We start from the raw sequence: 113541 nt of genomic DNA on the forward strand, positions 1-113541 counted from the left end.
CCAGGGCGGTGGGATCGACGGTGCCGAGATAGGGTGCCAGCACCGCCATCAGGAACACGATCAGCAGCAGGATGCCGCCGACCACGATGGTCGGGTGGCGGCGGACATAGGTCCAGACCGGCCCCCGGCGTTTGCGCGCCGGGATCACGTCCGGCATCGGCGTGGCGACGGCGAGGCCCGCGGGGGGCGGCCCCTTGGGCGGCGCGTCCTTGAGCGACGGGTCCCGGGCGAGGGGCGGACCGGAGAGAGGCGCGACGGTCGCGGTCAATAGCGGATCCTCGGGTCGAGCAAGGTGTAGAACAGGTCGATGGCGAGGTTCACCAGCACGTAGACGAAGCTGAACAGCAGGACGACGCCCTGGATGACCGGGTAATCACGCCGCAGGATCGCATCGACCGTGAGGCGCCCGAGGCCGGGAATCGCGAAGACCGTCTCGGTGACCACGGCGCCGCCGATCAGCAGGGCGATGCCGATGCCGATCACGGTGACGATCGGCACCGCAGCGTTCTTGAGGGCGTGAATGAACAGCACCGGCCCCTGCCCCAGACCCTTGGCCCGGGCGGTGCGGACGTAATCTTGGCTCAGCACGTCCAGCATGGTCGCCCGCGTCACCCGGGCGATCAGCGCGATGTAGACGAGGCCCAGCGTCACCGCGGGCAGGATCAGGTTCGAGAACCACGGCCACAGGCCCTGCTCGATCGGCGTGTAGCCCTGCACCGGCAGCCAGCCGAGTTCGAGGGCGAACACGTAGGCCAGCACGTAGCCGACCACGAAGACCGGCACGGAAAAACCCAGCACGGCGAGACCCATGACCAGCCGGTCGATCAGACTGCCGGCCTTCCAGGCCGCCACGACGCCCAGCGGCACCGCCACCACGATGGCCAGGACCAGGGTGACCAGCATCAGCGACACGGTCGGCTGCACCCGCTGGCCGATCATCGTGGTGACCGGAAGGTTGGTGAAGATCGAGGTGCCGAGATCCCCATGGAGGATCTGCCAGGACCATTCGCCGAACCGCACCAGGAACGGCCGGTCGAGGCCGAGCGAGGCGCGGATGCGCGCCACGTCGTCCGGCGTCGCCTGATCACCCGCGATAATCGCGGCCGGATCGCCGGGGGCGAAGTAGAGGAGGCTGAAGACGAACAAGCCGACCACCGCCATCACCGGGATGGTGGCCAGGATGCGCCTGCCGATATAGCCGAGCATGGGACGCCTCCTCGCTTCAGGCCTTCGACACGCCCCAGGTGAACGGGATCGGCCCCTTCACGATGCCCGAGACGTTCTTGCGCCAGGCCTGGTAGCCGAGGAAGAACCCGGTCGGGACGTAGACCACGCCCTCGCAGGCGGCGGCGTTGACCTTGTCGATGGCGGCCTTCTCGGCAGCCGGATCGGCCGCGTCGAACCATTCGGCGATGGCCGCCTCCACGGGTGGGACGTTCGGCCAGCCGAACCAGGCCTTGTCGCCGCTGGCCCGGACCGCCGGATAGCCCGCCGGGTTGATGCAGTCGGCGCCCGCGTGCCAGGTGTGGAACATGTTCCAGCCGCCCTGGTTCGGGGGAGCCTTGGAGGCCCGGCGGGTGCCGGTGGTGCCCCAGTCGGTGGCGACGAAATCGACGTTGAAGCCCATCTGCTTCAGCAGGTCGGCGGTGATGTCGCCCTGCGCCTTGGTGATCGGCTGGTCCTGCGCCACGACGCAGACCACGGGCTCGCCCTTGTAGCCGGCTTCCTTGAGCAGCTTCTGGCCGAGCTTGATGTCGCCCTTGCCGACCTGGGCCCCCCCGGCGTCGCTGAACAACGGCGTGCCCGGGGTGAAGAAGCCCGGCAGCTTCTTCCAGAGACTGTCGTCGTCGCCGACGATCGCCCGCATGTAATCCTCCTGGCTCATGGCGGTGAGCACGGCCTGGCGGATCTTCGGGTTGTCGAAGGGCGGATACAGGTGGTTCATCCGGAACGACCCGACATTGCCCAGCGGGTCGGCGATATCGACGTTGAGATTGGCGTTCTTGCGCAGGAGCGGCACGAGGTCGGAGATCGGGTTTTCCCACCAGTCGACCTCGCCGTTCTGCAACGCCGCCGAGGCGGTGGCCGCATCCGGCATGATCACCCACTCGACCCGGTCGACCAGGATGCGCTTGCCGCCGGCCAGCCAGGAATTCGGCTCGTCGCGGGGCTTGTAGTCGGCAAATTTCTGGAAGACGGCCCGGGCGCCCGGCACCCATTCGTTGCGCACGAAGGTCATCGGGCCGGAGCCGACATATTCGGTGATCTGCGTGAACGGGTCGGTCTTGGCGATCCGCTCCGGCATGATCAGAGCCATCGGGGCGTTGGTCTTACCCAAAGCGTAGAGAAGTTTCGGGAACGGCTTCTTCAGGCGCCAGCGGAAGGTCCGGTCGTCGACGGCGGCGAGATCGTCCTGGATCGCCCGGATCATCAGGCCCAGCGGGTCGCGGGCCATCCACCGGGTCAGGCTCGCGACGACGTCCTTGGACAGGACCGGCTCGCCGTCGTGGAACTTGAGGCCGGGACGCAGCCGGAAGGTCCAGGTCAGATGGTCCCCCGAGACTTCCTCGGACTCGACCATCTGCCGCTGCGGCTTCAGCTGCGCGTCGACCCCGTAGAGCAGGTCCCAGACGAGGGTGCCGGCGTTGCGCACCACGTATTGGGTGCCCCAGATGGGATCGAAATTGGCGAGGTTCGCCTGGGGCACGAAGCGCAGAACCTTGGCGCCCTGCGCCACGGCCGGCCTCGCGATCTGCGGAGCGGCCAGCCCGATCGCGGCCGAGCCCTTGAGGAAGGTCCTGCGGTCCATCGTGATCTCCCTGGTCGGCGGGATCTCGATCCCGGCCACCGGCCCGCACCCGCGGTGCGTCTATGAATCGGTCGACGGAAGGCTCCGGCCATCCATCACGACCGGAGCAAGCTGGATTGTCACGCGAACAGCAGCATGCGCCAGTTCCTCGCTACCGCAAGACGGTTTTGGGGAATTGGATACGCGTTTTCCGTAGCCTGTTCGGCAGCATCCGCCCGCCGGATACGGGCTGAGGGCTGCACCGGAGGGGCGACGGGGCTGTATCGCGGGTCATCATGCTCACGGACGACGTCACGCAAGCTCCGCGCCACCGGGGGCGAAAGAGAATTCAGAATGCAGCGCCGATCCCGCGGCTGCGTGCGCGAAGGACCGGGATTCCAAAGGGCCTGCGGCCCTTTGGCGGGGTTCGGGGGCGGAGCCCCTGATCAATCCGCAGGGCTCTGCCCTGCGCCCGCAAAAGGTCGAACGACCTTTGATACCGGGACTTGTCTCAGCCCACTTGTCTCAGCCCACTTGGCGCAGGTGCGAGCCGCGCGTGCCGGCTTCGGCCTGCTGGGCGCGGATGAAGGCGGCGATCCGCGGGGCGATGACCGTGCGGTAGCGCGAGCCGTTGAACACCCCGTAATGCCCGACGCCGGCCTGGAGATGGTAGGCCTTGCGGGCCTCCGGCAGGTTCGGCGTCAGGTCGAGGGCCGCCTTGGTCTGGCCGACGCCGGAGATGTCGTCGTTCTCGCCCTCCACGGCCAGGATGGCGCAACGGCGGATCGCCCCGAGATCGACCGGGGTGCCGCGGTGGCGCATCCGGCCCCTGGGCAGGTCGTGGTCGACGAAGACCGTCTGCACGGTCTGGAGATAATACTCCGCGGTGAGGTCCATCACCGCCAGGTACTCGTCGTAGAATTCCCGGTGCTTTTCGGCCGAATCGCCGTCGCCCTTCACCAGGTGGTCGAACATATCCGAATGGGCGGTGACGTGGCGGTCGAGGTTCATCGCCATGAAGCCCGACAGTTGCAGGAAGCCCGGATAGACCCGGCGCCAGGCCCCCGGATAGATCGGCGGCACCAGGCTGATCGTGTTGCGCTCGAACCAGGTCTGGCCGCGCTCCTGGGCCAGGCAGTTCACCGCGGTGGGCGAGCGGCGGGTGTCGATCGGGCCGCCCATCAGGGTCATCGAGGACGGCACGGCCGGATCGCCCTTGGCCTCCATGAGCGCCACCGCGGCCAGCACCGGCACCGCCGGCTGGCACACCGCCATGATGTGCAGGTCCGGCCCGAGGACCGCGAACATCTCCTGCAAATAGTCGATATAGCTGTCGAGATCGAAGCGCCCCTCCGCCAGGGGCACCATCCGGGCATCGGTCCAGTCGGTGATGTAGACCCGGTGGTTCGGCAGCATCGCCTCCACGGTGCCGCGCAGGAGCGTGGCGTAGTGGCCCGACATCGGCGCGACGATGAGCAGCTTCGGCTGCGGCTCGGTCGGCGGCGTGATGAAGGCGCGCTCGAACGCGACCAGGCGGCAGAACGGCCGCTCCCAGACCACGCGCTCAGTGACTGGGACGGCTGTCCCGTCGACCAGAGTCTCGGTGAACCCGAAGGCCGGCTTGCCGTAGCGTCGGGTCGCCCGCTCGAACATCTCGCAGCCGGCGCTGATCGCCCGGGCGTAGGGCCCGTAGGCGAGTGGATTGCCGGGCATTTGCAGGGCGTGGCGGGTGAGATCCGCGGCGACTCGGGCCGGCGCCATCAGGGCGCGCGCACCTTCGAACATCCCGTAAGCCAGAAGCATCGCAACCTCGCGGTCTCGAATGCCGTCCGGGGCCGACCGAGACCGGTCCGACGCGGGACGGCACGCCATCCGGGCTGCCGACATCCGGCTTGCACGCGGAGCCTGCTGCAACCCGGGACGTAGGATAAGGTTCCACCCTGAACGATCGCGGAACATCCCCGGCCCCGGGCGACTTGCCCGTGACCACGCCGTCTGGATGACGGATCCGCCCAAATCCGCGCCGGCAAGGGTTCACCGGCGCTGCACCGATGCAGGCATGCCCGACAGCAACCTCAACGGCCTCGTCCGCAACGCCCGCCACCTCCGGCTCGACACCTTCGTCCGCCTGCGCTGGCTCGCCATCACCGGTCAGAGCGCCGCGGTGGTCGGGGCGCAGTTCGGCCTCGGCCTGGCGCTGCCCTTCGGCTGGTGCTTCCTGGTGATCGCCACCTCGTCCTGGCTGAACTTGGCGCTGCGCATCCGCTTCCCGGCGAGCTACCGCCTGAGCGACGATTCCGCGGCTCTGCTGCTCGCCTTCGACATCGTGCAGCTCGCTGCGCTCCTGTTCCTGACGGGCGGCCTTCAGAACCCGTTCTCGCTGCTGTTCCTCGCCCCCGTGCTGATCTCCGCCACCGCGCTGCCTCCGGAGCGGACCCTGGCGCTCGGCCTGCTCGCCGTAGGGCTGGCGACGCTGCTCGCTCTGGTGCACCGGCCGCTGCCCTGGTTCTCGGACGGGCGGATCGAATTGCCGTTCCTGTACGTCTCCGGGGTCTGGACCGCGATCCTGCTGGGCACCGCCTTCACCGGCGTCTACGCGTGGCGGGTCGCCGAGGAGACGCGGCTCCTCGCGCAGGCGCTGGCCGCTACAGAGCTGGTGCTGGCCCGGGAGCAGCACCTGTCGCAGCTCGACGGCCTCGCGGCGGCGGCTGCCCACGAATTGGGCACGCCCCTCGGGACGATCATGCTGGTGACCAAGGAGCTGATCCGCCAGCTCGGACCGACCGCCTCGCCGGCGGTGGCCGAGGACCTGAACCTGCTGCGCGAGCAGGTCGACCGCTGCCGCGGCATTCTCGGCAAGCTCACGTCGCTCGACGGCGACGGGGTCGGCTTCCTGGAGACGGTGACGTTCAGCCATCTGGTGGAGGAGTTGGTGGCGCCCCAGCGCGCCCTCGGCGCGGTCCTGGACATTTCCAGCCTGGGCGACGGGCCGGAGCCCGCCTGCCGCCGTAACCCCGGGGTGATGTTCGGGCTCGCCAACATCCTCGACAACGCCGTCGACTTCGCCGATTCACGCGTCACCGTGGAAGGGCGCTGGACCCAGGAGCGCGTCTGGATCGAGATCCGCGACGACGGCCCGGGCTTCTCCAGCGAGGTCCTGTTGCGGGCCGGCGAGCCCTACGTAACCACCCGCAGCGCCGACCGGTCGCAGACCGGGGGGACCGTGGGCGCCGGCTTGGGCCTGGGCCTGTTCATCGCCAAGACCCTGATCGAGCGCTCGGGCGCCCAGATCGCCCTGATGAACGTCTCGGCACCGGAGGCGCACGGGGCGATCGTGCGCGTCTCCTGGGCCCGCCACATCTTCGAGCGGGGGGCAGCCCCGCGTCATTCGCCGGAACTCAATATCCGGACGCCCCTGCCCCCGGGCGATGTCGTCCCTATATGAGGATCAGACCGAGAACTGACTTAGTAATTCCCTTACGAAAACCCGAAAGGAGTGCCGGATGCTGACGCAGCCCGGGACCACGGCAGCCATCGATCCTGCCGTGCTCAACGACGCCGATCCGCTCGCCGCCTTCAGTGACCGCAGCCTGCTGATCGTCGACGACGACAAGCCCTTCTCGACGCGGCTCGCCCGCGCCATGGAGAGCCGTGGCTACCACGTTCAGGTCGCCGACAGCGTGGCCGACGGAGTCTCCGCGGTCGAGGCCCGGCCCCCCGCCTTCGCAGTCATCGACATGCGACTGGGCGACGGCAACGGCCTCGACGTGATCGCCCGCCTGAAGGAGCGCCGCCCCGAGGCGCGGGGCGTGATCCTGACCGGCTACGGCAACATCGCGACCGCCGTCACGGCGGTGAAGCTCGGCGCGTTCGACTATCTCGCCAAGCCCGCCGACGCCGACGAGATCCACGGCACGCTGATGGCGCAGCCCGGCGAGCGGGCCGACCCGCCCGAGAACCCGATGTCGGCGGACCGGGTCCGCTGGGAGCATATCCAGCGGGTCTACGAGCTGTGCAGCCGCAATGTCAGCGAGACCGCACGGCGCCTGAACATGCACCGGCGGACGCTGCAGCGGATCCTGGCCAAGCGCGCCCCGCGCTGAGCCCGGCAAACCTCGATCCCGGGACCCGCGGTTGCATAGCCCCTCCCCTCTGGGCTAGCTGCGCGGGTTCCGGGCTCGTTTCGTCCGGGACCTCGCAATCGACCGGGGGACGAGTCTCGTGAACGGGCGCAACGCCATCACCATCGTGAGCATGATGGTCCTCGTCGGCACCGAGGTGTTCGCCGTCGCCATCGCGGCCGGCTGGGCCTTGGCCGGCCTGTTCGACCTCGGCGACCGCATCGGCCACGTGCTGATGGGCGTCTTCAGCCTGTTCGCGGCCTGGATCATGCTCCAGCTCTGGCGCCGGGCGACCAGCATCGAGCCGATCCGGACCCGCGCCGCGTCCCGGTAGCCGATCGTTCCCGCCGAGTCCCGGTCCCGGCGTTCGACAGGCCGGCGGCCTTCCTGCTAGGAACGCGCGACGGCCGCCCGCGTAACGACGCCGCGGGTCGCGCCCTCGTTCCGGCTGCGCGTGAGACCTGAAGATCCATGAAAGCCCGTATCATCGTCACCCTGAAGACCGGTGTGCTGGACCCGCAGGGCAAGGCGATCGAGGCCGCGCTCAGGTCGCTGGGCATCGAGGGCATCGACAGCGTCCGTCAGGGCAAGGTGTTCGACCTCGAAGTCTCGGCCGGTGACGGTCCGGCCGCCGAGGCCACCCTGCGGACGGCCTGCGAGAAGCTCTTGGCCAACACCGTCGTCGAGAACTACGCGATCGAGATCCTCTGATGCACGCTGCGGTCGTCGTCTTTCCGGGCTCGAATCGCGAGAGCGACGTCGCCCGGGCCCTGCGCCGCTCGGGCGCGCGGGTCAGCATGGTCTGGCACGCGGATCAGGACCTGCCGGCCGGGACCGACCTCGCCGTCCTGCCGGGCGGCTTCTCCTACGGCGACTACCTGCGCTGCGGCGCCATCGCGGGCCGTGCGGCCGCGATGGATGCGGTGCGGGCGCATGCGGCCCGCGGTGGCCTGGTGCTCGGCATCTGCAACGGCTTCCAGATCCTGTGCGAATCGGGCCTGCTGCCGGGCGTGCTGATGCGCAACGTCAACCGGCGCTTCATCTGTCACCGGCAGACGCTGCGGGTCGAGCGCACCGACACGCGCTTCACCAGCGCCTACCAGAAGGGGCAGGTCATCGACGTCTGCGTGGCGCATGGCGAGGGCAATTACTTCGCCGATGCCGAGACGCTGGCGCGGATCGAGGGTGAGGGCCGCGTGGCCTTCCGGTACTGCGACGCCGCCGGGACCATCACGGTGGAGGCCAACCGCAACGGCTCTCTCAACGCCATCGCCGGGGTCTATTCGGACGGCGGCAACGTCCTCGGGATGATGCCGCACCCGGAGAACTTCGTGGAAGGCCTGATCGGCGGCACCGACGGGCGCGGCCTGTTCGACAGTCTCGCCGCCTAAGAACGCGCCCGGAAATTGGTTTTTAACCGTCGGTTAACGATCGTAAGCTAGGAAGAGGCATCCAGAACTCTGGATATCGAGTTGGACATCTCCGTCCGCTCTGTTTGATGCCTCCCTGATGACTCTCCCAAGCCGCCCCCAACCGGGCGGCTTTTTTCTGTCCGGAATGACGCAGGCCCTTTCTTCCCTCCCCTGCGGGCTGGCGGCTTCACAGATGGGGGCTCGGTCCTTTTGTTCGGCGGTAGCCTCAGTTTCAGCTCCGGTGCGTGAGCGGGGATCCCCTCGCCCGCTTGCGGGGCTACGATGTTCACACATCCTCGACGGAAGAGGGCAACGGTCGGGGACGCGCGGCTCCCTCCCCCCTCTGCGGGGGAGGGTGGCCCCTGCGTCAGCAGGGGTCGGGAGAGGGGCAGCGCGACGATGGCGGGTTTCACGCCTGTCGCACCCTTTCCGGAAGCGGCGCTCCCCTCTCCCGACCCCCTTCGGGGGCCACCCTCCCCCGCAGAGGGGGGAGGGTGCGCGCCTGCCCTCTCCGGACCAAACTTCTTTTCAAGCTACGCGCCGCCCAGAAGCCGATGTGTGAATCCGCTAGGCTTGTCGGGAGAGGGGACCCGCGCGCTTCCTCAGTAGAGCCCGCCGGCCTGCGCCGCCCGGTCGGGATCCGCCGGGACCGCCGCGGGGGCGGCGCTCTGGGCCGGGGCGACGTAGGAATCGGGCGGCGCGGTTCCGGGCTTGAACGCCTCCAGGATCGTGCCAGCGCCCTCCCCCGAACCGGCGCGGGTGCCGGAGGCGAGGTTCACGCGGATCAGCTTGATCCCCGGCGGCACCCGGAACGGCGTCGGCGGCTTGTCCTTGAGGGCCGTCTTCAGGAATTCGAGGGCGATGGGCGCCGCGAGGCCGCCGCCGGTGGCGCGATCGCCCAGCGAGCGCGGCTTGTCGAAGCCGATATAGATGCCGACCGCGAGGTCCGGCGAGAAGCCGACGAACCAGGCATCCTTGGCGTCGTTGGTGGTGCCGGTCTTGCCGGCGAGCGGCTTGCCGATCTGCTTCAGCAGGGTCGCCGTACCGCGCTGGACCACGCCCTCCATGATCGAGACCATCTGGTAGGCGGTCAGCGGGTCGAGCACCTGCTCGGAATCGTCCACCAGCTTCGGCTCGTCCTGGCCGGACCACTTCTCCGCGTCGCAGCCGATGCACTTGCGGTTGTCGTGCCGGTAGATCGTCTCGCCGATCCGGTCCTGGATCCGGTCGATCAGGGTCGGCCGGATGCGGCGCCCGCCATTGGCGAGCATCGAGTAGGCGGTGACCATGCGCATGACCGTGGTCTCGCCGGCGCCGAGCGACATCGGCAGCACCGGCAGCAGATCGTCGTAGACGCCGAAGCGGCGGGCGTATTCGGCGATGAGCGGCATGCCGACATCCTTGGCGAGCCGGACCGTCATCAGGTTCTTCGAATGCTCGATCCCGTACCGCAGGGTATGCGGGCCGCCGGACTTGCCGTCGTAGTTCGAGGGGGTCCAGGCCTCCTGGCCGGGGCCGGCCTCGATGGTGATCGGCGTATCCTGGACGATCGAGGCGGGGGTGTAGCCGTTGTCCAGCGCCGCCGAGTAGACGATCGGCTTGAACGACGAGCCGGGCTGGCGCATCGCCTGGGTGGCGCGGTTGAACTCGGATTCATCGTACGAGAAGCCGCCGACCATCGCGTGGACGCGGCCGGTATTCGGATCCATCGCCACGATGGCGCCGGAGACTTCGGGCTTCTGGCGCAGGCGGAACTGGCCCCGGCCGCCCTCCATCGCCTCGACATAGACCATGTCGCCGGGCTGGAGGTTCGGCCGGCCGGCCCAGCGCATGCCGTCCGGGGTGATCACGCCGGTCTCGCGGTCCTTGCCGACCTGACCCGACGCCTCGCGCCGGGGCTGGAGGCCGACCTGCACGCCGCCGCCGCCATTGCCCAGCACCACGGCGAGCCGCCAGGGCGCCACGTCGCCGAGCGCCGGCACCTCGGCCGCCGCCATGCCCCAGTCGCGTCCGGTCAGGTCGACCTTGGTGACGGCGCCGCGCCAGCCATGGGCCTGGTCGTAGCGCACGAGGCCGTCGACCAGGGCCTTGCGGGCCCAGGCCTGCATCTTCGGGTCGAGGGTCGCGCGCACCGAGAGGCCGCCCTCGTAGAGCTTCTTCTCGCCGTAGCGCTCGGAGATCTCGCGCCGGACTTCCTCGGTGAAGTAGTTGGCGTTGGCGGCGTTCGGGAAGGCGACCCGCGGGTTGACCCCGAGCGGCATCTTCTTGGCCGCGTCCGCTTCTTCCTTGGTGATGTAGCTGTTCTCCGCCATCAGGCGGATGATCTCGTTGCGGCGGTCGAGGGCCGCCTGGGTCTTGCGGTAGGGGTGGTAGTTGTTCGGCCCCTTCGGCAGCGCGGCGAGGTAGGCGGCCTCATTGATGGTCAGCTCGTGGACCGATTTTCCGAAATAATCGAGCGCGGCCGCCGCCACGCCGTGCAGGTTGCGGCCCGGGACGATCGTCCCCAAAAAGATCTCGTTGAGGTAGAGCTCCAGGATCTTGTCCTTGGAGTAGGCCGCCTCGATCCGAAGGGCGAGCAGCGCTTCCCGGATCTTGCGGTCATAGGTCTGCTCGGAGGACAGCAAAAAGTTCTTGGCGACCTGCTGGGTGATGGTCGAGGCGCCCTGGCGCTTGCCCGACTTGGCGTTGGTCAGGAAGGCGCGCACGATCCCCTCGGGGTCGATGCCGCCGTGCTTGTAGAAGTTCTTGTCCTCGGCCGACAGGAAGGCCGCGACCACGATCTTCGGCATTGCCTGGATCGGCAGGTACAGCCGGCGCTCGCGGGCATATTCGGCCAGCAGCGATCCGTCCGACGCGTGGATGCGGGTCATCACCGGCGGCTCGTAATTGGCGAGCGCGGCGTGGTCGGGCAGGTCCTGGCTGTACTTCCAGTAGAAGTAGCCGCCGGCCGCGGCGCCGACCACGAACAGCACCGCGCCGGCGCTGAACAGGATCCCGAAGAAACGAAGGATCAGACGCATCCGGTGTTCCGCTCGTCGCTGGGCCCGGCCGCATGCCGGGTTCGGCTCATCCGGCACGGGCGTCCGTGTTCGACGCGGTCGGCTCCCGGACGCTCCCGTGAGGCCCCCTCGAATTGCCGGTTCAGCGGCGGTGCGACGGGGCGTCGGACGTCCCGTATCGACACTCTATCTATGGTAAAACTGGGGCGATGGCGGCCGAGCGACGCGTGATCGTCGGCGCCTTGAGCGTCGCGCGGTTGCCGAAGAACAGGTCGATCGCCTTGGCCATGGAGCCGGTGACCCCCGCCCGCCACTCCGGCGATTGCAGCATCTCCAGGTCGCGCTTGCTCGACAGATAGCCGAGTTCCACCAGCACGCTTGGCACGTCGGGGGAGCGCAGCACCATGAAGCGCGCCTCCCGGTGGGGCTTGGAACTCATCTCCATCACCGGGGCGAGCTGGCCCATCAGGGTGCGGGCGAAGCCCGACGAGAAGCCCCGGGTCTCGCGCAGGGTCAGCTCCTGCAGGATGTCGGCGATGTCCGGGGGCGCCTCGGCGGCATCGGTCCCGCCCGCGGCGTCGGCCTTATTCTCGCGCTCGGCGAGCCGGGCGGATTCGATGTCGGTCGCCTTCTCGGCGTTGGTGTAGATGGTGGCGCCGCGGACCTGGGGCGCTGCCGAAATCGAATCCGCGTGGATCGACACGAACAGGTCGGCCTTGGCCTCCCGGGCGAGGCGGACGCGGTCGGCGAGCGGCACGAAGACGTCCCGGTCGCGGGTCATCCGGACCCGGTAGCGGCCGCTCGTTTCCAGCTTCTCGACCAGCGCCTGCGCGAAGCCGAACACGATGTCCTTCTCGAACACCCCGCCCACCGCGATCGCCCCGGGATCGGTCCCGCCATGCCCGGCATCGACCATGATCAGCGGGCGCTGGTCGGCGGGTTCGGGGGCGGCGCTACGCGCCTGGGCCGGGGCGGGATCGCTGGCCGCGGCCGCCTTTCGGAACGCCTCGCGCTCGACCCGCTGAAGCGGGATCGTCATCAGCACGGCGCCGTCCTTGGCCCGGGTCACGGTCTCGATCCGCCCGATCGTGGCCGGCGCGGCGAGGTCGATCACCACCCGGGAGCGGCCGGGGGCGAACAAGCCGTAGCGGAAGGACTGCACGACGCCCTCGCGGCGCCGCCCGGTCCCAGCTTCGAGCTGGAAGTTGACCTCCGGCAGGTCGATCACCGCCCGGTCCGGCCGCTCCATCACGAAGCCGCGGGCGTCGACAGCCCGGGACAGGGTCAGGGTGAGTCGCGTGGTGCCGGCCTGGCTCGCGAGATCCGCCCCGATGGCGATCGCGGGCGCCGGGGCGGCAGGCTTGTCGCCGTTCTGGGCAAGGACCGGAGCCCCCGCCAGCGCCAGAACGAGGCAGAGGCCGTGAAAGGCGGAACGGATCAGGTGCGCGCGGCTCGGCATCGGTCCGGATTCATCTCCCGCGCCCTCCGATCAGGCATAGGAGCGATAGGGTTAATCGATCGTTGCCCGGTGCGGTTCGATGCGGCCGTGCATGTCGCCCCTATGCGACAGCCTGAACATGGCGATCGTGCGTCGGAGCGAACCAGGTTCGGTGAGGTTTTCTGACGCCCAGCCGATCAATCGCCTTCGGGAGCTGTCGTCGGCGCGGAATCCGCGTCCCACCATGTGGCCGGGTCGAAGGGATTCACGAGCGGCACTTGCGAGGCCTTGAAATCCGACAGGTTTCGCGTCGCGATCCCATAGCGATGGACCAGCGCCGTCGCGACGATGGCCTTGTCGCCATCACGCAGGGAGGGAAACCGGACCGAGACATCGGCCCAACGTTCGGCCACGTCGGCATCGATCGCAACGACGCGGTCGGCGAAGCGGGTTCTCAACTGCTTGTACCAGGCCACCTTGATGTCGAGCACCGCCTGATCGCGCCGTCTGGCCCGCACGTCTTTCAAGCGCTCGATCCGCACGGCTTCCAAGGCGAGCCCACGGCGAACTTCCGCGATGGTCACGGCGCTGATCCGGATCAGATGGGCGTTGCGCCGGATCCAACGCGACACCGGCGGATCCGGATCATCCTTCGTCGCCTGCGGTCGTGAGATGACGTTCGTATCGACGATCCAGGCGGCCGGCGGCTCAGCCACCGGACAGGCTCATGCCGACATTCCTGTCGAAATCCGTCTCGTCCAGCGGCGAGGTCAGCAGGAAATTCGCGAACTCGGCATCGGCTTGCGCCTTGAGGCGCTCGTAATGCTCCATCGACAGCACGACCCCGACCGGCTCGGAATGCCTGAGCAGCATCTGCGGCCCCTCTTGGGCTGCATCGACCAGTCGGCCGAAATTCTGCTTGGCGTCGGCGGCCTGCCAGGATCGCATGGCGTCGCTCCGGAAATGGACAGATTGGACATTATGTCCCCATCCGCCACCCCGCAAGCCAGTCAGAGCAGGGGCTCCGGCGCGCTCCCGCGCGTCAGCGGAACGGGACCATGCGGCTCGCCTTGCGGAACACGGTGCTCCAGCAGGTCAACGAGGCATCGGCGGCACGCTGGACCTCGCCCACTTGCAGGCGGATCAGATCGGCCGGGGTGCGGACCTGCGTGAGCGCGCGGAAATGGGCGACGGCGGCCTCGCCCTCGCCGCGCATGTAGCTCGCGATCGTTGCGCCGATCCCGGTGCTGTCGGACGCGAACGTAACCGGGCCGCCCTTGGCGATGGCCTCAATCACGACAGGCGTTGCGGGCGGAACGGGGACGGGCAGGTTTGTGACGGGCGGGACCAGGGCGGCCACCGGAAGCTTGGCCTCGGCCGGAGCGTCGGGCCCGGCATCGTCCTCGCTCGACTCCGCGCTCATCTCCATGGCCTCGGAAACAGCGGCGGCCGGAATGGCGGTGTCGGTGGGCGGCACGGCGCGGAGCGTGGGGCTCTCCGAATCGAGATCCGGCTTCGGGTCCCAGGTGGCGCGGGGCCCCTTCGGTCGGCGCGGCTTTCCCATTGGGCGATCTCCTCCTCGTCCGGTTCGGCTCCCTGACGGAGCGGCAGCCGGCGGGGAAGACCGTGTTCGGCATCGTCCGCCCAGCGGCGGCGGATCACGGGGAGGATGCGATATCCCGTCAGACCCCGGGACCCGGCACCGGTGCCCGATCCTGTCGGACCGGGCACCGGCTTGATCTTAACCCGTCCGCCGGGGCGGACCGGGACGCCTCAGCGGGCGATGTTCTGCTGCGCGAGGGCGCCGAAATCCTTGGCCTGGGCCTGGAGCGCGGCGAACTGGCTGCGAACGAACTCGGACTGCAGCTCGAACGCCTCGCGCAGGTCCTTGGTGCGCGCCAGCTTCTGGGCGAAGTCGAAGGTCGCGTTGGCGTTGCTCTGCGCGTGCTCGAAACCCTTCGAGACCGCCGCCGTCATGGTCGACTGAAAAGTCTGGCCCGAAGCCTGGGCCTGCTCGGTCGCCTTGATGGCGTTCGTCAGCAGGGTGCCGACGGCGTTGCGCGCCTGGTCGACGCTCTTCTCGGCGAAGTCGCGCATCTCGGTCGGGATCTCGAAGTTCGGGGTCTGCATCAGAGTCTCCAGCACGCTTTCTCGGAGTGGGACGCCGATCTGCGTCCGCGGTGACGCGCTTCTATATGTTGCACCGCAACAAGAAGTCAAGTGCATATTCGGAGCGCCGGTCCGACCCTGAAAATCCGGATAAAATGCCGGATTCCGGTATCCGCGCAGTCTTCGCACCGCGCTGCCGGCAACGCAATCGACGTCGATAAAGCTCGACCGTTACACGCCGCGTCTTGGAGCGGCCACACCGATGTGAGGCCTCTGTATATCAATCCTATGGGCTGTCTATAGGCGTTCGGCCCGGCTTGGAGACTTACTGATTCGGTCTCAGGCCGACCCGGTTCCGGTCCGGGCCTCGGCCCCGTCATGGTGCATTGCACCAGCGCCTTTGCCGACGAGCCCGGCATAGAGGGACCGGAGCGCGGCGGCATGGGTCGCGAGCGTCATCGGCGCCGCGCGGAACCGAGCTCGGGCATTCGCCCCGAGGGTGCGGGCACAGGTATCGTCCCGCAGCGCCGAGAAGGCCGCCGTCAGGGCGCCGAGTTCGGGGGCGACTACGAAGCCGGTCCGTCCGTCCCGGACTTTCTCCGCTGCCCCGGACCGATCGGAGGCGACCACCGGGATACCGGCCGTCAGGGCCTCGTAGACCGTGAGCGGCCCGGTCTCGTACCAGCGCGACGGGGCGGCGAGCGCCCGGGCGCGGCGGCGCAGCAGGGCCCAGACAGCCTCGGGCGCCTGCCAGCCGATCACCTCGACGCCGGGCTTGGCGCGCAACTCCGCTTCAAGGGGACCGGCGCCAATGAACAGGGCCGGAAGGCCGGCGGCCCGGGCGGCGTCGGCGACGAGGTCGGCGCCCTTCTCCCGGGTCAGGCGCCCGACATACGCGATGGCGTCGCCCCGGGCGGGATCGGCGGCTGGCCCGTCCGCGACCCGGACCGGGTTGTCGATGCGGTGATGGGTCAGCGTGTAGCCGCCGAGCAGGTCACCGAGCCGCCGCCGGCTGGCATCGCAGACATGGACGACGTGGAGCGGGCGCCGATGAAGCGCCTGCCGGAGCGCCCCCGCGCGGGCGACGCGCACGAGCTTGTGCACCCGGCTGCGGGGGTCGCAGGGCGCGGCGAGGCACGCCGCCGAGAGCGGCGCCAGCCCGCAGGGCTCGGCCCGGTCGAACCGGTAATAGACCCCGTTCGGGCAGGCCAGGGCGTAATCGTGCAGGGTGACGATGACCGGCACGCCGAGGCGGGACAGGACCGGGAACACCGCCGGCGACAGGGCGCGGGTCCATTGGTGCAGGTGCACACAATCCGGCGCCGCCGGAAGCTGTCGGAGCGCCGCCTCGAGGGCACGGGCCGCGGCGGCGTGCCAGATCCCGGTGGCCGCCGCCTTGAGTCCGCCCAGGGACCAGATGTCGGGCAGGCCGAGCTCCATCCGCCGGATGTTCTCGTGGTCCAGCAGGGGATCGACCGGGCCCGGGATCGCCTGGAGATAGGTCACCGCCAGGCCGGCCTCGGCGAGCCCGCGGGCCGATTCGAGGGCGACCTTCTCCGCCCCGCCGCTGGCGGTCGCGAACTCGGCCAGGATCACGACATGCATGACTTGTCTCGGCAGGATCTGCGGCGATGATAAATCCAGGCGGGTTTACGGAGGATCAACCGGCAATCGTTACAGGTCTTCACCCCGGATCAGAACGACGGAACTTCTGACGTGCACGTCGTCCTCGTCGCCGACCATGCCGCGATCAACGGCGGCCAGGCCAAGGTCGCGATCGAATCCGCCCTGGGGCTCGCCGCCCGGGGCTTTCGCGTCAGCCTGTTCGCCGCAGTGGGTCCGGTCGATCCGCGGCTGGAACCCGCCGGCATCCGGGTGGTCTGCCTGGATCAGGACGACGTCACGACGACGCGCAACAAGCTGGCTTTCGCGGCCCAGGCGATCTGGAACGGAGCAGCCGCCCGGGCCCTGGCGGCGGAACTCGCCGCCTGCGATCCGCGCGACACCTTGGTCCATGTCCACGCCTTCGCCAAGGCGCTCTCGCCGGCCATCGGCCCGGCCCTGCGGGCCTCTGGCCTGCCCTGCCTCTACACGATGCACGAATTCTTCCTGGTCTGCCCGACCGGTGGGTTCTACGCCTATCCGGAGCAGGCGATCTGCCACCGCACACCGATGTCGGCCTCCTGCATCCTGGCGAAATGCGACGCGCGCAGCTATCCGCGCAAGGTCGCCCGGATGATCCGCCATGCCGGACTCGCACATGTCGCCCGGCTGCCGGAGCTGTTCTCCCACGTCGTCACGATCAGCGATTTGCAGGAGAGCGTGGTCCGGCCGCTGATGCCCGGCGGCACCGTGTTCCACCGGGTCGACAACCCGATCGCGGTGGCGCAGGCACCGATCCACGAAGGCCCGCCGGGCGATTTCCTGTTCGCCGGTCGGATTTCGACGGAGAAGGGTGCACCGATCTTCGCCGAAGCCGCCCGGCGGGCCGGAGTCCGGGCCGTGTTCGTCGGCGACGGCTCGGAGCGGGCCGATCTCGCCGCCCGCTATCCCGAGGCGGTGATGCTCGGCTGGCGCGATCCCGCCGCCGTGCAGGCGCTGATGCGGCAGGCGCGGGCACTGGTCTTCCCGAGCGTCTGGTACGAGGGCCAGCCGCTCACCGTCTACGAGGCGCTCGCCTGCGGCACGCCGGTGATCGTCAGCGATGCCTGCGCGGGCCGGGAGGCGGTGGTCGACGGCGAAACCGGGTTCTGGTTCCGCTCGGGCGATCCCGATGCGCTGGCCGCGCATCTGCGCAGCCTGTCCGACGACGCCCTTGCCGCCCGGATGGGCCGGGCGGCCCATGACCGCTACTGGACCGCGCCCCTGACCCCGGACGTCCATCTCGACCGGCTGACCGGCGTCTACGAGACCGTGATGCGTGAGGCTTCTGCACGAGGCCGCGCGGCGCGGCTATCGCCCGGCCGGGCGGTGGCGGCGACCTGACGCGACGGCCCGATTGATACGCCCTGCGCTCGAAAAAACCGGAAACACCCTGGCTCCGTCGCGTTGACGCGCACAGGCACCCTGCGTGCACCCGTCACGGACGAGCGAGAGACATGGCCGACGACCACAAGCTGAAGAACGAGACCAAGCCCGGCTTCCAGCAGGGCAGTGCCAAGCCGGGCGACAAGACCAACCCCGCCAACAAGCCGGAGAAGATGGACGAGCGCCTCGACGATGCCCTCGAAGAGACGTTCCCGTCGAGCGACCCGGTCTCGGTGAAGATCACCAAGTAGCGGGTTCCCGAAGGGCTCAGCCCTTTGGTGGGGTTCGGGGGCAGAGCCCCCGAGACCTCTGGTTCGCGGTCGGTCAGGCCGCTTCGAGCAGACGCCGGGCGATGACCTGGGCCTGGATCTCGGCGGCGCCCTCGAAGATCGACAGGATGCGGGCGTCGCACAGGATCCGGCTGACCGGGTATTCCAGCGCGAAGCCGTTGCCGCCGTGGATCTGGAGGGCGTTGTCGGCGGCCGCCCAGGCGACGCGGGCACCGAGCAGCTTGGCCATCCCGGCCTCCAGGTCGCAGCGCTTGCCGGCATCCTTCTCGCGGGCCGAGAAGTAGGTGAGCTGGCGGGCGATGTTGATCTCCACCGCCATCATGGCGAGCTTGTCGGCGACCCGGGGGAAGCTGACCAGGGCCTTGCCGAACTGGACCCGCTCCTCGGCGTAGCGCAGCCCCACGTCGAGAGCCGACTGAGCGACGCCGATGGCCCGGGCCGCGGTCTGAATTCGGGCCGATTCGAAGGTCTGCATCAGCTGGGCGAAGCCCTTGCCCTCGACCTCGCCGAGCAGGTTGCCGCCGGGCACCTCGAACCCCTCGAAGGCCAGCTCGTATTCCTTCATGCCCCGGTAGCCGAGCACCTCGATCTCGCCGCCCGACAGGCCCTGGACCGGGAACGGATCCTCATCCGTGCCCCGGGGCTTCTCGGCGATCAGCATCGAGAGGCCGCGATGACCCTTCTCCTCGGGCTTGGTCCGCACCAGCACGGTCATGATGTCGGCTCGGACCGGATGGGTGATCCAGGTCTTGTTGCCGGTTATTTTCCACACATCGCCGTCCTTGACGGCCTTCGTGCGGAGCGAAGCGAGGTCCGAACCGGTGTTCGGCTCGGTGAACACCGCAGTCGGCAAAATGTCGCCCGAGGCGATCTTGGGCAGGAAGCGGTGCTTCTGCTCCTCGGTGCCGCCGCACAGGATCAGCTCCGCGGCGATTTCCGAGCGGGTGCCCAGCGAGCCGACGCCGATATAGGCCCGGGACAGCTCCTCCGAGACCACGCACATGGCGGTCTTGGGCAGACCCATGCCGCCGTATTCCTCCGGGATGGTGAGGCCGAACACGCCCAGCTCGGCCATCTTGGTGACGACCTCCATGGGGATGTATTCGTTCTTCAGGTGCCACTCATGCGCCTGCTCGACCACCTCGGCCTTGCCGAAGCGGCGCATCTCGGAGCGGATCGCCTCCATGTCTTCGTCGAGGCCCGAGGCGCCGACGGTGGCCGAGCCGCCGCCCTCGCGCATCAGAGCCACCAGGGCGGCGCGGTTCTCCGGGGTGTTGCCCTCGGCGATCAGGGCCTCGACCGCGTCCGAGCGGTACTGCGCCACCTCCTTGGCCGAGAGGCCGAGCGAGCCGGTCGGCCGGACCATCTCGCCCTGGCTCATCGGGATGCCGGAGAACAGCTGATCGAGATACTCGCCGGCGCCGATCCGCACGAGCAGCGTCTCGGTCTCGCCGAACCGGCCCTCGGCCTGGAGACGCTCGGCATAGCCGCCGAGCTCGGCCACCGCCTCCGCGTAGGTCGCGAGCCAGGCCAGCCCATGGGCGGCGTGCTGCTGGGCTTCGAGCTTGCCGGTATCGATCCGCCCGTCCGTGCCGAGGATGCGTGTCCGCACTCGCCTGGTGGCCTCCGCCACGAGGGCCTTCGCGCTCTCGCCGGCGGCCTTGGTGAGGCTGACGACGTCCTGCGGCTCTGTCTGGATGGCGGGGGATGCGGACATGATTTTTGCTCGCGTGGCGTTTTATTGGATCGTGTCTTCTAACCCGTCCGACGTCGAGGCCGAAGCAGATTTCATTTGCCGCGTCTTGAACTGAAGTTGAAGGCCGTCGGGTTTTGACGCGCTCATCGACGTCGAATCGGCCACCCACTTCAGCGGTATGCGCTCGCGTTCAGCGCTTCTGCTCGCAGCGGGTCTTCACATAGGCGCCGTCCTCGCCCTTGAAACCGGCATTGGCCGCCAGAACCGGACCCTGGATCAGGCATTCCTGAAGGGTGTGGGCTGGGCCGGTGATCACGTCCAGAGCGGTGTCGCGCGAGCAGTCCGGGGCCTGGACGGAGGCGGCACAGATCAGGGCAACGACGACGATCGAATTCATGATGCCTCCCAGGATGGCCCGGCTTCTCGGACGGCGGGCGGCGTGTGTCGAAAGACGGGCTGCCGGAACCAGTTCCATCGGCTCCCAGGCGGCCGTCTCATTGAAAACGATCGCCTGGACGAGCCCGGCGACGTGATCCGGGAACGCTACGCCCATTGGCCTCACGCCGTCCTGGGTCTCATCGCCGCGCGTATGAGGACGGTACGCGGCGCAACCGGGATCACACCAGGGCGGGGAGATCCGCGCCGGCCTCGATCGCCTCCGGGCTCGGCACCCGATCTTCGCCCAGCAGGTGCAGGAACGCCGTGAAGGCCGGGTTGCGCCCGATGCTGCAGGCGGCCACCGCCCGGTTCTCGCGGACGTAGTAGGCGATGAAGTCCAGTTCCGCCGGATCGCCCTGCAGGATGATCCGGTCGAAACCCGGCGCGTAGCCACTGTAATCCAGGCGCTTGTCCCCTTGGTTGCTCCAGAAGAACGGCACGCCGGAGAACGCGCCCGTCGCGCCCAGGATCGCCTTGGCCGCGTGGGTCCCGTGCTGCTGGGCCAGCCGCCAGTGCTCGATGCGGGCGGTGAGCCCGCTGCCGCGCTCCGGGAAGGCCGCGATATCGCCCGCGATCCAGACGCCGTCGGCGATCTTCAGGTCGGAGCCGACCGGGAGGCCGCCCTGCTGGTCCGGCTCCACCCCGGCGACGAGCGCGGTCTCCGGCGCGGCGCCCGCGCCGATCAACACGATGTCGGCCGGCAGCCGCATGCCGGCCTCCGTCTCGACCGCCTCAATGGATTCGGTGCCGGTGATCCGCGCGACCTGTCCCGTCACGAAGGTTACGCCGTTGCCTTCATGGTAGCGCTTCAGCCCCGCCCCCACCGCCTCGCCGAAGCGCTTGGCGAAGGGCACCGCCTCGCGGGACAGCACCGTCACGGACAGGCCGCGCTTGGTCAGGAAGGCCGCGGCCTCCAGGCCGATGAAGCCGGCACCGATCACCACCACCCGCTTGGCGCGCTCGGCCGCGTCGCTCAGCCGCACCGCATCGTCGAGGCTGCGCAACGTCATGACGCCCGGAAGGTCCGTCCCCCCAAAATCCGGCACCACCGCCCGGCTGCCGGTGGCGATCACCAGCGCATCGCCGGTCAGCACTCGCCCGTCCGCGAGAGTGACGCTGCGGGCGGCCGGGTCGATCCGGGTCGCCTCGCCCTGGATGCGCTCGACCCGGTGCGCGGCGGCGAAGTCCGGTTCCAGCAGGGTCTTCTCGGGGGGCGTCGGCTTGGCCAGGAACTGCTTGGACAGCTTGGTCCGGTCGTAAGGTGGCGAGACCTCGCGACCGACCATCGTGATCGCCCCCGGAAAACCATCGCGCCGGAGCGTGGTCACGCAGGCGACCGCCGCGGCGCCGGTGCCGACGATCAGGACTTTCCCAATGGTCGACCCGGCCCGCTTGGCCGAGGCGGGCTCGGGGGTCAGCGTCGCGACCGCCTCGTCGCCCTCGATCCGGACGGGATAGCGGGTGAGTGGCTCGAGGGCCGGCGGCTCTTCCAGGCTGCCGTCGGCGAGCGCGAAGGCCGCCTTGTGCCACGGGCAGTAGAGCCGGCCGCCGCAGATCTCGCCCTTGGCCAGCGGCGCCCCAAGATGCGGGCACTTGGCCTGAAAGGCACGCACGCCGTCGGTATCGCGCACGAACAGCACCGTGTCCTCGCCGGCCTTGCCCTCGGCCTTGCCGCCGAGGGGGATTGCGTCGAGGGCGAGGCGGATCTCGCGGGGCTTGTCCTGATCCATCCTCGCTCCTCCCGGTGGTGACCCGAGCCATCGTGGCCCGCGCACCAAGCCGCGAATCGAGGAAGTGTTTCCGGGCCTTCCGTCGCAGGGCCGGCGGCTCAGGCGCGGCTCGCCACCGCGACGCCGAGCGCCGCCACCGCCATCCCGGCGACCTGCACCAGGGTGAGCACCTCGCCGAACAGCAGGTAGCCCAGCACGGCCGCCACCGGCGGCACTAGGAAGAACAGGGCTGCGACGCCCGCCACCGCGCCCCGCCGGATCAGCGCCAGCAGCAGCAGGATGCCGGCCACCGAGTTGACCAGGATCGCCCAGGCGAGGCCGAGCCAGAGGGGCGTCACCGGGTCGATCTCGGCATGGCCGAAGGCCAGCGCCAGGGGGATCGCGCAGGCCATCCCGCCGACGAATTGCAGCGTCGCGTTGGCCAGCAGGTCGCCGCCGCCGCCGGTCCGCTTCTGCCAGAGGGTGCCCAGCGTCAGCGCCAGGACCGCCAGGAGGCTGACCGCCAAGGCAGCCGGCGGGATCCCGGAGGCGTCCGTGGCGCCGAGCTTCGGGGCGAGCACCAGGCCGGCCCCGGCAAAGCCCAGCAGGATCCCCAGCGCCCGCCGGCCGCTGACCCGCTCGCCCAGCAGCGGCTGCGCCAACAGGGCCGTCAGCAGCGGCTGAAGGCTGCCGACCAGGGCGGCGATCCCGGCCGGCAGCCCGCGGCTCACCGCCCAGAACACCCCCGACAGGTAGACTCCCTGCATCAGGAAGCCCGCCACCATGGGATCGCGCCAGCCGGCCCGGTTCTTCGGCCAGTGCACCCGGGACGCCGTCGCGATCAGCGCCAGCAGCACGGCGACCCCGGTGAACCGGACCGCCGTGAATCCCAGCGGATCGGCATGCGGGATCACGGCCCGGGCGGAGATGAAGCCGGTTGCCCAGATCGGGACGAACAGCACCGGCAGGGCGCCGGCCGCGAGCGTCGCGGGTCGTGTGGGTGTAAGCATGGCCTTAGGAAGGATCATCCGTCCCTTGAGTCGCAAGACAATTCGGCCGCCCGGGCGATGGGAAGCATGGGGCGTGGCCGCGGCGCGTCACCGGCGCGCGAACGGGACCGGACGGGTCCCGCGGCGTTGACGGGCCGGCTCGGACGCCCTTCATCGGCGGGCCGGCACGAGGATCGTTGGACACCCGTGAAATCACTTCGCAGCGGATTCCAGGTCGCGGGCCTCGCGGCGCAGCGCTTCGTCGCCCATGACGGCTGGGCGATCGCCAGCCACATCGCGCTCTCGACCCTGACTTCCCTGTTCCCGTTCCTGATCCTGCTGGCCGCGCTCGCCGGCCTGTTCGGCACGCAGTCGCTGGCCGACGAGGCCGGGGTGCTGATCTTCGACGCCTGGCCCCGGGAGATCGCCAAGCCGATCGTCGGCGAGGTCCACCGGGTGCTCACCGAGCAGCGCAGCGGCGTGCTGACGCTCGGCGCCCTGTTCGCCCTGTATTTCTCGTCCTCGGGCGTCGAGAGCCTGCGGGTTGGTCTCAACCGGGCCTATGGGCTGCGTGAGAGCCGCCCCTGGTGGCTGACCCGGCTCGAATCGATCGGCTATGTGATCTGCGGCGCCTTCGCGATGCTGGCCTTCGCGCTGCTCGTGGTGCTGGGCCCGCTGATCTGGCGCAACATCGTGCTGGTCGCGCCGGGGCTGGAGCCCCTGAGCCTCACGGTGGCGATCGGGCGGATCGGCGTCACGGCCCTGCTGCTGGCGGTGGTGCTGATCATCGCCCACAAGTTCGTGGCCGCCGGCCGGCGCTCGATCCTGTCGGTGCTGCCGGGGATCGGGGTGACGCTGGTCCTGTGGTTCTTCGCCGGCCTCGGCTTCGGCTATTATCTCGACCGATTCTCGAACGCCTACGCGTCCACCTACGGGGGCTTGGCCACCGCGATGGTGTTCCTGGTGTTCCTGTACTGGCTCGCCGCCATGTTCCTGTTCGGCGGCGAGGTCAACGGCACGGTGATTGCCGCCCGCCGCAGCCGCCTGCAGGCGAAGATGCTGGCCCGGCGGGCCAAGATGGAGGGACGATGGACGGCCTCGAGCACCTGACGATCCGCGTCAACGGCGCGGATCTGCACGTCGCCCGCTGCGGCTCGGGTACGCCGCTGCTGCTGCTCCACGGCTGGCCGGAATTCTGGCTGACCTGGGAGCCGGTGATGGCGCGGCTCGCCGCCCGCCACACCCTGATCGCCCCGGATCTGCGCGGCTTTGGCGACAGCGACAAGCCCGCGGGTCCGTTCGGGCCGCCCGAGCAGGCCGCCGACATGGCGGGTTTGCTCGACGCGCTCGGCATCGACCGCGCCGGCATCGTCGGCCACGATGTCGGCGGCGCGGTGATCCAGGCGCTGGCCCGGGCCCATCCGGAGCGTTGCGCCGGCCTGTTCCTGTTCGACTTCGTCTATCCCGGGATAGGCCCCCGCCTCGGGGAGCCGGATCGGCTCAGCGAGATCTGGTACCAGTCCTTCAACCAGATGGACCTGGCGGTGACGCTGGTGGGCGCCAACCGCGAGAGCTGCGCCGCCTATATCGGCCATTTCCTGCGCCACTGGTCGCACCGCAAGGATGCGTTCGATCCCGTGATGGACGCCTTCGCGGACAATTTCTGGAAGGCCGGAAACCTCGCGGGCGGCTTCGCGCATTACCGGGCGGCCCATGCTGGCCGGATCGCGATGCTCAAGGGCGAGGCCCCGCCCCTGCCGCCGATCACAGTGCCGACCTGCGTGCGCTGGGCCGAGCACGATCCGATCTTCCCCTATGCCTGGACCGACCGCCTGGGCGAGACGTTCTCGGATCTCGACCTCGCGCCGTTCCCGGGCGTCGGCCACTTCCCCCACCGGGAGGACCCCGACCGGGCTGCGGCCGAGATCGGGGGGTTCTTTGGGCGGATTGGGTGGGTTTGAAAGGGCCAGACGCTCGAACCTCCATATAGCTCAGCCTGCCACATCCTTCAGCATAGGCGACTGTGCCGACAGCCCTCACCACCTTTTCGAGCACAGCAATCGGGAAATGTGCAGGACTTCGGAATGCAGCATATCCCCGATTCGCTGTGCTTATGATGACTGACAGGATAATCAACGACTGTATTTTTGTAGTACAATTAATACTTTGCCGTCAATCAAGACGCTATATCTGCTTTTTCTCTTCAGATCGCCTCTATTTTTCGATTTAAATCATCGTCAAGAGACAAATTTCTTGATAAAATCGTACTAGGTCTTGATGCGAGGTAAATTTTATGCATATCATAGGTCACGTATGTATAAATGGGCGGTCGATTAATTCATTTTAAATAAAAATATAAATTACGCTCGCTATTAATAGGAAATTTCAAGATGAGCACTATCGTTGCAGGATCATCATCCTCAATCATTGCTCTGAAGACCCTCCGAAATGATGCGTCCGTAAGGACGAAACGCGTTCAGGGAGATGTCGATCCCACGGTTCGATCGCCTGACCCGCGGAGCGCTTATTCGCTTTCACCACCGGCAGCCAATGCTCTGTTGTCGTTCTCGGAAATATCGAGCGCACGAACGGCGACCACTTCGCCAATTGACGATAAAATTCGTGCTAATACATCAAATTCGTTTTCCATTAATAATGTAAAATCCCGTGATGTACCATTGTTGAAAATGACACTGCATCTCATTAGGGGTAACCCAAGCACAGATATAAAAGAATTTACATCCCAACTCCCATCATATCTATCAAAACAAACCGAGACCCGTGACCCATCAGATTTATCCACCCCGCCCAAAATTCATCTTGACGACGAAAGTCTGGTGAGAGAAGCGCGGAATAGCGTGCTCGGTATTTACGAGATCGCTACGACAGACGAAAAAGCTCGAGAATGGGTCGGGCTCCACATGTCTCATTCCGGTCCATACGACCCGAATGACGCCAAGGTTCAGGCTGTCCTGAACGGAACGGCCAAGATCATTCGTGGTCCTGATCCTGCTGAAACTGGATATACTTCGCACAGCAAAGCGGTTTATGGCCGCGATCCTGTGACCGGAGCCATTGAGGAAAAAGGCACCACAACCTGGGCAGAAATCAATAATAAGAAATTTATAGAAAATTTCGAACAGAAAAATCCAGGTTTCTCAGTCCATCCAGTCTATATCAGCGACGACGATGTTGCACTCGTCGTCTATCCGGTAGCGTCGAACGCCAAGCGGGCCACATCCCAGCCGATCAAATAAGAAGCTTCGGTCACACATCGCTAGAGAACAAGGTGCGGATGCTAGGAACTCGGCTGCAGCGACGCTTCAGCCTATCGGCATGGATCCCCATCCCACTTGTCGTGCACGGGTCCCACGCGTCGTCCGCGGTGTAATATGAACCCTGAACGGAGTGCGTGAGGTCAATCGGTCAGCGGGACTGGTTGCGGTAGACGCAATCGCGCCCGCGATCCTCGTACCCGCCCGGGCAGGCGGTGACGCAGGCGCCGGCCGCGAGCTTTTTCGGGGGCGGGCAGGCGCCGGCAACTTGCGCCTGGGCCGGGACGGCCGCGAGCAGCAATGCGATCAGAGCCTTGGCCATGCGGGTGCGGCCTGCCGAGGCCCGGCTGATCCCTTCGAGGTACCGCATCGTCGTCATCCATCCCGCAGGCGGATCGGTGACCGGGAGATATGACGTCGCGCGGCCGCGTCACCCGGCGGCAGGGTGTTCCGACGCACCGCGCTCCGTCAACGCGGCCACGATCCGCGCCACCTCGGCCTCGGCGGCGGGAAAGCCCCGGCTCGTGTCGATCACGAAATCCGCCCGGGCCCGCTTCTCGGCATCCGGCATCTGCTTGGCGCGGATCGCCTCGAAGGCCTCTTCGGTCATGCCGGGACGTGCCAGGACCCGGGCGCGCTGGACGTCCGGGGGCGCGCTGACCACGGCGACCGCGTCGCAGCGGCTCTCGCCCCCGGTCTCGTAGAGGAGCGGGATGTCGAGGACGACCAGGGGGGCGTCCGCGTGCCGGGCCAGGAACGCCGTGCTGGCCGCCCGGACCAGCGGGTGGACGATGGCTTCGAGCGCCGCCATCCGGTCGGGATCGCCAAGCACCGCCGCGCGCAGACGAGCGCGGTCGACGCCGCCCTGCGGGTCGAGCACGCCGGGAAAGGTTTTGCCGATCGCCGCGGCAGCCTCGCCCCCGGGACCGTAGAGGGCGTGGACGGCGGCGTCGGCATCGTGGACCGGGACGCCCAGCGCCGAAAACATCTTGGCGGTGGCCGACTTGCCCATGCCGATCGAGCCGGTCAGGCCGAGAATGACGGGGCGGCTGACGGGAGGCCCCTTGGTCATCCGGAAAGATCCGCCACGATCCGGTCCCGCAGGCCTGGGGTAACGGCGGGGCGCAGGCCGAACCACGCCTCGAAGCCCGGCACCGCCTGGTGCAGCAGCATCCCGAGTCCATCGACCGCGGCGAGCCCCCGATGGCGCGCTGCCGCGAGCAGGTCGGTCTCCAGGGGGGCGTAGACGATGTCGGCCACCGCGGCGGTTTCCGGCAGCGGGGTCAGGTCGAGATCGAGGGGCGGTTGGCCCTTCATGCCGAGCGACGTGGTGTTGACCAAAAGCCCCGCCCCGGCGAGCGCGTCGGGCAGGTCGTTCCAGTCGAGCGCCGCGCCGATCCCCGGGGCCAAGGCCGCCAGCGTCTCGGCCCGGGCACGGGTGCGGTTGGCGATCAGGATCCGGCGCAGGCCATTCTCGGCGAGGCCAACCACGATCGCGCGCGCTGCGCCGCCGGCACCCAGCACCACGGCCGTACCGCCGGCCCGCTCCGGCCAGCCGGCGCCGAGGCTGTGGTCGAGATGACCGCAGAAGCCCGGCGCATCGGTGTTGTCGCCGCGGACCCGGCCGTCGGGCTCGACCACCAGCGTATTCACCGCGCCGATTTTTTCCGCCCGCGACGTCAGCGTATCGACGAGCGCGTAAGCCGCCTCCTTGTGGGGGATCGTGACGTTGCCGCCCCGGAAGCCGGAATCCGGCAACGCCCGGAGGAAGTCAGCAAACGCCGCCGGCGCGACGTCCAGACGCTCGTAGGAGCCCGGGATGCCGTGCTGGCTAAGCCAATAGCCGTGGATCAGCGGTGAGCGCGAATGCGCGATCGGGTGGCCGACCACGAAGGCCCGGGGGATCGGGGCGGCGCTCACGCGGCACACGCTTCGGCGAGACGGCAGGCCGGGCCGCCGGCCGCCTCGATCTGCAGGGTGGCGTGGCCGATGCCGAAGCGGGTGCGCAGGCCCTCGGCGGTCTCGTTGAGGAAGCCGTTGCCGGGCGCCCGATGCGCCGGGTGGTCCTCAGCGATCACCAGATGGACCGTGAGGGCGACGCTGGTGGTGCTCATCGGCCAGATGTGCAGGTCGTGGAGGTCGACCACCCCGGGCCGGTCGCGCAGGAAGCCGGTCACCGCCTCCGGGGAGATCTCCGGCGGCACGGCGTCGAGGGACATCGCCACGCTGTCGCGCAGGAGGCCCCAGGTCGCCCAGACCACCAGGGCCGCAATGACAAGGCTGACCGCGGGGTCGAGCCAACTGAGCCCGGTGAGCTGGATCGCCAAGCCCGCGACCACCACGCCCGCGGAGATCGCGGCATCGGCCGCCATGTGCAGGAAGGCGCCGCGGATGTTGATGTCGCCCTTGGCGCCGCTGGCGAACAGCCAGGCGGTCAGGCCGTTGACCAGGATGCCGATGGCGGCGACCACCATCACGGTCGTGGCGGCCACGGGCTCGGGATGGACCAGCCGGACCAGGGCCTCCCAGATCACCGCGCCCATGGCGATCAGCAGGAACACGGCGTTGAACAAAGCCGCCAGGATCGAGGAGCCGCGGTACCCGTAGGTGAAGCGAGCGCTGGCGCGGCGGCGCACCAGGATGGCGGCGATCCAGGCGGCGGCGAGGCCCAGCACGTCGGAGAGGTTGTGGCCGGCATCGGCCACCAGGGACATGGAGTTGCTGAGGTAGCCGTAGGCGGCCTCGACCACCACGAAGCTGGTGTTGAGCACGATGCCGATCGCGAAGGCCGGCCCGAAATTCTTCGGCGTGTGGACGTGGCCGCCATGGCCGCCGTGACCACCATGGGAATGGGATCCGTGGGAATGATCGTGCCCGGCCAAGACGGTGCTCCGTTCGATCGTGGTTTCAAAAGGTCCGGGACCTTTTGCGGGTGCAGGGCGGAGCCCTGCAAGCCTCCGGGCTCCGCCCCGGAACCCCGCCAAAGGGCTGAGCCCTTTGGGAACCCGGTCTAGAAATCCAGATAGCCGGCCCGGCGCAGGCGGGCGAGCAGCGGCAGCAGCGGCAGGCCGAGCACGGTCGAGTGGTCGCCGATGACCGATTCGAACAGGTGGATACCCGGCCCTTCCAACTGGTAGCCGCCGACGCTGGCGCGCACCTTTTCGTCGCCGGCGCACGCCACATAGGCGGCGATCGCCCGGGCATCGAGAGGACGGATCGTCAGCCGGGCGGTCGCCACGAAGCCGTCGCTCAGGGCACCGGCCAGCGCCGCCGCGGAATGCAGGGCGTGGGTGCGGCCGGCGAGGCGGGCGAGCTGGGCCCGCGCTGCGTCCGAATCCCGAGGCTTGTGGAAGATCGCGCCGTCGAGCTCCAGTACCTGGTCGGCGCCGAGGACGACGCGCCCCGGATGACGGGAGGCCACCGCGTCGGCCTTGGCCCGGGCCAAGCGCAGGGCGAGGTCGGGCGGCGCCAGTCCCTGGCTCGACGCCTCTATGGCACGCTCGTCGACGTCGGGGGACGCGGTCTCCACCGGCAGGGCCGCGCTCTCCAGGAGCAGGCGCCGGGTCGGGCTGGTGGAGGCGAGGAGGAGCGGGTCCGGACGGAGCCAGGGCGAGCGGGGCATCGCGCCAGTGTCACGGATCGGGCCGCTGAAGCAAGGCTGCGACGAGCCCCGCCGCCGGGATGAACCGGTCGGCGGGGCTGTCGCGGAGCCGATACGCAACCCAGCTCCCAAGGCCGACCATGGCAGGCACGGGTTAGGAGAAGGTCAACGCGGTCTCTGGTTTCCAAAGGGCCGAGCCCTTTGGCGGGGTTCGGGGGCGGAGCCCCTGAGATCGACCCGATCAGGTGTTCATCGAGTCGAAGAAGTCGCTGTTGCTCTTGGTCTGGCGCAGCTTGTCGAGCAGGAACTCGATCGCGTCGGTGACGCCCATCGGGTTGAGGATGCGGCGCAGCACGTAGGTCTTCTTGAGGGCGTCCGGCGGGACCAGCAGCTCCTCCTTGCGGGTGCCGGAGCGGGTGATGTCGATCGCCGGGAAGATGCGCTTGTCCGAGACCTTGCGGTCCAGGATGATCTCCGAGTTGCCGGTGCCCTTGAACTCCTCGAAGATTACCTCGTCCATGCGCGAACCGGTGTCGATGAGCGCGGTGGCGATGATCGAGAGCGAGCCGCCCTCCTCGATGTTGCGGGCGGCGCCGAAGAAGCGCTTGGGCCGCTGCAGGGCGTTGGCGTCGACGCCGCCGGTCAGCACCTTGCCGGAGGACGGCACCACGGTGTTGTAGGCGCGGCCGAGGCGCGTGATCGAGTCGAGCAGGATGACGACGTCGCGGCCGTGCTCCACCAGGCGCTTGGCCTTCTCGATCACCATCTCGGCGACCTGCACGTGGCGGGTGGCCGGCTCGTCGAAGGTGGAGGCGATGACCTCGCCCTTCACCGAGCGGATCATGTCGGTGACCTCCTCGGGGCGCTCGTCGATGAGCAGCACGATGAGGTAGCATTCCGGGTGGTTGAGGGTGATCGACTGCGCGATGTTCTGCATCAGCACGGTCTTGCCGGTGCGCGGCGGCGCCACGATCAGGGCGCGCTGACCTTTGCCGATCGGCGCGACGATGTCGATGATCCGGGGCGAGAAGTCCTTCTTGGTCGGATTCTCGAGCTCGAGCTTGAACCGCTTGGTGGGGAAGAGCGGCGTCAGGTTGTCGAAATGGACCTTGTGCTTGATCTTTTCCGGGTTCTCGAAATTGATCGTGTTGACCTTCAGAAGCGCGAAGTAGCGCTCGCCGTCCTTGGGGCCGCGGATCGGGCCCTCGACGGTGTCGCCGGTGCGCAGGCCGAAGCGCCGGATCTGAGTCGGCGAGATGTAGATGTCGTCCGGGCCGGGCAGATAGTTCGAGTCGTTCGAGCGCAGGAAGCCGAAGCCGTCCTGCAGCACCTCAACGGTGCCGGCGCCGATGATCTCGACCTCCTTGGCAGCGAGCTGCTTCAGGATGGCGAACATCAGCTCCTGCTTGCGCATGGTCGAGGCGTTCTCGACCTCGACCTCCTCGGCGAAGGCGATCAGGTCGGTCGGCGTCTTGGCCTTGAGGTCGAACAGCTTGACCTCGCGCACGCCTTCGAGGACGGCGATGGTGCCGGTCGCCGGGGCGTCGGCCGGATCCGCGGTCTCGGGATCGGCCAGGGGATCGGCGAAGGCGTCGGGATGTGGCGTCATGGGGTGTCTTGCAACCGACGGAGAAGGTGGGAGGGCCGGTTCTGCGCCAAGCAACCCGGGGGACGGGCGCCGGAGAGCGGGCCGCGCTGGAGAGCGAGGGGCCCGAAGATCGTCTTGGCTGGACCGTTTTCGGCAGGACCCTCGCGGCTCACGGGCGCGCTGCGGCGCTGACCTTGTGAAGAGGGCCCACAAGAAATAACGCGTTTTTCCACCGCACTCAAGGGGCTGATGGATCGGGGACGCTTGGGGCGGCGCGGGATCGGTGACGATGGGCCCGCATCGTCGCGGGATGGGGCGTCATGGCCTCCCACGCATCCCCTCCCCCCTCTGCGGGGGAGGGTGGCCCCCAAAGGGGGTCGGGAGAGGGGAGCAACGGTGCAGAATTGCCCATAGCCTGCACGCCTGCTCCGCCCCTTTCTGAACCCGGGTTCCCCTCTCCCGACCCGGCCTGACGGCCGGCCCACCCTCCCCCGCAGAGGGGGGAGGGAGAGGCGCCCCATTTTCAAACCGTCGGCAGCCCGTAGAGGCGTCCCTCCGTCACGATCCGTTGAACACCCCTGCGCAGGCCGGATCTCGCGGTTTCGCTTCTGCGGCGCTAAAGCGCTGTGCGCGGAACTGTGGTCTTGCGGAGCCGTTCCCCGTCCCGGTGCTGCAGCGCAGCAAATTGTTCACCCGAGAGCCCGGCCCCACAGACATGCGCGACGACGCCACCGGACGCACCATCACTGCGCATGAGCCGCGCCGGATCCCGTGGCTCGACATCGTGTTCGGCTTCGGACCGATGGTGCCGATCGCCGTTGGCGCCGCCGCCGCCTGGTGGCTGAACGGGCAGCCCCTCGATTATCTCGTGGCCCTGTTCACCCTGCTCTACGCCGCCTCGATCCTGCTGTTCCTGGCCGGCGTCCACCGGGGCGTCAGCTTCCGCACCGAGGGTGGACCGCGGCTCGCCCAGATCGTCACGATGCTGGTCCTGTACGCGCTCGGTCTGTTCAGCCTGTTCGCGGCCGTGATGGGCAAGGCGGTGCCGGCACTCGCCATGCTGATCCTCGGCTACGCGGCCATCGGGATCCTCGATCCGATCGCGGCCCGCGCCGGCGAGGTGCCGCTGGCCCATGCCCGCCTGCGCCCGCTGCAGATGCCCATCGCCGTGGTGAGCCTCGCGGTCCTGCTCTGGCTCAAGCTGACCGCGCCCTATTAACGGTTTGACGGGCGTTCCCAATCGTCATTGCGAGCGCAGCGAAGCAACCCAGCGTAGCGCGAGGCCCCCGAACGTGGCGTTGCCCTGGGTCGCTTCGCTGCGCTCGCAATGACGGCGCGGGATAGGCGGCCAAGGAAGCTTCCCGGAAACCGAATTCCCCTTTCGGCCGTCATGCTCTAGAGCCCGGCCCCAGGATCTCCGCCGCGCCGGGGACGACTCACACCGGATCCGGGCTCCGGGTCCGCGAGAAGCGAACGCGTTCACATGTCCAAGCCCGAAACCGCGAAGGCCGAAAGCCGGGCCGAAATCCTGAAACCCCGCCTGCCCCGCGGCTTCGTCGACCGCCGCGCCGACGAGATCGCCGCCCAGGGACGGATGCTGGAGACGATCCGCAAGAGTTTCGAGCTCTACGGCTTCGAGGCCCTGGAGACCCCGTTCGTCGAGTACACCGAGGCGCTCGGCAAGTTCCTGCCCGACCTCGACCGGCCGAATGCCGGCGTGTTCTCGTTCCAGGACGACGACGAGGCCTGGCTCTCCTTGCGCTACGACCTGACCGCGCCGCTGGCCCGGTTCGTCGCCGAGAATTATGACGCCCTGCCAAAACCCTATCGCAGCTACCGGGCCGGCTACGTGTTCCGCAACGAGAAGCCGGGGCCGGGCCGGTTCCGGCAGTTCATGCAGTTCGATGCCGACATCGTCGGCGCCGGCAGCGTCGCGGCCGATGCCGAGACCTGCATGCTGATGGCCGACACCCTCGACCGGCTCGGGCTCGGCGGCCAGTACGTGGTCAAGGTCAACAACCGCAAGGTGCTCGACGGGGTCATGGAGGCGATCGGCCTCGCCGGCCCCGACAAGGCCGGCCAGCGGCTGACCGTCCTGCGGGCGATCGACAAGCTCGACCGCCTCGGCGTCGACGGCGTGCGCGACCTGCTCGGCCCCGGCCGCAAAGACGAGAGCGGCGACTTCACCAAGGGCGCCGGCCTCGACGCCAGTGCGGTCTCCCGGATCCTGGCCTACGTGTCGTTCCAGGCCGATGCCGGAGACGGCGCCGACAAGATGGCGTTCTGGGAAAAGTTCTTCGCCGGCTGGCACGAGGCGGTGGGCGAATCCGAGACCGGCCGCGCGGGCATCGCCGAGTTGCACGCGATCATGCGGCTCTGCGCGGCGGCGGGCTATGGCCACGACGTGATCCGGGCCGATCCGAGTGTGGTGCGCGGGCTCGAATACTATACCGGCCCGGTCTACGAGGCCGAGCTGACCTTCCCGGTCACCAACGAGGACGGCCAGACCGTGCGCTTCGGTTCGGTGGCCGGCGGCGGACGCTACGACGGCCTGGTCGGGCGGTTCCGGGCCGAGCCGGTGCCGGCCACGGGCTTTTCCATCGGCGTCTCGCGGCTGTTCTCGGCGCTCCAGCTGGTGAAGAGCCCGCTGCTCGCCGGCACCGAGACCCCCGGCCCGGTGGTGGTGCTGGTCCTCGACCGCGAGAACATGGCCGATTACCAGCGGCTGGTCGCCCTGCTGCGGGCGGACGGGATCCGGGCCGAGCTCTATCTCGGGTCTGCGGGCATGAAGGCGCAGATGAAATACGCCGACCGCCGCCGCGCGCCCGTGGCGGTGATCCAGGGCTCGAACGAGCGCCTGGCCGGCGAGGTCCAGATCAAGGATCTGATTGAGGGCGCCCGCGCCGCCGAGTCCATCGGCAGCAACGCCGAGTGGAAAGCCGCCCGCCCGGCCCAATTCTCCTGCCCGGAGGCCGACCTGGTCGCCCAGGTCCGCGCCGTCCTGGCCCGCCACTTCCCCGCCACCGCGGGCTGAGTCCTGGTTTCAAAAGGTCTTCGACCTTTTGCGGGTCCAGGGCAGAGCCCTGGTCCATCGGGGCTCTGCCCCGATACCCCGCCAAAGGGCTGAGCCCTTTGGGAACCCAGGATCTCTACGTGTCGCCAAGCGCGACTGCGATTGCTAGAGAGCGCCCGCGAGGGACATGCGATGACACGACCGGAGGCCGGTGAGACGGGGGCGGGCGACGCGGCGCGGACGCGGCTGCTCGCGCATCTGAGTGCGGCCGGCTACCGGCCGGTGACGCCCCCGGTGCTGCAGCCGGTGGAGCCGTTCCTGGAGCTGTCCGGCGAGGATATCCGCCGTCGGATCTTCGTCACCCAGGACGCGGCCGGGGCCGAATTGTGCCTGCGGCCGGAATTCACGATTCCGGTCTGCCGCCTGCACCGGGCCCAGGCCGACGGCCAGGCGGCCGATTACAGCTATTGCGGTCCGGTCTTCCGGCTCGCCGCCGACGAGCCCGACGAGTTCTTCCAGGCCGGCATCGAATCGATCGGCCGCACCGACACGCCCGCCGCCGATGCTGAGGTGCTGGGGCTGGCCCTCGAAGGCCTCGCCCTGTTCGGCCGGACCGACCCGGCGGTGCGGCTCGGCGATATGGGCCTGACCGTGGCGCTGCTCGACGGGCTGGCGGTGCCGCCGGCGGCCAAGCGGCGGACCCTGCGGGCGCTCGCCGCCGGGCGCTCCCTCGACGAGGTTACCAATGGCGGCGAGGGCGCCCGCCCCGAGGACCCGCATGCCGGCCTGCTGGCAGCGATCCAGGGCCAGGACCCGCGGGGCGTGCGTGCCTTCGTGGAGGATGTGCTGGCCATCGCCGGCATTTCGGCGGTGGGCGGCCGCAGCGCCGGCGAGATCGCCGAGCGCTTCCTCGGCAAGGCGGCCGCGCAGGCCAATGGCGGCGCCGGGCTCAACGCCGAGAACCGCGCGATCCTCGACCGCTACCGGGTGATCGCCGGCCATCCGGACGCGGCGGCGCGCGACCTGCGGGGGCTGGTCGCTGACGCCGGCCTGCGCCACGACGCCGTGTCGGCCGCCCTCGACCTGTTCGAGGAGCGCACCGGCTTCATCGCGGCCCGGGGCCTGCCGATCGAGCGCTTCCGCTTCCAGGGCGGCTTCGCCCGCAACCTCGACTACTACACCGGCTTCATCTTCGAGGTGAACGAGGGCGACGGCCCGATGCTGGTCGGCGGCGGCCGCTACGACGGCCTGCTCGGGCATCTCGGCAGCGCGGCGCCCCTGCCCGCGGTGGGCTGCACCTTCTGGGTCGAGCGTGTGGCGGGAGCCGGCCGATGACGGATTCGGGCACCATGCCGTTGATCCTCGCCGTCCCGTCCAAGGGACGCCTCCAGGAGAATGCCAGCGCGTTCTTCGGCCGGGCCGGCCTGCGGCTCGCCCAGGGCGCGGGCGCCCGCGACTATCGCGGCAAGCTTGTCGGCGTGCCGGGGGTCGAGGTGCGCTACCTCTCCGCCTCGGAGATCGCCGCGCAGCTCGCCTCCGGGGCGGCCCATCTCGGCATCACGGGCGAGGACCTGATCCGCGAGACCCTGCCGGACGTGCGCGGCCAGGTGGAGCTCCTGACCCCGCTCGGCTTTGGCAACGCCACCGTGGTGGTGGCGGTGCCCCAGGCCTGGATCGACGTGCGGGCCATGGCCGATCTCGACGAGGTCGCGGCGCTGATGCGGACCCGCCACGGCCGCCGCCTGCGGGTGGCGACGAAATACGTGAACCTGACTCGCCGGTTCTTCGCCGAGAAGGGCGTCGCCGATTACCGCATCGTCGAGAGCCTGGGCGCCACCGAGGGCGCGCCGGCGGCGGGCTCGGCCGAGATCGTGGTCGACATCACCACCACGGGGGCGACGCTCAGCGCCAACGCCCTGAAGGTGCTGGACGACGGCATCATCCTGCGCTCCGAGGCCAATCTGGTGGCCTCGCTCAAGGCCCCCTGGGGCGAGGGCCAGCGGGCGGCGTTGCGCACCGTGCTCGGCCGGATCGCCGCCGAGGAGCGCGCCCGCACCACCCGGGAGGTCCGGGCGGCCCTGCCGGAGAGCGGCACCATCGACCTCGCCACCATCGCGGGCCTGCACGAAGCCGAATTGCCCTACGGCGCCCCGCGGGGGAGCGACGGCGAGATTGTCCTGCGCTGCCCCGAGGGCGCCGTGTTCGAGCTCGCCGGCGCCCTGGTGGAGGCCGGTGCCCGGGCGGTGACGGTGCGGCGGGTCGACTACGCCTTCGCGGCGGAGAACCCGCTGGCAGAGCGGCTGCTGGCCCGGCTCTAAGCGCCCGGCCATGGAGCTGAAATGGCTCGAGGACTTCCTGAGCCTCGCGCGCACCGGTAGCTTCTCCCGCTCGGCGGTGGAGCGCCACGTCACCCAGCCCGCCTTCGGGCGGCGGATCCGGGCGCTCGAGGGCTGGCTCGGCGTGCCGCTGATCGACCGCAGCACCTACCCGACCGCCCTGACGCCTGAGGGCCAGCTGTTCCGCGAGACCGCGCAGGAGACCGTCCGGCTCCTGTACGAGGGCCGCGACGCGCTGCGGGCCCGGACCCGGCCGGCCGCCCGGGCCGTGTCGGTGGCCGCGCTCCACACCCTGGCGCTCACCGTCTTCCCGGGCTGGTACCGGGACATCGAGGCCCGGACCGGGCCGCTCGGCAGCCGGCTGCTGCCGGGGGACTTCCACGCCTGCGTGCAGGCGCTGGCCGAGGGTAGCCACGACCTGCTGCTGACCTACCACCATCCCGGCGTGCCGATCCCCCTCGATCCGGCGGCGTTCCCGCACCGCGTCATCGGCCGGGACAGCCTCGTGCCGGTGCACCGGCCGGGAGCGGCGCCCGCCGACCTGCCCGGCCTCGGCTACCCGGCGGATTCCTTCCTGGGCCGGGTGGTGGCGCACAGTGCCAAGCCGATGCCGGCGGCCCATGTCAACGAGAACGCCATGGCGGAGGCGCTGAAGTTCATGGCCCTGGCGGGCCACGGCCTGGCCTGGCTGCCCGAGAGCCTGGTCACCCGCGAGCTCGCCGAGGGCTGCCTCGTGGCCGCCGGGCCCGGGGCCGCCCTGGAAATCCGTCTCTACCGGAACGCCGCCCGCCGCCACCCGGCCCTCGACGCGGTCTGGCAGGCCGCCCACGCCCTGGCCTCCGAGAAAGGTTGAAACCGGGTTCCCAGAGGGCCAGCCCTTTGGCGGAGTGTCGGGGCAGCGCCCCGACGATGCCGGACCGGCATGGCCCGTGCCGACACGGCATTGGACGCAGAGCCCGTTCGCTCCGCAAGACCGCGTCCGCAACGTTCGGAGGCGATGATGCTCGGTGTTCTCGGGGGGATGGGTCCGTTGGCGACGGCAGACTTCTTGGCCAAGCTGGTGCGGGCGACGCCGGCCCGGCGCGACCAGGACCACATCCCGACCCTGGTCTGCTCGGCAGCCGACATTCCCGACCGGGCCTCCGCCATCCTGGGCCAGGGCCCGGACCCGCTGCCGGCGATGCGCGCGGCTCTGGCCCGCCTGGAGGCGGCGGGCGCCACCCGGATCGCGATCCCCTGCAACACCGCCCATCACTGGCACGCGGCCCTCCAGGCCGGCACGGCGCTGCCGATCCTGCACATCGTCGACGCCGTGGCCGACGACCTCGCCGGAAGTGGTCTTGCTGGCGGCCCGGTCGGCCTCTTGGCCACCGGCGGGACCCTGCGGGCCGGCCTATATCCGGAGCGGCTTGCGCGGCACGGCTTCACCTGCCTGAGCCCCGATCCGGACGGACAGGATGCGGTGGTCGCGGCGATCGATCTGGTGAAGGCCGGCCAGGTGGCCGAGGCCGCCCTGATCCTCGAAGCCCAGGCCCGAGCCCTGGCGGCCGCCGGCTGCCGCCGGGTGGTGATGGCCTGCACCGAGATCCCGGTGGCGCTGTCCAGCCTCGACGACAATCTCGCGGGGGTGATGGTGGATGCGACCGAGGCCCTGGCCCGGGCCTGCGTCGCCGCCTGCCGGGCCGATGCAGTGGTGCTGCCGCTCGTGGCGTGATGGGTGGCGACGCGCCGAGGGGGGTGGACGCGTAGGAGGCGTTATCCGTTCTCGGAATCGGGTGTCGCGTCACTGTCCGAACACCCGCCGACCCGCCCCTCCAACCCAAACCCCTCACTGAGGTGCCCGGCGATCGCAGATCGGTTGGCTTCGAAGGACGCCTTCAGAGGTCGCTCGGCTGGCTGGAGACCTCCTTCGAGGCCTTCGCTTCGCTGCGGCATCTCTCAGGACGAGGGCGTGGGTTAGGATCGCGATCTTGGCGTGCCTCAGCCGACACAATCTATCGGACGTGTGGCTGTCGTGTCCGGTCATTCCGTCATTGCGAGCGCAGCGAAGCAACCTAGGGCAGCGCGCGCTCTCAGTTCGTTGCGTATCCCTGGGTTGCTTCGCTACGCTCGCAATGACGGAGCGGGCGAAGCCGAGCGATCACCCGGCGGACTGATCCCCTCACTGCGGCCCCTGCTTGGCGAATTCCGACAGTACTCCGCGCAGCACCTTGAGCCGGGTCTCGTAGAGGCCGCGCAGGCAGGCGATGTCGGCGCCGCAGGCGTGGCGCTCCTTGAGCCAGGTCTCCTGGTCGTCGCGCAGCTTGGTCTGGCCACCCATGGGCAGGACATCCTTCAGGATGGCGAAGCGGGTCGCCATCTCGACATCCATGTCGTTGAGGGGGAGGTGGGCGCAAATGGCCTTCTCGTCGGGGGTCTCGGCCTTCTCGCAGGGAAAGCTCGCGGTCCGGGCGGGGGCGGCGGCGAGAAGAGCCAGCGGCAGGACGAGGGCGAACAGCTTGGTCATGGCCCCCCAACGGATCGGCAGGCCAAAGGCTCCGGCGGTGCCGTCGGCACGGTGAATCGCGACCGGATCACAGGATCCCGGGATCAGAGGCCCGGCTTGACGATCGCCAGGATGACGATGCCGATCATCAGGAGCGTCGGCACCTCGTTGAGCACCCGGTAGAACTTATGCCCGCGGGTGTTCCGGTCGGCGGCGAAATCCTTGACCATCCGGGCGAGCCAGCCGTGGATGCCCGACATCGCCAGCACCAGCACGAACTTCGCCTGGAGCCAGAAGCTCGCGTAGAAGCCGCTCATCCAGGCCAGCGTCAGCCCGAACGCCCAGGTGGCGATCATGGCCGGGTTCATGATCGCCTTGAGCAGGCGGCGCTCCATCACCTTGAAGGTCGCGGCCTGCCCCTCCGAGCCCGGCGGCAGGCTCGCGTGGTAGACGAACAGTCGGGGCAGGTAGAGCATGCCCGCCATCCAGGCGATCAGGCTGATGACGTGCCCGGCCTTGAGCCAATCGTAGAGCACGGCCTACCTGCGCAGCCGCGCGAGCATGCGCTCGACATGGGCGACCGGCGTCTGCGGGGTGATGCCGTGGCCGAGATTGAACACGTGCGGCAGGCCGGCGGTCGCCTCCAGCACGGCATCGACCCCGGCATCGAGGGCGTCGCCGCCTTCGATCAGCGTGTCGGGATGCAGGTTGCCCTGGGTCACCGTGGTGGCGGGCAGCTGCCGGCGCAGGGCCTTCAGGTCCACCGCCCAGTCGACGCCGACCGCGTCGGCCCCGGTCTCCGGCACCACCCGGGCATGGCCGTCGAGGCCCGAGCCGCGGGCGAACACGATGATCTTGGCGTGCGGCACCCGTGCGCGGACGCCGGCGATCATCCGGGCGATCGGGCGGAGCGACCAGCGGGTCAGGGCGTCCATCGCCGCCTCGTCCGGCAGAGCGCTCTCGGTCACGTCGCCCACCGGCTCGACGACATCCCCGGAAGCCGGGACGGCGCGCGGCAGGGTGCCGGCATGGGATTCGAAGATCTGCACCGCGTCGGCGCCGGCCTCGAGCTGGCGGACGAGATACTCGGTCTGCACGGTGACGAGGCGGTCGATCAGGCTGTCGACCAGGGCCGTGTCGCCCTCGGCGAGCGCCCGGGCGGGGGCGAGGTCCGGGGTGCCGCGGCCGCCGATCATGTAGCTCGCCACCGTCCAGGGCGCGCCGCAGAAGCCGAGCAGGGTGGTCTCGCCCGGCAGCTCGGCGCGCAGCCGCTTCACGGTCTCGAAGACCGGCGCCAGGTGCGAAAAGATCGCCGGATCGCCGGCCTCGCGCAGCCGCCCGAAGGCGTCGCGGCCGTCCAGGGGATCGAGGCGCGGCCCCTCGCCCTCGACGAAGCGCACGTCCTGGCCGAGCGCGTGGGGGACGACCAGGATGTCCGAGAACAGGATCGCCGCGTCGAAGCCGAAGCGGCGGATCGGCTGGAGCGTCACCTCGACGGCGAAGTCCGGGCTGTAGCAGAGGTCGAGGAAGGAGCCGGCCTCGGCCCGGCTCGCCCGATATTCCGGCAGGTAGCGGCCGGCCTGGCGCATCATCCAGGCGGGGGGCGGTCCGATCGCCTCGCCCTCGAGGACGCGCAGCACCTTCCGGTCGGACTTGCCTTCGGACATGCGCTCCGTCCCCGTCATCGTCGCTCCCATCCCGTCTTCGTCATCCCGCATGCCCGTCGGCGCGCCTCCTGTCGAGTCGAGGCGCGCCGGATCCCCACACAGGCCCCTCTCGAAAAGAAAAGAGAGATTCTAGGACTCTGTTTTTTCTATTGGGGGGGCTCAACGCGGTGGTGCAAGCGGGTCCACAGGCCGTCCCCGCCGCCGCGCCGTTAACGAGGCTTTAAAGGATTCGCTCCATATTGCGAGAACGGCCAAGTCCAACAGCGGCTTGCCAACGCCGAGTCCGGTACGCACCCTTGTTGCGTCCCGGATTCTCCCAGGCGCCCGGATTCCGCGCGCCCCGATGGCGTACCTGTGAACGGCGGAGTCGATAAGGCGCAAGCCTCACGCCCTGGACCTGCCCGAAGCCGCATCCTATCCACACTCATCGACTCCCCTGGCGGCCGGCGGTGGATAACGCCCGGCGAGACGAAGGCGACCAGATGGGCCGCAGCTACTTCCACCTCCACCTCGTCTCAGACTCCACCGGCGAGACGCTGATCAATGTCGGGCGAGCCGCGGCGGCGCAGTACGAGGGCGTCTCGGCGATCGAGCACGTCTATCCTCTGGTGCGCTCGGCGGCGCAGCTCGACCGGGTGATCTCGGAGATCCGGGCGGCGCCGGGCCTCGTGCTCTACACCCTGGTGGGCGGCGATCTCGGCGAGCGGCTCGAAGAGGTCGCCCGGGAGACCGGCTCGCCCTGCCTGTCGGTGCTGCGCCCGGTCCACGACCTGCTGCGCGCCTATCTCGGCGCCGAGACGACGGCCCGGCCGGGCGCCCAGCACATGCTCAACGCGGAGTATTTCAAGCGCATCGACGCGATGAACTTCACGCTGGCCCATGACGACGGCAACCTGCCGGAGGATCTGGAGGATGCCGACGTGATCCTGCTCGGGGTCAGCCGGACCTCGAAGACGCCGACCTCGATCTACCTCGCCAATCGCGGGCTCAAGACCACCAACCTGCCGCTGGTGCCGGGCATGCCGCTGCCGCCAGCGATCGAGCGGGCGCGCAAGCCCCTGGTGGTCGGCCTGTTCGCCTCGCCGGAGCGGATCGTGCAGATCCGCCAGAACCGGCTGTCGAGCCTCAACGCCGACGAATCCTCGATGTATGTCGACCGCTCGGCGGTGGCCGACGAGATCACCATGTCCCGCCGGCTGTTCACCAAGAACCGCTGGCCGACCATCGACGTGACCCGCCGCTCGATCGAGGAAACCGCCGCGGCGATCGTGGATCTCTACCGCGACCACCGCCTGAAGTTCATCGCGGATTGAATGAATCCGGGATCCCAAAGGGCAAGCCCTTTGGCGGGGGTTCGGGGGCGGAGCCCCCGAGAGACCAGGGCTCTGCCCTGGACCCGCACAAGGTCTCGGACCTTGTGAAACCATTACTTTTTCAGAGGGCGCGGATCAGGGCCATGCCGGCGATGAGGCCGAGCAGACCGCCCGCCACGGAGACGCCCACGTAGAGGGCGGCCAGGGCCGGCTCGCCGCGCTCGTACAGACTGATCGCGTCGAGCGAGAAGGTCGAGAAGGTGGTGAAGCCGCCCAGGATCCCGGTGGTCAAGAACAGCCGCGCCGGATGCCCGGCCGCCCCGCGCAGGGCAAAACCCTCGGCCAGCACGCCCATCAGGAACGAGCCGAGCACGTTGATCACCAGGGTCGCGAGGGGAAACCCGAAGCCCGGCAGCAGCCGGGCCACCACGACGTTGAGGCCGTGGCGGACCCCGCCGCCGAGCCCGGCGCCGAGGATGACGATGAGGGTGTTGATCATGCCTGCCCTTCCTGTTCGGTCGGGCGGCGTCGGCACGGGGCCCCACCGCGGACGACCGGAGCGCCCGTGCGGTAGGAGCCATCAGCCCGGCAGGGTTGTCATGATGCCGGGCGGTTATCGGGGAGCTCCATCCCCATCCCGGGCAGATCTAGCGCAGGATGGGTCCGAGGGAAATCCGGGTCGGCGCCCGCATCACTGGACGGCGGCGAAGTGGCTGCGCTGCTCGATCTGGGCGGCGTAGAAATCCTCGACCACCTCGCGGACCACTTCGGCCAGCTCGCGGCCGCGATGCTCGTCCAGGTGGATGTCGCTGCCGACACTCCGGCCGAGGGCGGCGCCGGCCGCGCCCGGGACCAGGCGCTCGTTGTAGCGCTGGTTCAGGCCCGAGACCGAGATGTAGTTGCTGCCGCCGAGCTCGGGGCCGTACTTGATCTTGATCTTCTGCTCGGTGTCGGTCCCGCGCAGCTTGGCGCACAGGCTGATGAAGTTGTCCTGGTCGATCTGGGCCTCGAGGCCGGTGATGCTGCCGTGGACATTGTCCTCCTCGTTGAGGACTTCGGCCATCAGGTTCAGGACGTCGACCACCGGCTCGAGTGCGCGACTGCCCTCCGCCAGCAGCTTGCGGCGGAAATCGTTGCTGCGGGCATCGGCATCCTGCAGCCGGGCGCGGAACCGGTCCTTGATGTCGGTGGCGCGGGTCATGGCGTTCCTCCCTGAGGCTTCGTTGTAAGGCTTCATTGTTCAGGCAACGAAGGTTACGAAGCGAATTCAGGTGACGCAAGACAGTGCAAAATATTGATGCCTGCACAGGACTTGGGCCATTGCCTAGGAATAGTACTTGCCCAAGCCCTGTGCAGGGGTTTCAGGCCGCCGGCCCGTCGAGGGGTGCGAGCCGGTCCGGTCCGGAGGCGGTCGGCAGGACTTCGGATCGCGACAGGGCGCGCGCCAGGGCTGGCAGATCCGGGGCGGGGGCGCCCGCGGTTCCGAATACCGCCCGGTCGAGGGCGGCGAGCGGCGCGGCGAGATCGGGCCGCGCCTGCCAGATCCGGGCGAGGTCCGGAGCTTCCCGGCGGGCGGCCTCCAGGGCGGCGCGGAACCCGGCCGGATCGCCTGCGCGGGCGGCCCGGTTCAGGGCCCGGCGGCTGGCGGCGGAGAGGCGCAGGCGCGGCCGGCCGGTGCCGTAACCGATCAGGGCGAGGCCGAGGCCGAAGGTGGCGAGCGCCGCGGCGGCGGCGACCAGGGGCGACGGGACGGGTGGCGGCGCCCGGTCGCCCTCCCGATCGGGCAGGCCGCCGCCGATCTGGCGGGCCGGGATTTCGGCCTCGCGCATGGTGCGGGTGTTGGTGTCGAACCACGGGATCGCGATGGCGTCGAGAGGGATCACCTCGGGCACGCCGGGCTTCACGTCCCATTGATAGGTCGCCCGGGCCACGGGGCCGGAGGGCGTCAGCAGGGTCTCGCGGGTGACCGGGCCGGCGAAGGTGAGGATGCCGCGGGTGCGCATCACCGGCCGGGGCGGAAGACCCTCGGCGACCATGCCCTGCACCTCCAGGGTGACGATCCGCCGGGTGGTCTCGCCGAGCTTTACGGTCTCGGGGTCGGGGCTCCAGGAATCCGTGACTGCCACGTCCCGGGCGGGCAGCCACCAGGGTTCCTTGGCGTCCGGGCCGCCGGACGCCTCGGTCCAGCGCGCCACCGGGAACGGGATCGGCTTCGAGCGCACCTCGACCACCCGCCGCTCGCCGAAATCGTTGACCGTGAGCTTGTGGGTGAAGGGCTCGATGATGAAGTCGCCCGCATGGTGCGGGAAGACCGCCACGGTGCGGTCGAACGCGATGGCGCTCTGACCGTCCGGCAGCTTGGTCTTGCTCCAATGGTCGCGGCCGAGCTGGGTCCAAGAGAAATTCGCGAGCGAAGGCTGGACCACCTCCTCCAGCAGGATCGGCTGCTTGTAGACCCCCCGGATCTTCAGCAGCACCATCTCGCGGGCGAAGGGCGCGCTGTTGCCGTTGAACTCCGCGGTGACCGTGAGGCTGAGGTCGCCGGGCTCGATCTCGGCCTGGGCCGGGAGGGGAGCGAGGAGCGTGAGGAGCAGGACGTAGCTCTGTCGCCTCCGGCTACGGCTTCCAGTGCTCCCCCATCGCGTTATGCAGGCCGCGACGGGCTCCCTCTCCCGTGCGGGAGAGGGTTGGGGTGAGGGACCAGGACTTTCCGGAAAAGTCGCATCCCTCACCCTGTCCCTCTCCCGCACGGGAGAGGGGACCCGCGCCGCATCCGGCGACATGGCCATCCGGCAGCTCGCCAAGGGGGCCAAAAGCGGGCGGAAAAAGTCCCAAAAAACTACCACGGGTTGCTCCCGGCCGGGATGGCGGTGCCGGCTTCGACCCGGCGGGTCTGCTCGGCGCGCAGGCGCAGCTTGAGGAAGCGGCCGGGATCATCCGGCAGGGTCTGGAGCCAGAGCCGGTCCGGGCGGATCTCGTGGGCCTCGAAGCTCTTGGTCACCCGGCGGACCTCGCGCTCGGGGGCTTCCGCGACCATGGCGGCGCCGCCTCCCGTGCGACCGCGCCCGGCGGCGTCGCCGGCCGAGCCCCGGGCCTGGCCCTTGCCGGCATCGATCGATTGCTGCTCGGCCTTGCCGCGGCGGGCGACCTTGCTGTTGCCGGGCAGCGAGGCGCTGGCGTTGGATTCCTTGTTGCCGGCCAGGCCCTCGCCGCTCGAGGCAGCGTTGATGTCGTTGTTCTGGTCTTGGTTGGCGGTGTTGTTGTAGCGGGCGCCGTATTGCGCGGTGCCGTTGGCGATGCCGCCGCCGGGGCCGCGGTCGATCACCTCGGCCTGCATCCGGGCGACCAGCGAGCGGTTGGCCTGCGCGTCGGCGTCGCGCGGGTCGAAGCGGAGGGCCTCGTCGTAGGCGGCGAGCGCGCCGTCGAGATCGCCCGAGCGGGCCAGCGCGTTGCCGAGATTGTAGCTCGCCCGCCGCCCGCCGGTGCGGAACAGGGCGATCGCCTCGCCGTAGCGGCCGGCCTCGTACAGGGCGGCGGCGCGCCAGGCGGGATCAACGATCAGGTCGGCGGCGAGCCCGGGCAGGCCGAGCGCCATCAGCAGGCGCCCGAGCCCGGTGCGGGGCTGCGAGACGGCGAGCAGGGCCACGAGACCGAGCCCGGCCAGCGCCAGCCCGGCCATCCGGGCGAACCGCCGCCAGCCGGGGGGCAGGCCGGCGCGGATCGGGAAGGCGAGGCCGGTTTTGGGAAACAACCGCTCCATCACGCGCTCCTGCGGAACAGAGCCAGGGCCGGCAGGGCCGCGAGCAGCAGCAGCCAGCGGCCGAGATCCGCGTAGGCCAGCACGCCGTAGCCGCCGGCCGCGAGATGCTGGGCGGTGCCGGCCCCGACCGCGTCGAGCACCGGGCCGGGCTCGGTAATGTCGGCGACTTTTCCGCCGCCGGCCCGCACGAGCGCATCGAGGGCGGCCCGGTCGGGCTTCGGCGCGCCCGGCGGCAGCGGCTTGTCGGCGGGGACGAACAGGGCCTGGAGGCGCCAGCCGCGATCGGCGAGCGCCCGGGCCTCCCGGTCGGCCGCCGCACCGATGCCATCGCCGTCGGTGATCAGCACCACGTCGGCCGCGACCACGTCGGCTTCCGCCAGCGTCCGGCGGGCCAGGGCCAGCCCGCGCTCGGGATGGCTGCCGCGATCCGGCACGGTGTCGGCGTCGAGGGCGAACAGGGTCGTGCCAAAACTGTCCCGGTCGGTGGTGGGCGAGGCGGCGAGGTAGGCGTCGCCGGCATAGACCACCAGGGACACGGCCCGGGTGCCGGCGGCCTCGGCGATCGCGGCGGCGGCCTGGCGGACGCCCTGGAGGTTGCCGCCCTCGGTGACCGAGCGGGACAGGTCCACGACGATCACGGTCTCGTCGAGATTGCGGAAGGTCGCCGTGTCCTGACGCTCCAAAGCGGGTCCGGTCAGTGCCAGCGCGATCGCTCCGGCCACCAGGGCGGCGGCTCGGTTGGCCTGCCGCCGTCCGCCGAGCACGGCGCCGGTGCGGGCGAGATGGGCCATCAAGGCCGGATCCACCGCCCGCCCCCAATCGCCCAGCGGCGCCGCCCGCCAGGCAGCGCGGAGCGCCAGCAGGGCCACGACCGGGATGGCCAGGAACCACCAGGGGCGCAGGAACGCGAAGGCGTCGAGGGCGCTCATGCGGGCTGCCTCGCGACGGGTGATGTCTCGCCCCGCCCGAAATTTGCGCGCGCCCTCCCTCCCCCCTCTGCGGGGGAGGGTGGCCCCTGCGTCAGCAGGGGTCGGGAGAGGGGAGCGACGCTTCCGGAGAGGGCGCGACGGGTGCGAAACCCAGAACCGTCGCGCTGCCCCTCTTGCGGGACTTCGTCCCGGCCCCCCCTGCTGCGCAGGGTACCCTCCCCCGCAGAGGGGGGAGGGAAAGGCGCGTGTGACGACAATCCGAGCATCACACCCCCCTCCGGGTCGCCAGCAGGGCCGCGGCGGCGGCGAGCGCCAGGGCGGCCGGCCAGGGCCAGAGATCCCGGCGCAGCGGTAGGGGTGGCGCCAGGGCGCGGCCGCCCTCCAGGCGGTCGATAGCGTCGGCAACTCGGACGAGGTCGTCGGTGGTGCGCACCCGGAACGCCTGGCCGCCGCTGGCCTGGGCCATGTCGCGCAGGGTCTCGGTGTCGACCACGTCCTGCTCGCCGTCGGCATCGGCCATGTCCCGGGGGCCGAGCGCGATCGTGTAGACCTTGACGCCCAGTTCCTGGGCCAGGGCGGCCACGTCCTTGGGGGCGGTCTGGCCGGCATTGTTGGCGCCGTCCGAGAGCAGGATCACGGCCTTGGCGGGCCGGGCGGCGGGCGTCACCGCGTCGGTGCCCGACTGGGTGTCCTTCGGGTCGAGCCGGCGCAGGGCCAGCCCGAGCCCGTCGCCGATGCCGGTGGAGCGGCCGCTGATGCCGATGGTCGCCTCGTCGAGGGCGCGGGCCACCGCGGCGGTGTCGAAGCTCGGCGCGGCGGCCACGTAGGCCTGGTCGGCGAAGATCACCAGGCCGATCCGGTCCCCCGCCCGGCGCCGGATGAAGTCGGTACCGACGCGCTTGACCGCGGTGAGGCGGTTCACTGTCTCGCCGTCGAGGGCGAAATCCCGCCGCTCCATCGAGCCGGACAGGTCCATGGCGATCATGATCTCCCGGCCCGAGGCGGGGAGCGCGGCGGCCGGCATCACCAGGCGGGGACCGGACAGGGCGACGACCAGGGCCGCCCAGAGGGTCCAGATCAGGGCGGCGCGGCGGCGGCCCCGTGCGGCGAGGTCCGCGCCGGAACGCGCCCCGCCGACCAGGGTCCCGGGCACCAGCAGGGCACCGCTGCCGCCCTCCCGCTCGGCCGGGAGCAGGCGCGCGGCCAGCAGCGGCAGCGGTAGGGCGAGGAGGATCCAGGGCGCGGCGAGGTCGAAGGCCGAGGTGAGGGAAGAGAGCTGCGCCGTGAGCCAGGCGGGGAGGAGGCCGGTCATGTCCGCAACCGTCCGATCAGGCGGCCGAGCTCGGCGTCGAGTCCGTCGAGGTCTGGCTCCTGGCGCCGGTAGAGCCCGTCGGCCAGAACCCGGCCAGGCCCTGTCGTGAAGAAGTCGGTGGCCAGGAGCGTGTCGAGGCGGGTCGCCCAGGCCGCGCCGGTCTCCCGGGCGGCTGCGTCCCCCGCGAGCGTCCGGGCGAGGCGGCGCAGCAGGCGGGCCTGAGCCACGAGCCGCGCCTCCGGGGCGAGGCCGCGGGTCCCGGCGAGCTCGGCCAGCGCCGCCCGGCGCAGGCTCGCCCGCGCCCGGCCGCGTAGGTAGCGGACGAGCCCGACCAGCAGTGCTGCGAGGAAACCGAGCGCCGCCGCCGCGACGATCTCCCCCTGCACCGCCCCGGCGGCGCCCCCGGGCAGGTGCAGGCCGCGGAGCTGGTCGAGGGTCGGGGCGACCTCGGCGGGATTCATCGCACCGAGCCCAGATGGCGGGGAGGTGTTCCGGCCTCACAGCACCGCATCGAGGCGCTCCATCAGCGGCGCGTAGGCCTCCGGCCCGGCCTCGACGTCGAGGCGCACGCCGGCGATGCCCCGGCGGGCATAGTCGGCGAGCCGGGCCTCGGCGGTCTCGCCCGGCAGCGCTGCGGGAAGCGCGGTGCCGCGCCGGCCATCCGCGAGGGCGAAGGGATAGAAGCCGGGCGGCCGAGTGCGCTCGAAGGCGTCGCTCACCAGGATCAGCCGGATCGCGACACGCTCGGCCAGCAGGGTCAGCGTCGCATCGAAGCCCGGGCCGGGGGCGTCGATGGCGCTGGCGATGACCAGATGGCCGCCCGCGGGCAGCAGGCTGCGGGCGAGCCCCAGGGTCGGCTCCAGGGGTGCGTCGGATCCAGCGGCACCGGCCGTCTCGAGGGCGTTTGCATGCGCCTGGGCCAGGGCCCCGGTCACCGCGATCATGGCACGCTCGCCGCCGGCCGGGCGCAGCACGGTGGGCGCTCCTGCACACGCCACCGCGAGGCCGACCCGGCCGCCATCGGCCGCGACCCGCCAGCCGAGCAGCGCCAGAGCCTCGGCGGCGGCCACCGAGCGCAGGGCCCGGCGCGTCCCAAACAGCATCGAGGGCCGGAAATCGGCGAGCAGCACCACGGCGCGGTCGCGCTCGTCGTGATGGGTGCGTACGTGCAGCTGCCCGGTGCGCGCGGTGGCGTTGCGGTCTATGAACCGGCGATCGTCGCCCTCGGACCAGAGCCGGACATCCTCCGGCTCGGAACCGCGCCCGCGCCGCTTCGTGACGATGCCGCCGGGCAGGCCGGCGAGCGTCCGGGTCGCGGGCGCCGCGCCCCGCCGGGCGAGGTGGCGCAGGCCCATCAGGGCCTCGCCAGAGAGATGAATGCCGTTGTCTTGGGACTGGGCGAATCCCGCGCCCTGTCCGGATGCGGCGCTCCCCTCTCCCCCCCTGCTCCGCAGGGTACCCTCCCCCGCAGAGGGGGGAGGGAAATTCCGCCGCGTATTCAAAAACCCGAACACGCTCAGAGCGCCCGCACCCGCTGCACCAGCTCGCCGACCAGGCCGCGGGCGGTCTTGCCCTCGGCGGCGGCCCGCCAGGTCAGGCCGATCCGGTGGGAGAGCGCGTCCCGGGCGAGTTCCGTGACGTCCTCCGGGGTGACGTGGTCCCGGCCCCGCAGCCAGGCTCGGGCCTTGCCGGCCATCATCAGCGCCAGGGTGCCGCGCGGCGAGGCGGGATGCTCGATCATCGCCCGCAGGTCCGGGGCCGCCGCATCGGTGCGGGTCGCCGCCACCAGGCGGACCAGGTAGTCCTTGAGCGCCGGCGACACGTAGGTCGCCAGCGCGGCCTCCCGGGCGGCGCGCACGTCGGCGAGCGACAGGCGCACCGGCATGGCCTCAACATGGTGGGTGATCTCGCCCTCCACGAGGTCGAGGATCGCCCGCTCGGTAGCCTCGTCGGGCATCTCGACCACGACGTGTAGCAGGAAGCGGTCGAGCTGCGCCTCCGGCAGCGGGAAGGTGCCGGCATGCTCGATCGGGTTCTGGGTCGCCACGACCATGAACGGGTCGGCGAGCGGATGGGTCGATCCCGAGACCGTGATCTGCCCCTCGGCCATCGCCTCGAGCAGGGCCGATTGCACCTTCGGCGGCGCGCGGTTGACCTCGTCCACCAGCACCAGGGCGTGGAACAGGGGGCCTTGCAGGAACTCGAAGCTGCCCCTGTCCTGGCGCCAGACGGTGGTGCCGGTGAGGTCGGCCGGCATCAGGTCCGGGGTGCACTGGATGCGGGCGAACGAGCCGTCGAGCCCGTCGGCCAGCCGCTTGACGGCGCGGGTCTTGGCGAGCCCCGGCGCGCCCTCGATCAGGAGGTGGCCGCCGGTCAGCAATCCGATCAGCAGGCGCTCGACCAGGCCGGCGCTGCCGATCAGACCGCGTTCCAGTCCGTCGCGGAGCGCCATGACCCGCCCGTACAGGGCGGCGTCCGGGGTGGCGGCATCCGGGGTGAGAGCGGCGGGCCGGCTTTCGGCGAGGGCGCCGCTCATGCGGGAAACGCTCGTGCGGGGAGACAAACTCCTGCCGCGGGGGCCGTGTCCTGCATCCTGCACGTCTCCTCGGCCGGGTCCCGTCTTCTCAGGGGATCCTCAGGTTGAGGCCGGTGTGCCCGCTGCCCGGTGGGGCCGTCAATCCCGCCGGGTTCCACCTTTGGTCGGCTCAGAACATCGTCCCGAAAGGTGGTCGCCTGAGTTCGGAAAAAGTCAAAGCAAAACCAGTGGTTTAGCGCCTTGCCGCGGATCCGGTATCCGGGACGTGGCGCGAAGCACGCCATGATGTCACGGTTTCGTCACCTCTCCCCTCGCAAGAGACCGGCATGACGAGCTACGCCGCCCTCCCCGAAGAACTGAAATCCGCCGTCGGCCTGATCGTGGCCTTCGTGCTCGGCACGGCGATCGGGGCCGAGCGGCAGTACCGGCAGCGCACCGCCGGCCTGCGCACGGCGGTTCTGGTCGCGATCGGCGCCTCGGCCTTCGTCGATCTCGGCATGCGGCTCACCGGCCCGGACGGCGGCACCCGCACGGTCGCCTACGTGATCTCCGGCATCGGCTTCCTGGGCGCCGGCGTGATCATGAAGGAGGGGATGAACGTCCGCGGCCTCAACACGGCCGCGACCCTGTGGTGCTCCGCCGCCGTGGGGGCGTTCTGCGGCGCCGATCTGCCGCTGGAGGCGGTGTTCGTCACCGTCACGGTGCTGACCTGCAACACCGCGCTCCGGCCGCTGGTGAACGCCATCAACCGCGCGCCGATCCGCGAGTCTTCCACCGAGGCGACCTACGAGGTCCAGGTGACCACCGCGCCCGGCGAGGCCGGCCCAGCCCAGGACCTGCTGGTCGAGCGCCTGGAGGCGGCGAACTATCCGGTGAGCAGCGTCGAGGTAGAGGAGCGCGGCGAGGGCGCGGTCGACGTGGTCGCGACGCTCACCGCCAGCGCCGTCAAGGCGGACGAGCTCGACGCCGTCACGGCCGATCTCGCCAAGGCCCCGGGCATCCGCCACGCCACCTGGTCGGTCCAGACCGCCGATTAGTTTTGGGATCTTTTGGGACTTTGCGTAGCGCCAAGCTGGAGCTGGTGCGCCCACGCCCGTGAGGTCCGGTGGGGAGCGGTCCGGCCTGTCAGCGCGGCGGCGCGAGGGGCCGGGTGCGGCGCTCGATCACCACGGTCGGGCGGGTGCGGCGCTCAACCACGACGGTGCGCGGCGCCCGGCTCGGGCTGGCATGGGTCAGGATCCGCTCCGGCGCGCGCTCCGGCTTGGCCTTCTTGGCCGCCAGGACATGCGGGCGGACCTCGTCGGCCGGCAGCCCGATCAGGCCCGCGGCGATCTCGACCTGCTGCTCGACATCGTCGGCCAGATCCTGGGCGGCGGCGACCGCCTCGTTCACCGTCGGCGGCTCGCGGCGCACGCGGATCGGCGGCAGGTCGGCGAAGCTCTTCTGCGTCTTCTTCACGGGGCGACTCGCGGTCATCATCGGCAAGACATAGCGCCTTCCCGGCGGGTTGTGCAGTGCATCAAAATCGGCCGCCGCCCGTCCCGGGCACATGCCTCACCGCAGAAAGGTCGCATCAGGCATGCCAGCGGCCCGATTCCCCAGGGCGGGAATCATCCGGGCGCAAACCAATATCGCGCTGCGGCATAATAGCGCGCGCCCGCGCGGGACGCCACACCGCGCGTCGTCCCGAACGCGGGCTGCGAGCTTTCGGAAAGCGCGGATGCGTTAAGCTCCCGGCCATGACCGAATCGCTCGATCCCCGCCTCACCCCGGCCCGCCCGGATGTCGCCGACCTGCGCCTGCGCGGCCGGGTCACGGCCGAACGCTTCGTCGCTGCCACCCGACGCCGGGTGATCGCCCCGGTTGCACCGTTACGCCAGGCACCTTCCCCGGAAGCCGGCCTCGATACCGAGGCTCTGCTCGGCGACGCGGTCGATCTCTACGCCGAGCAGGACGGCTTCGCCTTCGTGCAGCTCGTCCGGGACGGGTATGTCGGCTACCTGCCCGCCGCCTGCCTCGGCCCCGCGGATCCCGAGCCGACCCATCGCGTCACGGCGTTGCGCACCTTCCTGTATCCCGAGCCGGACCTGAAGCGGCCGGTGCGCGGCCATCTCAGCCTGGGTGCGCGCCTCGTGGTCACCGGGGAGGCGGGCGCCTATCTCGAAACCCCCGGCGGCTACGTGTTCGCGAACCATTGCGCCCCGCTGGCGCAGCAGGAGCCCGACTACGCCGCCACGGCCGAGCGGCTCGTCGGCACGCCCTACCTCTGGGGCGGCCGCACCAGCCTCGGGCTCGATTGCTCCGGCCTCGTACAGCTCTGCCTCGACGCCGCCGGCCTCCCCTGCCCCCGCGACGCCGACATGCAGGAGCGTGGCTTAGGCCAGGCGCTGCCGCTGGCTTTGGAGGGATTGCGCCGGGGGGACTTCGTATTCTGGCGCGGCCATGTCGGGCTGATGCTGGATCCCGAGACGCTGATCCACGCCAACGGCCACCACATGGCGGTGGCGGTAGAGCCCCTGGCCGGCGCGGTCGCCCGGATCCGCGAGAACAGTTTTGGCGCCGTAACGGGCATTCGGCGGCTCTGACGGGCGCGATCAACGTTTGGGTGTTGCACCGATGCCCAACGCTTCACCCCGTCACCCCGTGGCGCCGCAGGCGAGCCCGGAACCCAGAGCCGCCGACGGTGTAAAGTTTTGCAATGACGGTGTTTCTGGATTCCGGGCTCCGCTTCGCGGCCCCGGAATGACGGGGTGGTCGTTCCCTTGCGTCGCCTCTCTCGCACTGGGGCGGAAGAACGGGTCCGAAAGACGACGCGTTTGCTTATGCGGATGACCGTCTCTCGCGACGGAGGTCACGAATGAGGCAAACCGGGTCCAAATCGCGCGGCAAACGTGCTACAGAGGCGCTCCGCGGTCGTCTTCCTGCCCGGTTCGCAGTCCAGGACCGTTGACAGGACAGCCCCGCCCTCGCCACATCGCCCTCATGACCGCAGACATCGCGCCCCTCGCGCCCGCTCAGGGCACCACCGGCAAGCCGCCGCTGGAGATCCTGCTCTGTGCCCCTCGCGGCTTCTGCGCCGGCGTGGTGCGGGCCATCGACGTGGTCGAGCGGGCTCTCGCCCTCTATGGGCCGCCGGTCTACGTCCGGCACGAGATCGTCCACAACAAGTACGTGGTCGAGAGCCTGAAGCGGAAGGGCGCCGTGTTCGTCCGCGAACTCGACGAGGTGCCCGACAGCGGCGCCCCGGTGATCTTTTCCGCCCACGGCGTCGCGAAGACGGTTCCGGCCAACGCTGATTCCCGCGGGCTGACCACCATCGACGCCACCTGCCCGCTGGTGACCAAGGTCCACCGCGAGGCCGAAATCCATCACAAGCGCGGTCGCCACGTCCTGCTGGTCGGCCATTCCGGCCATCCCGAGGTGGTCGGCACCATGGGCCAGCTGCCCAAGGGCTCGATCACCCTGGTGGAGGACCTGGACCAGATCCAGGCCCTGACCCCGGAGAACCCCGACAACCTCGCCTGGGTCACCCAGACGACCCTGTCGGTGGACGACACCCGCCACATCGTCGAGGCGCTCAAGAAGAAGTTCCCGAACATCACCGGGCCGCACAAGGACGACATCTGCTACGCCACCACCAACCGCCAGGAGGCGGTGAAGCAGGTGGCACCGCTGGTGGACGCCCTGATCGTGGTCGGCTCCTCGAACTCCTCGAACTCGCAGCGCCTGCGCGAGGTCGCCGAGCGCGTCGGCTGCCCGATCACCCGCCTGGTGCTCCGCGCCGAGGAGATCGACTGGCCGGCCTTCGAGGGCATCCGCAAGCTCGGCCTCACCGCCGGCGCCTCGGCCCCCGAGGTGCTGGTGGAGGAGATCATCGAGGCCTTCGCCGCCCGCTACGACGTGATCGTCGACACGGTCTCGACGGTGGTCGAGGACATGGTCTTCCCGCTGCCGCGCGAGCTGCGCAGCGAAGCCGCCGAGTAGGTTCTTCCAACCCACACCCTCATCCTGAGGTGCCCGGCGATCGAAGATCGGCGGGCCTCGAAGGAGGGCTCCAGATCCCGCCCCGATCCCCTGGAAGCCTCCTTCGAGGCCGGGCGATCGATGATCGCCCAGCACCTCAGGATGAGGGGCATGGGTGGGAAGCCTGGGATCGATGTCGGCTTCGCTGCCGCCCATCGCCGATCCCGACTCCCAAAAGAATCCCGAACCTGAGCGCGAACACGTGGCCGTCTACACCGAGGTATCCGACGCGGCGCTCTCCGAGTTTCTGTCCGCCTACGACATCGGCAGCCTGCTCTCCTTCAAGGGCATCGCCGAGGGCGTCGAGAATTCCAACTTCTTCCTGCACACCACCCAGGGCTCCTACATCCTGACCCTCTACGAGAAGCGGGTGCGGGAGGGGGACCTGCCGTTCTTCATCGGGCTGATGGAGCACCTCTCGGCCCGGGGGCTCGCCTGCCCACAGCCGGTGCGGGACCGGGCCGGAACGGCCCTCGGACAGCTCTGCGGGCGGCCCGCCGCCATCGTCAGCTTCCTGGAGGGCGTCTCGGTCAAGACGCCCGGCGTCGGGCATTGCCGGGAGCTCGGCCGGGCGCTGGCCGAGCTGCACGCCGCCGGCGCCGATTTCGGCATGGCGCGCGAGAACAGCCTCTCGGTGGAATCCTGGCGCCCGCTCTTCGCCCAGGCCGAGGCCCAGGCCGATTCGGTCGCGCCGGGACTGGCGGAGCGCACCCGTGCCGACCTTGCGCTTCTCGAAACCGCTTGGCCGCAGAACCTGCCGGGCGGGGTGATCCACGCGGATCTCTTCACCGACAACGTGTTCTTCATCGGCGACAGCCTCTCAGGGCTGATCGACTTCTACTTCGCCTGTACGGACGCTTTCGCGTACGACCTCGCGGTCTGCCTCAACGCCTGGTGCTTCGAGGCCGACGGCCGTTTCCACCGGGACATGGCGGCCGCCTTGATTGCCGGCTACGAGGCGGTGCGGCCGCTGGAGCCCGCGGAGGTTGCGGCGCTGCCGATCCTGTGCCGGGGCGCGGCGCTCCGGTTCATGCTGACCCGCTTGGTCGATTGGCTGAACGTGCCGCCGGGCGCCCTGGTGAAGCCCAAGGATCCCCGGGAGTTCGATCGCCGGCTCACCTTCCACCGCCAGGCGCGGGACGCGCGCGATTACGGGCGGCAGGCCTGAGGGACGGATGAGCGACGTGACTGAGACCGCGGCCGAACCGACGCGGGTGAAGATCTATACGGACGGCGCCTGCTCGGGGAATCCCGGCCCGGGCGGCTGGGGGGCGATCCTGATCTTCGGCGACACCCAGAAGGAGCTCTCCGGCGGCGAGGCCTTCACCACCAACAACCGCATGGAGATCCTGGCGGCCATCGAGTCGCTTGAGGCGCTCAAGCGCCCCTGCCGGGTCGACCTGTTCACCGACTCGCAGTACCTGCGCCAGGGCATCACCAGCTGGATTCACAACTGGAAAGCCCGGGGCTGGCGCACCGCCGACAAGAAGCCGGTGAAGAACGAGGACCTCTGGCGCCGGATTGACGCCGCCCGCGAGCGCCACGAGGTGGCCTGGCACTGGGTCAAGGGCCATGCCAGCGACCCGCTGAACAACCGCGTCGATGCGCTCGCCGTGGCGGCGATGCTGCCGTTCAAGCGGCGCTGAAATCAGGGTTCCCAAAGGGCTGGGCCCTTTGGCGGGGTTCAGGGGCGGAGCCCCTGGGAGCACAGAGCGAAGCTCTGCTGCAGGGTTCCACCCTGCACCCGCAAAAGGTCGAAGACCTTTTGAATCCGGGACCTTCGAGGATCGATCCTGAGCTGCGGCGTCATGCTTCCGAGGTGCCTGGGGCGTCTGGACCGGTATCGAGACGTCGCTGCGTAGCAGCGCGTTTGGCCGCAAACCGGACCTCGACCTCTGCCGCGCCGATCAGGTGGCCGGCCTTCGCCGAGGACAGGCCGATCTGCACCTGACGGCGGAACCACGCCTCATGCCCGGTCTCGTCCCGGTCATGGTCGGTGATGAAATTGCCCGGTCGCTCGGTCGTCACGGGCCTCAATCCGTCTTGCCGTCGAGGCCCAGCCAGTGGCGGCCGTCCCGGGCCAGGAGGTCGTCGGCCTCCTTCGGCCCGGTGCTGCCGGCCGAATAGGGTTTCACGTCCGCCTGCGGCCAGCCTTTGAGCAGCGGGTCGACCGCCGCCCAGCCGGCCTCGATGTTGTCGGCCCGCTGGAACAGGGTCGCGTCGCCGATCATGCAATCGTACAGCAGGGTCTCGTAGCCGACATTCGGCTGGTCGGCGAAGAAATCCTTGTAGCGGAACCCGGCGCTCACCCGGCCGATCTTCATCTCCGGGCCCGGGACCTTCACGTTGAACTGGGTGCCGACCCCGTGGTCCGGGTCGATCATGATCCGCATCACAGTCGGCCCGAGATCGGCGTTGGGGGTGTCCTCGAACATCTTGAACGGGGCCGGCTTGAACAGCACGGCGATCTCGGTGCGCCGCCCGGTCATGCGCTTGCCGGTGCGGACGTAGAACGGCACGCCGGCCCAGCGCCAGTTCTCGATGTTGAGCTTCAGGGCGATGTAGGTCTCGGTGACCGAATCCTTGGCGACATGCGGCTCGTCGCGATAGCCCGGCACGTCGTGCCCCTCCGAGGTGCCGGCCGTGTACTGGCCGCGCACCGCGTCCTCCGGGGGGATCGGCTTCACGGCCTGGGCGAGCTTGGCCTTCTCCGAGCGCACCGCCTCGGCGTCGAAGGAGTTCGGCGGCTCCATGGCGACCATGCAGAGCAGCTGGAACATGTGGTTGGGCACCATGTCCCGCAGCGCCCCGGTCGGCTCGTAGAAGCCGCCGCGCTCCTCGACGCCCACGGTCTCGGCCGCGGTGATCTGGATGCTGTCGATGTATTCCCGCCGCCAGACCGGCTCGAGCAGCCCGTTGGCGAAGCGGAAGGCCATGATCGACTGGACCGTCTCCTTTCCCAGGAAGTGGTCGATCCGATAGAACTGGCTCTCGTCGGCCTGCTTCAGGATCCGGACGTTGAGCTCCCGGGCGGAGGCGAGATCGGAGCCGAACGGCTTCTCGATCACCACCCGGCGGAAGTCGCCGTTTTCCTGTTTGAGCAGCCCGGCCTGCCCGAGCCCGTCGACGATGGTCCCGAAGAACCGGGCCGCCACCGCGCAGTAGAACACCGCGCTGCCGCTCACCTTCGCTTTGACCGCGGCAAAAGTCTCGGGCTTCTCGAAATCGCCCTTCAGGTAGTGGAGACGGTCGCGGATGAAGCCCCAGCTCTTCGGGTCGATGTGGTCGGCGTGGAATTCCGAGGTCGGGTCCTTGCTGAAGGCCTCCATGGTCTGGGTGAGGTTTTCACGAAGCGACTCGTCCGTCCCGTCCGAATGGTCGACGCCCAAAATCGAAAAGCCCTCCGACAGGAGCCCGGCGCCGGCGAGGTTGTAGAGCGAGGGCATCAGCAGGCGCTTGGTCAGGTCGCCGCCGGCTCCGAAGATCACCAGCGTGCAGGGCGGCGCCGGCTTGGTGCCGCTGGCCGCATCGTCCTTGAGGGCTATCGTCTGCTCGGCCATTCCTGGCTCCCATCCGGCTGCGACGCAGCAAATCGGCGTGACAACCCGCCGTAGCAATGCCCGTTCCGGCTGCCCGCCTCTATGCTGCGCCGAGCTTACGGTGAGGAGATTCGCATGCACACCCATTCCCTCGAACCCTGGAGCCACGACCACGTCTTCCTGGGAGACCGGCACGATCGCCATGCGCGCCGGACCTGGGCGGTGGTCGCACTGACGGCGGTCACGATGGTGGTCGAGATCGCCGGCGGCACCTGGTTCGGCTCGATGGCCCTGGTGGCCGATGGCTGGCACATGTCGACCCATGCAGCGGCGCTCGGCATCGCCGCCCTGGCCTATCGCTTCGCCCGGCAGCACGCGGAGGATCCGCGTTTCAGTTTCGGCACCGGCAAGTTCGGGGATCTGGCGGCCTTCGCCAGCGCCATCATCCTCGGCCTGATCGCCCTGCTGATCGGCGCCGAGAGCGTCGACCGGCTGCTCCACCCGGCGCCGATCGGCTTCGGGCAGGCGATCCCGATCGCGATCCTCGGGCTGGTCGTGAACCTCGCCAGCGTCTGGCTCCTGCACGACGACCATGACGACCATGGCCATCACGGGCACGCGCATGGCGGACACGGGGGGCACGGCCATGCTGGCCACGACACCAATTTCCGCGCTGCCTATATCCACGTGCTGGCCGATGCGCTGACCTCGGTACTGGCGATCGTCGCCCTGCTCGGCGGCCTGTATCTCGGCCTCGCCTGGCTCGACCCCGCCATGGGCCTGGTCGGCACGGTGGTGATCCTGGCCTGGTCCTGGAGCCTCCTGCGCACGGCCGGCCTCGTGCTCCTCGATGCACGGCCGTCGCCGGCCGCCACAGCGGAGATCCGCGCCCGCCTGGAGACGGAGGGCGACCGGGTCAGCGACCTGCATCTCTGGCAGGTCGGGCCGGGCCACCGCGCCGCCGTGATCGCCCTGGTCAGCGACCACCCGCAACCGCCGGCTCACTACAAGGCCCGGCTCGCCGGATTGCGGGGCCTGAGCCACGTCACGATCGAGGTGCAGCCCTGCCCGGGGCATGCCTGATCCGGGATCCCAAAGGGCTCAGCCCTTTGGCGGGGTTCGGGGGCGGAGCCTCGATAAGCTACTCGTCCACCCGGACGGCCTGGCCGCCCCGGTCGATCGGCAGGGTCGGGCCCTTCAGCTCGGCATCGCTCGGCAGGGAGCGCACGTCCCAGCCGCCGCCCAGCGCCCGGATCAGCGTGACCGCCGCGGTGAAGCGGCTGAGCCGGACCTGGAGGGCGCTGATCTCGTTGTTCACGAGCAGGCCCTGCGCGGTCACCACCGTGGTGAAGTTCTGCGTGCCGGCCCGGTACTCGTTGAGGGTGATCTCCACAGCCTTGCGCGAGGATTCGACCGCCGAATCCTGCGCACCCTGCTGCAGGCCGAGGATGCGCAGGGCCGCCATCTGGTTCTCGACCTCTGCCAGAGCGGCGAGCACCACCTGCCGGTAATTGGCCACCGCCGCGTCGTAGCCGGCCTCGGCCGAGCGCAGGGCCGCCGTGCGGGCGCCGCCATCGAACAGGACCTCTGTCCCGGCCGCCGTCGTCGACCAGACCTGGTTGGCGGCCGAGAACAGGCCGTTGCGGGTCAGCCCGGACACGCCGCCCTGGGCCGAGATCGTCACCGTGGGGAAGAAGGCCGCCACGGCCACGCCGATCCGCTCGCTCTGGCCCTGCACCAGGCGCTCGGCCTGGGCCACGTCCGGCCGCCGCTCCAGCAGGTCGGATGGGATCCCCACCGGCACAGGCGGCGGGTTGCGGGCGATGCCAGCCACCGGGATCGAGACCTCCGAGGGCGGCCGCCCGATCAGGGTGGCGATGGCGTTGACGTACTGGACCCGGGTCAGTCGGATCGCGATGGCCTGGGCCTCGATGGTCTGGACCTGGGTCTGCGCGGTGATCACGTCGGAGCGGGCCGCGACCCCGGCCGCGTACTGGTTCTCGGTGATCCCCAAAGTCTTCTTGAAGTTGGCGACGTTCTCGTCGAGCACCTTCTGGAGGGCGTCGGCGTAGCGCACCGTCAGGTAATCGGCGGCGATCTCGGCCTGGATGGTCAGGCGGGTCAGCGCGATGGTGGCGGCGTCGGACTGGGCGAGCGCAGCCTCGCTCTCGATGTTCCGGCGGGTGCCGCCGAACAGGTCGAGCTCCCAGCTCGCCTGGCCGAGCAGCGACGCGCTGGTGCGCACGGTGCTGCCGCTGCCGGTGCGGGTGATGCTCGGGGCGCCGATCACGGTCGGGTACAGGGCGGCCTGGGCGGAGGCGACCAGGGCCCGGGCCTGCCGGTAATTCGCCACCGCCTGCCGCAGGGACTGGTTGTCGACATCGACCAGGCGGATCAGGCGGTCGAGGATCGGATCCTTGAACACCCGCCACCAGTCGCCGCGCTCCACCGCGTCGTTCGGCCGAGCCTCGCGCCAGCCCTTTTTGCGGGCCGCCACGACGGCCGGGCTGTCCTCCCGTTTGCCACCTTCTCTGTAGGCGAGCGGCGTCTCCACGGAGGGGCGGCTGTAGTCGGGACCGACCACGCAGCCCGCCAGGGCCGGAATGAGGGGAAGACAGAGAATATGGCGCAGTCCGAGGCTGCGGGCGCGTCTCCCTCCCCCCTCTGCGTAGGGAAGACGCTCTTCCGTCAGCAGCGAGCGGGCCGCAGCGGACCCCCTCTCCCGTGCGGGAGAGGGTTGGGGTGAGGGATACGCCCTTTCCGGAGAAAACTGTCCCCTCACCCTGTCCCTCTCCCGCACGGGAGAGGGGACCTGCGCCTCATGTGTCGCCGACGCGTGGGGGGAGCCCGCAGAGCCCGAAGAAATAGGCGCGCGCATGCGCGCCGCCGGTGTTTCACGTGAAAACGGACGCATCACTCTCCGGCCGGCAGTGCCGCTGCGCCGCCGGGCCCGGCGCCGCGGCGACGGGCGAGCACCCGGTGCCGGAGGCGGTCGAGGGTCAGGTAGACGACGGGGGTGGTGTACAAGGTCAGGATCTGGCTCACGATCAATCCGCCCACGATGGCGATGCCGAGCGGCCGGCGCAGCTCAGCCCCCTCGCCGGTGGCCAGGATCAGCGGCACGGCCCCGAGCATCGCGGCGAGCGTGGTCATCATGATCGGCCGGAAGCGCACGAGACAGGCCTCCCGGATCGCGTCCACGGGATTCGCGCCCCGGGTCCGCTCGGCGTCGAGGGCCACGTCGATCATCATGATCGCGTTCTTCTTCACGATGCCGATGAGCAGGAACACCGCGATCAGCGCGATGATGGTGAATTCGGTGCCGGTCACCAGCAGGGCCAGCACCGCACCGACGCCCGCCGACGGCAGGGTCGAGAGGATCGTCAGCGGGTGGACGAAGCTCTCGTACAAGATGCCCAGCACCGCGTAGACCGCCAGGATCGCGGCCAGGATCAGCAGCGGCTGGCGGGAGGCCGAGGCGACGTAGTTCTTGGCCGCGCCGGCATATTCGCCGTGGATCGTGGCCGGCAGCCGCAGGGACGACATCGCCCGGTCGATCGCCTCGGTGGCGTCCGACAGGCTCTTGCCCGGCGCGAGGTTGAACGAGATCGTGGTCGCCACGAATAGGCCCTGGTGGCTCACCTGCACCGGAGCGTTGCCCGGCTCGATCCGCGCGAAGGCCGAGAGCGGGATCATGGTCTCCTTGGCGGCCGAGACCGGGGCGCTCGACGAGGCGCCGCCCTTGCTCGCCGCGATGGCGTTGGACGAGGCGTTGCGGGCGGAATCCGAGGCGATCGCCGCGGCGTTCGAGGAGGCATCGGCCGTGCTGGCGGCGGCCGTGGCCGCTGCGGCGACGCCGGTTGAGGTGGCGCCGACCGCCCCCGTGCCGGTGGTGGCCCCCGTGGAGGCGGCGCCGCCGCTCCCCGGGCTGCTGGTGCCGGTGGCTGCGTTGGTGTTGACGCCCCCCGCCGCCGCCACGGTGCCGGCCACCGCGTTGGTGGTGGCCGAGCCCGGCGCGTTGCCCCCGGAGGTCGAGACGAAGATCTGCTTCAGGGTCTCGGGGGATTCCAGGTAGCGCGGGGCGATCTCCATCACGACGTGGTACTGGTTCAGGGGGTTGTAGATCGTCGAGACCTGGCGCTGCCCGAAGGCGTCGTAGAGGGTGTTGTCGATCTTGTTCGGGGTGATGCCGTACCGGAACGCGGTGGCCCGGTCGATCACCACTCGGCTCTCCAGCCCGCCCTCCTGCTGATCGGAGGTGACGTCCCCGAAAGTCGGGTCCTTCTGCAGGGCGGCGAGCAGCTTCGGGGCGGCGGCGAACAGCTCCTCGGCGGTGTCGCCCTGGAGGGTGTACTGGTACTGGGCGAAGCTCTGGCGGCCGCCCATCTGCAGGTCCTGGCGGGGGAAGACGTAGAGCCGCGCGCCCGCCACCTGGGCCAGCTTCGGCCGGAGCCGCGCCATCACCTCCGAGATCGGCGCCCGCTCGCCGATCGGCTTCAGGCCGATGAACACGTTGGCCGAGTTGGTACCGCGCCCGCCGGTGAAGCCGACGACGCTCTCCACCGCAGGATCGGCGCCCACGATGGTGGTGGCCTGCCGGAGCTTGGTCTCCATGGACTGGAACGAGATGCGCTGGTCGGCCTGGATGCCGCCCATCATCTGGCCGGTATCCTGCTCGGGGAAAAAACCCTTCGGCACGATGACGTAGAGGTAGACGTTGAGCCCCACTGTGGCGAGCAGGCTCAGCAGCACGAGGCGCGGATGGGCGAGCGCCACTTCGAGCGTCCGTGCATAGGCGTCGAGCAGCCGGGAGAAGCCGCCCTCCAGGCCGCGGATCAGAAGGTTCGGCCGGCGTCCCGCCGGGCGCCCGTGCCCCTCAGGTCGCAGCAGCCGCGCGCACATCATCGGTGTCGTCGTGAGCGACAACACCAAAGAAATCAGGATCGACAGCGACAGGGTGACGGAGAATTCCTGGAAGATCCGGCCGATCAGGCCACCCATCAGCAGGATCGGCAGGAACACCGCGATGAGCGACAGGCTCATCGAGATCACCGTGAAGCCGACCTCCCGGGCGCCGATCAGGGCCGCCTGGAGCCGGGGCTTGCCCTCTTCGATGTGGCGCTGGACGTTCTCCAGCACCACGATGGCGTCGTCGACCACGAAGCCGGTGCCGATGATCAGGGCGGTGAGCGACAGGATGTTGAGCGAGTAGCCCAGCAGGTACATCGCCGAGAAGGTGCCGATGATCGAGATCGGCACCGCCACCGCCGGGATCAGAGTCGCCCGGCCGGAGCGCAGGAAGCCGAACACCACCAGGATCACGAGGCCGACCGCCACCAGCAGCGTCTCCTCGGTGGCCGCCAGCGACGCCCGGATCGTGGCGCTGCGGTCACCGGTGAGCTTGATGTCGATGCCGCCCGGCAGCGCCGCGGTGAGTTGCGGCAGGGCCTGCTTCACGGCGTCGATGGTCTCGACCACGTTGGCGCCGGGCTGCTTGTAGACGAACAGCAGCACCCCGGCTTTGCCGTTGACGATGCCGAGATTGCGCTTGTCCTCGACGCCGTCGAGCACCTGGCCCACATCCGTGAGCTTCACCGCGGCGCCGTTGCGGTAGGCCACGATGATGTCGCGGTAATCCGCGGCCTTGCGGCCCTGGTCGTTGGCGTAGAGTTGGTAGCGCCGCCCGCCGGCATCGATCTCGCCCTTGGGCGAGTTGGCGTTGGCCGAGGCGAGCGCCGCCCGGATGCCTTCCAGGCCGATGCCGTAGTTGAACAGGGCGGTCGGATCGAGCTCCACCCGCACCGCCGGCAGGGACGAGCCGCCGATATCGACATTGCCGACACCCGGCAGTTGGGAGAGCTTCTGCTGCACCACCGTGGCGGCCGAATCGTAGACTTGGCCGCGGGTCAGCGTCTCCGAGGTCAGGCCCAGGATGATGATCGGCGTGTCGGCGGGGTTGAACTTGCGGTAGGTCGGGTTCTGCCGGAGCGAGGCCGGCAGGTCGGCGCGCGCCGCGTTGATCGCCGCCTGGACGTCGCGGGCCGCCCCGTCGATGTCGCGGTTCAGGCCGAACAGCAGCACGATCCGGGTGGAGCCCAGCGCGTTCGTGGAGGTCATCTCGTTGACGTCCGCGATGGCGCCGAGCCGCCGTTCGAGGGGCGCCGCCACGGTGGTCGCCATGGTCTCGGGCGAGCCGCCCGGCATCTGCGCCTGGACCAGGATCACCGGGAAGTCGATCTGCGGCAGCGGTGCCACCGGCAGCTTCAGGAACGCGAACAGCCCGGCGAGCAGCACGCCGATCGTGAGCAGCGTGGTCGCGACCGGCCGGCGGATGAACGGCTCGGAGATGTTCACGGGAGAGGCCTCCCGTGGTTTTGGCGGAGCGCAGCGTGCTCGTCGGAAGAGGCGCAACCGGCTCCGCGCATCTCCCTCCCCCCTCTGCGGGGGAGGGTGGCCCCTGCGTCAGCAGGGGTCGGGAGAGGGGACCCGGCTTCAGGATGGAGCGCAGCCTTCATGAAGGGCACAGCCCGATCCTGCACCGTTGCTCCCCTCTCCCGACCCCCTTCGGGGGCCACCCTCCCCCGCAGAGGGGCGAGGGATAGGGGGCGCGCCGCGGCGGCCTCGCCGACCCTGTCGAGGACCAGACCGAGATTGCTCAACACGAGATCGTTCGGGAAACGCAGGATCTCGAAGCCCTGGCTTTTCAGCCACGCATCGCGCTTCGCGTCACGGCGGCGACGCGCATCCGTCTCGTGCGGTTCGCCCTCCAGTTCGACGATCAACCGTGCGGAGGCACAGAGAAAGTCCGCACTATAGGGTGGAATCGGAACTTGCCGCCTGAACTTGAGTCCGTGAAAGCGCCCGGCACGCACCTGCTGCCAGAACAGATCCTCTGCACGGGTCCGCTCACGGCGCTGGCCTTTCGCGAAGATGCGCAGGCGGGGCGAAATCGCGTCGAAGCGGCGCCCTTCGTCGCGGCGCGCGCCACATCCTGCACCGTTGCTCCCCTCTCCCGACCCCCTTCGGGGGCCACCCTCCCCCGCAGAGGGGGGAGGGAGAGGCGCGGAATCGTCCCGACCCGTCACGGCACCGCCTCGCCGCTCTCAAGGGTAGGACCCCGCCGCCCCGCGATCCGGCGTTCCAGCCGATCAAACGCCAAATAGATCACCGGGGTCGTGAACAGGGTCAGGACCTGGCTGACGATCAGGCCGCCGGCGATGCAGATGCCGAGCGGCTGGCGCAGCTCCGAGCCGACGCCGGTGCCGAGGATCAGCGGCACCGCGGCGAACAGGGCGGCGAGCGTCGTCATCAGGATCGGGCGGAAGCGCAGCAGGCAGGCCTGGAAGATCGCCTCCCGGGGATCGAGCCCGTCCTCGCGCTCGGCCTGGAGCGCGAAGTCGATCATCATGATCGCGTTCTTCTTCACGATGCCGATCAAGAGCACGATGCCGATCACCGCGATGATGTCGAGGGACAAGCCGAACAGCATCAGCCCGAGCAGCGCCCCGATCCCGGCAGACGGCAGGGTCGACAGGATGGTGATCGGGTGGATGAAGCTCTCGTAGAGCACGCCCAGCACGATGTAGACGGTGATGATCGCCGCGAGCACCAGGAACAGCTCGTTGCTGAGCGCCGACTGGAAGGCGAAGACCGAGCCCTGCGGCACCACCCGGAACGAGGGCGGCAGACCGATCTCGGCCTTGGCCTGCTCGATCGCTTCGACGGCCTGACCGAGGGCTGCGCCGGGTGCGAGGTTGAACGACACGGTGGTGGCCGGGAACTGCCCGAGATGCGAGATCAGCAGGGGCGCCCGCCGCTCGCTGATCCGCGCCACCGCCGAGAGCGGCACCTGGCCGTTGGTGGCCGTCGAGGACGGCAGGTAGATCGTCTCCAGGCTGCGCAGGGTCGTGTGCAGGGTCGGGTCGGCCTCCAGGATCACCCGGTACTGGTTGGACTGGGTGAAGATCGTCGAGATGATCCGCTGGCCGAAGGCGTCGTAGAGGGCGTTGTCGATGGTCGCCGGAGTGATGCCGTAACGGCCGGCGGTGGGGCGGTCGATGGTGACATAGGCGGCCAGGCCTTGCGCCTGGTGGTCGCTCGCCACGTCGGCGACCACGGGGGATTTAGCCAGTGCCTCGGTGAAGCGCGGCACCCAGGTCTCGAAATCGTTGAGGTTCGGGCTCTCCAGGATGACTTGGTACTGGGTCGCCGAGACCGCGGTGTCGATGGTCAGGTCCTGGACCGGCTGCATGAACAGGCGCATGCCGGGCTCGGCCCGGGTCGCCGCATTGATCCGCCGGATGATCCCGCTGGCTGTCTCCGTCCGCGTGTCCTGCGGCTTGAGGTTGATCAGCATCCGGCCGGAATTGAGCGTGACGTTCTGGCCGTCGACCCCGATGAACGAGGACACGCTCGCCACGTCCGGATCCTTCAGGATGATCGCCGCCATCCGCTGCTGGCGCTCGGCCATGGCCGCGTAGGAGACCGACTGGTCCGCCTGCGTGATGCCCTGGATCACGCCGGTATCCTGGACCGGGAAGAAGCCCTTGGGGATGATCACGAAGAGGTAGACGGTGAGCCCCAGGGTTCCCAGCGCCACCAGCAGGGTCAGGCCCTGGTGGTTCAGCACCACCCGCAGCGCCCGCCCATAGGCGTCGATCGTGCCGTCGATGGCGCGGCGACCGGCCCGGGAGAAGACGCCCTCGCGGCGGCGCAGCTCGGCCTCGGGGGCGTGCTTCAGGAGGCGCGCGCACAGCATCGGCACCAGGGTCAGCGAGACCACCGCGGAGATCACGATGGTGGCCGCCAGCGTGATCGCGAATTCGTGGAACAGGCGCCCGACCACGTCGCCCATAAACAGCAGCGGGATCAGCACCGCGATCAGCGAGACGGTGAGCGAGATGATGGTGAAGCCGATCTCGCGGGAGCCCTTGAGCGCCGCTTCGAGGGGCGAGTCGCCGGCCTCGACGTGGCGGGCGATGTTCTCGATCACCACGATGGCATCGTCGACCACGAAGCCGGTGGCGATGGTCAGCGCCATCAGCGACAGGTTGTCGAGGGAGAAGCCGTAGAGGTCCATCACCGACAGGGCGCCGATCAGCGACAGGGGCACCGACAGGCTCGGGATCAGCGTCGCCGACAGGCTGCGCAGGAACAGGAAGATCACCAGCACGACCAGCGCGATGGCCAGCCCCAGCTCGAACTGCACGTCCTCCACGGAGGCGCGGATCGTGGTGGTGCGGTCGGTGAGGGGCGCCACCGCCACGGCGGTGGGCAAGCTCGCCTGCATCTGGGGCAGCAGCGCCTTGATCTTGTCGACCGTGGCGATGACGTTCGCGCCCGGCTGGCGCTGAATGTTGAGGATCACCGCCGGCGTCCCGTCGGCCCAGGCGCCGAGCTTGGTGTTCTCCGGCCCCTCGACCACGTCGGCGACCTCGGAGAGCATCACCGGGGCGCCGTTGCGATAGGCGATGATCGCCGAATCGTAGGCCTTCGGGTCGCGGATCTGGTCGTTGGCGTTGATCGCGTAGGATTGCTTCGGCCCGTCGATCGAGCCCTTGGGGGTGTTGACGTTGAGGTTGGTGATCGTGGTGCGCAGGTCGTCGATATTCAGCCCGTAGGCGGCGAGCGCCCGCGCGTTGAACCGGACCCGGATCGCCGGCCGCTGCCCGCCCGAGATGCTGACCAGGCCGACGCCGGCCACTTGGCTGATCTTTTGGGCCAAGCGCGACTCGGCGAGGTCCCGCACCTGCGTCAGCGGCAGGGTCTTCGAGGTCAGGGCCAGCGTCAGGACCGGCGCGTCGGCGGGGTTGACCTTGGCGTAGATCGGCGGCGCCGGGAGGTCCGAGGGGAGCAGGTTGCCGGCGGCGTTGATCGCCGCCTGAACCTGCTGCTCGGCGACGTCGAGGGGCAGGTCCAGGCTGAATTGCAGCGTGATGACCGAGGCGCCCGCCGAGGATTGCGAGGTCATCTGGTTGAGGTTGGCGAGCTGGCCGAACTGCCGCTCCAGCGGCGCCGTGACCGAGGAGGTCATCACCTCAGGGCTCGCGCCCGGATAGAAGGTCTGGATCTGGATCGTCGGGTAGTCGACCGCCGGCAGCGCCGAGACCGGCAGGTTCAGGTACGACACGCCGCCGACGATCAGGATCGCCAGCATCAGGAGCGTAGTGGCGACCGGACGGAGAATGAAGAGGCGGGACGGGTTCATGGCAGGCGCACCATGGCCGGGCTCACTGCGCCGACCGGCGCCCGTGCCGGCGGCCGCCCTCCGGACGCGCCGTGTCGGCCGTCCCGTCCGGTCCGGCGGCCGGCTTGCCGCCGGGCTTGTCGCCCGCCCCGGTGACCGCGCCGGTCGCACTTCCGGTCGCACTTGCGGCTTGCGCCCCGTCGGTGATCCGCACCTCGGCGCCGTCCTTCAGCCGGTCGGTGCCGTCGGTGACGATCCGGTCGCCCGGGTTCAGGCCGGAGACCACGACGGTGTTGGTCCCGTCGGTCTCGCCGGTCTTGATCGGACGGACCGTGACCTTGGCGTCCCCATCCATAAGGTAGACGTAGGTGCCGGGGGTGCCCTGCAGCAGGCCGGAATTCGGCACCAGGGTTGCGCCCCGCACCGTGTCGACGGTGAGCTTGGCGTTGACGAACTGGTTCGGGAACAGCTCCTCGTCGGCGTTGTCGAACAAAGCCCGCAGCTTCACCGTGCCGGTGGTCGTGTCGATCTGGTTGTCGACCGTGTCGAGGGTGCCGACCGCGATCTGGTGGGCGTCGCCGCGGTCGTAGGCGCGCACGGCGAGCTTGGCGCCGGCCCGGACCTGGCGCATCACCCGGGCGACATCGTCCTCCGGCAGGGTGAAGATCACCGAGATCGGGTGGAGCTGGGTCACCACCACGATCGCCGTGGAGGCGGCCGAGATGTAGTTGCCCTGGTCGACCTGGCGCAGGCCGACCCGCCCGTCCACCGGCGCGGTGATGTGGGTGTAGGCGATGTTGAGCTTCTGCTGATCGACCAGCGCCTGGTCGGCCGCCACCGTGCCCTCGTTCTGCTTGACCAGGGCGCCTTGCGTGTCGACGTTCTGCTTTGAGATCGAATCCTGCCGGTTCAGCGTCTGGTAGCGCTGCAGGTCGAGCTTCGAGTTCTGCAGCAGCGCCTGGTCGCGGGCGAGCTGGCCCTGGTACTGGGCGAGCAGCGCCTCGTAGGGCCGGGAATCGATCAGGGCGAGCTCGTCGCCGGCCTTGACGGTCTGACCCTCGCGGAACTTCACCGCCATCAGGTAGCCGCTGATCTGCGACTTCACCGTCACGGTGGCGAGCGGCGTCACGGTGCCGAGGCCCTGGAGCACCACCGGCATGTCGCCGGTGGTGACCGCGGCGATGCCCACCGCCTGCGCCATGTCGCCGCCGCCGTGCCGGCCGCCGCGACCGCCGCCCTTATGGGCCGCGGTCGGCTCTGCGCCCTTGTCGGTGCGGGCCTCGTACCAGCGATGGGCGATCGCGCCGGCGCCCGCCAGCAGGGCCAGGATCACGAGCCAGCGGATCGGCCGGAAGCGCCGCGTGCGGACCTCGCGCGCCGGCGCCTCGCCGGGCTGGTAGGCGCGCGCCCTGTCGGTGCGGATCGGTGAACTCTCGTTCATACCTGACTAGAGCACATGCCGGACGCCTGCGCGACCGACGGTACCCTATCCCTCGCTGTGCACGCCCCCATGGCGCATGTTCCGGCCACCCGACGCCCTGGCGGCCCGGACGGTTGCATCGACCTATGCGGCTATACGGGCCGGACTGCGTCCGACCGCTGCGGCATATTCCATCGCCGGGCGGCTGCTGGATGCCCGGCCAATGCGCCGTCACTAGGGCGCCGAGGTTTCAGCCGTGTTGCTGGGCTCCGCGGCGGACGGATCCGGTGTCGCATAGGCCTTCAGCACCGCGCGGAACGGCGCGTCCACGGGCGCGACCGGCAGGGCCAGCCGGAGGACGAGGCCGGTTCCGGCGATCAGCAGGGCGAGGAGGAGGCAGCGTGTCGTCTGCATGGGGGTATCCGGTGGCGCCGGACACGCTACCAGAGCGATGAGGTCTCCGGCATGCGAAAAGGGCCACCGATCCGGAGATCGATGGCCCTTTGACGAGGACCGGAGCGGCGTCTCTGATGACGGGGCGAGGGGGCAAAGCCCCGCCGGCGAGAGCGCCGCTCCGGCCGTGACACGAACCTACGATACGACTGATGAATGTCAACATTCGTCACAAGCGCGGCCGGCGCGGGAGCGCCGGGTCTGTGCGGCCGCGCACATTCCGCACGCCGCCGACCCCATGCTACATCCCGGCCATGCTTCGATCGTCCGCCGCGCCCAACCTCGCATGAACCCGGTCTTCACCACCCTCCCGACCACGGTGTTCGAGACCATGTCGCGGCTCGCCCGCACCCATGACGCGGTCAATCTCGGGCAGGGCTTTCCCGACGATCCCGGCCCGGCCGACGTGCGCGAGTGCGGCGCCCGGGCGCTCCTCGACGGCTGGAACCAGTACCCGCCGATGATGGGCCTGCCTTCACTGCGTGAGGCGGTGGCTGCCCATTACGCCCGGCATCAGGGCCTCGCCCTCGATCCCGAGACCGAGGTGATGGTCACCTCCGGCGCCACCGAGGCGCTGGCCGGCGCCCTGCTGGCCCTGATCGAGCCCGGCGACGAGGTCGTGCTGTTCGCCCCCATGTACGATGCCTACCTGCCGCTGGTGCAGCGGGCGGGCGGCGTGCCGCGGATCGTGGCCTTGCAGCCGCCGGCCTTCCGGCTCGACGAGGCGGCGCTCGCCGCCGCGTTCGGCCCACGCACCAGGGTTTTGGTCCTGAACAACCCACTCAACCCGAGCGCGACCCTGTTCGCACCGGACGACCTGGCGTTGCTCGCCCGGTACTGCACGCGCTTCGACGTCACCGCGATCTGCGACGAGGTCTGGGAGCACGTGGTCTTCGACGGCGCCCGCCACCAGCCGCTGATGGCGCTGCCGGGGATGCGCGAGCGGACGGTCAAGATCGGCTCGGCGGGCAAGATCTTTTCCCTCACCGGCTGGAAGGTCGGGTTCGTGATGGCCGATGCCCAGCTGATGCGGGTGCTCGCCAAGGCGCACCAGTTCCTCACCTTCACCACGCCCCCGAACCTCCAGGACGCAGTGGCCTACGGCCTCGCCAAGCCAGATGTTTGGTTCGAAGCCATGCGGGCGGGCTACGCCGCCTCCCGGGACCGGCTGGCCTCGGGCCTGCGCGATCTCGGTTTCCGGGTGCTGCCGGCGCAGGCCACGTGGTTCCTCAACATCGACATCGCGGGCCTCGGCCATGCCGACGACGTGGCCTTCTGTGAGGCCCTGGTCAGCCGCCATGGCGTCGCCGCGATCCCGGTGAGCGCGTTCTACCCGGACGGGTCCGTGCGCAGCCTCGTGCGCCTGTGCTTCGCCAAGGTCGACGCGACCCTGGACACAGCCCTGGAGCGGATGCGGGGCGTCGCCGGGGGTGCGGCATGATAGTCGCAGGGGGCCGTCTTGCGAGGATCCGGCCGGGGGGCCACGTCGTTGACCGTGATGGCTCTCCGACGGATCCCCGCGATGGAATTCACCCAGACTTCCCGACGCGCTCCCGGAGCCGGACCCTTCGCCGGCACCAAGACCTTTGCCGGCAGCGCATCGACGCGGCTGCCGCCGTTCCTGTCGACGGATCTCGACCGGGAGGCGAGCCTCGCCCGGCTGGAGACGCTGGCCCATTTCATGGACACGGCCTTCGTGATCCCGGGGATCAACCGGCGGGTCGGGTTCGACGCGCTGATCGGCCTCGTGCCGGTGATCGGCGACGTAGCCGGCATGGTGATCTCCTCCTTCATCGTCTACGAGGCCAAGCGCCTCGGCGCGCCCCGCTGGCTGGTGGCCCGGATGGGGCTGAACGTGGCCTTCGACGGTCTGCTCGGCGTGGTGCCGCTCGCGGGCGACCTGTTCGATGCCGCCTTCAAGGCCAACCGCCGCAACGTCCGCCTGCTGCGCCGCTGGATGGAGCGCACCGGCGGCGTCCGCCCGAACGAGATCGAGGGTACCGCGATCCGCCTCGACACCTGATTTTTTCTCGGGGTTCGCGACTGGAAGCGGTAGGTCCCGCATTCGTGATCGCCCCTGTCTGGTCATGGCACGCGCCTCTCCCTCCCCCCTATGTGGGGGAGGGAGAGGCGCGAGGCTTTGATCTCGGTCTTTATCCGTCGAACATGTGTGACCATCGTCGCTCCTGCGGCAGAGCGCATCTTCAAACTCTGCAGGGGCGGCCATGAACGAGATCGCGCGCCCCGGCGAGAGCGAGGTCGTCCCGGCGCCGATGCCGGGCGCTCAGCCGATCGTCCTGCGGCCCGATGAGGCCGTTCCTGCGCCGTCCCCGGTTGCGGGCGGTCGCGGCCGGCTGTCGCCGATCAATCGGCGCCGGCTCGACAATTTCCGGCGCAACCGCCTCGGCTACGGCTCGTTCCTGATCTTCGCGACGCTGTTCGTCCTCAGCCTGTTCGCCGAGTTCATCGCCAACGACCGTCCGCTCCTCCTGTCCTACAAGGGCGAGTGGCTGGTCCCGGTGCTGGTCGATTACCCGGAAGAGAAATTCGGCGGCTTCCTGGCCGTGACCGATTTCCGCTCGGTCGAGATCCGTAAGGAGATCGCCGAGCACGGCTGGGCGGTCTGGCCGCCGATCCGGTTCTCCTATGACACGATCAACGAGGACCTGCCGACCCCCTCGCCTTCGCCGCCGACCTGGATGCTGTCGGACGCCCAGTGCAAGCCGGTGGCGGAAAAGCTCGGCGGCTCGACCTGCGCCGACATCCCGTGGCACTGGCTCGGCACCGACAACACTACTCGGGACGTGCTGGCGCGGGTGATCTACGGCTTCCGCATCTCGGTGCTGTTCGGGCTGATCCTGGCCGCGGTCTCGTCGGCGATCGGTGTCGTGGCCGGCGCCGTGCAGGGCTATTTCGGCGGCTGGGTCGATCTCGCCTTCCAGCGGTTCATCGAGGTCTGGGGCGGTATCCCGACCCTCTACCTGATCATCATCATCTCGGCCTTCATCGCCCCCGGCTTCTTCGTGCTGCTCGGGATCATGCTGCTGTTCTCGTGGGTGGCGCTGGTCAGCGTCGTGCGCGCCGAATTTTTGCGGGCGCGGAACTTCGAATATGTCCGGGCCGCCCGCGCGCTGGGCCTCTCGAACCTGCGCATCATGACGGTCCACCTGTTGCCGAACGCCATGGTGGCGACGCTGACCTTCCTGCCGTTCATCCTCAACGGCTCGATCACCACCCTGACTTCGTTGGACTTCCTCGGCTTCGGCCTGCCGCCGGGCTCGCCATCGCTCGGGGAGCTGCTCGCTCAGGGCAAGGACAACCTGACCGCGCCGTGGCTCGGGCTCACCGGTTTCCTGGTGATCGCCGTGATGCTGAGCCTCTTGGTCTTTGCCGGTGAAGCAGTGCGCGACGCCTTCGATCCCCGCAAGACCTTCGCCTGAGACCGAGTCGGCCGTCCCAGCGCTGCCGGACCCCGCCTGTAATCCGCGGATCTGCAAAAATATTTTGCGACGTTCCGGCAAGACCGGTCAGCCGCTGGGAAAGACGCGCCTAGACCGCGCGCGTCCCCCATTCACCTGCGATGTAACTGTCTCTCCCGCCAGCGAAAACCCGGCTTCCGGCCTGCACCAGCATTCATCGCCCGCACGAGGATAAAGGGCAGCGTCAGTGTGGTGAAAACGCGACCAATGCAACTTCAACCTGTAACCATGCCTGGTCGATGCAGACCTGAACTTTCACTCGATCACAAGGAATTGTATGGGTCACCTTGCTTTTTTTGGCAGCTGTCTTAATTCGCAGTCAGAGGCTACCTCAACGAGCGTCCAACCCAGGGAAAGTGAGAATGTCCGAAGAAGCGTCGACATCCCAAGTGCACTATATCGAGCGGACGGTGGACGTCGTCGCGGCCTATGTCGCCAACAACTCCCTGCCCCCCACCGAATTGCCGTCGCTCATCGCGAGCATCCACGAGGCGCTGAATTCGATCGCCTCCGGACCTTCCGCCGGGGTTGAAGACACTGTCGAGCGGCCGACCCCGGCCCAGATCCGTAAATCGATCCGTCCCGATGGTCTGATCAGCTTCATCGACGGCAAGTCGTACAAGACGCTGAAGCGTCACCTGACCAAGCACGGCCTGGACCCGCAGGGCTACCGCGAGCGCTACGGCCTGCCGGCCGATTACCCGACCACCTCGGCGAACTATTCGGCGCAGCGCTCGGCCCTGGCCAAGAGCCTCGGCCTCGGCCAGCCGGGCCGGTCCCAGCAGGCCGACAAGGAGTCGGACTCCGAGGCCGATGCGGAGCCGACGCCCGCTCCGGCCCGCGGTCGCCGCAAGACCGCGTCCGCCCCGGCCACCAAGACCCGCTCCAGCCGCAAGGCCGTCGAGGCCGCCTGAGGCTCTCCGAGACCTCCCTCTGCGCCGTGCGGTGTGGAGGGAGGTTTTTGCGTTGCCGGCTTCAGGCCATCGGGCCGGAACGGCGTGTCTCCGACGCCCCCTGGCCTTCGCTGCGGCACACGTCCTCGCCGAGCCGACATCCCGATCGGCACGAAGCGCACACAGAACACGATTGTAAGATCACCGGCCAATCTACGCGATCGACACAAGAGCTCGTTAACGGAGCCACTATAGCGCTGTCATGAAGCGTTATTCGAGCGTGTTCTGGTGGGTTTGAAGTCTGCTATTCCGTTCCTCGCTTGGGTGACCTGGCGCAGCTGGCGGCGCACCCTCGACCTGCGGGCCTGGGCGGCGCTCGGGCTCGCGCTGGTCATCACGGGTTCGGCCGTCCTGTTCATCGCCCATCTGGAGACGCGCGCGGTCGAGGACAACGAGCGCAGCCTCGGCGGTCTCGCCACCGTCCTGGCCGACCAGGCGGACCGGTCCCTGCAGGCGATCGAGCTGGTCCAGGACGCCATCCTGGCCGAATTCCGCACGGCGGGGATCGCCACGCCCGAGCACTATGCCGAGGCCGCCTCCCGGCCATCCATGCACACGGCCCTGCAGACCTGGATCGCGGCGCTGCCGCAGGCGAACGCCATCACCCTCATCGACCGGACCGGACAGCTGCTCAATTTCAGCCGCTACTGGCCGATCCCGACCATCAGCATCGCCGACCGGGACTACTTCCAGGCGCTCTCCGCCGACCCGGCCCTGCAGCGCTACGTCGGCCAGCCGGTCCCGAACCGGGGCGACGGCGCCTGGACGATCTATATCGCCCGAAAGGTCGCGGCCCCGGACGGCACGTTCCTCGGCCTGATCCTGGGCGCGGTCGAGCTCGGCTATTTCGAGGGCCTGTACGACCAGACCTCGCCGGCGGACGACGCCGTCGTGTCGCTGTTCCGCAACGACGGCATGCTGCTGGTCCGGCATCCCCGGCGCGCCGGGACGATCGGCCAGACCTTCCCGGGCGCCGGCGCAGCCTTGATCGCGTCGAAGAGCCCCCTCGGCGGCGTCCTGCGCACGATTAGCCCGATCGACGGCCAGGACCGGCTCATCGCCGCCCATGCCCTGAAGAACTACCCGCTGGTCCTCAGCGTCAGCCGCACCGCGGAGGCCAGCCTGGCGGCGACCCATCAGCAGGCGGCCATCGTGGGCGCGGCGGCGATCCTGCTGGATCTCGGCCTGCTCGGGCTGGTCCTGCTCGGCCGGCGGCAGGCCCGCGCGCAGGAGCGGCTCGCCCAGTCCGAGGCCGCCCGGGCCGCCGCCGAGGCGCGCGAGCGCGGCGAGCGGGCCCTGCGCCTTCAGGATGCCCGGTTCGGCATCGCCCTCGACAACATGATCCAGGGCCTGTGCCTGTTCGATCGGGACGGCGCTCTCATCGTCATGAATGCCCGCTACGCGCAGATGTACGCGGTTCCCGATTCCCTGCGCCGGCCCGGGACCGCACTGGCCGCTCTCCTCGACCATCTGGGCGCCCGGGAGCGCGGCCTCGGCGCAGCGGCCGCAGCGGCCTTGGTGGCGGCCTGCGAGCGCACCGCCGCCCAGGGCCACCCGGTCTCCCTGACCTGCGACTTCGCCGATGGCCGGGCGGTCGACGTGGTCCACGCTCCGATCCCGGGCGGCGGCTGGCTCTGCACCCACGAGGATGTCACCGAGCGCCGCCGGAGCGAGGCCCGGGTCGCCCACATGGCCCGGCACGACGCCCTCACCGGCCTGCCGAACCGCCTGGTCCTTAAGGAGCGCATGGACGCGGCGCTGGCCCGCTGCGACGCGCGTGCGCCGGCCACCGTGCTGTGCCTCGATCTCGATGGGTTCAAGACCGTCAACGACACCTATGGGCATCCGGTCGGCGACGCGCTGCTCTGCGCGGTGGCGGCCCGGTTCGCCGCCACGGTGGCGGCCGACGACCTCGTGGCCCGGCTCGGCGGCGACGAGTTCGCCATCGTCCTCGGCGCGGCTGCCCTGCCGACCGATGCGGCGCGCCTGGCCCGCTGCCTGGTCGCGGCGCTGGAGATGCCGGTGACCGTGAACGGCCACGCGCTCGCGATCGGTACCAGTATCGGCATCGCCAGCGCGGACGACGCCTCCGGTACCGCCGCCACCCTGCTGCGGCAGGCCGATATCGCCCTGTACCAGGCCAAGGCCGCCGGGCGCGGCACCTGGCGGTTCTTCGATCCGGCCATGGATGTCGAGATCCAGCGCCGCCGGCAGCTCGGCACCGACCTGCGTCGAGCCCTGGCTGAGGGCCAGTTCACTCTGCACTTCCAACCGATCGTCGGCGCGCACAGCCAAGCCCTGCACGGCTTCGAGGCCCTGCCCCGCTGGCACCACCCGGAGCACGGCGAGGTCGGCCCGGTGGAGTTCGTCCCGCTGGCCGAGGAGGTCGGGCTGACCAGGGCGCTGGGCGCCTGGATTCTCGCCGCCGCCTGCCGGGCGGCGGCATCCTGGCCGGACCCGGTCCGGGTCTCGGTCAACCTGTCGCCGCCGTACTTTGCCGGCGATGGGCTCGAAGCGGATGTGCGGGCGGCGCTCGCCGCGAGCGGCCTGAGCCCGGAGCGCCTGGAACTCGAGATCACCGAGTCGGTCCTGCTGCAGGACAACGCCGCGAATCTGTCCCTCCTGCGGGCGCTGCGTGCCGCGGGCGTGCGGATCGCCATGGACGAGTTCGGGACCGGCTATTCGAGCCTCGGCACCCTGCACCGGTTCCCATTCGACCGGCTCAAGATCGACCCGGGCTTCGTCCGCAGTCTCGCCCGCGATGGCGGCAGCGTCGAGATCCTGCGGGCCATGGTCTGGCTCGGGCGCGCCCTGACGATCGATGTCCTGGCCGAGGGGGTCGAGACCCCTGAGCAGGCCCGGATCCTGCGGGAGGAAGGCTGCCACGAGTTGCAGGGCAACCTGTTCGGCCGGCCTGCGCCGGTGGCCGACCTCGCCGCGATCCTGGCCCGGACCGCCGACAGCTTGCGCAAGCCCGAGGCCGGGCAGGCCCGCGACGGCGTGGCCGCCTGACAGAAAGCCAAAGCTTCGTCAGGGCTCCGCCCTGACAACCCGCCAAAGGGCTGAGCCCTTTGGGATCCCCGAACTCAGGCTGCCTTGGCGTTCAGCCGTCCCTCCAGCGGAAAAACCTTGGCGGGGTTGAGCATCCAGTCGGGGTCGAACACCGCCTTCACCCGCATCTGCTGCTCGAGATCGGTCTGGGTGTACTGGAAGCGCATCAAATCGCGCTTCTCGATGCCGACGCCGTGCTCGCCGGTGAGGCAGCCGCCCACCTCGACGCAGAGCTTGAGGATCTCGTCGCCCGCGGCCTCGGCCTTCTGCAATTCGCCCGGCTTGTTGATGTCGAACAGGATCAGCGGGTGCAGGTTGCCGTCGCCGGCATGGAACACGTTGGCCACCCGCAGGCCGTGGCCGGCGCAGATCGCCCCGATCCGCTCCAGCACCGGCCCGAGCTGGCCGGTCGGGATCGTGCCGTCCATGCAGATGTAGTCGGAGATCCGGCCCGTGGCCCCGAAGGCCGACTTGCGGCCCTTCCAGATCGCGGCCGATTCGGCCTCGGAGCGGGAGACCCGCACGCTGGTCGGTCGAAAATCCTTGGCGATCGCCTCGATGCGCGCCAGCATCGCGTCGCACTCGGCATCCGAGCCCTCGACCTCGATGATCAGCATCGCCTCGGCGTCGCGCGGGTAGCCGGCTTTCGCGAAATCCTCGGTGATCAGGATCGCCTCGCGGTCCATGTACTCGATCGCCACCGGGATGATGCCGGCCGCGATGATCGCGGCGACGCAATCGCCCGCATCCTCGACCTTCGAGAAGCCGACCAGCACTGGCCGCGCCCCTTCCGCGGCGCGCAGGATCCGTACGGTCGCCTCGGTGACGATGCCGAGTTGCCCTTCCGACCCGCAGATCAGGCCCAGGAGATCGTAGCCGGGGCTGTCGAGGTGCTGGCCGCCAACCTCCACCACGGTGCCGTCGTTGAGCACCAGGGTGACGCCCAGCAGGTTGTTGGTGGTCACCCCGTATTTCAGGCAATGCGCGCCGCCGGAATTCATCGCGATGTTGCCCGCGATCGTGCAGGCGAGCTGGCTCGACGGGTCGGGGGCGTAGAAGAAGCCCTCGTGCGCCACGGCGCCCGAGATGGCCAGGTTGGTGAGTCCGCTCTGCACCCGGGCGGTGCGGTTCTCGAAATCGAGGTCGAGCACCTGAGTCATCTTGCCGACGCCCAGGATGATCGCGTCACCCTGCGCGATCGCCCCGCCGGCGAGCGACGTGCCGGCGCCCCGGGGCACCACCCGCACGCCCTGCGCATGGCAATAGGCCATCACGGCCGCGACCTCCTGGGTGGTCGAGGGCAGGACCACGGCCAGCGGCATCTGCCGGTAGGCGGTCAGCCCGTCGGTCTCGAAGGCCCGGCGCTCGTCCTCGCTGGTCACCAGCGCCTCCGGGGCGACCAGGGGCGCGAGGCCTGCCAGGATCGCCTCCCGCCGGGCGAGAATGTTCGGGTCGGGCTCGGGGAAGCGGATGGTCATGGGGCTCGGGCCCTTTTTTGGCTGGCGTGGTGGGAGCATGGACCCGCCGGGGCGTGCCTTCAACCGCCCGGCGGACAGAGAGGGGCGGCATGTCGTCCCGGCGTCACATTTCAACCATGACGGCTCCCTAGCGTCGCGCCGCTCGCTTCGCATCGCCCATTGGGCGCCGGATCCGCCCGACGGGTCCAGAACGGAACCGATGAACGCTCCCGCCTCCAGCGCCCTGCGCGACGATCTCTACGATTCCGCGGCCGCGAACCTCGCCACCACCCGCGATGTCGGGATCCGCAGCCTGCAACTGGGCATCGCCGCCCTGCAGGAGACCAGCGCGGCGTTCCAGGGCCGGCTCGGTGTCGCCTTCGAGGAGGCGGTGCAGACCATCCTGCAGAGCAAGGGCCGGGTGATCGTCAGCGGTATCGGCAAGAGCGGGCATGTCGGGCGTAAGATCGCCGCGACCCTGGCCTCCACGGGCACCCACGCTTTCTTCGTTCACCCCACCGAGGCGAGCCACGGCGATCTCGGCATGATCGCCCGCGACGACGTGATCATCGCTCTGTCGTGGTCGGGCGAGACCGCGGAGCTGTCCGACCTCGTCGGCTTCAGCCGCCGCTTCTCGATCCCCCTGGTCGCCATCACCCGCAACGGCGCCAGCACCCTGGGCAAGGCCGCCGACGTGCTGCTGGAACTGCCCCGGGTTCGTGAGGCCTGCCCACACGACCTCGCCCCGACCTCCTCCAGCCTGATCCAGTTGGCGCTGGGCGACGCCCTGGCGGTGGCGCTCTTGGAGCGGCGCGGCTTCACCTCGGCCCGCTTCCACACCCTCCATCCGGGCGGGACGCTCGCGGCCCGGCTCAAGACCGTGCAGCAGGTGATGCACGGCCCGCAGGACATGCCGCTGGTCTCCGAGACCGCGCTGATGTCCGAGGTGCTGATCGAGATCGCGGCGCGCCGCTACGGCTGCGTCGGCGTCACCGATGCCGCCGGCCGTCTGGTCGGCATCGTCACGGACGGCGATTTGCGTCGCCACATGGGCCCGGAAATCCTCGACACCCCGGTCTCGGCGATCATGACCCGCGAGCCCATTACCGTGGAGCCGCACAAACTCGCCCAGGCCGCCCTGGAGCTGATGAACCGCCGGCTGATCACCGCGGTCTTCGCGGTCACGGACGGCCGGCCCGTGGGCATCGTCCACGTCCACGACCTGCTGCGCGCCGGCATCGCGTGAGCGTTCGATGCCCCGCTGATCGCGAGCGAGGATTTTCCCATCCAAACCCCCTCATCCTGAGGGGCCGCAGCGAAGCGGAGGCCTCGAAGGAGGCTTCCAGGGATCGCGCGGCAGGCTGGAAGGCTCCTTCGAGGCCTCCGCTTCGCTCACACCTAGGATGAGGGCGTTGGTAGGACTGTCGAAATCTCGATAGCCAGTGGGCCTGGCGGGTCAAAAGATTACAGCCGGGCCAGCAGCTCCGCCTTCTTGTCCGAAAACTCCCGCTCGGTGAGCACGCCCCGGGCGTGCAGCTCCGCCAGCCGCTCGATCGTCGCCAGGACGTCGCCCGCGGGGGACGGCTCCGGCGCGGCTTTGCTCGGCGGAGGCGGCGCGGCCGGATCGACCTGCCGCGGGGCGGCCGTCTCCGCCTCGATCCGGCGCAGGCGGTCGAGGGCGACGACGCCGCTCGGGCCGGTGAAGTCGAGGCTGCCATTGGCCTGCGACACCCCCGAGATGTGGTGCTCCCCGGTATCGTAGAGCGCGATGCCGGAGCCGGACTCGATGGCGAGCCGCCGCGTGTCCGGGAAATAGGCGTAGCGCAGGCCGTTTTGCGAACCGGTGCTCGCCGGAGCGCCGAGGTCGGCGGGCCACCACTCGCCGCCGCCCCGCCGCGATGCGGGGCCGGTCTCGGAGAACCCGCCCGCCGGCAGGGCCGCGGCGAGCTCGGTGCAGAGGGAATCGACCCGCGCCTTCAGCCCGTCGTCGAACATCCGGCCGACCATCACCATGCCGCCGGAAAACCACTGGCCCATCCCGCCGAGATCGGGATGGTCGAACTGCGCCATCGTGCCGTGCCCGCGCTCCAGGGCCTGGACCAGATGGCGAACCGCATCGAGGCTGACCCCGTGGCGCTCGGCGATGCTGCGCAGGCCCGAGGCGTGGTCGAACCCGCCCTCGTCCAGGAACGGAGCGGGGGCGGCCGTTCCGCCGGGCGGGACCGAGGGTTTCGGATCCATGGGCAAGCTCCGATCGGCGCGGGGCGAGGGATGCGTCAGCCCCGCCGCGCTATGGCAATATCGACCAAGTCCCGGTCGCACCCCCGGTTCCGGACCGCCTCAGCCGCCGGATTGCGGGAACGGGCCGGCGATGACGAAATCGGTGATCGGCCGGCGGCCGTTCGGGGCCTCCCGGGGCCGCTGCTCCTCGGTGAGTTCGGCATCCGGCACCTTGCGGCCCACCGCGAAGGCGGCCTCGACCCGGTGGTTCTCGGGCAGACGCAGAACCTCGGGGGCGCGGACATGGTCGAACCCGGTCATGCCGTGGGCGTGCCAGCCCTGGTGGATCGCCTGGAGCTGGAAGGCCAGCGAGGCGGTCCCGGTATCGAAGGAATGGCTGTAGGAGGGCTTGAGCTCGTCGCCAACCTTCATGAACCCGTTCGAGACCAGGAACAGGATCGCGCCCGTGCCCGAGACCCATTTCTGGTTGCCGGGCACGAGCAGGCCGAAGAACGTGTCCCAGTTCGCGTCGCCCCGTAGGGCGTAGAGGAAGCGCCAGGGCTGCGAATTGTACGCCGACGGCGACCAGCGCGCCGCCTCGATCATCCGCAGCAACTCGGATTCGGGCAGCGCCTCGCCCGTGAAGGCGCGGGGCGAGTGCCGCGTCACGAAGATCGAATCGATGTCGTGGTCGGGCTGACGGGGCGGGGGCAGGCTCACGGGGATCGACTCCGGCACGGTGACGCTTTGGGTGCCGCCGACACTGCCCGAAATGCTTGGCCGGTGGCAAACCCCGGCCATCAAAAGAGAAGATGGTGTTGCGGAGGGTTGCCGTTCTGGCACCGTCCTTTTCCCGGGGCGCATGGAGCGCGAGCAGAATGCGACCCGGGATCCGGCATAAGACGACGCACAGCATCGGTTGGCGGCACGATTGCGCCGCGACGCGGCTCGTTCGCGGACCACCCCTTCCACGAACGGTTCAGGCGTCCGGGAAAGCGGCGTAGGTCATCCGCTAAGGATGACCTACGCCGCCGGTCGCTCACGCCACGCTGCGCTCGATCTCCTCCTCGTCGCAGATCACGCCGGCATTGCCCTCGAACTCGGCGGCGAGGTCCACGGGGGCGTGGGTCGGGGCCGCGGCGGCGCGGTCGCGGGCGAAGGTGGAGAGGAACAGCCGCATGACGTGGCGCACCCCCGCGTCGTTGATGGTGCGCTGATCCTCGTTGTAGTAGCGGCCGGCATTCACGTTGCTCGTGACGATGTCGTAGGCGGGGAAGTACACCGCCCGCGGATCGCCCCGGCCGACCACCTCGCCGGCGGCTACGCGCAGCACCGACTTGGAGTAGCTGTTCGACTCCATCACGTGCCGGTCCATGTAGGTCGCGATCATCGGGACCGGCGAGACCGTGAAGATCACCCGGGCCTTGGGATTCACGCTCCAGAGCCGGTCCAGGAAGCCGTTGAGGTCGCCCAGCACCTCGCCCGCGCCGGCATTGACGCACTCATAGAGCGCCGGGTCGAAGGTGCCGCCCGCGACCCCGGGGGCGAGGGGCAGCGCCGCGCCGTCGGCCCGCCAGCGCCAGCCCTCGGTGAGGCCCAGCGTCAGCACGAACACGTCGAGGGTCTCGAACAGGCGGCGCACCTCGGCCAGATGCGCGTCGCGGGCGGCGACCACCTCGGCCTCGCTGGCAAAGCCCGCCGGCTCGACGGTGGGGCGGAACGGGTCGACGTAGCGGCCGTCGTCGCGCAGCCACGCCTTCAGCTCCGGCTCGAATTGGCCGTAGGCCCGGTCGAACAGCTGCACGAACTGGCGCGTGTAGTAGAGATTGCCGTACCGGGCCGAGAAGGTGCCGAACTGGCGGGCATTGGCCTCCTCGGCGCTCATGCCGGGGGGCGGCGGCTCGGTCAGGTAGTAGTTGAAGCCGGCGCCGCGCACCGCCTCGGCCACCCGCTGCGCGAAGCAGGAGCCGCCGGTGGCGACCTTGTCGGTCGGCCCGATCGCGAACGTGTCCTTCGGGTGCGGATTGACCGCGAAGGGCGGCACGTTGGTCACGACCTTGCGCCAGAATCGCTCGGCCGGTAGACCCGTATACGGATTCAACGCCATCTTCGAACCCTCTTCTTCACGACGGCAAGATCTTCACGACGGCGTGCGCCCTCGGGGATGCCGAGCCGTCCGCTGACACCGGCACGCGACGTGGCCCTGAACGATCTGCCCCGGCGCGCCCGCAGCGCGTTGTCCCTGTCGACTCCCAGTTGGGCGCCTACCTGGGCGACACCATGGCGAAACCGCGCGCGCGCCGCCACCACGCGCGACGGGCCGGCCATCGCGGTGCTGGGCAATTGCCAGGCCCGGGGCATCGCCCAGGCGATGCGCCTGCTCGCGCCGAAGAGCCCCGTGCGCTACCTGCCCATGGGCTCGCTCAAGCGCGACCACGGCCATGTCGATGGCTTGGTCCGGACGCTGCGCTCCCACGACCACGTCTTCTCGCAATCCTTCCCGGCCGGGTTGATCCCCGGGGGCGACATCGCGACCGTGCGGGCAGCCGACCCGCGGCTCAAGCTGTTCCCGTCGATCGTGTTCTCGGCCTTCCATCCGGATATGGTCTATGTCGGCCAGGCCTCGGATCTCGCGGCGCTCAAGCTCGCGCCCTCGCCGATGGGGCAGTACCATTCGGCGATCGCGCTCTGCGCCCACCGGCTCGGCCTCGATGCCGGTCGCACCGCCGCCCTGTTCCGCGAGGACGTGTTCCGGCGGCTCGGCTATCTCGACCATTGGGATCCGGCCGTGCACGAACTGGTCGGGTCCGCCGCCGCTCTGGGCTTCGGCCTCGACCGGGAGGTGACCCGCTGGGCGCGGCGCGGCGCCTTCATGCACGTGATGAACCACCCCAAGGCGTTCGTCATCGGCGACATCGCCCGGCGGCTGTTGGTGGAGAGCGGGCTCCGGCCCGAGCCCGTGGAGATCGAGGATTACCTCGGCGACGAGCTGGCCCAGGACGTGGTCTGGCCGCTCTACCCGCCCATCGCCGAGCATTTCGGGCTGACCGGCTCGTACCTGTTCAAGATGAAGCCCCGGGGCGAGGATTTTCCAAGGCTCTACGACCTGCCGGGCTTTATCGCGGCGAGCTTTGCGATCTACGACGCGATGCCGGCGGGCGACCTCGCCTGCCAGCGGGTGGATGCTTGGCTCGCGTCGCCCGAGATCGTGGCCCTGTTCCGGGCCGGCTAACCGAGGCCGGCTCAGCCCGCCGCGCACAGGGGCGCGTCGCTCAGGCCGTCGACCATCATCCGGACCAGCCGGTTGACTGCCTGCACCTGGAACGGCTTGCGCAGGAACAGGCTGCCCGGGACGCCCCGGCCGCCGCTCGAATCGGTCGAGGTGTAGACCACCGGCCGGTCGGCATGGATCGCCCGGAAGGCATGGGCCACGGTCCAGCCGTCGATCAGCCCGGGTAGGTGGATGTCGGTGAACAGCCAGTCGATCTCGGCCCCGCGCGTTCGCAGGAGCGTCAGCGCCGCCTCGCCCGTGGAGGCCTCGATCACCCGGATGCCCTGCGTCTCGCACAGGCTCGCGATGATCTCGAGGAGCAGGTAGCTATCCTCGACGATGAGGACGCACTGGGCGGGGCGCATGCTTGGGGGTCCGGGGATCGCGCGAAGTCTTTGATTTGAAGCACTCGCTTGCGCCGAACCGGTATCCACTTCGACGGCGAGCGCTTCAGGCGAATCAAGAACCCATAGGGTTGAGGATCCCTTAAAGCGGCCGCGAAAGCGGTATCCGGCCCTGTTGCAGCGCGGCAACCGGCGGAGCGGAAATGGCTCCGCTTGTTCCATCGCCCCGGCCCTGCCGCAATCCGGGCGCGTCAGCATCCGCGGGCGTGCGGCAGCGCACGCCGCCGACCGGCGCGGGCTCGCAGGACGCTCCGCGGCGGCGGACGGAACCCTCGCTTAACCATCCGCGCCTATCACCGGCGCTCAAGACTACGCGGATCCGCCTCGAAGACCAGCAGCCGGCCTTCGGCACCGCTCGAGGAGTTGAACGATCATGCCCCAGCGTTTCCGCGCACTCGCCCTCGGCCTCGCTGTCTGCGCCGCCCTCGGGCTCGGCGCCTGCAGCAACGACAAGGACCTCGCCGACGCCTCCGCGTTCGGGGCCGGCGCCGCGACCCCGGGCAGCGCGCAGGACTTCGTCGTCAATATCGGCGACCGGGTCTTCTTCGAATCGGATTCCACCGACCTGACCCCCACCGCCACCGCCACCCTCGACAAGCAGGCGGCCTGGCTGCAGCGCTACCCGCGCTACACCTTCATCATCGAGGGCCATGCCGACGAGCGCGGCACCCGCGAATACAACTTCTCCCTGGGCGCCCGCCGGGCCCAGGCGGTCAACGACTACCTGGCCACGCGCGGCATCGGATCGAACCGGATGCGCACCGTCTCCTACGGCAAGGAGCGGCCGGTGGCCGTGTGCAACGACATCTCGTGCTGGTCCCAGAACCGCCGCGCGGTGATCGTGCTCGACCGCGGCGCCGGGGCGTAACCTTCGAAGAGACGGCCATCAGGTCCGTCCGCCTGCCGATTCTTCGAAGAGTCGGCAGGCATTTCTGCGAAGAGGGAGCCGGCCCCGGGTTCGACCGGCCCGCGCCGCAGTTTTGCCGCGGACCGGCGCATCTGATAGGGCCTCGCGCTTCCATCGGACCGCAGCCGCATCATGCTCGCCCGCCTTCGCACCCGCCTCGCGCTCACCACGATCCTCGGGGGCCTGCTCCTCGGCCATCCGGCCGCCGCGCAGGACGCCTCGGAACTGGTGGTGCGCCTGGGGCGCATCGAAAACCAGTCCCGGATCATGGCCGGGCAGATCGAGACCCTCCAGTACGAGAACCGGCAGCTGAAAGAGCAGCTGCGCAAGTTCCAGGAGGATGTCGAGTTCCGGCTGAACGAGGGCAAGGGCGGCGGCAGATCCGGCCCATCGGCGGCCCCGTCGGCGGCGCCGGCCCCGGCGGGCGCGGTCAACGGCGGCAATCCGGGCGCCGGGCGTCCGGGCAAGCGCGGCGACGCCTTCGACCCGTCCCAGGCCCCTGGCGCCCCCGGAGCGCCGATGCCGCTCGGCAGCACCCAGCCCTCCCCGCCCCTGCCGCCGCGGGAGGCCGCCGAGGCGGCCCCGGTCCGGCCGCAGGCTCTGCCCCGGCCCGCGATCGACGACGAGGATCCCGACGCCGACGGCGCCGCCCCCGGCTACGACGAGCCCGTAGACCTGCGGCCCCCGGCCCGCACCGGCGCGATCCCGGTCCCGGCGCCCCGCCCCGCCGAGAGCGTGGCCGCGACCCGGACCGGCGACCCGGCCGCCGATTACGAGGCCGCGGTCGAGCTCTACCGCTCCAAGCAGTACGAGCAGGCCGAGATGGGCCTGCGCCAGTTCATCCAGTCGCATCCCCGGGACAACCGGGTCGCCGGCGCGACCTACTGGCTGGGCGAGAGCTACCTGGCCCGCGGCCGCAACCGCGAGGCGGCGGAGCAGTTCCTGAAGGTCTCCACCGACTATGCCCGCTCGTCCCAGGCGCCGGACGCGATGCTGAAGCTCGGCGTCACGCTCAACGCGCTGGGCGCCCGCGAGCAGGCCTGCGCGACGCTCGCCGAGCTGGACCGGAAGTTCCCCAATGCCGGCACCGGCGTCCGCCAGGGCGTCGCCCGAGAGCAGAAGCGCGCCCGCTGCGCCGCCTGATCGGGGATCCCAAAGGGCGTGCCCTTTGGCGGGGTTCGGGGGCGGAGGCCCCGAGAGACTAGGGCTCTGCCCTGGACCCGCAAAAGGTCTCGGACCTTTTGAATCCATGACTGGTCTGCCGGACGATCCGGTCCTCCACGCCCTCGGGCCCTGGCTCGGGTCCGAGCGGGGCGTGCTGCTCGCCGTCTCGGGCGGCCCCGATTCGAGCGCGCTGATGCATGCCGCTGCGGCGCTCGGCGCGGCCGTGCGGGTCGCCACCGTCGATCATGGCCTGCGCCCGGATTCCAGCCCCGAGGCCGAGGGCGTAGGGCGGGCGGCCCGGGCGCTCGGCCTGCCGCATGCGGTCCTGGCCTGGACGGGGCCGAAGCCCGGCACCGGCCTGCAGGACGCGGCCCGGGCCGCCCGCTACCGGTTGCTGACCGCCCATGCGGAGGCGGTCGGCGCCGGCCTCGTGCTCACCGGCCACACCCGGGACGACCAGGCCGAAACCGTGCTGATGCGGCTCGCCGCCGGCAGCGGCCCGGCGGGGCTCGCCGGCATGCGGACCGAGCGCCCCCTCGCCCCCGGCATCACCCTCGGGCGGCCGTTCCTGGCACTTCCGAAGGCGATGCTGGTCGCCTGGTGCACGGCCCGGGGCATTCCGCATGTCCGCGACCCGGCCAATGCCGATCCGCGCTTCGCCCGGGGCCGCCTGCGCGCCACCTGGGCCGCCCTGGAGCGCGAGGGCCTGAGCCCGGCGCGGCTCGCGCGCCTCGCCGAGCGGGCCGCCCGGGACGACGACGCGCTCCGGGCCGCGGCCGAACAGGCCCTCGCGGCGGCCCTGTTCCCGCCAAAGAATACCGACGCCGCGGCGCTCCGCCTCGACGGCACCGCGCTGGCGGCCCTGCCGGAGGCCATCGCCCTGCGCTGCCTCGACGCCGCCCTGACCCGGGTCGGCGCCGCGCCGCGCCGCCTGGAGCGCCTGGAATCCCTTGTCTTCGAGGCTGTGCTGCCGGCCCTGCGCCGCCGGGAGCCGATCCGGCGGACCCTGGCGGGAATTTTGGTCGCGACAGATTCCGCCGGAACCCTGAGTCTGGCGCCGGCCCCGCCGCGCCGGCACAAGACCGCCAATTGAGGGATGGATGCTGCCCTCGCCGCAGGGGGGACCGGCTTACTTGGCAAGGAAGGCCCCCCCGCCTACATTGGCGAGGTGTGCACGGATGGACCGGCAAAGCCGCGCGATGTGTCCGTCTAGGGGGCCGCACGCACCAAGGATCGATCGATGAACCCGAATTTTCGCAACTTTGCCTTGTGGGTCGTCATCTTCCTGCTGGTGCTGGCCCTCGTCACCCTGTTCCAGAACCCGGGTCACCGGGGCGGCGGCAGCGAGATCGCCTACAGCCAGCTCCTCAACGACGCCGATGCCGGCAAGATCCAGTCGGTGGTGATCTCCGGGCAGGACGTGTCCGGCACCTATGTCGGCGGCGGCAACTTCACCAGCTACGCGCCCAACGACCCGAGCCTGGTCTCCAAGCTCCAGGGCAAGGGCGTGCAGATCACTGCCCGTCCGCCGTCCGACAACACCCCCTGGTTCATCCAGCTGCTCGTGAGCTGGCTGCCGATTCTCGTCTTCATCGGCGCCTGGATCTTCCTGAGCCGCCAGATGCAGTCCGGCGCCGGACGCGCCATGGGTTTTGGCAAGTCCAAGGCCAAGCTCCTGAACGAGGCCCATGGCCGCGTGTCGTTCGATGACGTGGCCGGCGTCGAGGAGGCCAAGGAAGACCTCCAAGAGATCGTGGAATTCCTCCGCGACCCCCAAAAATTCCAGCGGCTCGGCGGCCGGATCCCCCGCGGCGTGCTGCTCGTCGGCCCGCCCGGCACCGGTAAGACCCTGATCGCCCGGGCGGTCGCGGGCGAGGCCAACGTGCCGTTCTTCACCATCTCGGGCTCCGACTTCGTCGAGATGTTCGTGGGCGTCGGCGCCAGCCGCGTGCGCGACATGTTCGAGCAGGCCAAGAAGAACGCGCCCTGCATCATCTTCATCGACGAGATCGACGCGGTCGGCCGCCATCGCGGCGCCGGCCTCGGCGGCGGCAACGACGAGCGCGAGCAGACCCTGAACCAACTCCTCGTGGAGATGGACGGGTTCGAGGCCAACGAGGGCGTCATCATCATCGCGGCGACCAACCGCCCCGACGTGCTCGACCCGGCCCTGCTGCGTCCCGGCCGGTTCGACCGCCAGATCATGGTGCCGAACCCGGACGTCACCGGCCGCGAGCGCATCCTGCGGGTCCACGTCCGCAAGGTGCCGCTGGCTCCCGATGTCGACCTCAAGGTGATCGCCCGCGGCACCCCCGGCTTCTCGGGTGCGGACCTGATGAACCTGGTGAACGAATCCGCGCTCCTCGCCGCCCGTCGCGGAAAACGCATCGTCACGATGCACGAGTTCGAGGACGCCAAGGACAAGGTCATGATGGGCGCCGAGCGGCGCACCCTGGTGATGACCGAGGACGAGAAGCGGCTCACCGCCTATCATGAGGGCGGCCACGCCATCGTTGCGTTCAACGTCCCGGCCACCGACCCGGTGCACAAGGCGACCATCATCCCGCGCGGCCGTGCCCTCGGCATGGTCATGCAGCTCCCTGAGCGCGACAAGCTCTCCATGAGCTTCGAGCAGATGACCTCGCGGCTGGCGATCATGATGGGCGGCCGCATCGCCGAGGAGATGACCTTCGGCCGGGACAAGGTGACCTCGGGCGCCCAGTCGGACATCGAGCAGGCGACGCGCCTCGCCAAGATGATGGTGACCCGCTGGGGCTTCTCGCCCGAGCTCGGCACCGTCGCCTACGGCGAGAACAACGACGAGGTCTTCCTCGGCATGTCGATGGGCCGGCAGCAATCGGTCTCGGAATCGACTGCCCAGAAGATCGACGCCGAGGTCCGCCGCCTGGTCGAGACCGGCCTGGAGGAGGCCCGCCGCATCCTGGCCGAGCACAAGGACGACCTGGAGGCTCTGGCCCAGGGGCTGCTCGAATACGAGACGCTCTCGGGTGACGAGATCCGCAACCTCCTGAAGGGCCAGCCCCCGATCCGCGACGGCGGCGACGTGCCCCCGACCCCGGCCCGGGGCTCCTCGGTCCCCTCCGCCGGCCGCGGCCGGCCGAAGGAGAGCGATGGCGGGCTCGAGCCTCAGCCGCAGGCGTGAGCTAGACGGATGTGATGAAAAGGGCGCCGCGAGGCGCCCTTTTTTGTTGGGTTTTTGTCTTGGCCGTCTGTCGGAGCGGATTCACACTCTCTGCCGGACACCAAGGGGTTGAGAAACAAGCGCGTTTCCCTCCCCCTTGTGGGGAAGGGCCAGGGGTGGGGGTGGTGCCGGATGAGGCGCAGCGGTGCCTTCTGCACCACCCCCACCTCCAACTCCTCCCCACAAGGGGGAGGAGAGCGCGTCGTGCCTCGCCGAGGACGATGCGTGAACATCGTAGCCCGCACGGGAGAGCGGGCACGGCCCGCATGACAATCCGCCCCGCCTGTCCGTGAACACCCCCCGCAAGCTCGGCCGGAGGCTCGGCTCTCGGCAGCGAATCGGAAAGACCGGGACAGGAATCTCTCCGAGCCGCGCACCCGATGGCCTTGTCCGTTTATCTCGTCGTCGGCCTCGGGGCCGCGGTTGCCGGGTTCGTGCAGGGGCTGTCGGGTTTCGCCTTCGGGCTGGTGGCGCTGTCGTTCTGGGCCTGGGTGATCGATCCGCAGCTCGCCGCGATCCTGGCGGTGGCCGGGTCCCTGACCGGGCAGATCGTCGCCGCCGTTACGGTGCGGCGCGGCTTCGACCGGGCGCGCCTCGCGCCGTTCGTGCTGGGCGGGCTCGCCGGCGTCCCGCTCGGCGTGCTCCTGCTGCCCCATCTCAATGCCGACTGGTTCAAGCTGCTGCTCGGCACCCTGCTGGTGGTCTGGTGCCCGGCGATGCTGCTCGCCAAGGACCTGCCGCGGATCACCGTGGGCGGGCGGCTGGCGGATGCCGCCGTCGGCATGAGCGGCGGCCTGCTCGGCGGACTCGGCGGCTTCACCGGCACGCTGCCGACCCTGTGGTGCGTGCTGCGCGGCTACGAGCGCGACGTGCAGCGCACGATCATCCAGAACTTCAATCTGGCGATGCTCGCGGTCACGATGGTGATCTATCTCGGCTCGGGCCTCGTCACCCGGAGCGCGCTGCCGATGCTGGCCGTGGTGCTGCCCGCCATGCTGATCCCGGTCTTTCTCGGCACCCGGGTCTATGTGGGCCTGAGCGAGACCGCCTTCCGCCGGGTGGTGCTCGGCCTCCTGACCGTTTCGGGGATCACCCTGCTCGCTGCGGCGCTGCCGCGGGTCCTGTAGTGCTCCGCGTGCAGGGTCACGCCCCATTTCGACCGTCTTTGTCGCGGAGCACCCGGGGCAATCCAATCTGCTAAGTTCTGTCGGGCTACTCTGTCGGCGCGTCGGCCGGGCGAGAGGCCCGGCACCGGAGATCCTGATGGTGCGCAAGTATTTCGGAACCGACGGCATCCGGGGCCGGGCCAACGGGGTGATCACCCCGGAACTCGCCCTCAAGGTCGGGCAGGCGGCCGGCCTGGTGTTCCAGCGCGGCGACCACCGCCACCGGGTGGTGATCGGCAAGGATACCCGCCTGTCGGGCTACATGATCGAGACCGCGCTGATCGCCGGCTTCACCTCGGTGGGCATGGACGTGCTGCAGCTCGGCCCGGTGCCGACCCCCGCGGTGGCGATGCTGACCCGCTCGATGCGGGCCGATATCGGCGTGATGATCTCGGCCTCGCACAACGCCTTCGAGGATAACGGCATCAAGCTGTTCGGCCCCGACGGGTTCAAGCTCAACGACACGATCGAGGGCGAGATCGAGGAGCTGATCGACGCCGAGCTGCACACGAAGCTGGCGGGCTCCGCCGATCTCGGCCGGGCCAAGCGCATCGAGAGCGTGCATGCCCGCTACATCGAGTTCGCCAAGCGCACCCTGCCCCGGCACGTGACCCTCGACGGCCTGCGGGTGGTGGTCGATTGTGCCAACGGCGCCGCCTACCGGGTCGCCCCCGAGACCCTGTGGGAGCTCGGCGCCGAGGTGATCGCCATCGGCACCGAGCCGGACGGGTTCAACATCAACCGCGACGTCGGCTCCACCGCGCCGGCCGCCCTGGTCGCCAAGGTGCGCGAGCGCCGGGCCGATATCGGCATCGCGCTGGACGGCGACGCCGACCGGGTGCTGATCGTCGACGAGAAGGGCCACGTGGTCGACGGCGACCAGCTGATGGCGGTGGTCGCGCGCTCCTGGCAGGAGGACGAGCGGCTCACCCAGCCGGGGCTGGTGGCGACGATCATGTCCAATCTCGGCCTGGAGCGCTTTCTCGGCGGCCTCGGCCTGACGCTGGCCCGCACCGCGGTGGGCGACCGCTACGTCCTCGAGCACATGCGCGAGCACGGCTACAATCTCGGCGGCGAGCAATCCGGCCACATCATCATGTCGGACTACACCACCACGGGCGACGGCCTGGTGGCGGCCCTGCAGCTCCTGAGCGTGGTGCAGCGCCAGGGCCGGCCTGTGAGCGAGGTCTGCCACTGCTTCGATCCGCTGCCGCAGATCCTCAAGAACGTCCGCTACCGGGCCGGTGAGCCGCTGAGCCAGGACAGCGTGGTGAGCGCGATCGCCCAGGCCCGCGCCCGCCTGGGCAATGGCGGCCGCCTGGTGATCCGCCCCTCCGGCACCGAGCCGGTGATCCGCGTGATGGCCGAGGGCGACGACCGGGGCCTCGTCAACGAGGTGGTCGATGAGGTGGTCGAAGCCGTCACCAAGGTCGCGGCCTGAATCTCAGATCCCAAAGGGCCAAGCCCTTTGGCGGGGTTCAGGGGCGGAGCCCCTGAGAGCGCGGCGCTCACGCGTAGGCGGCGCGCAGGACCGCCGGCGCGGTGAACCGCCAGGCTGCCAGCAGGGCGGCGCGCAAGGTCTCCTCCTCGCACGGGTCGAGGTCGAGATTGGTCCAGCCGCGCCGGCCCCAGGCGCCGTCGAGCGGCGTGAACAGGTCCGGCTCGGCCTCGCACAGCTCCGCCTGGTCGGCGGGCGCGAGGCGCAGCACCACCCGGTCTTCCTCGACCCACAGGGTCGCGAACACCCGGCCGCCGACGCGGAAATCCGGGTTGCCGCGATGGGCGCCCGCCACCGCCTCCGGCAGCATCAGCGCCAGGGCGCGCACGTCCTCGGGCAGCACCGCTCAGCCCGGCCAACAGGCGGATGTGTTCGTGATCGTACCGAGCGGTGCGGCCAAGACTAGCAAATCCTTTGCTGAGCTGCGGTCTTGCCGGGCTGTAGGCAGCCCGCAAGGCTAACATTTAACGTTAAGCCGGATTTAAGAGGTTCGATCCATCCTTCACCACGTCATCCGAGCCGGCTTACCAGGCGTCTTGCCAAGCTTCCGGCACACGAGTCCAGTGAAGGAATCCCTATGGCCCGCTCCAAGCTGAACGCTTTGGTGCGCAGCCTGACGCTCGCGGCGAGCGTCGGCGCGCCCTGCCTGGCCGCTGCCGCGGACCTGCTGCCCCCGCCTCCGCCTCCGCCCCCCCCGCCCCCGATCGAGGTCGGCGGCGGCTGGTACCTGCGCGGCGATGTCGGCGCGAGCGTCTACACGCGGCCGAAATACACCGAGGCCTACGATTACACCGGCTACCCGGACGCCAACCGCTCCTTCGGCAACGAGATCGGCGGCGGCGGCTTCGCGGGCGTTGGCGTCGGCTACCAGTTCACCCCGTTCCTGCGCGGCGACGTGACCGGCGAGTACCGCTACTCCACCGGCCTGCGCGGCAGCGAGTATTACAAGGGTCCCGAGTTCGACAACGGCCTCGGCTCCTACGGGGTCAACAAGTCGACCAGCAACTTCGATTCCGCGGTGGTCCTGGCCAACGCGTATTTCGACCTCGGCACCTGGTACGGCATCACGCCGTTCATCGGCGGCGGCGTCGGCTACGCCTTCAACCACATCTCGGGCTATTCGACGAACCAGCAGTTCACCAGCCCGACCTACGCCTACGATTACGGCAACCCGATCTACGACTGTAAGTGCGGTCCGGCCTACTACAACTACGCGCCGGTTTACGACAGCAACGGCAACCCGGTGTACAACACCAACAGCGGCAGCAAGTTCTACAAGAGCAAGACCAGCGGCAGCTTCGCCTGGGCGCTGCATGCCGGTCTCGCCTACGACGTGACCGACGCCCTGAAGATCGAACTGGCCTACCGCTACCTCAACCTCGGCAAGGCCGAGACCGGCGTCGGCTTCGTGCCGTGCTGCACCGACACCCTGCGCCCGATCAAGGTGAAGGACATCGAGGCCCACGACGTGAAGATCGGCCTGCGCTACTACCTCGGCGGCCTGGTCGCGGCGCCGCTGCCGCCGCTGATGCCGGAGCCGGTCCCCGGCCCGCTGGTCCGCAAGTACTGATTTTTCCCCAACGACCCTGACGGCAGACGGCGCGGATGTCCTCCGCGCCGTTTTTTTCGTCTCGCGCCGGGGTTCATGACGGGACGAGAAGGATCGGAGATCGGAATTGCCTCGGCGGATAGTTCAAACCAAGAGCTGATGATCAAATCGGGATAATTGGATGAGTCAAAAATAACGGACGCTTAAGGTTACCCAACTATCACTGCATCGAGGCCCGAGCCGCCGTCCGTCTCCCAGTTCCAGGACGATCCCGATGCGTACCGTCACCCTGCCGCTGCTGGCGATCCTCGGCCTTTGCGGCGCGAGCACCGCCCGGGCCGCCGACCTGGACTACGATTACCTGCGCGGCGCCGATTACGACCCGGTCCCGGCCCCGGTGGTCGACTGGAGCGGCGTGTATGTCGGCGGCCATGGCGGGTATACCTCCGGTGGCCTGGCGCAACGTGACGCCCTGCAATCGACCCTCGCGCAATACTTCAGTTACCGCGATATCGAGAGCGAGTTCGGAGTCTCGAAAATGCTGTCGCTGCCGGGGACCCGCGTAAAGAGCGCGAGCTTCGGTGCGTTTGCCGGCTACAACGTCCAGTTCGACGACATCGTTCTCGGCATCGAGGCCGATTACACGCACGTGGATCTGAACAGCTGGTCGACCAACAGCATCAGCCGGATCATGACGACGGCCGGAGGCAATTCCGAAACGGTTTATCTCTCCGGTACGTCGAACACGCGGATCGACGATTACGGCAGCATCCGCGGTCGAGCCGGCTACGCCTTCGGCAATCTGCTCCCCTACGTCACCGCTGGTCTCGCGGTCGGTCGGGTCACGATCAACGACACCGTCGCGGTCCAGAATTACGGCTACAGCGCCACGACCTATGCGGCGAACCAGGCCCTGACCACCGGCCTGCCGGCGGCCGTCTACAATCACGGCTATGCCAGCTTCAACCAGAACTTCCCGCTCAACCGGTCGACCCCGGCCGGACAGGGCGTCCAGACCGTTCCCTACGGCCCGACTTCGCTGGTGGCGAACGCCAAGACCAAGACGATCGGCGGCGTCGCCCTCGGGTTCGGCCTTGAATACGCGATCACGCCCAACATCCTGCTGCGCGGCGAGTATCAATACGTGCTGTTCCAGAGCTTCAACGGTCACCGCGCCGAGCTGAACACGATCCGCGGCGGCGCGGCCGTCAAGTTCTGATCGCCCCGAGACCGGCCGGATACCGACCATGACCCAGCGCCGACCCGCCCGACCGCCGACGCTCGCCTGGGTCGTGCTGCTGGCCGCCCTCGTCCCCGCCCCGGCCTCCGCCTGGCCCGAGGATCGCGGCTTCGATCCGCCCCGACTCCGGCGCGTGGTCCGTGCGCGGCCCGAAGCGTCCGCCGTGCCGCCGCCCGTGATCGTCCGGGGCTACCTGCCCCGCAACCACAACGTCCCGATGTACAACGAGCCGCCCCGCCGCGGGCCGGTTTGGTGATCCGATAAGCGGGATCGAAGACCAAGCTTGAGTATCGAGGCGGCAGCACCTCCCAAGCCAGCGTGTGTCCCGCTACGCACTTGGAACCACGGCCGAGTGCAACGCCGACGTGCGGATCTTACGGCGTCCAGGAACTGCCGGTCGCAGCCGGCTCGTCGGTGCCGTCCGGCAGATCGGTGAGGACGCGTGAGTCTGCAGGGCGTCGACCCGGCGCGGCCGGATGCGTCATCGCCCGGATGACGGCGTCGGCCGATGGGATCACGCCGACGCGTTCGAGCCCCCCAGGAGGCCGACTGTGGAAAGCAGATGCACGTTCGGCGGCTTGTTGATCACCCGCACGTCCCGGTCCTCGAACAGGAGCAGGACCGGGGCACCATCGCGGACGTAGTGTTTCAGGCCGTCATCCGACGACAGGAAGTCGGCGATGGTCAGTTCGCCGGCATTGCGCTTGGGCATCATGCCCTGCTTGCGGCGTTCACGTTCCATCTGCCAGACATCCGTCGTAACCCGGATGAACCGGGAGCGGTGCTGCGCGATGAAAGCCTGGACGTCGCGATCCTTCCGCTAATGGACCGGATCGCTCGTGACCTCGTCGTGGACGGCGTCCACGACGACGATGGGCATATCAAGATCAAGCAACAGGGTAAGTGCGTCGGCGACCCAGAGGCTGTTGAACGGACCCGAATCCGGGATGATCAGCGTGCAACGCCTCACGTCGAGGTCCACAGACGCTCGAACGTTGCGGCCTGATCCTGAACGAGGTGCTCGGGCGGACGCGGCGGCGTGAGGTCGTGGTCGCCGAGGGCAACGAGCAAGGCAGCGTAGTCGCGCAGGCCGAGCGCTTCGATCGCCTCCCGGCGTGTGATCGTACCGGCCGCGAAAGCCATGAGGGGATCGGGAATCTTCTTCGCCGAGCCGGTGGCGATCACGGCTTCCAGATGCGCGCGGACGATAGCGGTGACGCTGGTTCCATGGCGAGCCGCATAGGCTTCAGCTTCGTCGACCAGACCTGCGGGCAGGTTGAACACCGTCTCGGGCATCGGACGCCTCCAGGGCATCACAAATATATCCGCGTGCGGCGTGAAGCCAGTTGCGGACGCGCCGCCGACGAAGGACCATGCACGGATGCACGCCGCCCGAGCCCTCAGCTCTCCAACTCGCTGTCCCAGTACAGATAGTCGAGCCAGGTGTGGTGATACTGGCGGTGGTCGAATTCGGGCTGGCGGTGGTGCAGCTCGTAGCGGGTCGGCCGGCGCGGCTCGGTGGCGAGCGGCATGTCCGCCTCCTGCGGGGTGCGGTTGGCCTTGCGCAGGTTGCAGGGCGAGCAGGCCGCCACGACGTTCTCCCAGCTCGACAGGCCGCCCCGGGAGCGCGGCACCACATGGTCGAAGGTCAGGCCGCCCGAGGGCAGCCGCAGGCCGCAATACTGGCAGCTGAACCCGTCGCGCAGGTAGATGTTGTAGCGGGTGAAGGCCGGGCTGCGGGCGAGCGTGACGTAGTTCTTCAGCGCCACCACACTCGGCACCCGCAGCGCCCGCGAGGGCGAGCGCGCCTCGACATCGTAGCTCGCCACCAGGGTGACGCGATCGAGGAACAGGGCCGTGAAGGCGTCCTTCCACGACCAGAGCGAGAGCGGATTGTAGGAGAGCGGCCGATAATCCGCGTTCAGGACGAGGGTTTGGAGATCCATCATCGGCGCGACTCTTCGAACTATCTCTGACGCGTGTAACGCGCGGGAACGCGTCGGCGCCCCGCCGGCCCGTCCGACGCGGCCATGGGCCGGCGCAGGACGGGCCGGCGGACGGGGCGTCGGCTCGGCGGGAGAGGCGGAAGGAGCAACAGGGCGGCGGGCCGGCGCGCGGGGACGCCAGTCGGTGCGGTAGCAACCGGAACGCGGCCGGGCCGGACCGGCATCGACGCCGGCCGAACCCTTTCGCGTGACGACGAAAAGGCCCTGTCCATCTGGTGTTCATCTAATCCCACCGTGACACCCTTGTGAAGCTTTTCCCGCAGGGTCCCGGGGACGCACCCACAGCAGGGCTTTGGGCCCGCCGATCCGGACGAGGGTGGGCAGGGGCACGGTTTCGCCCTATTGGAAGCCCACAGCGCCCGGCCTCGAGAGGCGAGCCCGATCGCCCTGCCATCCCGCTCGCCCCTCAGGCTTTGATTCCACGCGCTCGCTGACGCCGAACCGATGGTCCCTTCGGCGGCGAGCGCTCGAGAAGGCCCGCGCGGTTCCCGACGACCGCCGGTCCGCCGATGCCGGGCTCCGACCGCGCGCCCGGCGCGCCCGACGAGAGGTAGCCTATGATCCGCACGCGTGTGCGCTCCCGGAAGCTCAACGACGCGCCGCGTCGGCCCGTCGCGCTGGCCCTCCTGGCCGCGCTGATGCTGGCGATCCCGGTCGCCGCACCGCCCGCTGCCTGGGCTCAGGGCGAGGCGCCGGCCGGGCAGCCCGCGGCGGCCAAGCCAGGGGAATCCAAGCCCGCGGAAGCGAAGGCGCCCGACGCCAAGCCGGCCGATGCCAAGCCCGCGGCGCCGAAACCCGAGATGTCCGAGCAGCTCAAGGCGGTCCGGGCCCAGCTCGACGCCGCCAAGGCGGAGCTCGAAGCCCGCGAGAAGCAGCTGGGGCATACCGATCTGACCGCCGCGGACCTGGCGGCGATTCGCGACAGTGCCGGGACGGTCACCGAGGAGATCCGCACGCTGATCACCCGGCTCGACACGCCGCTGGAGGCGGCGCGCGAGCGGCTGGCGCAGCTTGGCCCGAAGCCGAAGGACACCCAGGAGAGCGCGGACGTCGCCGAGCAGCGCGTCGAGCGCGAGGCCGCGGTGACCCGCATCGACGAGACCCAGCGCCTCGCCCGCTCCCTGCTGGTGCAGGGTGACCAGATCATCGACCGGGTCTCGAACCGCCGGCGCGAATCGTTCACCCGCGACCTGTTCCAGCGCTCGCAGCCCCTGGTCAGCCCGGGCCTCTGGGCCAAGGTCATGGCCGACGTGCCGCGGGACACGCGCTCGCTGCAGAGCGCCGTGTCCGATATCGGGCTGCTGTTCTCGCGCAACGGCAGCATCGGCAACCTGCTGTTCCTGGGGCTCGCCTTCGGGATCTCGATCGCGCTGTATTTCGGGCGGCGCAACATCGCCCCCCGGGCGGCCCGGCGGGACGCCTCCGCCACCGAACCGTCGCGGCGCGCCACCCTGCTGGCGGCCTGGCGGGTGATCCTGCTCGGCACGGTACCGGCTGTGGCGGGCTCCTACGCGGTCTACTACGCGCTGGACGCCACCAACCTGCTGCCCTCCCGGCTGCTGCCGGTGGCCGCCGCGATCCTGGGCGGGCTCGCCTTCATCGCCTTCGTCGAGGCCCTGTGCGACGGGCTGCTCAGCCCCGACAAGCCCGCCTGGCGCCCGGCCCCGGTCGGCGACGCGGCCGCGACCCGGCTGACCCGGCTCGCGGTCGGCATCGCCACGGTGCTGACCGTGGTGAAATCCGTGGAGGCGTTGAATTCCGGGATCTCGGCGGCCCTGCCGATCTCGATCGCCACCCGGGGCATTGGCGCCGTGGCGACAGCCCTGATCCTGGCAGTCGGCCTGCACCGCTTCGCCGATACCGAGCAGGAGGAGGAGGCCTGCTTCGGCCCCTACGTTCCGACCAAGACCACAACGGGCATCGGCGGCCCGGCCCGGCTCATCGGCTGGGCCGCGGTGGCGCTGATCGGGGTCGGGGCGCTGGTGGGCTACGTCGCCTTCGCGGCCTTCCTGATCGACCAGCTGATCTGGGCGGGCGGCGTGCTGGTGCTGCTCTACCTGCTGGTCCAGAGCGTCGACACCTTCATCGGCCGCGCGCTTACCGACGAGACCCGGCTCGCCACCGCGCTCCAGGCCAATACCGGCCTGCGCAAGCGCTCGCTGACCCAGATCTCGGTCCTGGCGACCGGCGCCGCCCGGGTCGTGCTGATCCTGGTGGCGGCGCTGCTCGTGCTGGCGCCCTGGGGGCTCGATTCCACCGACATCGTCTCGTCGATCCGCCAGGCCTTCTTCGGCTTCAAGGTCGGGGACGTGACGATCTCGCTCTCGAGCATCGCCTTCGGCATCGGCATCCTGGTGCTCGGCGTGTTCGTCACCCGGGCGGTGCAGCGCTGGCTGGAGCTGACCTACCTGCCGGCCACCGACCTCGATGCGGGCCTACGCAACTCGATCACCACCATCGCGGGCTATTGCGGCTTCCTGCTCGCCCTGGCGCTGGCCTTCTCGTATCTGGGCTTGAGCCTGGAGAAGCTGACCCTCGTGGCCGGCGCCCTGTCGGTGGGTATCGGTTTCGGCCTGCAATCGATCGTCAACAACTTCGTCTCCGGCCTGCTGCTCCTGTGGGAGCGGCCGATCCGGGTCGGCGACCAGGTGGTGATCGGTGATTCGGAGGGCATCGTGAAGCGCATCTCGGTGCGCTCCACCGAGATCCAGACCTTCGACCGCTCGGCCGTGATCGTGCCGAACTCGAACCTGATCTCCGGGGTGGTCAAGAACCGGGTGCGCGGCGACCGCTCAGGGAGGGTCAGCATCACGGTCAGCGTTCTGCGCAACCAGGACCCGGTGCGGGCCGCCGAGCTGATCGTCGGCTGCGCGCAGGCCCATGCCGACGTGCTGCGCGACCCGGCGCCCCGGGTGGTGTTCAAGAAGATCGGCGATCCGTTCCTGGAATTCGAGCTCCTGGTCTGGATCGTCGATGTCAGCCTCGGCCAGAAGGTCCAGACCGACCTGAATTTCTCCGTTTTCGCGACCCTCACGGAAGCGGGCTTCATCCCGCCCCTCGGCCCCGGCGCCAGCATCGTGACCGTGCAGGGTTTCGAGGCGATGCAGACCGCCATGGGCGAGATCGCGAGCCGGTTCGGGCAGCCGGCCTCGGAGCCGACCCAAGAGCCGGCCGAGCCTGCCCAGCCGCAGCGCGACCGCGGCCTCCGGAGCGCCGGGGGCTGAGGTTCAACGCGCCGCGCGCTGGGGTGGCCGCAGATCGAGATGCGCGCGCGCCCCGTCGGCGGCGAGCATCACCTGTGTGCCCCTGCGCGTCAGGAGGCCCGCCCGCTCCAGCGCGGTGACGTCGTCGTGCACGCGCCGGTAGTTTCGGCGGAGTGATCCGGCCAAGGCGTTGATCGAGTCGGCGGGGCCTCCGGTCAGGGCCTCCAGGAGCGCGATCCGGGCCGGCGAGAAGGTCTTGAGGAAGGCCGACCAGTTCTCGAAGGTGACGATCCGCTCGGGCCGAGGCTCCTCGCCAGCCTCCGCGCGCCGCACCGCCGCGAGGAAGCGATCCCGCATATCCTCGACGGATCCGCCGATGACGTATGTTACCGCGTCGCTCATAGATTGCCTCCGCGCAGAGTCCCGACCTCGGTTAGGAAGTCGTCCAGCAGCTTTTCGTAGGTGGTGAACCGGTACGGGGTTTCCACATCGCCGCGATGAACGTGGTCGCCCTTCCCGGCTTCGTTGTCGTAGGCCAGGATCCGCAGGCCCTCGCGACCATAAAAGAGGGAGTATTTTAGGCCGTGCGCCGAGCCGCGGACCCGGTCCGGCGGCTTGAGTTCCCAGAGCTTGAGCTGAAGAATGGAGCCGTCCGCGTAGACCTTCTTGGCATCGATCAGGAGAGTCGCACGCGCCATAGGACATGAGATGGCATAGACCCCTTATGACGTAAAGTGTCATAGGAAGGCGTGTCATCCGATCAGGGCGCCCGGTCGCGCAATCGCCCGGCGCCCCCTATATCGCCGGGGCGTCCGAGCCGGATGCGGAAGCGTGGATCTGGAAACGTGGGCGGACGGAACCTGAGACGAGGCCTGATCGCGGCGGCCGGCCTCCCGGCGCTGGCGCTGCTCGGCGCCTGCGCCACCGAGGCGCCGACGACCGCCGGCCTGCCGAGCATCTACCTGCCGCTCGCCAGCCAGAACGCCCATATCGACACCGACGCCGCCCGGGACATGATCTCGTCCTACCGCCGCAACCGCGGGGCCGGGCCGCTCACGGTCGATCCCGAGCTTCAGCGTCTGGCCGAGGCGGAAGCCGCCGCCATGGCGGTGGCCGACCGGCCGAGCAAGGCGCAGACCGTCAAGGCCGCGGTGGGGCGGCTCGGCTACGCCGACGTGAACGCCAACCTGTCGGCTGGCTACCACACCCTGGCCGAGGCCTTCTCCGGCTGGCGCGAGAGCGCCCCGCACGAGGCCACGATGCTCGACCCCCGGGCGACCCGGATGGGGATCGCCACGGCCTATGCGCCGGGCTCGAAGTACAAGGTCTACTGGGCGCTGCTCACCGCGAAGTAGAGCGCGGTGCCGGCAGTAAAGACAGGTTCGCAAGGCTCTGCCCTGCACCCGCAAAAGGTCACGGACCTTTTGAAACCATGACTGTCAGCGATGGATCGCTCTAGAGCATCGTCCCGAAAGGTGGTCACCGGCTTTCGGAAAAAGACGATGCCAATCAAAAAGCTAGCGCGTCGTGCCGGTTCCGATATCCGGCACGACGCGCTAAGGCAGCCCCTTCACGTTCGGTACCGGGGGCGCCTCCTTCATCAGCGTCACCGTCACCCGGCGGTTGGCCGCGAGATAGGGGTTGTCGGGAAACATCGGCTCGGTGTCGGCCTTGCCGGAGACCGAGGCGAAGCGGTCGTCCGGCAGCCCTGAGCCGGCCAAGATCTCCCGGACGCTGAGCGCCCGGCCCGCCGACAGCTCCCAGGGCGGCGCGAGCAGGCGCTGGCCCGGCCGTTCGGTGGCGGTGAAGCCCGTGATGGCGATGCGGTTCGGCATCTGGCGCAGGGTCGGGGCGAGCTTCTCCAGCAGGCGCCGGGTGCGCTCGTTCGGGCGGGTCGAGCCGTCCGGGAACATCGAGCGCCCGTCCTGGTCGACGATCGACAGGTCGAGGCCCTGTTCGGAGCGGACGATCACCACGTTCTTCGACAATTCGGCGATATCCGGCATGTCCTGCAGCGCCTGCCGCAGGGAGGCCGCCGCGAGGCCGAAATTGTCCGGCTCGCCGGTCTCGGTCAGGCCGAATTCGCTGCTCTGGTCGCGCTGGGGCGGCGTCGTCCGGTCGGTGGCTTTTTCCGGCGGGATGCTGCGCAGGTATTTGACGTGGTCGGCCGCCGGCAGGCCCTCGGATTCGAGGATGCCGGCGAACTTCGATTCCTTGTTCACCCCGAAGGCGTCGCGCATCGAGCCGGCGACCACCTGCATCTTCTTCTGGTCCTGCGTCGAATAGGCCGCGACCATCACGAAGAAGCTCATCAGGAGCGCCATCAGGTCGGCGAAGGTCACGAACCAGCCGTGACCGCCATGGGCGCCGCCGCGCTTCCGTCTGGCCATATCAGGTGGCCGGCTCCATCAGCGCTTCACGATGGTTGTGCGGCAGGTAGGCGACCAGCATCTCGCGCACCAGCATCGGGCTCTTCTGGTCGCGGATCATCAGGATGCCGTCGATGATCAGCGAGCGGGAGACGTCCTCCTCCTCCAGCTTCACGTGCAGCTTGTCGGCGAGCGGCAGGGCAATCAGGTTGGCGATCACGGCGCCGTACAGGGTGGCGAGCAGGGCGGTCGCCATGGCGGGGCCGAGCTTCGACGGGTCGGACATGTTGGCGAACATCGCCACCATGCCGAGGATCGTGCCGATCATGCCCCAGGCCGGGGCGCAGTCGCCGTAGGCCCGGTAGACCTTCGAGCCCTCGTCGAGATGCATCAGGAAGTTGTCCCGGTCCCGCTCCATCGTGTCGCGGATGAAGTCCCGGTCGTAGCCGTCGGCGATGTAGCGCGCGCCCTGCGCCAGGAACGGGTCGGAGATCTCCATGTTCTCCAGCGCCATCGGGCCGGACTTGCGGACCACCTCGGCGAGCTTGGTGATCTCCTCGATCAGCTCCTGCGGCTTCACCGAGCGCATCATGAACGCGAAGCGCAGGCCCATCGGCAGGCCGTGGACGATCACCGAGAACGGGAACCGGATCATCGTCGCCGCGGTGGCGCCGCCGAACACCACGACCGCCGCGTGCTCCGACGCGTAGGCCCCGAAATGGCCGCCATCGAGCATGATCAGCCCGACCACGACGCCGAGGCCCGAGAGGAGACCGAGTGCGGTTGCGAGATCCATGCTGCGGCGCTCGGTCAAAAATTACAAAACAGCCATCCCCGCAGTCGCTTGCGGCCAGGTTATTCACAGCGGTAGGAAATCTTGCTGAACGAACCGTAAAGGCGATGGCTTCGACCCTGTAGAGGGCCGTCATCGCCCGTTCAGGCGCGCTCGGGCATAAGCCGTGTCGTGTGAGGGGTTTGGCGGCGGAATCAGCGAGATCCGCCCGCCGCCCGGACCTTAAGAGGTGGCGCGAGACCCGGACACACGGGCCGCGCCGGGGGTGTCGGAGCTGTGACGATGGTTCGTCTGTACGGGCGGGTCCTGGGTTTCCTGAAGGCGGAACGGCGGCTGGCCATCGGTCTGGCCGCCACCAACGTCGTGCTGGCGATCGCGGCGTTCGCCGAGCCGCTGCTCATGGGCCGGATCATCGATCAGCTCACCCACCTCAAGCGCGGCGGCAACGCCATGGCCACCATGCTGCCCCTGCTGGCGGCCTGGGTGGCGTTCGGCTTCTTCACCATCGCGGCGGGCGTGTTCATCGCGCTCCACGCCGACCGGCTGGCCCACCGCAACCGCCTCTCCGCGATGGCGAGCTATTTCGAGCACGTGCTCGACCTGCCGCTCGCCTTCCACTCGGCCAACCATTCCGGCCGGGTCCTGAAGGCGATGCTGGAGGGCACAAACGGCATGGCCTGGCTGTGGCTCGGCTTCTTCCGGGACCACCTCGTCGCCCTGGTCTCCCTGGTCGTGCTCCTGCCGATGACCCTGTTCATCAACTGGCAGCTCGGCTCGATCCTGGTCGTGCTGGTGCTGGCCTTCACGGCGCTCACCACCTTCGTGATGCGCCGGACCGAGACCCTCCAGGGTCAGGTCGAGGAATTCAATTCGGGCCTCGCCGCCCACGCCTCCGATGCGCTCGGCAACGTCGCGGTGATCCAGTCCTTCACCCGCGCCAAGGCCGAGAAGGACGCGATGCGCGGCATCATCACCAACCTGCTGGCTGCCCAGATCCCGGTCCTGTCCTGGTGGGCACTCGCCAACGTGGCGACCCGGGCCTCGGCGACCATCACCATGACGGCGATCTTCGTCACCGGCATCTGGCTGTACCAGGCCGGCACCACCACGGTGGGCGAAGTCGTGGCCTTCATGAGCCTGGCCACCGCCTTCGTGGCGCGCCTCGACCACGTGGTCGGCTTCGTCAACGGCCTGTTCCAGCAGGCGCCCAAGATCGCCGAGTTCTTCGAGATCTACGACACCGTGCCGGCGGTGGCCGACCGTCCGCATGCCCGGCAGGTCGCCCGCTTCGAGGGCGAGGTCACCTTCGACAACGTCGCCTTCTCGTATGACGGCCGGCGCAAGGCTCTGGACGGCGTCTCGTTCTCGGCCCGTCCCGGCGAGACGATCGCGCTGGTCGGCACCACCGGCTCGGGCAAGTCGACGACGCTCGGCCTCCTGCACCGCAGCTTCGATCCGGCCTCCGGGGCGATCCGCATCGACGATATCGACGTGCGCGACATCGGCCTCTCGTCCCTGCGCCACAACATCGGCGTGGTGTTCCAGGAGCCGATGCTGTTCGCCCGCTCGATCCGCGAGAACCTCCAGGTCGGCTGCCCGGACGCCACCGATGCCGAGATGCTCGACGCCCTGGAGCGCGCCCAGGCCGGTGCCTTCATGGCCCGCCAGCCCGCGGGGCTCGACACGGTGATCGGCGAGCGCGGCCGCTCGCTCTCCGGCGGCGAGCGCCAGCGGCTCTCGATCGCCCGGGCGCTCCTGAAGAACCCGCCGATCCTGATCCTCGACGAGGCGACCTCGGCGCTGGACGCCGCCACCGAGCGCAAGCTCCAGGGCGCCCTGGAGGCCGTGATGGAGGGACGCACCACCTTCGTGATCGCCCACCGGCTCGCCACGATCCGCAACGCCGACCGCATCCTGGTCTTCCACGAGGGCCGGATCGTCGAGGCCGGCACGTTCGACGCGCTGGTCGCCCAAAACGGCCGCTTCACCGAGCTCGCCCGGGCCCAGTTCATGGCGGCCGAGGCCGACGAGACCGAGGGGCGGCTGGCCCTGGCGGCGTGAGGCGCCGAGCCATGGGTATCCAAAGGGCTCAGCCCTTTGGCGGGTGATCAGGGCGGAGCCCTGATGGAACAGCATCCAGGGCTCCGCCCTGGACCCGCAAAAGGTCCCGACCTTTTGAATCCATGATTCTTCAACGATCGAAGCTAGAGTGTCTCGGGAGCGGTCGCCCGGAGGGCGGCCGTCCCGACCATGCGAGTCCCGAACCATGCTGCGTGAGATCGTCCTCGACACCGAGACCACCGGCACGGAGGCGCGCAACGGCGACCGGCTGATCGAGATCGGCGCGGTCGAGCTGCTCAACCACATCCCCACCGGCCGGACCTTCCACCGCTACTGCAACCCGCAGCGGGCGGTCTCCGAGGGCGCGTTCAACGTCCACGGCCTGTCGGACGCTTTCCTGTCCGACAAGCCGGTTTTTTCCGAGATCGTCGGCGAGCTGCTGGCCTTCCTGGCGGACGGGCGCCTCGTCATCCACAACGCGCCGTTCGATGTCGGCTTCCTCAACATGGAATATGCCCGGCTCGGGGCGAACGCGCCGCCGCCGATCCAGCTGGACGACGTGGTCGACACTCTGCCGATGGCCCGGCGCAAGCACCCGGGCGCGGCCAACAACCTCGATGCCCTGTGCAACCGCTACGGCATCGATACCAGCCGGCGCACGAAGCACGGGGCGCTCCTCGACGCGCAGATCCTGGCCGAGGTCTATGTCGAGCTGCTGGGCGGGAAGCAGACCAGCTTGGGGCTCATGGATGCCCAGGCCGGCCCGGTGGTCCGGACCGTCGCCCAGGCGGCTCCGGCGGCCCCGCGGCCCTATCGCAGCCGACTTACGGATGAGGAGCGGACCCGGCACGACAGCTTCCGGGCGAGCCTCGGGCCGGCGGCGATCTGGGCCGATTATATCGGCGCCGACGACCCGGCCTGACCGGCCTTGCCGCATCGCACATCGGCCTCTATTGCGTCGCACCATATGTCGACCTTCGCGCCATCCCGGCCGCGACACGGACGCTGATGTGACCAAGCGTGCACCCATCATGGATCCCTTCAGCAAGCTGAAGGATATGCAGGACGGCGCCCGCGACCGGGCTGCGCATTCGCCCTTCGCCGACATGATCGAGGCGACCCGCCTGACCAGTCTCGGCCGCCTGGACGAGGCGACCGCCCTGATCCAGCGCAGCTTCGGCTACACCACCGCGCCGCCGCCGGAGCCGGAAGCGCCGGCCCCCCAGCCCCCGCCCCCCCGTGACGACGCGCAGGGGACTGTCCGGCGCAATGCCGCCGCGGAGACCCGGAACGCGTCGCGCGGCCCGATCGTCGAGCCGGCGGTGCGGGTCCGCAAGGCGGTCGGCAAGGTCGTGAGCGGCCTCGCGCCGGTGCTGAAGGGGCTGGGCCGCCCGCGCCGCGCGGCAGCCCGGCCGGCGACGCCCCGAAAGCCCGCCCGCGAGAGCCGCTTCGTCGCCCTCAGCCACGCCGAGCCGGCCGGCAGCCGCGACTACAAGCTGTTCGTCCCGAGCAATCCGGTCGAGCCGGCGCCGCTCATCGTGATGCTGCATGGCTGCATGCAGAACCCGGACGATTTCGCCGCCGGCACCGGCATGAACGTCCTGGCCGAGCGCGAGGGCTTCTTCGTCGTCTATCCGAGCCAGAGCCGGCAGGCCCATGTCCAGCGCTGCTGGAACTGGTACGAGCCGCGCGACCAGCGCCGGGAATCCGGCGAGGCCGCGATCATCGCGGGTATCACCCGGGCCGTGATGGCGGATCACCCGATCGACCCGAGCCGGGTCTACATCGCGGGCATGTCGGCGGGGGGCGCGGCCGCCCTGAACATCGCCCGGGCCTATCCCGACCTCTACGCCGCGGTGGGCGTGCATTCGGGCCTCGCCGCCGGCTGCGCCCGCGATATCGGCTCGGCGCTGATGGCCATGCAGGTCGGCGCGCCCGGCCTCGGCACTGCGGCCTCCTTCGGCGCCTCGACGGCCGGCCAGCGCATCCCCACCATCGTGTTCCACGGCGAGGACGACGGCACCGTGAGCGTGCGCAACGCCGACCAGGTGCTGGCCCAGGCCAACGTCGCCGGCCTGACCGCCCGGTCCGAGACCTTCGAGGGCCGCGGCCACCCCTTCACCCGCACCCGCTACCAGGACGAGACCGGCGGGGTCGTGGTCGAGGATTGGCGGGTGCGCGGCGCCGGCCATGCCTGGTCGGGCGGCCGTCCCGAGGGCAGCTACACCGATGTCGACGGCCCCGACGCCTCCCGGGCGATGCTCGACTTCTTCGCCGAGCACCGGCTCGGGCCGCGGTAAGTCGCCAGAGCATCATCCCGAAAGGTGGATTCCGGCTTTCGGAAAAAGATGATGCACAATCAAGAGCCTAGAGCGTCGTCCCGGTTCTGATTCCCGGGACGACGCTCTAGGATCGGGGCGAGCCCGGAGACTTGCAGGGCGCTGCCCTGCACCCGCAAAAGGTCCCGGACCTTTTGAAACCGTGACCGGACCCATCCATGACCGCACCGATCCCGACCCTCGACGGCCTCGCGCAGGTGGCGGAGCGCTACGACCTGCTCCTCTGCGATGTCTGGGGCGTGCTGCATGATGGCCAGAAGGCTCATGTCCCGGCCGGCGAGGCGCTGATCCGGTTCCGCAACCTGCCGGGACCGCGGCCCCGCCGGGTGGTCCTGGTCTCGAACGCGCCCCGGCCGGGGGACGGGGTGGGACGCATCCTCGACCGGTTCGGGGTGCCGCGCGAAGCCTACGACGCGATCCTGACCTCGGGGGACCTCACCCGGGAGCTGATCGCCGGGCGTCCGGGCGCCCGGATCCGGCATCTCGGGCCGGAGCGCGACCTCGGCATCTTCAAAGACCTCGACCTCAGTCTCGTCGCCGAGGAGGAGGCCGACCTCGTCGTCTGCACCGGCTTGTTCGACGACCGCAGCGAGACCGCCGACGATTACCGCGCGGAGCTCATGCGCCTGGCCGCCCGGGGCCTCACGATGATCTGCGCCAATCCCGACCTCGTGGTCGAGAGCGGCAACCGGCTGATTCCCTGCGCCGGCCTGCTGGCGGCGGCTTATGCCGAGCTCGGCGGCACCGTGATCTATGCGGGCAAGCCGCACCGCCCGGTCTACGAGGCGGCGCTCGCCAAGGGCGCTGAGCTCACGGGCGCGCCGGTGGATCCGGCCCGGGTGATGGCGATCGGCGACGCGATCCGCACCGACATCGCCGGCGCCCGCGGCTTCGGCATCGCCAGCCTGCTGGTGGCGCGCGGCATCCACGCCGAGGAACTCGGCGTCTCGGCCGAGCACCACCGCCTCGGCGACGTCGCCGAATGGCTCGGCCGCCAGGTGGTGCATCCGGACGCGGTGATCGAGCGGCTGGTCTGGTAGAGCCTCGTCCCCGGCCGCCATGCTACGGGGCGGGGATGACAGAGCCCGTCCCCGCCGCCACCCATGCCCGCACCATCCTGGCGGCGCACGAGCATCGCCGGTCGATCGCGCCCCTGACCGGCTGGGATGCCGGCCTGGATCTGCCCGCCGCCTACCGGGTGGCCGCGGAGGTTCGGCGCCTGCGCATGGCACGCGGCGAACGTCCGGTGGGCCGCAAGATCGGCTTCACCAACACCACCCTGTGGGACACCTACGGCGTCCACGCGCCGATCTGGGGCGATGTCTACGACACGACCCTGCAGGAGCGCGCCGCCCTAACCGGCCCGGTCCCGCTCGCCGCTCTGGTCGAGCCGCGGATCGAGCCGGAGATCGTGTTCGGGCTCGCCCGGGCGCCTGAGCCCGGCCTGGATGACGCGGCCCTGCTCGGCTGCCTCGCCTGGGCGGCGCAGGGGTTCGAGCTGGTGCAGTCGCTGTTCCCCGGCTGGCGCTTCGCCGCCCCCGACACGGTGGCGGCCTTCGGGCTGCACGGGTTGCTGGTGCTCGGCGAGCGGGTGCCGCTCACGGCGGATTCGGCGCAAGCCTGGATCGACGCCCTCGCGGGGTTCTCCGTCGATCTGCTCCGGGACGGCGCAGTCGCCGACCGGGGCAGCGCCCGCAACGTGCTGGGCGGTGGCCCCCTCGCAGCCCTCCGGCACCTCGTTGATGTGTTGGCTAACGACCCGGTAAGCCCGCCGCTCGCAGCCGGCGAAATCGTCACCACCGGGACGCTCACCGACGCCCTGCCGGTGGCGTCCGGGCAGGTCTGGAACACGCGGCTGTCCGGGCTGTCGCTGCCCGGCCTCGACCTCGCCCTGGCCTGACGCGATCGGACGCGTCTGCATCCGCCCGCACAAAGACCCTCGCTCGCGTGTTTCCGGCACAAAGCCGCCGGGCATCCGTGGGAAATCCCTCGCGGGTGGCGCCGGATGGGGTAAGGCGAGACGGGGCGGCTGCGTGCGGCACGCGATTCGCCCTGTCCCGCACATCATCGCCCTGGTCTCGGCCCGACCGCGACATGGGGGCGTTGGTGATGATTAGCCGACATGCCACATGCTGAGCCATGCCTGGACGCACGCGGAGCCGCTACACCACCTTCCTGGTCTCCGTGACCGCCGAGCGATCCGGCGGCCGGGGCCGCTCGACTGCCAAGCCGGCTCCGCTGGTCTACGCGGTGATGAAGCCCAATGCCGAGGCGGCCATGGAGGCGGTGCGGTCGCTGGCCGAGGGGCCGGTCGTGGTCGCCATCGTGGGCAGCCTGTCGACGCGGGTGTCCAAGGGGCTCAAGCTGAAACCGGGCGAGCCGCGCGCGGTGTGAGGCATCGGCCTCAATCCACTGCCAGCCGATAGCCGACCCCCCGCACCGTCTGCAGGAAGACCGGGTTGGCCGGGTCGACCTCGGTCTTGCGGCGCAGGCGGTTGATCTGCACGTCGACCGTGCGCTCCGCGGCGAGGCCTCCGGGCCCGGCGAGCTGCTCGCGCTCGACATTGGCGCCCCCGGCCGCGGCCAGGATCGTCAGGATCTCGCGCTCCCGGTCGGTGATGCGAATCAGCGCGTCGTCCCGGCGCAACTCGCCCCGGTCGATGCGGAACGCGAACGGCCCGAAGGTTACGGTCTCGGCCGCGATCTCACGCGCCGGCACGCCGCGCTTGATGATGTTGCTGAGCCGCAGGGTCAGCTCCCGGGGCTCGAACGGCTTGGGCAGGTAATCGTCCGCCCCGATCTCCAGGCCCATCACCCGGTCGTTGGGGTTGGAGCGGGCGGTGAGCATCAGGATCGGCACCCGGGAGGTCTCGCGGACGCTGCGGGCGTAGTCGAAGCCGTTCTCGCCGGGCATCATCACGTCGAGCACCATCGCGTCGAACACGACGCTCTGGGCCCGAGCCCGGGCCTCGGCGGCGCTGGCCGCCACGGTGACGCGGAACCCCTGGTCGGTCAGGTAGCGGGCGAGCAGCTCGCGCAGGCGGCGGTCGTCGTCGACGACGAGGACGTGCGGCGCCGTATCGGGCAATTCGGCCCGGGGGGCGGGCGTCACGCGCCGGCACCCGCGGCGGATCCGCGCCGGGCCATCAGGCGCCGCACCGCCGCCCGGTCCTCCGGCTCGATCATCGCCATCAAGAAATCCTCCGGGGAGCCCAGCGCATCCGGCGCGGCGAGCGCCCGGGCGAGGCGCCGGGCCTGGACCCGGGTGAGGTCGGCGGCCAGCTCCGCGCCGGATTGCGTGCAGTAGAGCAGGCGCTGGCGTCGGTCGCTCGGGCCGGGCTTCTGGGCGACGTAGCCCTGCCCGATCAGGTCCTTCAAGACCCGGTTGAGGCTCTGCTTGGTGATCCGCAGGATGTCGAGCAGCTCCGCGATGGTCAGCCCCGGATAGCGGTCGACGAAGTGCAGCACCCGGTGGTGCGCCCGGCCGAAGCCGTAGGCGGCCAGGATCCGGTCGGGATCGCCGACGAAGTCGCGGTAGGCGAAGAACAGGAGCTCGATCAGGTCGTCGCTGCCCAGCGCCTGCGCCGGGTCCGCCGCGCGGGAGGCCGGTGCGGGGCCGGAAGAGAGGCCGGTTGCGACGGCGCCGTCGCGCTGTGCCGATGAGGTCACGGGGGGCAGACCGTCACGTGGGGACCGTCCGGATGGCAAGAAGGTCAGTCCGGCTGACATGTCTCAGCGCCGCCCGGGAGCGTCAAGCCCGGGGGCCCCCGCGGGCGAGACAGCTGCCCGCGACCCATCCCGGACTTGCCGGCCGCCGCGCCGGGTCCGATACCGGGCCGGTCGAAGGCCGAAGGGACACAGCATGAGCGATGCCGACGCACGGGCCCGCCGCCTCTGGATCCGCGATCCGCTTGCGATCCTGGCCGAGGAGGCCGGGGGCGGCATCGTGGTGGCGGGCAGCCGGATCGTCGAGCGCGTCGCCGCAGGCGCCCGGCCGGCCGAGCCGGTGGACGAGACCTTCGACGCCTCGCGCCACGTCGTCATCCCGGGCCTCATCAACACCCATCACCACGCCTTCCAGACCCTGACGCGGGCGCACCCGATCGCGATCAACAAGCCGCTATTTCCGTGGCTGAAGGCGCTCTACACGGTCTGGGGCCGGATCACCCCGGAGGCGTTCCGGCTCGCCACCCGGGTGGCCTATACCGAGCTTCTGCTCTCCGGCTGCACCACGGCGGGGGACCACCATTACCTGTTCCCGAAGGGGCTGGAGCGGTCGGTCGACATCCAGGTCGAGGAGGCTAGGAACCTCGGGATCCGCGCCGCCATCACCCGCGGCTCGATGAGCCTGTCCGACCGGGAGGGCGGCCTGCCCCCCGAGACGCTGACGCAGGACGACGACACGATTCTTTCGGACTGCGAACGGGTGCTGAACCTGTTCCACGACCCCGCCCCCGGGGCGATGGTGCAGGTCGGGCTCGCGCCCTGCTCGCCGTTCGCGGTGACGAAGCGGCTGATGCGCGAGAGCGCTGACCTCGCCGCCCGGCACGGCTGCCGCCTGCACACCCATCTCGGCGAGACCCTGGACGAGGACCAATACTGCCTGTCGATGTTCGGCTGCCGCCCGGTGGATTACCTGGAGGAGGTCGGCTGGATGAGCGACCGGGTCTGGCTCGCCCACGGCATCCATTTCAACGATGCCGAGGTCGCCCGGCTCGGCAAGGCCGGGGTCGGCGTGTGCCATTGCCCGACCTCGA

106 protein-coding genes and 1 riboswitch (2 of these 107 only partly in view) are annotated in these 113541 nt (G+C 69.7%); of the genes, 48 read left to right on the top strand and 58 right to left on the bottom strand.

Going from position 1 to position 113541, the window contains the following annotated elements; translation table 11 throughout:
- The 4 genes from BM228_RS11335 to BM228_RS11350 all read right to left on the bottom strand — a co-directional run.
- On the bottom strand, nt 1-268 hold the 5' portion of the coding sequence (locus tag BM228_RS11335) for an ABC transporter permease (RefSeq protein WP_208612022.1). The gene continues 707 nt to the left of window position 1, outside the view; only the first 268 of its 975 coding nucleotides appear in the window; it begins with the start codon at nt 266-268; the stop codon falls past the left edge of the window.
- Complete coding sequence (locus BM228_RS11340) at nt 265-1206, bottom strand: ABC transporter permease (RefSeq protein WP_092040076.1); 942 nt, start codon at nt 1204-1206, stop codon at nt 265-267. Before BM228_RS11340 ends, BM228_RS11335 begins: the two co-directional genes overlap by 4 nt.
- Before the next feature lie 16 nt (nt 1207-1222).
- Nucleotides 1223-2809: an ABC transporter substrate-binding protein gene (locus BM228_RS11345; RefSeq protein ID WP_092040338.1), complete on the bottom strand. Its 1587-nt coding sequence runs from the start codon at nt 2807-2809 to the stop codon at nt 1223-1225.
- Nucleotides 2810-3313: 504 nt separating this feature from the next.
- Nucleotides 3314-4591 (bottom strand): polyhydroxyalkanoate depolymerase, encoded by a 1278-nt coding sequence (locus BM228_RS11350; RefSeq protein ID WP_092040078.1) that lies wholly within the window; start codon nt 4589-4591, stop codon nt 3314-3316.
- A gap of 256 nt (nt 4592-4847) precedes the next feature.
- Between BM228_RS11350 and BM228_RS11355 the strand changes: the two genes are divergently transcribed.
- From BM228_RS11355 to purQ, 5 genes are all read left to right on the top strand, one after another.
- Nucleotides 4848-6233, top strand: a complete 1386-nt coding sequence (locus BM228_RS11355) for an ActS/PrrB/RegB family redox-sensitive histidine kinase (RefSeq protein WP_092040081.1) — start codon at nt 4848-4850, stop codon at nt 6231-6233.
- Nucleotides 6234-6291: 58 nt separating this feature from the next.
- On the top strand, nt 6292-6891 hold the full coding sequence (locus tag BM228_RS11360) for an ActR/PrrA/RegA family redox response regulator transcription factor (RefSeq protein WP_092040083.1): 600 nt from the start codon (nt 6292-6294) through the stop codon (nt 6889-6891).
- 118 nt (nt 6892-7009) lie between these two features.
- Nucleotides 7010-7243: a hypothetical protein gene (locus tag BM228_RS11365; protein WP_092040084.1), complete on the top strand. Its 234-nt coding sequence runs from the start codon at nt 7010-7012 to the stop codon at nt 7241-7243.
- Nucleotides 7244-7380: 137 nt separating this feature from the next.
- Nucleotides 7381-7620, top strand: coding sequence for a phosphoribosylformylglycinamidine synthase subunit PurS (gene purS / locus BM228_RS11370; protein WP_092040087.1), 240 nt, complete (start codon nt 7381-7383; stop codon nt 7618-7620).
- Nucleotides 7620-8300, top strand: a complete 681-nt coding sequence (purQ, locus tag BM228_RS11375) for a phosphoribosylformylglycinamidine synthase subunit PurQ (protein ID WP_092040089.1) — start codon at nt 7620-7622, stop codon at nt 8298-8300. The genes purS and purQ overlap by 1 nt, the downstream gene beginning before the upstream one ends.
- 623 nt (nt 8301-8923) lie before the next feature.
- Here the strand turns inward: purQ and BM228_RS11385 are convergent.
- The 7 genes from BM228_RS11385 to BM228_RS11415 form a co-directional block, all read right to left on the bottom strand.
- On the bottom strand, nt 8924-11341 hold the full coding sequence (locus BM228_RS11385; RefSeq protein ID WP_092040091.1) for a penicillin-binding protein 1A: 2418 nt from the start codon (nt 11339-11341) through the stop codon (nt 8924-8926).
- A gap of 169 nt (nt 11342-11510) precedes the next feature.
- Nucleotides 11511-12779, bottom strand: a complete 1269-nt coding sequence (locus BM228_RS11390; RefSeq protein WP_092040094.1) for an N-acetylmuramoyl-L-alanine amidase — start codon at nt 12777-12779, stop codon at nt 11511-11513.
- Between the two features lie 176 nt (nt 12780-12955).
- Nucleotides 12956-13474 carry a PIN domain-containing protein gene (locus tag BM228_RS11395; RefSeq protein WP_092040097.1) on the bottom strand — a complete coding sequence of 173 codons (519 nt, stop codon included), beginning with the start codon at nt 13472-13474 and terminating at the stop codon, nt 12956-12958.
- On the bottom strand, nt 13467-13706 hold the full coding sequence (locus BM228_RS11400; RefSeq protein WP_092040100.1) for a type II toxin-antitoxin system Phd/YefM family antitoxin: 240 nt from the start codon (nt 13704-13706) through the stop codon (nt 13467-13469). The genes BM228_RS11395 and BM228_RS11400 overlap by 8 nt, the downstream gene beginning before the upstream one ends.
- Nucleotides 13707-13800: 94 nt before the next feature.
- Nucleotides 13801-14322, bottom strand: a complete 522-nt coding sequence (locus BM228_RS11405; RefSeq protein ID WP_092040102.1) for a hypothetical protein — start codon at nt 14320-14322, stop codon at nt 13801-13803.
- A 209-nt stretch (nt 14323-14531) separates the two neighbouring features.
- Nucleotides 14532-14888: a phasin gene (locus tag BM228_RS11410; protein ID WP_092040105.1), complete on the bottom strand. Its 357-nt coding sequence runs from the start codon at nt 14886-14888 to the stop codon at nt 14532-14534.
- Between the two features lie 318 nt (nt 14889-15206).
- Nucleotides 15207-16472, bottom strand: a complete 1266-nt coding sequence (locus BM228_RS11415) for a glycosyltransferase (RefSeq protein ID WP_092040107.1) — start codon at nt 16470-16472, stop codon at nt 15207-15209.
- 111 nt (nt 16473-16583) lie between these two features.
- Here BM228_RS11415 and BM228_RS11420 point away from each other — a divergent pair, with 111 nt between their 5' ends.
- Nucleotides 16584-17852 (top strand): glycosyltransferase family 4 protein, encoded by a 1269-nt coding sequence (locus BM228_RS11420; RefSeq protein ID WP_092040110.1) that lies wholly within the window; start codon nt 16584-16586, stop codon nt 17850-17852.
- 113 nt (nt 17853-17965) lie between these two features.
- Complete coding sequence (locus BM228_RS11425; protein WP_092040111.1) at nt 17966-18145, top strand: hypothetical protein; 180 nt, start codon at nt 17966-17968, stop codon at nt 18143-18145.
- A 73-nt stretch (nt 18146-18218) separates the two neighbouring features.
- Here BM228_RS11425 and BM228_RS11430 read toward each other — a convergent pair whose 3' ends face one another.
- From BM228_RS11430 to BM228_RS11445, 4 genes are all read right to left on the bottom strand, one after another.
- Entirely contained in the window at nt 18219-19901 is a 1683-nt protein-coding gene (locus BM228_RS11430) for an acyl-CoA dehydrogenase family protein (RefSeq protein WP_092040113.1), read from the bottom strand.
- Nucleotides 19902-20070: 169 nt separating this feature from the next.
- Complete coding sequence (locus BM228_RS11435) at nt 20071-20277, bottom strand: hypothetical protein (RefSeq protein ID WP_092040341.1); 207 nt, start codon at nt 20275-20277, stop codon at nt 20071-20073.
- A 220-nt stretch (nt 20278-20497) separates the two neighbouring features.
- Nucleotides 20498-22048, bottom strand: a complete 1551-nt coding sequence (locus BM228_RS11440) for an FAD-dependent oxidoreductase (protein WP_092040114.1) — start codon at nt 22046-22048, stop codon at nt 20498-20500.
- Nucleotides 22049-22146: 98 nt separating this feature from the next.
- Nucleotides 22147-23037 (bottom strand): DMT family transporter, encoded by an 891-nt coding sequence (locus BM228_RS11445; protein WP_244537105.1) that lies wholly within the window; start codon nt 23035-23037, stop codon nt 22147-22149.
- Nucleotides 23038-23223: 186 nt separating this feature from the next.
- Here BM228_RS11445 and BM228_RS11450 point away from each other — a divergent pair, with 186 nt between their 5' ends.
- From BM228_RS11450 to BM228_RS33740, 3 genes are all read left to right on the top strand, one after another.
- On the top strand, nt 23224-24126 hold the full coding sequence (locus BM228_RS11450) for a YihY/virulence factor BrkB family protein (protein WP_092040117.1): 903 nt from the start codon (nt 23224-23226) through the stop codon (nt 24124-24126).
- Nucleotides 24105-24977, top strand: coding sequence for an alpha/beta fold hydrolase (locus tag BM228_RS11455; RefSeq protein ID WP_092040120.1), 873 nt, complete (start codon nt 24105-24107; stop codon nt 24975-24977). The genes BM228_RS11450 and BM228_RS11455 overlap by 22 nt, the downstream gene beginning before the upstream one ends.
- A 429-nt stretch (nt 24978-25406) precedes the next feature.
- Nucleotides 25407-26273: a hypothetical protein gene (locus BM228_RS33740; protein ID WP_139234080.1), complete on the top strand. Its 867-nt coding sequence runs from the start codon at nt 25407-25409 to the stop codon at nt 26271-26273.
- 169 nt (nt 26274-26442) lie between these two features.
- On the opposite strand, the gene BM228_RS35120 is transcribed toward BM228_RS33740, so the two are convergent.
- The 6 genes from BM228_RS35120 to rho form a co-directional block, all read right to left on the bottom strand.
- Nucleotides 26443-26661 (bottom strand): hypothetical protein, encoded by a 219-nt coding sequence (locus tag BM228_RS35120; protein ID WP_092040342.1) that lies wholly within the window; start codon nt 26659-26661, stop codon nt 26443-26445.
- A gap of 60 nt (nt 26662-26721) precedes the next feature.
- Entirely contained in the window at nt 26722-27363 is a 642-nt protein-coding gene (gene coaE, locus BM228_RS11465) for a dephospho-CoA kinase (RefSeq protein WP_092040121.1), read from the bottom strand.
- Entirely contained in the window at nt 27360-28211 is an 852-nt protein-coding gene (locus BM228_RS11470) for a shikimate dehydrogenase (RefSeq protein ID WP_092040124.1), read from the bottom strand. Before BM228_RS11470 ends, coaE begins: the two co-directional genes overlap by 4 nt.
- The gene (locus tag BM228_RS11475; protein ID WP_092040126.1) at nt 28208-29173 is read right to left on the bottom strand and encodes a cation diffusion facilitator family transporter; all 966 of its coding nucleotides are present in this window, start codon (nt 29171-29173) and stop codon (nt 28208-28210) included. Before BM228_RS11475 ends, BM228_RS11470 begins: the two co-directional genes overlap by 4 nt.
- Nucleotides 29174-29301: 128 nt before the next feature.
- Nucleotides 29302-29913: a Maf family protein gene (locus tag BM228_RS11480; RefSeq protein WP_092040129.1), complete on the bottom strand. Its 612-nt coding sequence runs from the start codon at nt 29911-29913 to the stop codon at nt 29302-29304.
- Between the two features lie 220 nt (nt 29914-30133).
- A complete protein-coding gene (gene rho, locus BM228_RS11485; RefSeq protein ID WP_244537106.1) occupies nt 30134-31501 on the bottom strand; it encodes a transcription termination factor Rho in 1368 nt (455 codons plus the stop codon).
- Nucleotides 31502-32195: 694 nt separating this feature from the next.
- On the opposite strand from rho, the gene BM228_RS11490 reads away from it, so the two are divergent.
- The 6 genes from BM228_RS11490 (at nt 32196) to cuyB (ending at nt 38543) form a co-directional block, all read left to right on the top strand.
- Nucleotides 32196-32699 carry a DUF3429 domain-containing protein gene (locus tag BM228_RS11490; RefSeq protein WP_092040131.1) on the top strand — a complete coding sequence of 168 codons (504 nt, stop codon included), beginning with the start codon at nt 32196-32198 and terminating at the stop codon, nt 32697-32699.
- A gap of 264 nt (nt 32700-32963) precedes the next feature.
- Entirely contained in the window at nt 32964-34514 is a 1551-nt protein-coding gene (hisS, locus tag BM228_RS11495; protein ID WP_092040134.1) for a histidine--tRNA ligase, read from the top strand.
- 171 nt (nt 34515-34685) lie between these two features.
- Nucleotides 34686-35828, top strand: coding sequence for an ATP phosphoribosyltransferase regulatory subunit (locus BM228_RS11500; protein ID WP_092040136.1), 1143 nt, complete (start codon nt 34686-34688; stop codon nt 35826-35828).
- Nucleotides 35825-36811, top strand: a complete 987-nt coding sequence (gene hisG / locus BM228_RS11505) for an ATP phosphoribosyltransferase (protein ID WP_092040139.1) — start codon at nt 35825-35827, stop codon at nt 36809-36811. Before BM228_RS11500 ends, hisG begins: the two co-directional genes overlap by 4 nt.
- A 10-nt stretch (nt 36812-36821) precedes the next feature.
- Nucleotides 36822-37682 (top strand): LysR family transcriptional regulator, encoded by an 861-nt coding sequence (locus BM228_RS11510; RefSeq protein ID WP_092040141.1) that lies wholly within the window; start codon nt 36822-36824, stop codon nt 37680-37682.
- 147 nt (nt 37683-37829) lie between these two features.
- The gene (gene cuyB / locus BM228_RS11515) at nt 37830-38543 is read left to right on the top strand and encodes a cysteate racemase (RefSeq protein WP_092040347.1); all 714 of its coding nucleotides are present in this window, start codon (nt 37830-37832) and stop codon (nt 38541-38543) included.
- Nucleotides 38544-38990: 447 nt separating this feature from the next.
- Here cuyB and BM228_RS11520 read toward each other — a convergent pair whose 3' ends face one another.
- The 3 genes from BM228_RS11520 to BM228_RS11530 form a co-directional block, all read right to left on the bottom strand.
- Nucleotides 38991-39335 (bottom strand): lysozyme inhibitor LprI family protein, encoded by a 345-nt coding sequence (locus BM228_RS11520; protein ID WP_092040144.1) that lies wholly within the window; start codon nt 39333-39335, stop codon nt 38991-38993.
- Nucleotides 39336-39418: 83 nt separating this feature from the next.
- Complete coding sequence (hemJ, locus tag BM228_RS11525; RefSeq protein WP_092040146.1) at nt 39419-39850, bottom strand: protoporphyrinogen oxidase HemJ; 432 nt, start codon at nt 39848-39850, stop codon at nt 39419-39421.
- A 3-nt stretch (nt 39851-39853) separates the two neighbouring features.
- Nucleotides 39854-41011: a uroporphyrinogen decarboxylase gene (locus BM228_RS11530; protein ID WP_425284934.1), complete on the bottom strand. Its 1158-nt coding sequence runs from the start codon at nt 41009-41011 to the stop codon at nt 39854-39856.
- Nucleotides 41012-41463: 452 nt separating this feature from the next.
- On the opposite strand from BM228_RS11530, the gene BM228_RS11535 reads away from it, so the two are divergent.
- Complete coding sequence (locus BM228_RS11535) at nt 41464-42294, top strand: pyruvate, water dikinase regulatory protein (RefSeq protein ID WP_058190745.1); 831 nt, start codon at nt 41464-41466, stop codon at nt 42292-42294.
- A gap of 121 nt (nt 42295-42415) precedes the next feature.
- On the opposite strand, the gene crcB is transcribed toward BM228_RS11535, so the two are convergent.
- From crcB to BM228_RS11585, 9 genes are all read right to left on the bottom strand, one after another.
- Complete coding sequence (crcB, locus tag BM228_RS11540) at nt 42416-42793, bottom strand: fluoride efflux transporter CrcB (protein WP_092040149.1); 378 nt, start codon at nt 42791-42793, stop codon at nt 42416-42418.
- 65 nt (nt 42794-42858) lie between these two features.
- Nucleotides 42859-42937, bottom strand: a riboswitch (Fluoride riboswitch).
- A 48-nt stretch (nt 42938-42985) separates the two neighbouring features.
- On the bottom strand, nt 42986-43495 hold the full coding sequence (locus BM228_RS11545; RefSeq protein ID WP_092040152.1) for a hypothetical protein: 510 nt from the start codon (nt 43493-43495) through the stop codon (nt 42986-42988).
- A 160-nt stretch (nt 43496-43655) separates the two neighbouring features.
- Nucleotides 43656-45140: a BatD family protein gene (locus BM228_RS11550; protein WP_092040154.1), complete on the bottom strand. Its 1485-nt coding sequence runs from the start codon at nt 45138-45140 to the stop codon at nt 43656-43658.
- A complete protein-coding gene (locus BM228_RS11555) occupies nt 45134-46054 on the bottom strand; it encodes a tetratricopeptide repeat protein (protein ID WP_092040157.1) in 921 nt (306 codons plus the stop codon). The genes BM228_RS11550 and BM228_RS11555 overlap by 7 nt, the downstream gene beginning before the upstream one ends.
- Nucleotides 46054-46983 (bottom strand): VWA domain-containing protein, encoded by a 930-nt coding sequence (locus BM228_RS11560; RefSeq protein WP_092040160.1) that lies wholly within the window; start codon nt 46981-46983, stop codon nt 46054-46056. Before BM228_RS11560 ends, BM228_RS11555 begins: the two co-directional genes overlap by 1 nt.
- Nucleotides 46984-47248: 265 nt before the next feature.
- Nucleotides 47249-48295 carry a VWA domain-containing protein gene (locus BM228_RS11570; protein ID WP_092040162.1) on the bottom strand — a complete coding sequence of 349 codons (1047 nt, stop codon included), beginning with the start codon at nt 48293-48295 and terminating at the stop codon, nt 47249-47251.
- Nucleotides 48292-48756, bottom strand: coding sequence for a DUF4381 family protein (locus tag BM228_RS11575; protein ID WP_092040165.1), 465 nt, complete (start codon nt 48754-48756; stop codon nt 48292-48294). Before BM228_RS11575 ends, BM228_RS11570 begins: the two co-directional genes overlap by 4 nt.
- Nucleotides 48757-48792: 36 nt before the next feature.
- Nucleotides 48793-49650, bottom strand: a complete 858-nt coding sequence (locus BM228_RS11580; RefSeq protein WP_208612023.1) for a DUF58 domain-containing protein — start codon at nt 49648-49650, stop codon at nt 48793-48795.
- A gap of 161 nt (nt 49651-49811) precedes the next feature.
- Nucleotides 49812-50831 (bottom strand): AAA family ATPase, encoded by a 1020-nt coding sequence (locus BM228_RS11585; protein ID WP_208612024.1) that lies wholly within the window; start codon nt 50829-50831, stop codon nt 49812-49814.
- Nucleotides 50832-51157: 326 nt separating this feature from the next.
- Between BM228_RS11585 and BM228_RS11590 the strand changes: the two genes are divergently transcribed.
- Nucleotides 51158-51868 carry an MgtC/SapB family protein gene (locus BM228_RS11590; RefSeq protein ID WP_092040168.1) on the top strand — a complete coding sequence of 237 codons (711 nt, stop codon included), beginning with the start codon at nt 51158-51160 and terminating at the stop codon, nt 51866-51868.
- An 88-nt stretch (nt 51869-51956) separates the two neighbouring features.
- Here the strand turns inward: BM228_RS11590 and BM228_RS11595 are convergent, their stop codons facing one another.
- Complete coding sequence (locus BM228_RS11595) at nt 51957-52289, bottom strand: hypothetical protein (protein WP_244537107.1); 333 nt, start codon at nt 52287-52289, stop codon at nt 51957-51959.
- 281 nt (nt 52290-52570) lie between these two features.
- Between BM228_RS11595 and BM228_RS11600 the strand changes: the two genes are divergently transcribed.
- The 4 genes from BM228_RS11600 to rnhA all read left to right on the top strand — a co-directional run bounded on the left by BM228_RS11600 (nt 52571) and on the right by rnhA (nt 56500).
- Entirely contained in the window at nt 52571-53416 is an 846-nt protein-coding gene (locus BM228_RS11600; RefSeq protein ID WP_092040173.1) for a C40 family peptidase, read from the top strand.
- Nucleotides 53417-53813: 397 nt separating this feature from the next.
- Nucleotides 53814-54815, top strand: coding sequence for a 4-hydroxy-3-methylbut-2-enyl diphosphate reductase (ispH, locus tag BM228_RS11605; protein WP_092040176.1), 1002 nt, complete (start codon nt 53814-53816; stop codon nt 54813-54815).
- Nucleotides 54816-55056: 241 nt separating this feature from the next.
- Nucleotides 55057-56022, top strand: a complete 966-nt coding sequence (gene thrB / locus BM228_RS11610) for a homoserine kinase (RefSeq protein ID WP_092040357.1) — start codon at nt 55057-55059, stop codon at nt 56020-56022.
- 7 nt (nt 56023-56029) lie between these two features.
- Nucleotides 56030-56500: a ribonuclease HI gene (rnhA, locus tag BM228_RS11615; protein ID WP_092040179.1), complete on the top strand. Its 471-nt coding sequence runs from the start codon at nt 56030-56032 to the stop codon at nt 56498-56500.
- 160 nt (nt 56501-56660) lie between these two features.
- Here the strand turns inward: rnhA and BM228_RS11620 are convergent, their stop codons facing one another.
- Both BM228_RS11620 and zwf read right to left on the bottom strand, forming a co-directional pair.
- Nucleotides 56661-56882, bottom strand: a complete 222-nt coding sequence (locus BM228_RS11620; protein WP_092040182.1) for a hypothetical protein — start codon at nt 56880-56882, stop codon at nt 56661-56663.
- A gap of 5 nt (nt 56883-56887) precedes the next feature.
- Nucleotides 56888-58414: a glucose-6-phosphate dehydrogenase gene (zwf, locus tag BM228_RS11625; protein ID WP_092040185.1), complete on the bottom strand. Its 1527-nt coding sequence runs from the start codon at nt 58412-58414 to the stop codon at nt 56888-56890.
- A gap of 114 nt (nt 58415-58528) precedes the next feature.
- On the opposite strand from zwf, the gene dmeF reads away from it, so the two are divergent.
- Nucleotides 58529-59476 (top strand): CDF family Co(II)/Ni(II) efflux transporter DmeF, encoded by a 948-nt coding sequence (dmeF, locus tag BM228_RS11630; RefSeq protein ID WP_092040187.1) that lies wholly within the window; start codon nt 58529-58531, stop codon nt 59474-59476.
- Between the two features lie 58 nt (nt 59477-59534).
- On the opposite strand, the gene BM228_RS11635 is transcribed toward dmeF, so the two are convergent.
- From BM228_RS11635 to BM228_RS11660, 6 genes are all read right to left on the bottom strand, one after another.
- Nucleotides 59535-61025, bottom strand: coding sequence for an efflux transporter outer membrane subunit (locus tag BM228_RS11635; RefSeq protein WP_139234083.1), 1491 nt, complete (start codon nt 61023-61025; stop codon nt 59535-59537).
- A 281-nt stretch (nt 61026-61306) separates the two neighbouring features.
- The gene (locus BM228_RS11640) at nt 61307-64747 is read right to left on the bottom strand and encodes an efflux RND transporter permease subunit (protein WP_092040192.1); all 3441 of its coding nucleotides are present in this window, start codon (nt 64745-64747) and stop codon (nt 61307-61309) included.
- Complete coding sequence (locus BM228_RS11645) at nt 64744-65478, bottom strand: endonuclease domain-containing protein (RefSeq protein WP_244537108.1); 735 nt, start codon at nt 65476-65478, stop codon at nt 64744-64746. The genes BM228_RS11640 and BM228_RS11645 overlap by 4 nt, the downstream gene beginning before the upstream one ends.
- Nucleotides 65475-68600: an MdtB/MuxB family multidrug efflux RND transporter permease subunit gene (locus BM228_RS11650; protein ID WP_092040195.1), complete on the bottom strand. Its 3126-nt coding sequence runs from the start codon at nt 68598-68600 to the stop codon at nt 65475-65477. Before BM228_RS11650 ends, BM228_RS11645 begins: the two co-directional genes overlap by 4 nt.
- Before the next feature lie 22 nt (nt 68601-68622).
- Nucleotides 68623-70020 carry an MdtA/MuxA family multidrug efflux RND transporter periplasmic adaptor subunit gene (locus BM228_RS11655; protein WP_092040197.1) on the bottom strand — a complete coding sequence of 466 codons (1398 nt, stop codon included), beginning with the start codon at nt 70018-70020 and terminating at the stop codon, nt 68623-68625.
- Nucleotides 70021-70233: 213 nt separating this feature from the next.
- Nucleotides 70234-70413 carry a hypothetical protein gene (locus BM228_RS11660; RefSeq protein WP_092040200.1) on the bottom strand — a complete coding sequence of 60 codons (180 nt, stop codon included), beginning with the start codon at nt 70411-70413 and terminating at the stop codon, nt 70234-70236.
- Nucleotides 70414-70738: 325 nt separating this feature from the next.
- Between BM228_RS11660 and BM228_RS11665 the strand changes: the two genes are divergently transcribed.
- From BM228_RS11665 to BM228_RS11685, 5 genes are all read left to right on the top strand, one after another.
- Nucleotides 70739-71893, top strand: a complete 1155-nt coding sequence (locus BM228_RS11665; RefSeq protein ID WP_092040202.1) for an aminotransferase — start codon at nt 70739-70741, stop codon at nt 71891-71893.
- Between the two features lie 81 nt (nt 71894-71974).
- Nucleotides 71975-72475 (top strand): DUF4112 domain-containing protein, encoded by a 501-nt coding sequence (locus BM228_RS11670; RefSeq protein ID WP_092040205.1) that lies wholly within the window; start codon nt 71975-71977, stop codon nt 72473-72475.
- A gap of 202 nt (nt 72476-72677) precedes the next feature.
- The gene (locus BM228_RS11675; RefSeq protein WP_092040208.1) at nt 72678-73892 is read left to right on the top strand and encodes an ABC transporter permease; all 1215 of its coding nucleotides are present in this window, start codon (nt 72678-72680) and stop codon (nt 73890-73892) included.
- 401 nt (nt 73893-74293) lie between these two features.
- The gene (locus BM228_RS11680) at nt 74294-74845 is read left to right on the top strand and encodes a Ros/MucR family transcriptional regulator (protein ID WP_092040211.1); all 552 of its coding nucleotides are present in this window, start codon (nt 74294-74296) and stop codon (nt 74843-74845) included.
- A gap of 267 nt (nt 74846-75112) precedes the next feature.
- Entirely contained in the window at nt 75113-77896 is a 2784-nt protein-coding gene (locus tag BM228_RS11685) for a bifunctional diguanylate cyclase/phosphodiesterase (RefSeq protein WP_244537109.1), read from the top strand.
- Between the two features lie 74 nt (nt 77897-77970).
- On the opposite strand, the gene BM228_RS11690 is transcribed toward BM228_RS11685, so the two are convergent.
- The gene (locus BM228_RS11690) at nt 77971-79413 is read right to left on the bottom strand and encodes an FAD-linked oxidase C-terminal domain-containing protein (RefSeq protein WP_092040216.1); all 1443 of its coding nucleotides are present in this window, start codon (nt 79411-79413) and stop codon (nt 77971-77973) included.
- 199 nt (nt 79414-79612) lie between these two features.
- Between BM228_RS11690 and BM228_RS11695 the strand changes: the two genes are divergently transcribed.
- A complete protein-coding gene (locus tag BM228_RS11695; RefSeq protein WP_092040218.1) occupies nt 79613-80638 on the top strand; it encodes a KpsF/GutQ family sugar-phosphate isomerase in 1026 nt (341 codons plus the stop codon).
- A gap of 218 nt (nt 80639-80856) precedes the next feature.
- On the opposite strand, the gene BM228_RS11705 is transcribed toward BM228_RS11695, so the two are convergent.
- The 3 genes from BM228_RS11705 to BM228_RS11715 all read right to left on the bottom strand — a co-directional run bounded on the left by BM228_RS11705 (nt 80857) and on the right by BM228_RS11715 (nt 83719).
- Nucleotides 80857-81633, bottom strand: coding sequence for an SHOCT domain-containing protein (locus tag BM228_RS11705; RefSeq protein ID WP_092040222.1), 777 nt, complete (start codon nt 81631-81633; stop codon nt 80857-80859).
- 99 nt (nt 81634-81732) lie between these two features.
- The gene (locus BM228_RS11710) at nt 81733-82332 is read right to left on the bottom strand and encodes a nitroreductase family protein (protein WP_092040224.1); all 600 of its coding nucleotides are present in this window, start codon (nt 82330-82332) and stop codon (nt 81733-81735) included.
- A 319-nt stretch (nt 82333-82651) separates the two neighbouring features.
- Nucleotides 82652-83719 (bottom strand): GSCFA domain-containing protein, encoded by a 1068-nt coding sequence (locus BM228_RS11715; protein ID WP_092040226.1) that lies wholly within the window; start codon nt 83717-83719, stop codon nt 82652-82654.
- Between the two features lie 90 nt (nt 83720-83809).
- On the opposite strand from BM228_RS11715, the gene BM228_RS11720 reads away from it, so the two are divergent.
- Nucleotides 83810-84844: a WcbI family polysaccharide biosynthesis putative acetyltransferase gene (locus BM228_RS11720; protein WP_244537110.1), complete on the top strand. Its 1035-nt coding sequence runs from the start codon at nt 83810-83812 to the stop codon at nt 84842-84844.
- Nucleotides 84845-84855: 11 nt separating this feature from the next.
- On the opposite strand, the gene BM228_RS11725 is transcribed toward BM228_RS11720, so the two are convergent.
- Nucleotides 84856-85248, bottom strand: a complete 393-nt coding sequence (locus tag BM228_RS11725; protein ID WP_092040231.1) for a response regulator — start codon at nt 85246-85248, stop codon at nt 84856-84858.
- A 412-nt stretch (nt 85249-85660) separates the two neighbouring features.
- Between BM228_RS11725 and pal the strand changes: the two genes are divergently transcribed.
- The 6 genes from pal to glmM all read left to right on the top strand — a co-directional run bounded on the left by pal (nt 85661) and on the right by glmM (nt 93167).
- A complete protein-coding gene (gene pal / locus BM228_RS11730; protein ID WP_092040232.1) occupies nt 85661-86155 on the top strand; it encodes a peptidoglycan-associated lipoprotein Pal in 495 nt (164 codons plus the stop codon).
- A 171-nt stretch (nt 86156-86326) separates the two neighbouring features.
- The gene (ybgF, locus tag BM228_RS11735) at nt 86327-87337 is read left to right on the top strand and encodes a tol-pal system protein YbgF (RefSeq protein WP_092040234.1); all 1011 of its coding nucleotides are present in this window, start codon (nt 86327-86329) and stop codon (nt 87335-87337) included.
- Between the two features lie 106 nt (nt 87338-87443).
- Entirely contained in the window at nt 87444-88451 is a 1008-nt protein-coding gene (gene tilS / locus BM228_RS11740; protein ID WP_092040235.1) for a tRNA lysidine(34) synthetase TilS, read from the top strand.
- Nucleotides 88452-88598: 147 nt separating this feature from the next.
- Nucleotides 88599-90521: an ATP-dependent zinc metalloprotease FtsH gene (gene ftsH / locus BM228_RS11745; RefSeq protein WP_092040237.1), complete on the top strand. Its 1923-nt coding sequence runs from the start codon at nt 88599-88601 to the stop codon at nt 90519-90521.
- Nucleotides 90522-90940: 419 nt separating this feature from the next.
- Nucleotides 90941-91687: a sulfite exporter TauE/SafE family protein gene (locus tag BM228_RS11750; RefSeq protein WP_092040240.1), complete on the top strand. Its 747-nt coding sequence runs from the start codon at nt 90941-90943 to the stop codon at nt 91685-91687.
- A 139-nt stretch (nt 91688-91826) separates the two neighbouring features.
- Nucleotides 91827-93167, top strand: coding sequence for a phosphoglucosamine mutase (gene glmM / locus BM228_RS11755; RefSeq protein WP_092040362.1), 1341 nt, complete (start codon nt 91827-91829; stop codon nt 93165-93167).
- A gap of 67 nt (nt 93168-93234) precedes the next feature.
- Here the strand turns inward: glmM and BM228_RS11760 are convergent, their stop codons facing one another.
- A complete protein-coding gene (locus BM228_RS11760) occupies nt 93235-93567 on the bottom strand; it encodes an MmcQ/YjbR family DNA-binding protein (RefSeq protein ID WP_092040242.1) in 333 nt (110 codons plus the stop codon).
- Between the two features lie 234 nt (nt 93568-93801).
- Between BM228_RS11760 and BM228_RS11765 the strand changes: the two genes are divergently transcribed.
- From BM228_RS11765 to BM228_RS11775, 3 genes are all read left to right on the top strand, one after another.
- Entirely contained in the window at nt 93802-94794 is a 993-nt protein-coding gene (locus tag BM228_RS11765) for an outer membrane protein (protein WP_092040245.1), read from the top strand.
- Nucleotides 94795-95047: 253 nt separating this feature from the next.
- A complete protein-coding gene (locus BM228_RS11770; protein ID WP_092040248.1) occupies nt 95048-95992 on the top strand; it encodes an outer membrane protein in 945 nt (314 codons plus the stop codon).
- Between the two features lie 28 nt (nt 95993-96020).
- A complete protein-coding gene (locus BM228_RS11775) occupies nt 96021-96269 on the top strand; it encodes a hypothetical protein (RefSeq protein WP_092040251.1) in 249 nt (82 codons plus the stop codon).
- 258 nt (nt 96270-96527) lie between these two features.
- On the opposite strand, the gene BM228_RS35325 is transcribed toward BM228_RS11775, so the two are convergent.
- The 4 genes from BM228_RS35325 to BM228_RS11790 form a co-directional block, all read right to left on the bottom strand.
- Nucleotides 96528-96755, bottom strand: a complete 228-nt coding sequence (locus BM228_RS35325; RefSeq protein ID WP_244537111.1) for a hypothetical protein — start codon at nt 96753-96755, stop codon at nt 96528-96530.
- A gap of 78 nt (nt 96756-96833) precedes the next feature.
- Nucleotides 96834-96995, bottom strand: a complete 162-nt coding sequence (locus BM228_RS35330) for a hypothetical protein (protein ID WP_244537112.1) — start codon at nt 96993-96995, stop codon at nt 96834-96836.
- A complete protein-coding gene (locus tag BM228_RS11785) occupies nt 96980-97309 on the bottom strand; it encodes a hypothetical protein (protein WP_092040253.1) in 330 nt (109 codons plus the stop codon). Before BM228_RS11785 ends, BM228_RS35330 begins: the two co-directional genes overlap by 16 nt.
- A gap of 104 nt (nt 97310-97413) precedes the next feature.
- Nucleotides 97414-97962 (bottom strand): HNH endonuclease, encoded by a 549-nt coding sequence (locus tag BM228_RS11790; protein ID WP_007563401.1) that lies wholly within the window; start codon nt 97960-97962, stop codon nt 97414-97416.
- A gap of 614 nt (nt 97963-98576) precedes the next feature.
- Here BM228_RS11790 and BM228_RS11795 point away from each other — a divergent pair.
- On the top strand, nt 98577-101243 hold the full coding sequence (locus BM228_RS11795) for a DUF3772 domain-containing protein (protein WP_092040256.1): 2667 nt from the start codon (nt 98577-98579) through the stop codon (nt 101241-101243).
- A 3-nt stretch (nt 101244-101246) separates the two neighbouring features.
- Here BM228_RS11795 and BM228_RS11800 read toward each other — a convergent pair whose 3' ends face one another.
- The gene (locus BM228_RS11800) at nt 101247-101624 is read right to left on the bottom strand and encodes an HVO_A0114 family putative DNA-binding protein (protein ID WP_092040258.1); all 378 of its coding nucleotides are present in this window, start codon (nt 101622-101624) and stop codon (nt 101247-101249) included.
- Nucleotides 101621-101920, bottom strand: a complete 300-nt coding sequence (locus BM228_RS11805) for a toxin-antitoxin system TumE family protein (protein WP_092040261.1) — start codon at nt 101918-101920, stop codon at nt 101621-101623. The genes BM228_RS11800 and BM228_RS11805 overlap by 4 nt, the downstream gene beginning before the upstream one ends.
- 123 nt (nt 101921-102043) lie before the next feature.
- Between BM228_RS11805 and BM228_RS11810 the strand changes: the two genes are divergently transcribed.
- Nucleotides 102044-102577: a CAP domain-containing protein gene (locus tag BM228_RS11810; RefSeq protein WP_425284932.1), complete on the top strand. Its 534-nt coding sequence runs from the start codon at nt 102044-102046 to the stop codon at nt 102575-102577.
- Between the two features lie 201 nt (nt 102578-102778).
- On the opposite strand, the gene BM228_RS11815 is transcribed toward BM228_RS11810, so the two are convergent.
- Together BM228_RS11815 and BM228_RS11820 are read right to left on the bottom strand one after the other, a co-directional pair.
- Nucleotides 102779-103612, bottom strand: a complete 834-nt coding sequence (locus BM228_RS11815; protein WP_092040263.1) for an OmpA/MotB family protein — start codon at nt 103610-103612, stop codon at nt 102779-102781.
- Between the two features lies 1 nt (nt 103613).
- Entirely contained in the window at nt 103614-104387 is a 774-nt protein-coding gene (locus BM228_RS11820; protein ID WP_092040265.1) for a motility protein A, read from the bottom strand.
- Nucleotides 104388-104660: 273 nt separating this feature from the next.
- Between BM228_RS11820 and BM228_RS11825 the strand changes: the two genes are divergently transcribed.
- The 6 genes from BM228_RS11825 to BM228_RS11850 all read left to right on the top strand — a co-directional run bounded on the left by BM228_RS11825 (nt 104661) and on the right by BM228_RS11850 (nt 111178).
- On the top strand, nt 104661-106445 hold the full coding sequence (locus BM228_RS11825) for a glucan ABC transporter ATP-binding protein/ permease (RefSeq protein ID WP_092040268.1): 1785 nt from the start codon (nt 104661-104663) through the stop codon (nt 106443-106445).
- Between the two features lie 205 nt (nt 106446-106650).
- The gene (dnaQ, locus tag BM228_RS11830) at nt 106651-107367 is read left to right on the top strand and encodes a DNA polymerase III subunit epsilon (protein ID WP_092040271.1); all 717 of its coding nucleotides are present in this window, start codon (nt 106651-106653) and stop codon (nt 107365-107367) included.
- A 109-nt stretch (nt 107368-107476) separates the two neighbouring features.
- A complete protein-coding gene (locus BM228_RS11835) occupies nt 107477-108745 on the top strand; it encodes an extracellular catalytic domain type 1 short-chain-length polyhydroxyalkanoate depolymerase (RefSeq protein ID WP_092040274.1) in 1269 nt (422 codons plus the stop codon).
- Nucleotides 108746-108942: 197 nt separating this feature from the next.
- Entirely contained in the window at nt 108943-109824 is an 882-nt protein-coding gene (locus tag BM228_RS11840; protein ID WP_092040277.1) for a TIGR01459 family HAD-type hydrolase, read from the top strand.
- Between the two features lie 35 nt (nt 109825-109859).
- On the top strand, nt 109860-110684 hold the full coding sequence (locus tag BM228_RS11845) for a 2-keto-4-pentenoate hydratase (RefSeq protein ID WP_092040280.1): 825 nt from the start codon (nt 109860-109862) through the stop codon (nt 110682-110684).
- Nucleotides 110685-110923: 239 nt separating this feature from the next.
- Nucleotides 110924-111178, top strand: a complete 255-nt coding sequence (locus tag BM228_RS11850) for a hypothetical protein (RefSeq protein WP_092040283.1) — start codon at nt 110924-110926, stop codon at nt 111176-111178.
- 10 nt (nt 111179-111188) lie between these two features.
- On the opposite strand, the gene BM228_RS11855 is transcribed toward BM228_RS11850, so the two are convergent.
- Together BM228_RS11855 and BM228_RS11860 are read right to left on the bottom strand one after the other, a co-directional pair.
- The gene (locus BM228_RS11855) at nt 111189-111896 is read right to left on the bottom strand and encodes a response regulator (protein ID WP_092040285.1); all 708 of its coding nucleotides are present in this window, start codon (nt 111894-111896) and stop codon (nt 111189-111191) included.
- Complete coding sequence (locus BM228_RS11860) at nt 111893-112453, bottom strand: MarR family winged helix-turn-helix transcriptional regulator (RefSeq protein ID WP_425284933.1); 561 nt, start codon at nt 112451-112453, stop codon at nt 111893-111895. The genes BM228_RS11855 and BM228_RS11860 overlap by 4 nt, the downstream gene beginning before the upstream one ends.
- Before the next feature lie 193 nt (nt 112454-112646).
- On the opposite strand from BM228_RS11860, the gene BM228_RS11865 reads away from it, so the two are divergent.
- Nucleotides 112647-113541, top strand: partial view of an 8-oxoguanine deaminase gene (locus BM228_RS11865; protein ID WP_092040288.1) — the 5' portion only. 470 nt of this gene lie beyond the right edge of the window; the window shows 895 of its 1365 coding nt (coding positions 1-895); it begins with the start codon at nt 112647-112649; its stop codon lies off the right edge, out of view.

This window comes from Methylobacterium pseudosasicola, from assembly GCF_900114535.1.
Classification (GTDB): domain Bacteria; phylum Pseudomonadota; class Alphaproteobacteria; order Rhizobiales; family Beijerinckiaceae; genus Methylobacterium; species Methylobacterium pseudosasicola.

Bases quoted from the DNA above. Each gene is read 5' to 3' on its own strand.
- BM228_RS11340 (WP_092040076.1), bottom strand. From the start codon at position 1,206: ATGCTCGGCTATATCGGCAGGCGCATCCTGGCCACCATCCCGGTGATG.
- BM228_RS11345 (WP_092040338.1), bottom strand. From the start codon at position 2,809: ATGGACCGCAGGACCTTCCTCAAGGGCTCGGCCGCGATCGGGCTGGCC.
- BM228_RS11350 (WP_092040078.1), bottom strand. From the start codon at position 4,591: ATGCTTCTGGCTTACGGGATGTTCGAAGGTGCGCGCGCCCTGATGGCG.
- BM228_RS11355 (WP_092040081.1), top strand. From the start codon at position 4,848: ATGCCCGACAGCAACCTCAACGGCCTCGTCCGCAACGCCCGCCACCTC.
- BM228_RS11360 (WP_092040083.1), top strand. From the start codon at position 6,292: ATGCTGACGCAGCCCGGGACCACGGCAGCCATCGATCCTGCCGTGCTC.
- purS (WP_092040087.1), top strand. From the start codon at position 7,381: ATGAAAGCCCGTATCATCGTCACCCTGAAGACCGGTGTGCTGGACCCG.
- purQ (WP_092040089.1), top strand. From the start codon at position 7,620: ATGCACGCTGCGGTCGTCGTCTTTCCGGGCTCGAATCGCGAGAGCGAC.
- BM228_RS11385 (WP_092040091.1), bottom strand. From the start codon at position 11,341: ATGCGTCTGATCCTTCGTTTCTTCGGGATCCTGTTCAGCGCCGGCGCG.
- BM228_RS11390 (WP_092040094.1), bottom strand. From the start codon at position 12,779: ATGCCGAGCCGCGCGCACCTGATCCGTTCCGCCTTTCACGGCCTCTGC.
- BM228_RS11400 (WP_092040100.1), bottom strand. From the start codon at position 13,706: ATGCGATCCTGGCAGGCCGCCGACGCCAAGCAGAATTTCGGCCGACTG.
- BM228_RS11405 (WP_092040102.1), bottom strand. From the start codon at position 14,322: ATGGGAAAGCCGCGCCGACCGAAGGGGCCCCGCGCCACCTGGGACCCG.
- BM228_RS11410 (WP_092040105.1), bottom strand. From the start codon at position 14,888: ATGCAGACCCCGAACTTCGAGATCCCGACCGAGATGCGCGACTTCGCC.
- BM228_RS11415 (WP_092040107.1), bottom strand. From the start codon at position 16,472: ATGCATGTCGTGATCCTGGCCGAGTTCGCGACCGCCAGCGGCGGGGCG.
- BM228_RS11425 (WP_092040111.1), top strand. From the start codon at position 17,966: ATGGCCGACGACCACAAGCTGAAGAACGAGACCAAGCCCGGCTTCCAG.
- BM228_RS11430 (WP_092040113.1), bottom strand. From the start codon at position 19,901: ATGTCCGCATCCCCCGCCATCCAGACAGAGCCGCAGGACGTCGTCAGC.
- BM228_RS11435 (WP_092040341.1), bottom strand. From the start codon at position 20,277: ATGAATTCGATCGTCGTCGTTGCCCTGATCTGTGCCGCCTCCGTCCAG.
- BM228_RS11440 (WP_092040114.1), bottom strand. From the start codon at position 22,048: ATGGATCAGGACAAGCCCCGCGAGATCCGCCTCGCCCTCGACGCAATC.
- BM228_RS11445 (WP_244537105.1), bottom strand. From the start codon at position 23,037: ATGCTTACACCCACACGACCCGCGACGCTCGCGGCCGGCGCCCTGCCG.
- BM228_RS11455 (WP_092040120.1), top strand. From the start codon at position 24,105: ATGGACGGCCTCGAGCACCTGACGATCCGCGTCAACGGCGCGGATCTG.
- BM228_RS33740 (WP_139234080.1), top strand. From the start codon at position 25,407: ATGAGCACTATCGTTGCAGGATCATCATCCTCAATCATTGCTCTGAAG.
- BM228_RS35120 (WP_092040342.1), bottom strand. From the start codon at position 26,661: ATGCGGTACCTCGAAGGGATCAGCCGGGCCTCGGCAGGCCGCACCCGC.
- coaE (WP_092040121.1), bottom strand. From the start codon at position 27,363: ATGACCAAGGGGCCTCCCGTCAGCCGCCCCGTCATTCTCGGCCTGACC.
- BM228_RS11480 (WP_092040129.1), bottom strand. From the start codon at position 29,913: ATGCCCCGCTCGCCCTGGCTCCGTCCGGACCCGCTCCTCCTCGCCTCC.
- rho (WP_244537106.1), bottom strand. From the start codon at position 31,501: ATGACGCCACATCCCGACGCCTTCGCCGATCCCCTGGCCGATCCCGAG.
- BM228_RS11490 (WP_092040131.1), top strand. From the start codon at position 32,196: ATGCGCGACGACGCCACCGGACGCACCATCACTGCGCATGAGCCGCGC.
- hisS (WP_092040134.1), top strand. From the start codon at position 32,964: ATGTCCAAGCCCGAAACCGCGAAGGCCGAAAGCCGGGCCGAAATCCTG.
- BM228_RS11500 (WP_092040136.1), top strand. From the start codon at position 34,686: ATGACACGACCGGAGGCCGGTGAGACGGGGGCGGGCGACGCGGCGCGG.
- hisG (WP_092040139.1), top strand. From the start codon at position 35,825: ATGACGGATTCGGGCACCATGCCGTTGATCCTCGCCGTCCCGTCCAAG.
- BM228_RS11510 (WP_092040141.1), top strand. From the start codon at position 36,822: ATGGAGCTGAAATGGCTCGAGGACTTCCTGAGCCTCGCGCGCACCGGT.
- cuyB (WP_092040347.1), top strand. From the start codon at position 37,830: ATGCTCGGTGTTCTCGGGGGGATGGGTCCGTTGGCGACGGCAGACTTC.
- BM228_RS11520 (WP_092040144.1), bottom strand. From the start codon at position 39,335: ATGACCAAGCTGTTCGCCCTCGTCCTGCCGCTGGCTCTTCTCGCCGCC.
- BM228_RS11530 (WP_425284934.1), bottom strand. From the start codon at position 41,011: ATGGGAGCGACGATGACGGGGACGGAGCGCATGTCCGAAGGCAAGTCC.
- BM228_RS11535 (WP_058190745.1), top strand. From the start codon at position 41,464: ATGGGCCGCAGCTACTTCCACCTCCACCTCGTCTCAGACTCCACCGGC.
- crcB (WP_092040149.1), bottom strand. From the start codon at position 42,793: ATGATCAACACCCTCATCGTCATCCTCGGCGCCGGGCTCGGCGGCGGG.
- BM228_RS11545 (WP_092040152.1), bottom strand. From the start codon at position 43,495: ATGACCCGCGCCACCGACATCAAGGACCGGTTCCGCGCCCGGCTGCAG.
- BM228_RS11555 (WP_092040157.1), bottom strand. From the start codon at position 46,054: ATGGAGCGGTTGTTTCCCAAAACCGGCCTCGCCTTCCCGATCCGCGCC.
- BM228_RS11560 (WP_092040160.1), bottom strand. From the start codon at position 46,983: ATGAGCGCCCTCGACGCCTTCGCGTTCCTGCGCCCCTGGTGGTTCCTG.
- BM228_RS11570 (WP_092040162.1), bottom strand. From the start codon at position 48,295: ATGACCGGCCTCCTCCCCGCCTGGCTCACGGCGCAGCTCTCTTCCCTC.
- BM228_RS11575 (WP_092040165.1), bottom strand. From the start codon at position 48,756: ATGAATCCCGCCGAGGTCGCCCCGACCCTCGACCAGCTCCGCGGCCTG.
- BM228_RS11580 (WP_208612023.1), bottom strand. From the start codon at position 49,650: ATGGGCCTGCGCCACCTCGCCCGGCGGGGCGCGGCGCCCGCGACCCGG.
- BM228_RS11585 (WP_208612024.1), bottom strand. From the start codon at position 50,831: ATGAGCGGCGCCCTCGCCGAAAGCCGGCCCGCCGCTCTCACCCCGGAT.
- BM228_RS11590 (WP_092040168.1), top strand. From the start codon at position 51,158: ATGACGAGCTACGCCGCCCTCCCCGAAGAACTGAAATCCGCCGTCGGC.
- BM228_RS11600 (WP_092040173.1), top strand. From the start codon at position 52,571: ATGACCGAATCGCTCGATCCCCGCCTCACCCCGGCCCGCCCGGATGTC.
- ispH (WP_092040176.1), top strand. From the start codon at position 53,814: ATGACCGCAGACATCGCGCCCCTCGCGCCCGCTCAGGGCACCACCGGC.
- rnhA (WP_092040179.1), top strand. From the start codon at position 56,030: ATGAGCGACGTGACTGAGACCGCGGCCGAACCGACGCGGGTGAAGATC.
- zwf (WP_092040185.1), bottom strand. From the start codon at position 58,414: ATGGCCGAGCAGACGATAGCCCTCAAGGACGATGCGGCCAGCGGCACC.
- dmeF (WP_092040187.1), top strand. From the start codon at position 58,529: ATGCACACCCATTCCCTCGAACCCTGGAGCCACGACCACGTCTTCCTG.
- BM228_RS11650 (WP_092040195.1), bottom strand. From the start codon at position 68,600: ATGAACCCGTCCCGCCTCTTCATTCTCCGTCCGGTCGCCACTACGCTC.
- BM228_RS11655 (WP_092040197.1), bottom strand. From the start codon at position 70,020: ATGAACGAGAGTTCACCGATCCGCACCGACAGGGCGCGCGCCTACCAG.
- BM228_RS11660 (WP_092040200.1), bottom strand. From the start codon at position 70,413: ATGCAGACGACACGCTGCCTCCTCCTCGCCCTGCTGATCGCCGGAACC.
- BM228_RS11665 (WP_092040202.1), top strand. From the start codon at position 70,739: ATGAACCCGGTCTTCACCACCCTCCCGACCACGGTGTTCGAGACCATG.
- BM228_RS11670 (WP_092040205.1), top strand. From the start codon at position 71,975: ATGGAATTCACCCAGACTTCCCGACGCGCTCCCGGAGCCGGACCCTTC.
- BM228_RS11675 (WP_092040208.1), top strand. From the start codon at position 72,678: ATGAACGAGATCGCGCGCCCCGGCGAGAGCGAGGTCGTCCCGGCGCCG.
- BM228_RS11680 (WP_092040211.1), top strand. From the start codon at position 74,294: ATGTCCGAAGAAGCGTCGACATCCCAAGTGCACTATATCGAGCGGACG.
- BM228_RS11690 (WP_092040216.1), bottom strand. From the start codon at position 79,413: ATGACCATCCGCTTCCCCGAGCCCGACCCGAACATTCTCGCCCGGCGG.
- BM228_RS11695 (WP_092040218.1), top strand. From the start codon at position 79,613: ATGAACGCTCCCGCCTCCAGCGCCCTGCGCGACGATCTCTACGATTCC.
- BM228_RS11705 (WP_092040222.1), bottom strand. From the start codon at position 81,633: ATGGATCCGAAACCCTCGGTCCCGCCCGGCGGAACGGCCGCCCCCGCT.
- BM228_RS11715 (WP_092040226.1), bottom strand. From the start codon at position 83,719: ATGGCGTTGAATCCGTATACGGGTCTACCGGCCGAGCGATTCTGGCGC.
- BM228_RS11725 (WP_092040231.1), bottom strand. From the start codon at position 85,248: ATGCGCCCCGCCCAGTGCGTCCTCATCGTCGAGGATAGCTACCTGCTC.
- pal (WP_092040232.1), top strand. From the start codon at position 85,661: ATGCCCCAGCGTTTCCGCGCACTCGCCCTCGGCCTCGCTGTCTGCGCC.
- ybgF (WP_092040234.1), top strand. From the start codon at position 86,327: ATGCTCGCCCGCCTTCGCACCCGCCTCGCGCTCACCACGATCCTCGGG.
- tilS (WP_092040235.1), top strand. From the start codon at position 87,444: ATGACTGGTCTGCCGGACGATCCGGTCCTCCACGCCCTCGGGCCCTGG.
- ftsH (WP_092040237.1), top strand. From the start codon at position 88,599: ATGAACCCGAATTTTCGCAACTTTGCCTTGTGGGTCGTCATCTTCCTG.
- BM228_RS11750 (WP_092040240.1), top strand. From the start codon at position 90,941: ATGGCCTTGTCCGTTTATCTCGTCGTCGGCCTCGGGGCCGCGGTTGCC.
- BM228_RS11765 (WP_092040245.1), top strand. From the start codon at position 93,802: ATGGCCCGCTCCAAGCTGAACGCTTTGGTGCGCAGCCTGACGCTCGCG.
- BM228_RS11770 (WP_092040248.1), top strand. From the start codon at position 95,048: ATGCGTACCGTCACCCTGCCGCTGCTGGCGATCCTCGGCCTTTGCGGC.
- BM228_RS11775 (WP_092040251.1), top strand. From the start codon at position 96,021: ATGACCCAGCGCCGACCCGCCCGACCGCCGACGCTCGCCTGGGTCGTG.
- BM228_RS35325 (WP_244537111.1), bottom strand. From the start codon at position 96,755: ATGGAACGTGAACGCCGCAAGCAGGGCATGATGCCCAAGCGCAATGCC.
- BM228_RS11785 (WP_092040253.1), bottom strand. From the start codon at position 97,309: ATGCCCGAGACGGTGTTCAACCTGCCCGCAGGTCTGGTCGACGAAGCT.
- BM228_RS11790 (WP_007563401.1), bottom strand. From the start codon at position 97,962: ATGATGGATCTCCAAACCCTCGTCCTGAACGCGGATTATCGGCCGCTC.
- BM228_RS11795 (WP_092040256.1), top strand. From the start codon at position 98,577: ATGATCCGCACGCGTGTGCGCTCCCGGAAGCTCAACGACGCGCCGCGT.
- BM228_RS11800 (WP_092040258.1), bottom strand. From the start codon at position 101,624: ATGAGCGACGCGGTAACATACGTCATCGGCGGATCCGTCGAGGATATG.
- BM228_RS11805 (WP_092040261.1), bottom strand. From the start codon at position 101,920: ATGGCGCGTGCGACTCTCCTGATCGATGCCAAGAAGGTCTACGCGGAC.
- BM228_RS11810 (WP_425284932.1), top strand. From the start codon at position 102,044: ATGCGGAAGCGTGGATCTGGAAACGTGGGCGGACGGAACCTGAGACGA.
- BM228_RS11815 (WP_092040263.1), bottom strand. From the start codon at position 103,612: ATGGCCAGACGGAAGCGCGGCGGCGCCCATGGCGGTCACGGCTGGTTC.
- BM228_RS11820 (WP_092040265.1), bottom strand. From the start codon at position 104,387: ATGGATCTCGCAACCGCACTCGGTCTCCTCTCGGGCCTCGGCGTCGTG.
- dnaQ (WP_092040271.1), top strand. From the start codon at position 106,651: ATGCTGCGTGAGATCGTCCTCGACACCGAGACCACCGGCACGGAGGCG.
- BM228_RS11835 (WP_092040274.1), top strand. From the start codon at position 107,477: ATGGATCCCTTCAGCAAGCTGAAGGATATGCAGGACGGCGCCCGCGAC.
- BM228_RS11840 (WP_092040277.1), top strand. From the start codon at position 108,943: ATGACCGCACCGATCCCGACCCTCGACGGCCTCGCGCAGGTGGCGGAG.
- BM228_RS11845 (WP_092040280.1), top strand. From the start codon at position 109,860: ATGACAGAGCCCGTCCCCGCCGCCACCCATGCCCGCACCATCCTGGCG.
- BM228_RS11850 (WP_092040283.1), top strand. From the start codon at position 110,924: ATGCCTGGACGCACGCGGAGCCGCTACACCACCTTCCTGGTCTCCGTG.